The organism is Sphingomonas sp. SORGH_AS_0438 (assembly GCF_031453475.1).
GTDB lineage: Bacteria > Pseudomonadota > Alphaproteobacteria > Sphingomonadales > Sphingomonadaceae > Sphingomonas.
Genome location: NZ_JAVIZS010000001.1, coordinates 3567239 through 3682581 on the forward strand (window position 1 = coordinate 3567239; position 115343 = coordinate 3682581).

Below are 115343 nucleotides of genomic sequence, written 5' to 3' on the forward strand. Positions count from 1 at the left end.
CAGCAGCGCCGACAGCACCGGCGACACGGTGAAGGTGGCGATCAGGCCGCCCGCAATGGCATAGGCATAGGTCTTGGCCATCGGGCCGAAGATATGCCCCTCCACGCCGGTCAGCGTGAACAGCGGCAGGAAGCTGGCGATGATGATCGCGGCGGCAAAGGCGATGCCGCGGCTGACCTCCGACCCCGCATGCAGGATCGCGGAGAAGCGGCTGGCGGCATTGGCATGGGTGCGGCCGCTGTCGATCGCGGCCGAGCGCATCACCATGTGGCGGAAGATGTTCTCGACCATGATGACGCTGGCATCGACGACCAGCCCGAAATCGAGCGCGCCGACCGACAGCAGGTTGGCGGATTCGCCCTGCAGGGTCAGGATCAGCACCGCGAAGGCGAGCGCGAAGGGGATGGTGGTGGCGACGATGATCGCCGAGCGCAGATTGCCCAGGAACAGCCATTGCAGGAGGAAGATCAGCAGGATCCCCTCGATCAGATTGTGCAGCACCGTGTGCGTGGTCACGTCGATCAGGTCGGACCGGTCGTAGATCCGCTCCAGGGTGACGCCGGGGGGCAGGACGCCGCCCGCGTTGATCGTCGCGACCTCCTTCTTCACCTGTTCGATGGTCGGCATGGATTGCGCGCCGCGCTGCATCAGCACGATGCCCATGACGATGTCGTCGTCCGGCCCGACCCCGGCGATGCCCAGGCGCGGCTGGTTGCCGATGCGCAGGCTGGCGACGTCGCTGAGCAGCACGGGATTGCCGGCATTGGTGCCGACCAGCACATGGCGGATCGCGTCAGTCGACTGGATCAGCCCGACACCGCGCACGATCGCCGCCTGCGATCCGAAATTGATCGTCTGCGCGCCGACATTGCCGTCGCTCTTGCCGATCGCGGCCAGCACCTGGCCCAGGGTGACGCCGTGGGCGAGCAGCTTGTCGTTGTCGACGACGACCTCATAGGTGCGCAGCTTGCCGCCCCAGCCGGTCACGTCGGCGACGCCGGGAATCCGCTTGAACCGGCGTTGCAGCACCCAGTCCTGGAGCGTCTTCAGGTCCATGACCGAATAGCCGGCCGGCGCCTTGATCCGGTAGCGGAAGATCTCGCCGATCGGGCTGGTGGGCGAGATGGTCGGCTGCGCATTGTTGGGCAGGGCGCCGAGCTGCGACAGGCGGCCGAGCACGCGCTGTTCCGCCTCGCGGAAGCCGACATTGTAGCTGAACTGGATGCGTACGTCGGACAGGCCGAACAGCGAGATGGTGCGCACCGCCTTCAGGTCGGGGATGCCGGCCACCGCCTGTTCGATCGGGATGGTGACACCGCGCTCCATCTCCTCGGCGGAGATGCCGTTGGACTGGGTCAGCACCTCGACCATCGGCGGGACGGGATCGGGATAGGCTTCGATATTGAGGTTCGCGAAGGCGACGCCGCCCGCCAGGATCATGCCCGCGAGCAGCATCAGCATCAGCACGCGCTGGCGCAGCGCGGTGGCGATCAGGCCGTTCATGCGCCGGCACCCCCGCCGTTCAGGCCCGCCTCGTTGACGAACAGCGCGCCGGCCGTGACGATCCGCTCGCCCGGCTTCAGCCCGGCGGTGACGCGGTCCCAGCCATCGTCGCTGTCGGCGACGGTGACGGTGCGGGCGGTGAGCAGCCCGTTCGCCCCCGCCACCCAGACGCGCGCGCCGTCGCCCTCATGGATCACCGCATCGGAGGGGACGCGGACGCCTGCCGGCCCGGTCGGCGCGGCGCGGCGGATCGCGAAGCTCGCGAACATCTCCGGCTTCAGCGCGCCGTCCGGGTTGCGGACCGTGGCGCGGACCGCCAGGCGATGGGTGACGGGGTCGAGCGCGACCGCGACATTGTCGATCACCGCGGCGAAGCGCCGGCCCGGATAGGCGGGGGTGGTGACGGTCACGGCATCGCCGACATGGACGCCCGCCGCATCGCGCTCGGGCAGTTGCGCGACCAGCCAGACGCGCGACAGGTCGGCGATGGTCAGCAGCGGCTTGTCGCCGCCCGCGCCGACGAACTCGCCAGGCGCGACATCGCGGGCGACGACGGTGCCGGCGACCGGCGCGGTATAGGTGACGATCGCCGCGCCCTGGCCGCCCGTGCCGGCGGCGCGGCCGAACAGCGCCAGCCGGTCCTGTGCGGTGCGGACCGCGCCTTGCGCGGCGGCGACGGCGGCGCGCGCCACGACCAGGTCGCTGGCCGCCTGGCGATAATCCTTCAGCGCGCCGCCGGCGGTGGCGTAGATCGCCTGCTGCCGCTTGGCATTGTCCTCGGCGATGCGGAGCTGTGCCTGTGCCGATTCGGCCTGGGTCCGCGCGGTGGTCAGGGCGTTGCGCGCATCGGCATAATCGTTGGAGGCGAGGCGGAGGAGCGGCTGGCCGCGCCGCACAGTCTGCCCCGCCTCGACCAGCACCTGCACGATCCGGCCGGAAAAGGGCAGGGTGACGGGGGCGCTATGCTCGCCATCGACGGCAATCGTGCCGGTCGCGTCGAGCGGCGCGCCGGCCCCCGCATCGCCGACCGTCAGCAGCTTCATCTGCGCGAGCTGGTCGGGCGTCGCCTGGAAGGTACCGGGGGGCAAGGGGTGGTCGGCCGTGGGCGTCGGTGCGGTCAGCGCGCGGATCACGGTCATCGCCAGCCAGATCAGCAGGAACACGCCGCCGCCGATCAGCAGCCAGCGCAGTTGCGCGCGGCGGTCGAGCCGCAGGACGGTGGGAAGGGGCGGGGATGCGTGTTCGATGGACATGATGCGGCCTTGACCCCTGCTTGCGGCGAGGAAGGTCGGCGGCTAGGCCCGCTGGCTTACACGAACCTTACGACCGGATCGGACCCGCGCCGTGCGCCTGCTGCTTGTCGAGGACGATCGCGATCTCGCCGCCGCGCTGGCGCAGGCGCTGGGGCGCCACGGCATCGCCACCGACCATGCGGCGCGGGCCGAGGACGCCGAAGCGATGCTGGCGGTCGCCCAATATGGCGCGGTGCTGCTCGACCTGGGACTGCCCGACCGGGATGGGCTGGCGGTGCTGCGGACGTGGCGGGCGAACGGGGTGGCGGTGCCGGTGATCGTGGTGACGGCGCGGGGCGACACGCGCGCGCGGATCGCCGGGCTGGACGCGGGCGCGGACGATTATCTGCCCAAGCCGTTCGACGTGGACGAACTGGTCGCGCGGCTGCGCGCGGTGACGCGGCGGCGGGATGCGCTGGCCGGCAACCGGATCGCGCTGGGCAACGGCCATTTCGACACGGTGCGGCGCGAGCTGACCGTGGCGGAGGGCGTCGTGCCGCTGTCGGCGCGCGAGGCGGAGCTGGCGGCGCTGCTGTTCCGCCGGATCGGGCGGGTGGTGGCCAAGGCGGCGGTGGAGGACCAGCTGTTCGGCCTGATGGGCGAGGGCGGCGGGCCGAATGCGGTCGAGGTCTATGTCCACCGGCTGCGCCGCAAGCTGGAGGCGGCGGAGGCGGCGGTGCGGATCGAGACGATCCGGGGCATCGGCTATCTGGCGCGGATCGCATGAGCCTGTTCGCGCCGCGTTCGCTGTCGCGGCGCATCCTGCTGGGCGAACTGCTGGCGGTGACGCTGGTCGCGGTGCTGCTGCCGGTGCTGCTGATGTCGGCGCTCCACGCCGCCACCGCGCGCGAGGAACGCGTGGCGCTGCGACGCGAGGCGGACATGATCGCGGGGCGGCTGCACTGGCGGGGGGACCGGCTGGCGATCGACCATCCGGGCGAACTGGAGCCGGGCTATGCCACCGCCTATGACGGGCGCGCTTTCGCGGTGACGGACGATGCCGGCCGGGTGCGGCTGGCGAGCCGCTATGCGGCGGGGGTGCCGTGGCGGCGGATCGCGGCGCACGCGACGCGGCCCCGGTTCGTCGGGGCGGAGGATTTCGTGCTCTATGCCCGGCCGGCGGCGGTCGGGGGGCGGGACGTGCGCGTGATGGTGGCGCAGGACCGGTCGCAGCCGGGGGTGATCGTCGACGATATCGAGCGGGCCTTCCTGATCCGGATCGGGCTGGTGATGCCGGTGCTGCTGCTGCTGCCGGTGCTGAGCGGGCTGGCGATGCGGCGCACCGTCCGCGCGTTCCGGCGGGCGTCGGCGGAGGCGGAGGCGATCGACGCCTCGTCGCGCGGGGTGCCGATCGCGATCGAGGGATTGCCGACCGAGGTGCGGCCGCTGGTCGCCGCCGCCAACGGCCTGGTCGAGCGGGTGCGGCGCGCCTTTTTCCGGCAGTCGGAATTCGTCGGCAATGTCGTCCACGAATTGCGGACGCCGCTCCAGACGCTGGCGCTGGAACTGGACGCGCTGGCCGATCCGGCCTTGCGCCAGCGTTGCGCGGCGCAGGTCGAGCGGTTGAGCCATGTCGTGACTCAGTTGCGCGACCTGGCGACGCTGGACGATGGCGACGTGCGGCCCTGGCAGGCGCTGGACCTGGCGGCGCTGGCGACGGAGACGGTGGTGCGGATGGCCCCGGCGGTGATCGAGGGCGGGCATCACCTGGCCTTTGCCGGCGCGGACGGCGATGCCGGCCCGCGCGTCCGGGGCAATGCGACGCTGATCGACCTGGCGATCGCCAATCTGATCGGCAACGCCGCCAAGCACACGCCGGCGGGCTGCACCATCACGGTGAGCGTGCGCGACGATCCGGTGGGGGCGGCGGTGGAGGTGGCGGATGACGGCCCCGGCATCGCCTGTGTCGATCTGGGCGATGCGCAGGCGCGCTACTGGCGGGCGGACCATGCGCGATCAGACAGCGCCGGGCTGGGGCTGGCGATTGTCACGCGGATCATGGAGCGCCACGGCGGACGGCTGGTGCTGGCAGTGTCGGGCGGCACGCGCGCGACCCTATGCTTCCCCGCCGCGATCGATCGTGCCGCGCGGGCGGCGGATGGTGCAGCCGGCCGGGCGGAGGATCGTTGATCGTCGTAATCGATCACAGGGCCAAGGATTTCGCATTTCTACCGATCGTCGCGCTGGGATAGCGTGACGCCATACCGCCCCGGCTCTTCGATGCGCCGGTGCCGTCACGAGAGGAGCAGAACATGGACGCCATCACCGAAGGCAGCCCGATCAACGACCCCAAGAAGCAGCCCGCCGCGATGCGCACGCTGCTGGGCCGGACGGCGCGCGACTGGTGGCCCGAGGCGCTGTCGATCGACATCCTTCACCAGAAGGGCGTCAGCGGCAATCCGATGGGCGATGATTTCGACTATCGCAGCGAGTTCCTGAGCCTGGACTATGACCAGCTCAAGGCCGATCTGACCGCGCTGATGACCGACAGCCAGCCTTGGTGGCCGGCCGATTACGGGCATTATGGCCCCTTCTTCATCCGCATGGCGTGGCATTCGGCCGGCACCTATCGCACCGGCGACGGGCGTGGCGGTTCGTCGGCGGGGCAGCAGCGGTTCGCGCCGCTCAATTCCTGGCCCGATAACGGCAATCTCGACAAGGCGCGTCGCCTGCTCTGGCCGATCAAGCAGAAATATGGTCGCCAGCTGAGCTGGGCCGACCTGTTCATCCTGGCCGGCAATGTCGCGATCGAGTCGATGGGCGGCCCGACCTTCGGCTTCAGCGGCGGCCGCGAGGACGTGTTCGAGCCCGAGAAGGATGTCTATTGGGGCACTGAGGAGGAATGGCTGGGCCAGACCCGGATCGACGAGGAGGCCGGCCTGGCGCTGGAGAACCCGCTCGCGGCGATCCAGCACGGCCTGATCTACGTGAACCCCGAGGGGCCGGGCGGCTGCCCGATGCCGCAGGGTTCGGCGCGCGATATGCGCGAGACCTTCGCACGCATGGGCATGAACGACGAGGAGACGGTGGCGCTGACCGCGGGTGGCCACACGTTCGGCAAGGCGCATGGCGCGGGCGACCCGAAGCATGTCGGCCGCGAGCCGGAAGGCTCGGACATCGCCGCGCAGGGCCTGGGCTGGACCAGCACGCATGAGAGCGGGATGGGCGACCATACCATCACCTCCGGCCTGGAGGGCGCATGGACGCCGACGCCGACGACCTGGGACATGACCTATTTCGACATGCTGTTCGACCATGAGTATGAGCTGGTCCGCAGCCCGGCGGGCGCGCACCAGTGGCAGCCGGTCGGCAATCCCGAGGACACGCTGGCCCCGGCCGCGCATACCGCGGGCAAGAAGGTGCCGACGATGATGTCGACCGCCGACATGGCGCTGAAGGTCGATCCCGCCTACAACGCCATCTGCCAGAAATTCCGGGCCGACCCGGAATATTTCGCCGATGCCTGGGCGCGCGCCTGGTTCAAGCTGACCCATCGCGACATGGGCCCCAAGATCCGCCTGATCGGCCCCGAGGTGCCCGGAGAGGAACTGCTGTGGCAGGACCCGATCCCGGTCGCCGACTATCCGCAGATCGAGGCGGGCGACATCGCCACGCTGAAGGACGCGATCACCGCATCGGGCCTGACCGTGGCCGAGCTGGTGACCACGGCCTGGGCGTCGGCGTCGACCTGGCGCGGGTCGGACCATCGCGGTGGTGCCAATGGCGGCCGCATCCGGCTGGCCCCGCAGAAGGACTGGGAGGTCAACCAGCCCGAACAGCTCGCCCGCGTGCTGGCGGTCTATGAGCGGATCAAGGCGGAGTTCGACGGCGCGCAGGGCGGCAAGCAGGTGTCGATCGCCGATCTGATCGTGCTGGGCGGCTCGGTCGGCATCGAACAGGCGGCCAAGGCGGCGGGTCATGCCATCGAGGTGCCGTTCACGCCGGGTCGGACCGATGCGTCGGCGGAGCAGACCGATGTGGAGAGCTTCGCGGTGCTGGAGCCGCGCGCCGATGCGTTCCGCAACTACCTGCAGGTGCGCTTCACCGTGCCCACCGAGGAGCTGATGATCGACCGGGCGCAGCTGCTCGGCCTGTCGGCCCCCGAGATGGCGGTGCTGGTCGGCGGCCTGCGCGTGCTGGGCGCCAACCATCCCAAGGCGGGCGCACACGGCGTGTTCACCAAGCGGCCGGGGCAGCTGACCAACGACTTCTTCGTCAACCTGCTCGACATGGGCACGGCGTGGAAGCAGATCAGCGACGAAAGCGATCAGGAGTTCCTGGGCACCGACCGCCACAGCCACGAGCAGAAGTGGACCGCATCGCGCACCGACCTGGTGTTCGGGTCCAACTCGCAGCTGCGCGCGCTGGCGGAGGTCTATGCCTGTGACGATGCCGGGCCGGTGTTCGTCCGTCACTTCGTCCAGGCCTGGACCAAGGTGATGAACGCCGACCGCTACGACCTGATGCCGAGCTGACGGCCGGCGCGTCCTGTTTCACCCCCTTTGCGGGACGCGACGACCCGACGACGAGACCTCCGGTGCTGCCCTGTGCACCGGCGGTCTTTTTCATGCGCGGATCAGGAGGCGATCCGCAGGGTGGGTGCCGGTCGCGCGGACATCGACCTCGATCGATCGGCGAGCGACTGGATATAGGGATATAGCGTCCGCTCCTGCGCCGCCATCAGGGCGAAGGCCTCGTCGAAATGCGCGGCGACCTCGACATGGAAGCGCGCGGTATCGGCCGATACCGCCGACAGGTTCCAGCGGCCGACATGTTTCGAATAGCATTGCATCAACCGGGCGCGACGATCGATCACGTCGCGTACCGAAGTGGGCAGGGGGGCTTTGCCGTGCGCCGTCAGGACGGGCAGGATCATGCGATCCTCGTTGCGGATGTGATCCCTGATCTTCATCGACAGCGCCATGCGGTCGCGGGCCAGCGCATTGATGTCGACCGGCACGTCCGCCAGGGTGCCGAGCATCGCGCGGCACGCTTCTGCGATGGCGCGATGCCCTGCGATAAGAGTGGCGCAATCCATTGATCCGTTCCCGCGTTCGTCGGTCTCGGATTCAACTTATATCAAGCCGCGCGGCACGCTGGTCAGGTTGCCACGTAAACCGTTGCGATTTCTTCGGCCGCCGCGGTCAGGGCGTGCGGCGGATGGTGAGGATGCGGACCGGCGCGGTGAGCAGCTGACCCTTCATCGCGCCTTCGCCCTTTTGCGGATCGGTGGGGGCGGCCCAGATCGTCTTGACCACGTCCATGCCGCTGACGACCTTGCCGAAGGCGGCATAGCCGGGATCGGCGGGCGGGTTGGGGCCGGGCTTGGCATCCAGGCCGGTCATGTCGCCGACCATGATCGTCCATTCGCCCTGCGCCGAACCGGGTTCGCGCCGGGCCATGGAGATGGTGCCCTCGACATGCGACAGGCCGGTGGTGGTGGTTGGTTCGTGGCGGATCGGCGGGAAGATCTTCTTGCCGTCGCGCTGCCCGGCCTGGATCAGCCCGGCGTTCCACGGCAGCTTCATCGACCGGTAGAAGGCGATGCCGTCGAACCGCTTGCCATCGACATAGCGAAGGAAGTTGGCGGTCGAGACCGGGGCATGACCGCGGTCCAGCGCGACGACGATGGGACCGGCGGTGGTGGTGATGGTGACGTCGACGGTGTCGGCGGCCGGGGCCGGGATGGGGGCGGGGGGGGGCGTCGGTACCGCCGTCTGGGCGGTGGCGAGCAGCAGGGCGGGGAGCAGCAGGAGTCGCGTCATGGCCCGAATGCTACGCGCCTAAGGCGATCAGGAGAAGAGCGGGTCCGACTGGCCGGCGCCGGCCTGATCGATCGCCGTGCCGACCGCGCGCGCGCAGCGATCGAGATGGCGACGCTCCTCCGGGGTCAGGGCGGGACGCGCCGTCTCGTCGGTGACGCAGAGCACGCCGATCGGCTGGCCGTCATAGAGGATCGGCGCGCCGGCATAGAATTGGACGCCCCCCTCCGACTCGGTCAGCGGGTTGCCGGCAAAGCGCGGATCGTGGCTGGCATCGGCGATGCAGAACACTTCCGTCGGTTCGAGGATCGCGTGGCCGCAAAAGGAGGTGCGACGGCTATAGGGACCGATGTCGATGCCATGGCCGACGATCACATATTGCCACTCTTCATAGACGATGGTGACCGCGCAAGTGCTGGCATGGAATTGCCGGCAGACCTGACTGACGATGGCGCTCAGCACCGGATGGTTGGGCAGGCCGATCGCACCCGAGCGGCGCACCGCTGCTTCGCGGGCCGATTCGTCGGCGGGGCGCGGGGGCGGCGTGTAATAGCTGATGCTCATGCTGTCCCCCCATGCTCGATCGGTTTGTCTGCCGGTCACTGGTGACATGAGACGCGTGCTTTGTACATGGTTTAAAGCATTGCGATCTGGTTCTTTTAGCTAAACAATTTTGTATAGGAAACAAGTTTGCGAACCGATCTGGTTATTTGAAGTTGACAGCGTCGCGCTCTCAAGGTACATAACGGGAACGCTGAGGAATTGCGGACGGGCCGGGCGGCCCCGGGGATCGGTACGATGCCCGGGACCGTGCCGGCCCTTCGCATGTCCGGCGCAGGCGGACCGGAGGGGCGCGATGCAGATGAGGAGACAAGGCGAGGGGCGCGCGGCGGCGTCGCGGCGCGCCAGGCGGGAGGGGATGAGCGATACGCGGCGGATGACGTTCCTGGAGGCCCTGCGCCGGACGAGCGACGTGCGGCTGGCGGCGGAGGAGGCCGGGACGTCGGCACAGGCGGCATATGGCCTGCGGGATCGCGACGCGGCGTTCGCACGGGCGTGGCAGGCGGCGATCCTGGGGGGATATGAAGATCTGGAGTTGCGGCTGCTGGCCGCGGCGCGCGGCACGGCGAAGGAGGAGGGCTTCGATCCGGCGATCGCGCTGGCGCTGATCCGGCGGCAGGATGCGCGGACCAAGGATAGCGCGGGATCGGCAGCGGCGGAGACGGTGTCGCCGGCGGAGGTGCAGGCGGAGCTGCTGCGCCGGATCGCGGCGCTGGCGCCGCCCGCCCCATGACCGAGGCGGCGGTCGCGGGACTTCGTCTGCTGGTCGCGCAAGTGGCGGCGATGGATGCGGCGGACCGGCGGCGTCTGGTGGAGGAGCTGCCGGTCGCCCATCAGCGCACGCTGCTGGAGCAATGGCCGGTCTGGGCACATCAGGGGCAGTTGCCGGCGTCGGAGGACTGGCGGGTCTGGCTGATCCGGGCGGGGCGCGGTTTCGGCAAGACGCGGGCGGGCGCGGAATGGGTCAGCGCGGTGGCCCGTCGCCGGCCGGATGCGCGGATCGCGCTGGTCGGGGCGACGATGGACGATGTCCACAAGGTGATGGTGGAGGGGCAGAGCGGCCTGCTGGCGGTGGCGCGGCACGACGAGCCGACCGTCTGGCGATCGAGCCTGGGCGAGTTGACCTTCGCATCGGGGGCGCGGGCCTTCGTCTATTCGAGCGAGCGGCCGGAAAAGCTGCGCGGGCCGGAACATCATGTCGCCTGGTGCGACGAACTGGCCAAGTGGCGGCAGGGGGAGCCATGCTGGGACAATCTGATGATGGGCCTGCGGCTGGGCGAGCGGTCGCAGGTGCTGGTGACGACGACGCCGCGCCCGACCATGTTGATGCGGCGGGTGATGGCGCTGCCCGGCCTGATCGAGTCGCGGGGCGGGACGCGCGACAATGCGCATCTGCCCGCCGATTTCCGGGCGCAGATCGAAGCGCTCTATGCGGGGACGCGGCTGGGCCGGCAGGAACTGGACGGCGAGCTGCTGGAGGATGTCGAGGGCGCGCTGTGGAACCGGGCGCTGCTCGATCGGCAGCGGGTGCGGGCGGCGCCGACCCTGGTGCGGATCGTGGTCGGGGTCGACCCGCCGGCGAGCCGGACGGGCGACGCCTGCGGCATGGTGGTGGCGGGGCGTTGCGCCAATGGCCAGGCCTGGGTGCTGGAGGATGCGAGCGAGGCGGGGCTGACGCCCGAAGGCTGGGCGGCGCGGGTGGCGGCTTTGGTCGCGCGCTACGATGCCGACCGGGTGGTGGTGGAGCGCAACCAGGGCGGCGACATGGTGGAGACGGTGCTGCGGCTGCACGACGCATCGCTGCCGCTGCACGGCACCCATGCCAGCAAGGGCAAGGGCGCGCGGGCCGAGCCGGTGTCGTTCCTCTACGCGCAGGGGCGGGTGTGGCATGTCGGGGGCTTCGCCAGCCTGGAGGATGAACTCTGCGGGCTGACGCTGGACGGCTATCACGGGCCGGGCCGGTCGCCGGACCGCGCCGATGCGCTGGTCTGGGCCTTGTGGGCGCTGATGATCGCGCCCGAGCGGCATGTGGGGCTGCGGCGGATCTGAGGCTTCGCCGGATCAATGGGGAGACGAACGATGAAATGGTTCGGTCGCAAGGCCGGGCGCGACGAGTCGCGTCCGGCGCTGTCGGGCGGCTTCGCGCGGTCGGGAGTGCCGATCCTGGGCGAATGGCCGCGGCAGTATGAGGCGCAGGCGCGCGATGCCTATCTGGACAATGCGGTGGCGCAGCGCGCGGTGAAGCTGGTGGCGGAGACGCTGGGCGCGGCGCCGCTATCGGCCTCCGATCCGGGGATCGCGGCGCTGGTCGCGGCACGGTCGGGGGGACAGGCGCTGCTGCCGACGGTGGCGGCGCAGATGCTGCTGCACGGCAATGCCTATGTCCAGCTGCTGCGCGATGCGGAGGGCGGGGTGGCGGCGCTCTATGCATTGCGGCCCGAGCGGGTGGCGGTGGAGACGGACGGGGGCGGCTGGCCGGTCGCCTATCGCTACCGGGTCGGATCGGTGGCGACGCGGCTGGATGCCGATCCGGTGCGGCCGGCACTGGTGCATATTCGCGCCTTCCATCCGCTGGACGATCATTATGGCCTCGGCTGCCTGGGCGCGGCGGCGGGGGCGGTGGCGATCCACAATGCCGCCACCCGCTGGGGCAAGGGGCTGCTGGACAATGCGGCGCGGCCGTCGGGCGCGCTGGTCTATGAACCACGCGACGGATCGCCGCTGTCGGGCGACCAGTTCGCGCGGCTGCGGGCCGAGCTGGACGCGTTCATCGGGGCGCCCAATGCCGGGCGGCCGATGCTGCTGGAAGGCGGGCTGAAATGGCAGGCGCTGAGCCTGTCGCCGGCGGAACTGGATTTTTCCGGCACCAAGGCGGCGGCGGCGCGCGAGATCGCGCTGGCGTTCGGCGTGCCGCCGATGCTGCTGGGGCTGCCGGGGGATTCGACCCATGCCAATTACCGCGAGGCCAATCGCGCGCTGTGGCGATCGACGGTGTTGCCGCTGGCGGAGACGATCCTGTCCGCGCTGGCGCAGGGCTTGCGCGGCTGGTTTCCGGAAGCGCGGCTGGCGGTCGACCTGAATGCGGTGCCGGCGCTGGCGGAGGAGCGCGAGCGGTTGTGGGCGTCGGTGTCGGCGGCCGATTTCCTGACCGGGGAGGAGAAGCGCGCGCTTCTCGGCCTGTCCTGAGCGGGGGCGTTGCGTTCGCTGGCTATGCGGCGCTGTTCGACCGGGTGGACCGGGCGGGCGACGTGATGCGCGCGGGGGCCTTTGGAGCGGTGGGGCTGGTGCCGCTGCTGTTCGCGCATCGCGGCGATCCGGTCGGCGTGATCGAGACGCTGGCGGTCGACGCGCGGGGGCTGCGGGTCGCGGGTCGGGTGACGGATGCGGACCTGGCGGCGGCGGTGCGGCGGGGCACGCTGGCGGGCCTGTCGATCGGATATCGGCCACTGGCGGTACGGCAGGGGGCGTGGCGCGAATTGCTGCGAGTCGTGCTGGTCGAGGTGAGCCTGGTGCCGGTGCCGATGCAGCCGCTGGCCCGGATCGACCGCGCCGGGTGAAGTTATCCACAGGGTTATCCCGGGGTTCCCCACCGGACATTCCCACAACTTATCCACAAGCAGGACGGAGAAAGACCATGGACGTGACGGTTCGACCGGCGCTGGACGGCGCGCGGCAGCAACAGGGCGATGCGGGGTTCGCCAGCTTCGTGCGGACGGGCGCGACGCTGGAGATGAAGGCCTTCACCGGGGTGAGCGGCGATGCGGGCGGCTATGCGGTGCCGCGCGAGATCGATGCGGAGATCGGGCGGGTGCTGACCGGCCTGTCGCCGATCCGCAGCATCGCGCAGGTCGTGACGGTGGGCTCGGCCGGCTATCGCAAGCTGGTGACGAGCGGCGGCACGCCGAGCGGCTGGGCGGCGGAGACGGAGGCACGGCCGACCACCGCGACCCCGGTGTTCCGCGAGATCGTGCCGCCGAGCGGCGAACTCTATGCCAATCCCAGCGTCAGCCAGGCGATGCTGGACGATGCCGCGTTCGACGTGGAGGAATGGCTGGCGAGCGAGATCGCGACCGAATTCGCGCGGGCCGAGGGTAGTGCCTTCGTCACCGGCAATGGCGTCAACCGGCCCAAGGGGTTCCTGGCGCAGCCGAGCAGCACCGAGGGCGATGCCAGGCGCGCGTTCGGGACGCTGCAATATCTGGCGACCGGCTCAGCGAACGGGCTGGGCGGCAGCGCGGCGGACCGGCTGGTCGACCTGGTCCAGATGCTGAAGGCGCCGTATCGGCAGGGAGCGTGTTTCGTCGCCAATGCCGCGACGCTGGCGCTGATCCGCAAGCTGAAGGACAATAACGGCGCCTTTCTGTGGCAGCCCGGTCTGGCGGCGGATCAGGCGTCGATGCTGCTCGGCTATCCGGTGGTGGAGGCCGAGGACATGCCGGACGTGGGCGCGGATGCGATGGCGCTGGCCTTTGGCAACTTCCGGCGCGGCTATCTGATCGCCGAGCGGAGCGAGACGGCGATCCTGCGCGATCCCTATTCGAACAAGCCGTTCGTCAGCTTCTACGCGACCAAGCGGATCGGCGGCTGCGTGGCGGATTCGAATGCGATCAAGCTGCTGAAGATCGCGGCGGCCTGACGGGCCGGGCGGGGCCGGCGCGATCGGCCCCGCCCCCAAGGAGACATGCGATGATGAACGGACAGGAGGCATCGGCGCTGGTCGCGCCGGTGGCGGCGGCGGCGCGCGAGATGCTGCGGCTGGAGGGGAATGGCGAGGATGCGCTGATCCTGCGGCTGGCGATGACCGCGCTGGGGCTGGCGGAGGCGTTTTGCGGGCAGAGGCTGGTGCGACGGGCGAATGCGGAGGGGCTGGCGGAGGGCTGGTCCGACCTGCCGCCGCCGATCGCGCACGGGTTGGTGCTGATGGCGGTGCATCTGTTCGAGAATCGCCATGCCGAGGTCGGGGTGCCGACTGCGGTCGCGGCGCTGTGGCGGCCGTGGCGGCGGATCGGGCTGTGACGGAGCCGCGGGCGCTGCTGGTCGCGGCGGCGGTGGCGCGGCTGAAGGGGCTGGCCCGACTGGCGGGCGTGGCGGTGTTCGACGCGCCGCCGGTGCGCGGCGGCCTGCCCCATGCGGTGGTCGAGGAGCCGGTGATCGCCGACGCCTCCGTCGCCGGGTGGAGCGGGCGCGACGGGCGGCTGACCGTGGTGCTGGAGGATGCGGGCGAGCGGCCGGTGCGGCTGCGCGCGCTGCTGGCGGCGGTGGAGGCGGGGCTGCCGGGGATGGCGGGCGCGGCGATCGGCGGCGGTTGGCGGGTGGTGACGGTGCGGCTGGCGCGGAGCCGGCTGGCGCGGGCCGGACGGCAGGAAAGCCGCTGGCAGGGCTCGGCGGAGTTCGCGTTCCGGATGTGGCGACAGAATTGAGGAGGGTGGCATGATCGAACGGGGAAGCGCGTTCCTGTTGAAGGTGGGGGATGGGGCGGCGGCGCCCGCCTTCGCGACGGTGGCGGGGCTGCGCACGACGCAGTTCGCGATCAATGGCGAGGCGGTGGTGGTGACCAACAAGGATTCGGGCGGCTGGCGGCAATTGCTGTCGGGGGCGGGCATCCGCAGCGTCAGCGTGTCGGGCGCGGGCGTGTTCACGGGATCGGCGGCGGAGGCGCGGATCAAGGCGAGCGCGCTGGCGGGTACGATCGACGATTACCGGCTGAGCTTCGAGAGCGGCGACAGCATGACCGGCCGCTTCCTGGTGACGCGGCTGGACTATGCCGGCGATTTCAACGGCGAGCGATCCTACACGCTGAGCTTGGAAAGCTCCGGCGCGGTGGTGGCGTCGTGAGCGGGGCGGCAAATCCCGTGCGCGGCGAGGCGGCGCTGGCGGTGGCGGGCGAGACGCTGGTGCTGCGGCCGAGCTTCGCGGCGCTGGTCGCGGCGGAGGCGGAGTTGGGGCCGCTGTTCGCGCTGGTGGAGCGGGCGGCGGACGGCAAGCTGAGCCTGGCGGAGATGGTAGCGCTGTTCTGGCACTGCCTGCGCGATCCGCCCGAGGGGCTGGACCGGATCGCGCTGGGCGAGGCGGTGGCGGCGCTGGGGCTGGCGGCGGTGACGCCGGTGCTGCGCGTGCTGCTGGGACAGATCCTGGCTGGGCGGTGAGTACGGACTTCGCGGGCGCGGCGGCGCGGGCGGCGGGGTTCGCAGGAGCGGTGCTGGGCTGGTCGCCCGACCGCTTCTGGCGGGCCACGCCGGCCGAGCTGGCGGTGGTGGTGGCGGCGATGCGCGGCGTGGAGGGCGGGCAGGCGCCGCCCGATGCGGCGGCGATCGCGGCATTGCGAAAGGCATTTCCGGATGGATGAGGTGGATCGGGCGATGGTGTCGGTGCGCGCCGACACGCGCGGCTTCCTGAGCGATGTCGCGTCGATGCGCCAGGCGCTGGAAAGCGGGCTGGGCCATGGTGCGGCGCGGGCGGGGGGGCTGGTCGAGCAGGCGCTGCTCCGGGCGGCGCGGACCGGCAAGCTGAGCTTCGAGGATCTGAAGGTGACGGCGCTCCGGGTGATGGACCAGATCGCGGCGGCGGCGCTGCGCAGCGCCGTACATTCGATCGTTATCGGGGGTGGCGGTTCCGGCGCCATGCCGAGCGGGGGCCAGCCCGGACGGGCGATGGGCGGGCCGGTGGCGCCGGGGCGCGGCTATCTGGTCGGCGAGCGGGGGCCGGAACTGTTCGTTCCGATCGCGGCCGGCCGGATCGAGACGCTCGCCCCCGCCGCGGCGCGCGAGGTGCGGGTGTCGATCACGATCAATGCGGGGCGGAGCGAACCGGCGGCGGCGCTGCGCCAGTCGAGCCGGCAGGTGGCGCAGGCGGTGCGCGCGGCGCTGGGGTGAGGGGAGCGACCATGGGGCATTGGTTGGCAGCGGCGCGGAACGGGCAGCGCGCGGAGATGATGCAGCGGTTCGATCCGCGCTTCTGGACGGTCAATTTCCCGCGCCCGATGATGGCGGCGGTGACGACGATCGGCGAGACGGGCGATGCGTTGCGCGTCGACTGCGTCTTCTACAAGCGCGACGATCTGGCCGGGCTGATCTGGGAGGCGGAGGATCGGCACGATCACCCGCTGCTCCGCTACGAGACGGCGCGGGATTTCCGCCAGTGCCGGCTGCGGTTCCGCTGGCGCTCGGCGGGGGTGCGGGCGCTGGACGCGGTGCAGGGGCCGGTGCTGACGATCGAGGGGCGCGATGCGGGCGGCGTGGCGCGCAGCTGGTATGTGCGGCTGTGGAACTATGCGAGCGGATCGCCGCAGGACGCGGTGGTGGCGATCGACTTCGCGACCGTGGAGGGCGGGTTCCGGCTGCCGGACGAGGCGGTGCCGGTCTGGGCGGGGGATGTCGACCGGATGTTCGTGTCGCTCGTCCCGCCCGGCTATGACGGGGGGGATGCGGCGCTGGCGGAACCGGCGGAGGGCTGGGTCGAGTTGACCGACATCGCCTGCGAGGGGCCGGGCGCGGTGCTGGCGCTGGGCGGGGCGGTGGTGCCGGAACATGGCCTGCGGATGGCGAGCGGCTATGACGACAGCTATCACCTGACGCCGGCGCGGTTGCTGCGCAACGCACTGCATCTGGGGTATCGCGGGCCGATCGTCCATTATGTCGGCATGAGCCATTATTTCCGGCTCGAAGCGGCCGGCGGCGGTTTCTACGTGAGCGGCCGGGGCGGGGTGCTGAACATGGCGTGCGTGGCCTGGCATCGCGCCTTCGCGCAGGCGGCGCAGCGGCTGGGTTACGGGCTGATCTGGTCGCTGTCGTACGAATTGTTCGACGCGCATTGCTGGGGGGACTGGAAGCAGCGGGCGGCGGACGGATCGCCGGCGCTGACCGGCTGGTCGCCGCCCTCGACCCTGCTGAGCCCGGCCCATGCGGGGGCGATGGACTGGCTGGCCCAGGTGGCGGCGGCGTTCATGCGGCTGGCGGTGGCGGCGGGGATGGCGGCGCGCTTCCAGGTCGGCGAGCCCTGGTGGTGGGTGCAGCCGGACCGTCATGCACCGTGCTTGTACGATGCGGCGGCGGTGGCGGCCTTCGCGCCGGTGCCGATCGCCAGCATCCGCGAGGTGACGACCGAGGCGCAGCGCGCGACGCTGGACCGGGCGGGGGCGTGCCTGGCGCGGTCGACCATCGCGCTGGCGGATGCGGCACGGGCGGCGGCGGGGGGCCAGTGCGTCACGCATCTGCTGACCTATCTGCCGACCGTGCTCGATCCGCTGGCGCCCGAAGCGAAGCGGGCGAACATGCCGGTCGGCTGGGCCTGGCCCGCCTTCGATGTGCTGCAACTGGAGGATTATGACTGGGCGGCGACCGGCGATGCCGTGGCGACCGCGCAGGGCGTGGCGGCGGCGACCGCGCGGCTGGGCTATCCGATGGAGGCCCAGCATTATTTCGCCGGCTTCGTGCTGCGGCTGGAAGAGCGCGGGCAATGGCGGGCGATCGCCCGCGCCGCCGCGACGGCGCGGGCGCGCGGCGTGGCGGAAACCTTCGTCTGGGCGCTGCCGCAGGTGATGCGCGACGGCTTCGTTCATTTCGATCTGGAGGAGGATGCGATGCAGGCGTTCGACGATGTCGCCTTTCCGCTGGCGCTGGGCCGGGACGTGGAGGTGACGCCGCATTTCTCGACCCAGATCGTGACGGCGGCGGGCGGTGCGGAGCAGCGCAATGTCGGCTGGGCGGAGGCGCTGAGCCATTATGACGTGGGGCCTGGCCTGCGATCCGAGGCGGATATCGCGGCGCTGCTGGGGTTCTTCCGCGCGCGGCTGGGACCGGCGCGGGGGTTCCGGTTGCGTGACCCGTTCGACTGGCAGGGACGGGGCGAGGCGATCGGGACGGGGGACGGCGCGATGCGCCGGTTCGCGCTGGTGCGGCGCTATGGCGCGGCGGTGCGGCGGATCACGCGGCCCGTGGCGGACAGCGTGCGGGTGGCGGTGGCGGGGCGCGGGGCGGGATTCCAGCTCGGCGACGGTGGCTGGGTGGTGCTGGACAGCGCACCGGCCGCCGGGGCGGCGGTGACCGCCTCGTTCGACTTCGACGTGCCGGTGCGCTTCGCCGAGGATCGGCTGAGCGTCAGCCGCGCCACCTATCTGGCGGGCGTCGCGGCGTCGGTGCCGCTGGTCGAGCTGCGCGAGGTATTCCCATGACCGCTGGGATCGGCTGGCTGGACCAAGCGGTGACGACGATCGCCCTGTGCTGGCGGGTCGAGCGACGCGACGGGGTGACGATCGGGCTGACCGCGCATGACCGCGACCTGGAGATCGACGGCCTGGTCCATCGCGCCGCGCCGGGCATGGTGCCCTCGGCGATCAAGCGGTCGGTGGGGCTGGAGGCGGATACGATGGACGTGTCGGGCGCGCTGACCGGCGACGCCTTCACCCCGCGCGACCTGCTGGCGGGGCGGTGGGACGGTGCGCGCGTGATGATCTTCGCGGCCGACTGGACGGGCGCGGGCGCGCCGGTGCCGCTGGGCGAGGGGACGATCGGGGCGGTGGAGATGACCGATCATGGCTTCACCGCCGAACTGCTGGGCGCGGCGGCGGCGCTCGACCGGCCGGCGGTGGAGGCGACGGCGCCCGAATGCCGGGCGGCGCTGGGGGACCGGCGCTGCCGGGTGGCGCTTCGGCGCTATTGGGCGCGGGTTCGGGCGATCGACGAGCGGACGCTGCTGAGCGATGTCGACGAGCCGGTGGCGGATGCGTTCGGCAACGGCACGGTCCGCTGGTTCGGGGGTGCCAATAGCGGGCTGGAGACGGCGGTGGCGCGGTCCGAGGGACGGCGGCTGGTGCTGGGCGCGCCGCCGGCCTTCGACGTGGCGGCCGACACGTTGGTCGAGTTGGTCGAGGGGTGCGACAAGAGCTTTGCCACCTGTCGCGACCGGTTCGGCAATGCGGCGAACTTTCGCGGGGAGCCGCATCTGCCTGGGCTGGACCTGATCACCCGCTGGCCGGGGGGCTGAGCCGTGGAGGGCGGGGCGGTGGTGGCGCGGGCGCGCGCCGCTTTGGCCGTACCCTTCCGATTGCATGGACGGGACGGCGCGGGGCTGGATTGCGTCGGGTTGGCTGCGCATGCGCTGCGGCTGGAGGCACCAAGTGGCTATCCGCTGCGGGGTGGCGAGCCGGACCTGGTGCGGGCGCGGCTGGATGCGGTGTTGCACCGGGTCGAGGGGCCGCCCGTGGCGGGCGACCTGCTGATGATGCGGACCGGGCCGGGGCAGTTGCACCTGGGAATCTGGACGGGGGCGGGGCTGGTCCATGCTGATGCCGGGCTGCGGCGGGTGGTCGAGCGGCCCGGTGCGCCGCCCTGGCCGGTGCTGGGATGCTGGCGACGATAAGGGAAGGAGCGGGCAATGGCGACGGTGGTGCTGACGGCGGTCGGGACCGCGCTGGGCGGGCCGGTCGGCGGCGCGATCGGCGCGCTGATCGGGCAACGGATCGACCATGAACTGTTCGGGCCCAAGGGGCGCGACGGGCCGCGCCTGACCGAACTGGCGGTGCAGACCTCCTCCTATGGCAGCGCCATCCCCTGGCTGTTCGGACGGATGCGCGTGGCGGGGACGGTGATCTGGTCGACTGACCTGATCGAGACGCGCAGTCGGTCCGGCGGGGGTAAGGGGCAGGCTTCGGGCGCGCGATACAGCTATGCCGCCTCCTTCGCGGTGTTGCTGTCGGGGCGGCCGATCCAGGGGATCGGGCGGATCTGGGCGGATGGGCGGCTGGTGCGCGGGGCGGCGGGCGATCTGAAGGTCAAGGCGGGCCTGCGCGTCCATCTGGGGGGCGAGGACCAGCCGGTCGATCCGCTGATCGCCAGCGCGGAGGGCGCGACGCCCGCCTATCGCGGATGCGCCTATCTGGTGTTCGAGGATCTGCCGCTGGGCGAGTTCGGGAATCGCGTGCCGTCGCTGAGCGTGGAGGTCATCGCCGATCCGGGCGCGGTGACGATGCAGGATATTGCGGGGGCGTTCGGTGCGGCGGCGGATGGTCCGGCGGTGCAAGGCTTCGCCGCCAGCGGCAGCGTGGCGGGGGTGCTGGCGGTGCTGGCGCAGGTCGCCGGGGGGCGATGGACGCCGGAGGGCGCGATGATGAAGCTGCGGGGGGACATGCCGCCGCGCGTGCTGAACGATGCCGGGGTAATGGCGGCGGGCGGATCGATGGAGATGGTGCGGGGGCGGCAGATCGCCGCGCCGGGCCGTGCGGCCCTGGCGGTGGCGCTGCGCCATTATGATCCGGCGCGCGATTTCCAGGCCGGGGTGCAGCGAGCCGGCACGCCGGGCGCGCGGGCCGAAGCGATCGACCTGCCGGCGGCGCTGTCGGCCGGCGCGGCGAAGACGCTGGCGGGGGCCATGGTGGCGCGGGCCGGGGTGGAGCGCGTGCGGCGGACCGTGACCCTGGGCTTTGCTGGATTGTCGGTGACGCCGGGCATGACCGTGACGCTGGCGGACGAGGCGGGGCGTTGGCAGGTGCTGGACGTGCTGGTCGAGGCGATGGCGGTGCGGCTGACGCTGGCACCGTTGGCGCCGGCTCCGCAGCCGGTGGCGGCGAGCAGCGGTCGGGTCGCGGCGGCGGCGGACGAGACGGTGGGCCGGACGCTGCTGCACGTCATGGAACTGCCGCCGCTGGAGGAGGTGCTGCTCGATCGGCCGCGAGTGACAGTGGTGGCGTGCGGCACCGGGGCCGGCTGGCGGCGGGCAGCGTTGCTGTGGAGTGTCGACGATGGCGCGAGCTGGACGCCGGCGGGCGACAGTGGCGCCGCCGGGACGATCGGCACGGTGGAGCGGGCACTGGCGCGCGCGCCCTCGACCCTGATCGACCGGGCGGGGGTGATGATCGTGCGGTTGGCGCGGGCCGGCATGGTGCTGGCCGATGCGGATGACGCGGCGCTCGATCGGGGGGCGAACCTGGCCTGGGCGGGAGGAGAGCTGATCCAGTTCGGCCGGGCGGTGCCGATGGGGGGCGGGCGATGGCGACTGGAGCGCGTGTTGCGCGGGCGGCGCGGGACCGAGGCTGACGTGGCGGCGGTGGGCAATGCCTTTATCTTGGTCGAACCGGCGCGGGCGATCGCGATCGACCTGCCGATGGCGGCGCTCGGCCGGACGGTGCGGGTGATGGCGAGCGGCGTGGCGGATGCGGTGCCGGCGGAGGCGCGCGCGACGGTCGATGGCCGGTCGATTCGTCCGCCCGCCCCGGTGAGGCTCGGCTGGCGGGAGGGCGTGGTGCGATGGGTCCGGCGAAGCCGGCTGGGCTGGACCTGGGCGGATAGGGTCGACGCGCCGCTGGGCGAAGAGCGCGAGGAATGGCGCGTGACAATCATGCGGGCCGATGGCGCTCGACGCGATCTGGTGACGGCGACGAACAGCGTGGCGGTGGATCTGACAGCGGGTGACCGGGTGGAGGTGCGGCAGCGTGGCACCTGGGCCGAGTCGCTGCCCGCGATCTGGACGATGGGAGAGGCATGATGGCGACGACGACTCGACTGGGCCTGCCGCTGCTGAAGGCGGGACAGGCGCAGAAGGAAATCTGGCACAATGAGGCGCTGGCGCTGATCGACCTGGCGGTGCAGGCGACGGTGACGGCGGTCGGGCTCGACGAGCCGCCGGCGGTTCCGGTGCCCGGTGCGTGCTGGATCGTCGGTTCGAACCCGACCGGGGCTTGGCGGGGGCAGGCGCGGGCGCTGGCGGGCTGGACGGAGGGCGGCTGGCGGTTCGTGACCCCGCGCGAGGGGATGGCGGCATGGCATCAGGGCACGCGGTCGATCGTCCGTTATGCCGAGGGGCAGTGGCGCGCGGCGGCGGCGGTGGTGCCGGCCGCGGGTGGTGCGACGGTGGATGCGGAAGCGCGCGCGACGCTGGCCGGCCTCATCGCCGGATTGCGCGAGCTGGGGTTGATCGCCTGACGGCCGAACGGCCGGCATCCAGCCTTTGAGGCAGAATATTGTCAGCTTCGAAAGCTTAACACGCCTTTCACTATAAGAAAGATGCGAATGACCGATCAGGATTACGGGTGAAACGATCGGACGCGACCGTCCGAATATCTGATGGTTGCAACGCATTGAGCGCGCTGGCGACCGATGTGGCCGCCACGGCGAGGAGAGGTTTGGCAAAGCAAGGCTTTGCGCTTGAAAATGGCGCCGGACGGTGGTTGTTTGATCCGACCCGACCAACGGTCGGCCCAGGATCATCGCAAAATTGCGATTTTTTGCGGCGAAGCGACCAGGTGCAGCGGCGAAGTGCACGGCCCAAGCCGTCCTCTCAATTTGTGGCTGTTTGGCAACAGTCCCAAAAGTTTGTCCGCTTGCGTGGAAACCAACCCCCGGTTAGTGGGTTTGCGTCGTCCGTAGTGACAACTAGGAAAGGGGACTATGATGCGGAAGATTGCCGTCGTACTGGCACTCGCCTCCACCGCACTCGCCACTCCTGCCCTCGCCCGCGATAAGTCGTGGTACGTGGGTATCGAGGGCGGCGCGATGATCGTTGAAGATATCGATTACGATGTCGCCAACCTCAACAATGCGGCTTCGGTCGATCACGATTATGGTTATGACGTCGACGGCGTGGTCGGTTACGACTTCGGCGGCTTCCGTCTGGAAACCGAAGTCGGCTATCGCCGGGCCACCGTTGACGGCTATCAGTCGTCGACCACCACGCCCTTCTTCAACGGCGCTGGCGCTCGCGGCAATGCCGCTGCGGGCACCTACAACAACGCCGGCGGCTCCACCTCGGCGCTCAGCTTCATGCTGAACGGCCTGCTCGACTTCGGTGACGACGATGGCATTCAGGGCTTCGTCGGCGGCGGTGTCGGCGTGGCTCGCGTCAAGGCGAACTACGCGCTGAACAACAACGGCAACTTCCTGGACGACTCGGACACCGTGTTCGCGTGGCAGGGCCTGGCCGGTATCCGCGCACCGCTGACCGATCACCTCGACGCGACGCTGAAGTACCGCTTCTTCAACGCCGACAATGTCAAGCTGGTCGACGTGTCGAACCGTACGTTCGACGGTCGCTTCCGGTCGCACAGCATCCTGGGCGGCGTGACCTACAACTTCGGTTCGCCGACGCCGCCGCCGCCGCCGCCGCCGCCGCCGCCGCCGCCTCCCCCCCCGCCGCCGCCGCCGCCGGAGCCCGCTCCCGTGGTGCAGTGCCAGCCGGGTCCGTTCATCGTGTTCTTCGAGTGGAACAAGTCGGACATCACCCCGGAAGCAGCGTCGATCCTCGACAACGCGGTCACTCAGTATCAGTCCTGCGGCAATGCGCAGGTCATGCTGGCCGGCTACACCGACACCTCGGGTTCGCCCAAGTACAATGTCGGCCTGTCGCAGCGTCGCGCCGACTCGGTGAAGGCGTACATGGTTTCGCGGTCGATCCCCGACGGCGTGATCTCGACGGAAGCGTTCGGCGAGACCAATCTGCGCGTGCAGACCGCCGATGGCGTCCGCGAAGTGCAGAACCGTCGCGTGGAAATCACCTACGGTCCGGGCGCTGGTTCGGGTCAGTAAGCGATTTCCCCTCGCGGGAACGGAATTGGGGAGGTCGGTGCAAACCGGCCTCCCTTTTTCTTTGTCCGTGCCGGAAGCCCCGTTGCCGACCGCTTGAGACGATACCCCCTGATCGCGATGGACGTGCGCCGGTTTCCGGTTCAGTCTCCACCGAAAATCCAGGGAGAGGCGAGTGAAGGAGATCTTCATCACCGGTGGCGCATCGGGGATCGGGCGGGCGACCGCGCAATTGTTCGCGACGCGGGGCTGGCGCGTCGGATTGGCGGACGTGGATGCGGCCGGACTGGCCAAGGCGGCCGGGTTGCTGCCAGCGGGCATGGTCGAGACCTATGTCATGGATGTGCGCGATCGCGACGCCTGGGTGGCGGCGCTCGATGCATTCACCGCGACGACCGGCGGGCGACTGGATGTCCTGCACAATAATGCGGGAATCGGGACCGGCGGGCCCCTGACGGAGGCGCGGTTCGAGGAGCTTGACCGGACGGTGGCGATCAACCTGATGGGCGTGATCAACGGCGCGAAGATCGGTTATGCCTATCTGGCGCGGACACCGGGAGCGTGCCTCCTCAATACCGCGTCCGCGTCTGCCATCTACGGATCGGCGGGGCTGGCGACCTATTCGGCCACCAAGTTCGGGGTGCGGGCGCTGACCGAGGCGCTGGACGGCGAGTGGGCGGCGGCCGGCATCAAGGTACGGTCGATCGTGCCCAGCTTCATCGAGACGCCGCTGCTCGACGGCATCGCCGGGGCGAGCAACCGGACGATCCGCGAGACGGTGGTCGCGGCGGGCATGGAACTGACGCCGGTCGAGGCGGTGGCGGAGGCGGCGTGGAAGGCGGTGCATGGCGATGCCGTCCATACCTATGTCGGACGGACCGCCGAGCGGATGCGGTTCGCCGCGCGCTGGATGCCGGGCGCTTTGCGCAAGCGGATGCGACGCGCGCGGGGATGATCGCGATGGATGCGCTGCACAGTGGCGCTCAGCGTCCGGTGGCGCTATCCGCGCGGGCATGACCAAGCCCGGCCTGCTCCCCGAAGGGTTCCACGATCGCCTTCCCCCCTTTGCCGATGCCGCCGCGGCGGTGGAGGCGCGCGTGCTGGAGGCGGCGCGACGCTATGGCTATGAACGCGTCGATCCGCCGCTGGCGGAATTCGCCGAGGAACTGGCGGCGCGGCTGAAGGCGGGCGGATTGCGCGACGCGGTGCGCTTCGTCGATCCGGTCAGCCAGGCGACGATGGCGGTCCGTCCCGACCTGACGGCGCAGGTGGCGCGGATCGCGGCGACGCGCATGGGGCATCATCCCCGGCCGGTACGCCTGTCCTATGCGGGATCGGTGTTGCGGCTGCGCGGGCCGGCACTGGCTCCAGCGCGCGAACGGCGACAGGTGGGGGCCGAGCTGATCGGCCTCGATTCGGTCGCGGCGGCGCGCGAAGTGGTGGCGGTCGCCGTGGAAGGGCTGGCGGCGGCGGGAATCGCCGATGTATCGATCGACTTCACCCTGCCCGATCTGGTCGACACGCTGGCCGCCGGGCCCCTGCCGGTCGCGGCAGAGCAGATCGAGGCGTTGCGCGAGCGGCTGGATGCGAAGGACGCGGGCGGCGTCGCGGCGATTGCGCCCGCCTATCTGCCGCTGATCGAGGCGACCGGACCGTTCGAGGCCGCACTCGACCGGTTGCGGGCGTTCGACGCGGGTGGCGTGCTGGCCTCGCGGATCGCGGGGCTGGCGGCGATTGCGCAGGGGCTGGCCGGGTCCGCGACGATGACGCTGGACCCGACCGAGCGGCACGGGTTCGAATATCAGTCCTGGCTGGGCTTTTCCCTGTTCGCGAGCGGCGCGTCGCGCGAGCTGGGGCGGGGCGGCACCTATGTCGTCGTGCATCCGGATGGACGCGAGGAGGCGGCGACTGGCTTCTCCATCTATGCCGATGCACTGGTGATGCCGGGTACGGTCGAGCGGCGTCGGCTGTTCCTGCCCCATGGCACGCCCGAGGACGAGGCGGCGGCGTTGCGGGCGGATGGCTGGGTGACGGTCGCGGCGCTGGAGGTGGACGACACGCCGCAGGCGCAGCTCGCCACCCATGTCTGGGATGCGGGCCGGGTCCGACCGGTCGCGCTCTGACCGGCGATACGACGCTCGGCATTTGCGGTAAGCGGTGATAGCAGGATGGCATGACCGATCCTGACCTGTCCCCCGCTGAGATGATCGATGCCATGGCGGCCGCCGCCCGCGCCGCCGCCGCCGCGCTGGCGCGGCTGCCATCGGAGCGACGCCGGGCCGGGTTGCGCAGTGCGGCGGCGGCGATCCGGGCGGCCGGGCCGGCGATCCTGGAAGCCAATGCCCGCGACGTGGCGGCCGGCGAGGCGGCCGGGCTGAGCGCGGCGATGCTCGACCGGCTGCGGCTGGACGAGGGGCGCGTGGCGGCGATCGCGGCGGCGGTCGAGCAGGTGGCGGCGCTCGACGACCCGGTCGGGCAGGAGATCGATCGTGCGGTGCGCCCCAATGGGCTGGCGCTGTCGCGCGTGCGGGTGCCGATCGGGGTGATCGGCATCATCTACGAAAGCCGGCCCAATGTGACGGTCGATGCCGCCGCGCTGTGCGTGATGAGCGGCAATGCCACCATCCTGCGCGGGGGCAGCGAGGCGGCGGCGAGCAACCGCGCGCTTCATGCCGCCTTCGCGGAGGGGTTGGCCGCGGCGGGCCTGCCGGCCGCGGCGGTGCAGCTGGTGCCGACCACCGACCGGGCGGCGGTGGGGGCGATGCTGGCGGCGGCGGGCTTGATCGACCTGATCATCCCGCGCGGCGGCAAGAGCCTAGTCGCGCGCGTGCAGGCGGAGGCCCGCGTGCCGGTGCTGGCGCATCTGGACGGGATCAACCATGTATATGTCGATGGCGCGGCCGATCCGGCGATGGCGGAGGCGGTGGTGCGCGACGCCAAGATGCGCCGCACCGGCATCTGCGGCGCGATGGAGACGCTACTGATCGATCGCGCCTATCCGGCGGGCGCGGCGCTGGTCGCGGCGCTGGCGGCCACGGGCTGCACCTTGCGGGGCGATGCGGCGGCGCAGGCGCTGGGCGTCGCGGAGGCGGCCGAGCCGGCGGATTGGGACACCGAATATCTCGACGCCATCGCCTCGGTCGCGGTGGTGGACGGGCTGGACGGCGCGCTGGCGCATATTGCGCGGCATGGGTCGCACCACACCGATGCGATCGTCACCGAGGATGCGGGCCTCGCCGAACGCTTCCTGGCGGAGGTCGATTCGGCGATCGTGCTGTGGAACGCCTCGACCCAGTTCGCCGATGGCGGCGAGTTCGGGCTGGGGGCGGAGATCGGCATCGCCACGGGGCGGCTGCATGCGCGCGGACCGGTCGCGCTCGAAGGGCTGACGACGTATAAGTGGCTGGGACGCGGCACCGGGCAGGTACGCGGGTGATCACCACCGGGCTGCTCGGCGGCAGCTTCAACCCGGCGCATCGGGGGCATCGGGCGATCACGCTGGCGGCGATCCGTGCGCTCGACCTGGACGAGGCGTGGTGGCTGGTGTCGCCGGGCAATCCGTTGAAGCCCGCCAAGGGCATGGCACCGCTGGCGGCCCGGCTGGCCTCCGCCCGGCAACAGGCGCGCCGCGCGCCGATCCGGGCGACCGCGATCGAGGCGCGACTGGGCACCCGCTACACGGTCGATACGATCCGCGCCTTGCAGCGGCGCTATCCCAAACGACGCTTCATCTGGATCATGGGCGCGGACAATCTGGCGCAGTTTCATGCCTGGCGCGACTGGCGCGGCATCGCCCGTGCGATCTCGATTGCGGTTGTCGCGCGTCCGGGATATGATGGTCGTGCCCTCGCGGCCCCCGCGATGGCCTGGCTGCGACGTTTCCGGCGATCGCAGTCGGCCGCGAAACGATGGACGGTGTGGAGTGTGCCAGCCCTGGTGCTGTTGCGGTTCCGCCCTGATCCGACGTCCGCCACCGGCATTCGCGCCGGCGATCCCGACTGGCACCGGCGCTTCGCGCGCGGACAGTCCTCCTAGGAGCTCCCTTGGCCACTACCCCTTCCGTGCCCCGTTCCACCGATGCCCAGGAGGTGGAGGCGCTTCATCGCCTGATCCTCGAGTCGCTCGATGACGATCAGGCGGTCGAAACCGTCACCATTCCGCTTGCCGGCAAGTCGACCATCGCCGATCACATGGTGATCGCCAGCGGCCGCTCGACGCGGCAGGTGGCCTCCATGGCCAGCAAGCTGGCCGAGAAGATCAAGGCGGAGATGGGCCGCAGCCCCCGGATCGAGGGCCTGCCGACCGCCGACTGGGTGCTGATCGATGCCGGCGACGTGATCGTGCATCTGTTCCGGCCCGAGGTGCGGTCCTTCTACAATCTGGAGCGGATGTGGTCGTTCGGGGACGCCCCCGCGCCGACCGCGGGCACGGACTCCCCCTCCGCGCACTGAGGGACCGCCGCCGTGCTGCTCCATATCGTGGCGCGCGGCCGGATCGGGCGGTCGCCCGAAGCCGAACTGGTGGACCGTTACGCCAAGCGGATCGCCTGGCCGATGCGGGTGACCGAACTGCCCGATACGGGCGGTCGGGAACCCGCCACCGTCCCGCACAGCCGCCGCATCCTGCTGGATGAGAAGGGCGAGATGCTGGGTTCCATGGCCTTTGCCGAGAAGCTGGGCCGGTGGCGCGACGATGGCGTGCGCGAGGCGCGCTTCCTGATCGGCGCGGCCGACGGGTTCGACGATGCCGCCCGGCAGGAGGCGGACCTGCTGCTGTCGTTCGGCCGGGCGACCTGGCCGCATCTGATGGCGCGCGCGATGCTGGCCGAGCAACTGTTCCGCGCGACCAGCATCCTGGCCAACCATCCCTATCATCGTGAAGGCTGAGCGGCGGCGGTCGCTCGCGGTCGGCCTGTTCGCCGTCTGGCTGTTGGCGAGCGGGGCGGCGGGGCAGGCGCCGATGCCGGACCAGCGCCGTATTCTGGCCGAGGCGCGGCGCGCGGCCGCGGCGGCCAGTGCGCGGGCGGCGCAACTGACGATCGCGGCGGCGCGCGAACGCGACGCCGCCACGCGCGCGGCGATCGAGGAACAGGCATTGGCGGAGCGGGTGCGCGGGGCGGAAGCCGCACTGGCGGTGGCGGGTGCGCGCGCGGCGATCATCGAGCGGCAATTGGCGGTGCAGCGCGCCCGGCTGGCGGCGGCACAGGCGCCGGTGGCGCGCTTGCTGGCGGGCTTGCAGGCGCTCGCCAGCCGCCCGGCAATCGCGGCGGTGGCGCAGCCGGGATCGGTCGACGATCTGGTCCATCTGCGCGCTGTCCTGGGCAGCACGCTGCCGGTGGTGCGGGCGCGCACGATGGGCGTGCGGGCGGAACTGGCCCGCGTGCGCGGGCTGCGTCGCGATGCCGCCATCGCGGCCGTGGCACTGCGCGACGGACGGGCGAAGCTGCAACGCGACCGGGTGGCGCTGGCGGCGCTGGAATCGCTGCATCGGCGGCGTGCGGCGGTGCTGGGACGCGGCGCGATGAGCGAAGAGGATCGCGCGCTGGCCTTGGGCGAGCGGGCCCGCGATGCGATCGACCGGATGACCGAGGCCGACCAGGGCGAGGTGACGGCGGCGCAACTGGCGATCCTGCCCGGTCCGCTGCCGCGCCCGCTGGCAAGCGGCAGCGTGGTGCCGCCACCGCCACCACCCGTCTATCGCTTGCCGGTCGAAGGACGATTGGTGACCGGTTTTGGCGAAATGTCCGATTCCGGCGTGCGGGCGCGGGGCCTGACCTTCGTGGTGAGGCCGGGGGCGGAGGTGCGCGCGCCGGCGGGCGGCACGGTGCGCTATGCGCGTGTGTTCCGCGACTATGGCCGCATCCTGATCCTGGATCATGGCGATGGCTGGACCAGCCTGTTGACCGGCATGGCGGATGTGCTGGTCGAACCCGGAGCGACGGTGACGGCGGGGCAGCCGGTCGGTCGGGCGGGGCGGACCGGCGGCGCGGCGGGCGATCCGGCGCGGGTCACGGTGGAGCTGCGCCGCCGGGGCCGGCCGGTCGATATGACCGCGCTGACCGGCTGAACCGTTCGGCGTCGCTCATCCTGGGTTCAGCGCCGGTCTGCTTTGCTCCCGCGCGCGTTATCCGCTAGACAGGCGGGCTAGTTTCCGGGTCGGGGTTTTCCATGCGTCGTTCGCTTCTGACTGCCACCTCGATCGTGGCCGCGCTATCGGCTATCCCGCTGGCGACGGCGGCGATGGCCGCGGCGGATTCGGGCAATTATGGCGAGTTCGAGCGGTTCATCGACGTGTTCAACCGCGTGAAGGCGGACTATGTCGACAAGGTCGACGACAAGACGCTGATCAACGGCGCGATCCAGGGGATGCTGACCTCGCTCGACCCGCATAGCAGCTATGTCGATGCGCTCGATTTCCAGAACCTGAAGATCATGACCGACGGCAATTACGGCGGCCTGGGCCTGACGGTGTCGATGGAGGATGGCGCGGTCAAGGTGATCGCGCCGCAGGAGGATACGCCCGCCGCGCGCGCCGGGGTGAAGTCCGGCGACTACATCACCCATATCGACGGCAAGCTGATCTATGGCGACTCGCTGGACGAGGCGATCGGCCTGATGCGCGGCAAGCCGGGCACCAAGATCGCGTTGACGCTGGTGCGCCCCGGCACGACCAAGCCGATCGAAGTGTCGATGATGCGCGAGGTCATCACGCAGAAGCCGGTGAAGTGGGAAGTGCGTGGCGATGTCGGCTATATCAACATCAACACCTTCTCGGAGGCGACGGGCGCGGACACGCGCGCCGCGATCATGGCGATCGACAAGGCGCTGGGCCATCGCCCGCTGGGCTATGTCGTCGACCTGCGCGACAATGGCGGCGGCCTGCTGACCCAGGCGATCGCCGTGTCCGACGCGTTCCTGGACCATGGCGAGATCGTGTCGCAGCGCGGGCGTGAGAAGGCCGACATCGAACGCTATTTCGCCAAGCCCGGCGATGACGCGCATGGCCTGCCCGTGGTGGTGCTGATCAACCCCGGCACCGCCTCCGCCTCCGAGATCGTCGCCGGCGCGCTCCAGGATCATCACCGCGCGCTGGTGATGGGCGAGCGCTCGTTCGGCAAGGGATCGGTGCAGACGCTGCTGCCGCTGGGGCCGGAGACGGCGCTGCGGCTGACCACGGCGCGCTATTACACGCCGTCCGGCCGTTCGGTGCAGGAGGGCGGGATCGAGCCCGATATCCGGGTGCCGCAGCTCAGCGACCCCGACTACAAGGTCCGCCCGGTGTTCCGCGAGGCCGACCTGCGCCGCCACCTGATCAACGAGGTGAAGGCGGACAATGCGGTGCTGGAGGAGGATACCAAGGACGATCCCCGCTTCACCGCCACCGCCGACCAGCTGAAGAAGGACGGCGTGAAGGATTTCCAGCTGCAATATGCGCTGAAGACGATCGCGCGGCTGGGCGGCCCGGCGCAGGTCGCCGCCGCCACCCGCGTCACGCCGCCGGCCGGCGATGCCAAGACCTCCGTTACGAAGACCGGCACCAAGTGATCGGACATAGCGCGCATCGCTGGTATCGGGCGAATTGGCTCGCATTGCTGTTGCCCGCGGCGCTGCTGGTCGGGGCCTGGGGATCGCAGCTGATCGGCGGGCTGTACCCGTGCGAGATGTGCCATTGGCAGCGCTGGCCGCATTATGCCGCGGTGGTGCTGGCGGGGATCGGGCTGGTGCAGCCGAGCCTGCGGCGACCGATGGTGGTGCTGGCGGCGCTGGCGATTGCGCTGTCGGGCCTGATCGGCGTCGCCCATGCCGGTGTCGAATATCATTGGTGGCAGGGATTCACCGCCTGCACCTCGACCGTCAGTGCCAGCGGCGGCAGCGCCGCGGACCGGCTGGCGGCGATCATGAAGGCGCCGATGGTGCGCTGCGACCAGGCGCAATGGACCCTGTTTGGCATTTCCCTGGCCGGTTTCAACGCCATCTTCTCGTTGGGCGGTGCGATCACCATCTTGAGCCTCGTGAGGAGAGCGCGATGAGCTGGAAACCGGGTGACCGCCATGAGGCGACCGAGGCGATGATCCGGGTGGATCAGGCCGGGGAGTTCGGTGCGATCCGCATCTATGCCGGGCAGCTGGCGGTGCTGGGCGACCGGCATCCCGCCGCGCGCGCGATCCACCATATGGCGGCGCAGGAAGAGCGGCACCGCGCCTTTTTCGACCGGATGATCGTCGAGCGCGGCGTGCGCCCGACCCTGCTCCAGCCAATCTGGAAGGTGGCGGGCTTCGCGCTGGGCGCGGCGACGGCGGCGCTGGGACCGGATGCGGCCATGGCCTGCACCGCCGCGGTCGAGACCGAGATCGACAAACATTATTCGCAGCAGCTCGCCGAACTGGGCGACACGGACCCCGAACTGTCCGAGGCGATCGTCGAGTTCCAGGCCGAGGAACTGGAGCATCGCGACCATGCCCTGGCGGCGGGGGCGGAGAACACCTTCGGCTATCCGGTCCTGTCCGGGCTGATCCGATTGGGGTGCAAGGTCGCGATCGCGACCGCCAAGCGCATTTAGGAGTGGATGCGATGAGGACCATGATGCTGGCGCTGCTCGCGCCCGGACTGATGCTGGCGGGACAGGCGGTCGCGCAGACGACGCCGCCGGCCTCCGCGTCGAGCGGACCGGTCAACCGCCCGACCGAGCTGGATGCCGAACCCCGGGCGGCGCTGCCCGGTCTGGAGCGGCCGCGCAAGGTGACGACGCAGGCGGGTGTCGGTCGCGGCGCGCCGGTCAACGGCGTGCTGATCCTCTACGGCAACGAGAAATGCCCGACCAATGCGGCGGGCGACGAGATCGTCGTCTGCGAGCGGCGCAGTCCCGAGGAACAGTTCCGCATCCCCAAGGAAGTCCGGAACTTCGAGGTCACGCCGGAAAATCGCAGCTGGGCGGCGCGTGCGCAGGGCGTGCTGAGCGACGGCGTCGGCGTCAACAGCATCGGCAGCTGCTCGACCGTCGGTGCGGGCGGCGGCTCGGGCTGTTTCGCGCAGCGCGTGCGCGAGACGCGGGCGGTGAACGAAGCCAATGCGGCGGAGAACCGCCGCGTACCCTGAGGGGCGCGCCTTCCCGACAGGATTGCGGCAGGGGCCGGGCTTTCACCGGGATGGTAATAGGCCTCGCAAATAACGGTAGCACCATCGACAAGCTTCACCGGCAAGGCCGGCAAAGCGTTGCCGCCCTTGCCGCCTGACCATCGGTGACCGGCCCGCTGCCACATCCCGTACAAGGCATCGCCGACATCTGGCACGGCTCTTGCTGATCGATCCCCGAACAGGGGTATCGATTCGACGTGAGCGTCCATCCAGTCCAGTCCGGCCGTATCCAGCAGGCGATCGCCTATGCCGCCAATGCGACCGGCATCGATTTCGACTATCTGCTCGGCCAGGCCAAGGTCGAGAGCGGGCTGAATGCATCCGCCCGCGCCGGCTCCTCCTCCGCCTCGGGCCTCTACCAGTTCATCGAATCGAGCTGGCTGGCCGTGGTCAAGAAACATGGCGCGGAACATGGGCTGGGCTGGGCGGCCGATGCGATCGGCACGTCGGGCGGCCGCTACAGCGTCGCTGACGGCGCGACGCGGCAGGCGATCCTGGCGCTGCGCAACGACCCCGCCGCCGCCAGCCTGATGGCGGCCGAACATGCCTCCGACAACAAGGCGGCGCTGGAGGGCAATCTGGGTCGCGCCGCCAACGGCACCGACCTGTACATGGCGCATTTCCTGGGGCTGGGCGGCGCGAACAAGTTCCTGTCGGCGATGCAGGCCGATCCGCAGGCCAGCGGCGCCAGCCTGTTCCCCGGCGCGGCGCGCACCAATCGCAGCGTCTTCTACGACGATGGCGGCCGGCCGCGCTCGCTGTCGGCCATCTACCAGCGCTTCGCCGACAAGCTGGGCGCGGGGGGCGACAGCGTCGGCGAAACGCGCAGCGCCAACCTCGCCTTCGCCGCACAGGCGCTGGCGATGGGCGACGACACCACCGTCGTCACCGGCGCGAACGAGACCGCCGACAGCGCGCTGTCCTGGGCGCGGTCGACCCTGGGGCAGCTGAACGGCAAGGGGGCGACGGCCGGCGACAGCCTGCTCCGCCCGCGCCCCGATCATGCGCGCCTCGCCTATATGATGCTCGCCCGGATGGGAGGCTGAGATGAAGCTGCTCGCCACCGCACGCGGCAGCGCCTTGCCGCTCGCCATCCTGCTGCTCGTGCTGGTCATGGTGGTGCCGATCCCGGCGGCGCTGCTCGACATCTTCTTCGTCGCCAACATCGCGATCAGCCTGGCGGTGCTGATGGTCGCGCTCAACGCGCAGAAGCCGCTCGATTTCAGCGCCTTCCCGACCGTCCTCCTGTTCGCGACGCTGTTCCGCCTCGGCCTCAACGTCGCCTCGACCCGGATCGTGCTGGTCCACGGACATGAGGGCGAGGGCGCGGCGGGCCATGTGATCGAGGCGTTCGGCACCTTCCTGATCGGCGGCGACTATGTGGTCGGCCTGTTCGTCTTCGCGATCCTGATGATCATCAACCTGATCGTGGTGACCAAGGGCGCGGGCCGCGTGTCCGAGGTGTCGGCGCGGTTCACGCTCGACGCCCTGCCGGGCAAGCAGATGGCGATCGACGCCGACCTCAATGCCGGCCTCATCACCCCCGACGAGGCCAAGACGCGCCGCGTCGAGGTGGCGACCGAGGCGGATTTCTACGGATCGATGGACGGTTCGTCCAAGTTCGTGAAGGGCGACGCGATCGCCGCGCTGATGATCCTGGCGGCGAATGTCGTCGGCGGCCTGATCCTGGGCCCGGTCAGCCACGGCATGTCGATCGGCGATGCCGCGCATAACTACATCCTGCTGGCGATCGGCGACGCGCTGGTCGCGCAGCTGCCGTCGCTGATGCTGTCGATCGCCGCTGCCGCGATCGTCACCCGCGTCGCGTCGGACAAGGACCTGGCCGGCCAGATCGGATCGCAGTTCGGCAGCGCGCGGACCTGGACGCCGGTGGCGGCGATCCTGGCACTGCTCGGCGTGCTGCCGGGGATGCCACATCTGGTGCTGCTGCCCGCCGCCGCCATCGCCGGCTTCGCCGCGTGGAAGCTGCGTCAGATCGAGCGCCGCCCGGTCGCCGTACCGATGCCCGCCGCCGCCGCCCCCGTCGATCCGTCGCGGATCGGCTGGGACGAGGTGAGCGACGGGATGCAGGTGCATATCGACATCGGCTACGGCCTGGTGCCGCTGGTCGACGAACGGCGCGGCGCGCCGCTGATGGGCCGGATCACCGGCGTGCGGCGACAGCTGTCCAAGGAACTGGGCTTCGTCGTGCCGCAATGCCGGGTGCGCGACGACATCAACCTGTCGCCCTATCATTACCGCATCCTGGTCAATGGCGTCGTCGTCGGCGAGGACCAGGTGTCGCCGGACGAGATGCTGGCGCTGGACACCGGCCAGGCGGTCGGCCTGCTCCAGGGCAAGCCCGCCAAGGACCCGACCTTCGGCCTGGACGCCACCTGGATCGCATCGGGCGATGCCGATGCGGCGACGGGCGCGGGCTATCTGGTGGTCGATCCCGGCACGGTGATGGCGACGCACCTCAACCATGTGCTGGGCACCCATGCCGCCGACCTGCTGGGGCCGGACGAGGTGCAGGCGCTGCTCGACGGGCTGAAGGATCGCGCCGGCCAGCTCGTCGCCGCGCTCTGCCCGCAGCCGGTATCGCTGACCGCCCTGACCCAGGTGCTGAAGGGCCTGCTCGCCGAGAACATCTCGTTGCGCGAATTCCGCCGCATCGCCTCGGCGATCGCCACGGCGGCGCAGCGCAGCAACGATCCCGAGGAGCTGGTCGAGCTGATCCGCCCCGCGCTCGGACCGCTCATCATCCAGAAGCTCTGCGGCGTGCGCGAGCCGCTGCGCGTCATGACGCTGGAGGGACATTTGGAAGCCTTGCTGGGCCAGGCGATGCGCGCCGACGCATCCCGCCGCCATGTCATCGAACCCGATCTCGGCCGCCGCATCGTCGACGCGCTGACCCAGGCGGCGCAGCCGCTGATCGCCGAGGCCAAGCCCTTCGCGCTGGTCGTGCAGCCGACGATCCGCGTCGCCATCCGCAAGCTGATCCGCACCTGCCTGCCCGACACGCCGGTCCTGTCCTTCTTCGAGGTGCCCGAGGACAAGGCGGTCGAGGTCGTCGCGATCATCGGCGCGCCCCAGCCCCAGGCGCTGGCGGCATGAGCGCGGAGCCGATGCGCCAGGCCTTCGCGAATGCGCAGGCGCTGGACGGGCAGCCGCTTACCTATGCGCCCAAGCGGCGGCCGGGCGACGACCGCGACCGGCTGGTGCGCGAGCATCTGCCGCTGGTCCGCCGTATCGCTTGGCATGTGCACGGATCGATGTCGACGATCGTCGAGGTCGAGGATCTGGTGCAGGTCGGCCTGATCGCGCTGGTCGAGGCGGCGGCGACGTTCGAGGATCGCGGGCTGGTCAGCTTCCGGCAATATTGCGCGACGCGGCTGCGCGGCGCGATGATCGACGAACTCCGCCGCCAGGCGACGACGACGCGCGGCGCGATGAAGCGGCGGCGGCACTATGCGCAGGCCGTGGCGGCGCTGACCGATCCGACCGGCCGCCCCCCCGAGGAAGCGGCGGTGGCGGCACGGATCGGCGTGTCGGTCGAGCGGCTGCGCGCCGACTATGCGACCGCCGATGCGGTGCGGTTCGATTCGATCGACGAGGTCTATGCCGACGACCTGCCCTGGTTCGCCGACGATACGCCGGACGCCTTCGCGCAACTGTCGGACGGGCAGACGCGCGACCGGCTGATCGCCGCGATCACCACCTTGCCCGAACGCGAGGCGCAGGTGATCCAGCTCTATTATGTCGAGGAACTGAATCTGGAGGAGATCGGGCTGGTGCTGGGCGTCGGCGCGGCGCGAATCTGTCAGATCAAGGCATCGGCCCATGCGCGGCTGAAGAAGGCGATGCGGTAATCCTGAGCACCTGCGCAGGCAGGCGCATGGGTGCTTTGCACAGGCTCCCTTGCCGCCGACCGTTCCGGTGGGCAGGGACGCTGCCATGCAGAACGAACCTCGCCTGGGCTGTGGCGCCGCGATCGTCGTCGACGGCCGGTTGCTGCTGGTGCAACGCCGGACCGACCCGGAGGCGGGGTGTTGGGGCCTGCCCGGCGGCAAGGTCGACCTGTTCGAACCTGCCGCCGACGCGGTGCGCCGCGAGATCGCCGAGGAGGTGGGGATCGCGATCGACCCGGTCGACCTGCTTTGCGTCGTCGATCAGATCGACCGGGCGACAGGCATGCACTGGTTGTCACCGGTCTATCGGGTCGATCGCTACCAGGGCGAGCCGGTCAATCGCGAGCCGGGCAAACATGCCGCGATCGGCTGGTTCGCGCTGGACGCGCTGCCCGCATCGCTGACCACGCCGACCCGCACCGCGATCGCCGCCCTGGCCCGCCGCGCCGGCGGACCGTCGGATCAGAAGCCGAACCCATAGCGCAGCGCGACGCCGGTATCGGCGGGCAATGCGGCGATATGGCCGGGATCGCGGCGGTGGAAGGCATTGGCCTCCAACCACCCTATCCCCAGGCCGACCGCGTAGCGCGCCTCCACGTCCAGCTCGCGCCCGCGCGGGGCCATGTTGAGCCGCTGCACCGTCCAGTCGGTCACCGCGTCGCGCGCATAGTCATAGCCGGTCGGCAGCGCCAGATCGACGCCGCCCCCGGCGACGCGCAGCGGCTGCGCGATGCGCAGGCCGAAGGAATCGCCGCCGAACACGCCGTCCTTGCCCAGATCGGCGGCGAAGGCGGTGGTGCGGATATGCCCGCCGCCGCGCATCCCACCGCGCACCGCCGCGATCGTCCAGCCCTGGCGCCAGCGGCCCCCCAGCGACCAGCCGCCGCCCGCGTCGACCCGCGCGCTCGCCTCGCCGAACCAGCTCGTCGCCCGCGTCGCGCCGAGCCCCGGACCCAGCCGCGCGCCCAGGATCGTGTCGTCCTCGTGCAGCCGTGTGGCGGTGATCATCGTCGCCAGCGCGCCGAACCGGCGGTCGAGCGCGAACAGGGCGCGGTCGTAGCCGCCCATTCCGGCACGGTCGCCCTCGGCCCATGGGAGCGTGCCGGGCGCCAGCATCCGCCCGGACTCGATCGCGCCGGTCACCCCCCAGCCGCCCAGCCGCTGGCGAACCGCCGCGCTCTGGCGCGCGCTGCCATCGATTCCGGGCAGCGTCGAGCCCGCGATCAGGAAGCCGGGCTCGCCCATGCCGGTCAGGCTGGTGGTGACCGCCTGCGCCCCCTGCGCGAAGCCGAGCCCGACGCTCAGGTCCGGCCCCATCCGCTGCGTCACCAGCCCGGCGAGCACCCGCGCGCGCGACGCGTCGCCGGCCGACAGGGCGCTGCGTTGCAGGATCGCGTCGCCGGACGCCCGCGCCGACAGCGTCATCGACAGGCTGGTCGCGCCCCGCGCCACCGCCACCGACCGGCCGCCCAGGCCCAGGGCGTTGGCCAGCGCCGGCTGCGGCCGGGCATGGGCCAGGGTCCGCGCCAGGTCGATCGCGAAGGCGCGGCTATAGCCGTCCAGGATCACCGCCCCCAATCCGGTCTGCGCGGCGTCGCCCATCACCGCGGACAGCGTGCCGTTGGCGGTGAGCGAGACGGCGGCGGTGCTGCCCGCGACCGAACTGGTGCCGACCGGCTGGAAGGCGCGGGTCAGGTCCAGCACGCCCTGGCCATAGATGCCGTCGACCCCCGCCGCGCCGGCATCGCGCGCGGTGCGGAACAGCAGCTCGACGATCTGCGCGCCGCTGAGATTGGGAAAGGCCTGGGCCAGCAGCGCCACCGCGCCGGAAATCTGCGGCGCGGCGAAGGAGGTGCCGGACCAGAGGTAATCAATCCCATTCTGGTCGGGCGCGCGCACGTTCGATCCCATCGCGCTCAGATAATGGGCGGCGGCGCTGCCGGCGCGGTTGCTGCGCTCGGCGATCTGGTCGCGCGAATCGACCCAACCGGCGATGATGACCTGGTTGCGTGCGACCGCCGCATTGTTGGCGATGGCGCTGAACGCATCCGGATTGGCCGCGCCGTCATTGCCCGCGGCCATGACCAGCACGATGCCGGCGGCGGTGGCGCGCGCGATCGCCGCCTGGAGATTGGCGGGCATGTCCGATCCGCCGAGCGAGATGTTGATGACGCGGGCGCCGGCCATCCGCGCCGCATCGACACCGCGCGCGATCGCGTCGGTGGCGAATTTGCAGCCGCTGTCGCCATTGGCGCCGGCCCCGGCAGCGCAACTGCCCGGCCGGTCAGCGCGCAGCACGATCAGCGACGAATCGAACGCCACCCCTTGCGTCCCCTGACCGTCGCGTCGCCCGGCGATAGTGAAGGCGACGGCGGTGCCATGGCCGCTCTGGTCGGCAATGCCGTCGGTGCCCGACACCGAGGCGGAGCTGGCGGCGATGCGCCCGGCGAACTGGTCGCTGCGCGTGTCGATGCCGGTGTCGATCACCGCGACGCCCACGCCGGCCCCGGTCGCGCCCCTGGTATAGGCCGCCAGCGCGTTCATCGACACCGCGCCCACGGTCGCGCGATATTCGCTCGTGTCGTAGCTGCTGGGGGTGGGCGAGGGGCTGGGCGAGGGACCGGGCGACGGGGTCGGGCTGGGCACGGGGGTGATGATCGGCGGCGGCGTCACCACCGGCGACGAACCGCCCGCCCCGCCACAGGCCGCCAGCATCAGGCACGGGACGGACGACAGGCCGAGCCGCGCGATGCGGGCCGAGCGGCGCGATCCTGCCTGATTCAACCCCATCCGCCGACCGCCCCCGCGCCTTCGCGTCAAGGGATCGCCGCTACAGCATTTGTGTGTCCGATCCAAGCAGGGCCGGTACGGTCCTGGCGCTTGCTCCGGACGCTGGCCTTGCCTACAGACCCGCCGCGATGATCGACCGGCTTTCCCATGTCCGCAACTGGATCTTCGACCTCGACAATACGCTCTATCCGGCGAGCGCCGATCTGTTCGCGCATATCGACCGGCGGATGACCGCGTTCATCGCCGAGCTGCTGTCGGTCGACCTGGTCGAGGCGCATCGCATCCAAAAGGCCTATTTCATCGGCCATGGCACGACGCTGGCCGGGCTGATGGCCGAGCATCAGGTCGATCCGCACGCCTTTCTCGCCTATGTCCACGATATCGAGATGGACGTGTTGCAGGCGGACGCGCCGCTGGTCGCGGCCCTTGCCCGCCTGCCGGGGCGCAAGCTGGTCTTCACCAATGGCGACGGGCCATATGCGCTCAAGGTGCTGGAGCGGCTGGGCCTGGGCGGCAGTTTCGAGGCGGTGCACGACATCCACGCGATGGACCTCCGCCCCAAGCCGCAGCCCGAGGCCTATGCCGGTCTGTGCGCCGCCTTCGACCTCGACCCGCGGGAAAGCCTGTTCGTCGAGGACATGGCCCGCAACCTGAAGCCGGCCAAGGCGATCGGCATGACCACCGTCTGGGTCGACAACGGGTCCGAACAGGCCCCCGACGCCGATCGCAGCTATATCGATTTCCACATCCACGCGCTCGCGCCGTGGCTCGAACAGATCCTGGAGACGCCATGAACGACCTGTCCACCACCATCGACACCGCCTGGGACAACCGGGCCGAGCTGGGCTTCACCACCGGCGGCGCGGTGCGCGAGGCGGTGGAACAGGCGCTGGCGATGCTGGATGCCGGCACGGCGCGGGTGGCCGAGCCGGACGGCGAGGGCGGCTGGCGCGTCAACCAGTGGCTGAAGAAGGCGGTGCTGCTGTCCTTCCGCCTGAACGACAACAGCCTGATCGACAATGGACCGGGGGCCGGCCACTGGTTCGACAAGGTGCCGTCCAAGTTCAGCGGCTGGGACGAGGCGGCCTTCCGCCAGGCCGGCTTCCGCGCGGTGCCGGGGTCGGTGGTGCGACGCGGCGCGTTCATCGGCAAGAGCGCGATCCTGATGCCCAGCTTCGTCAATATCGGCGCGCATGTCGGCGAGGGCACGATGGTCGACACCTGGGCGACGGTGGGCAGCTGCGCGCAGATCGGCCGCAACGTCCATCTGTCGGGCGGGGCCGGGATTGGCGGCGTGCTGGAGCCGCTTCAGGCCGATCCGGTCATCATCGAGGACGGGGCGTTCATCGGCGCCCGCGCCGAGGTGGCGGAGGGCGTGCGCGTCGGCGAGGGCGCGGTCCTGTCGATGGGCGTCTATCTGGGCGCGTCGACCAAGATCGTCGACCGTGAGACGGGCGAGATCTTCCGCGGCCATGTGCCGCCCTACAGCGTCGTGGTGCCCGGCTCGCTGGGCGGCGGCGACGGCAAGCCGGCGCTCTATTGCGCGGTGATCGTCAAGCGCGTCGATGCGCAGACCCGCTCCAAGACCAGCGTCAACGACCTGCTGCGCGACTGATTCCGTATCGGGCTCCTGCGCGAACAGGAGCCCGATTGCTCAGCGTCCCAGATTCTGGAGCAGGGTCGCGCGCATCCGTTCGGCCATGTCGGCATCGACCGGGCCCAGCACCCCCTGCGCCGATAACGGCAGGTGCGCGACCGGATCGCCGCCGGTGCGGAACACCAGATGGTCGAACATCAGCCGCCACGCCGCCCGCTGGTCGTCGGGCAGGGTGCGCAGCGCGAACAGCGACAGCAGCAGCGCATGGTAGGGGCTGCCCATCGCCTTGGGCGCGGGGTTCCACCAATAGTTCATGAAGATGCTGACCGGGTCGAGCGAGTCGACCGCGTGCCACCAGTGGAAGGGGATGTAGATCGCATCGCCCGGCGCCAGCACCCCGCTTTCCGCCACCGCCATCGCCTCGGCGAAGCGGGGATAGCGGTCCAGGTCGGGCGCGGCGGGGTCGACCATGCTGACCGGCGTGCCCGCCGGGGTCAGCTCCAGTGGCCCCATATAGAGATTGGCGAGCTGGTCGGGCGGGAACAGGGTGAAGCGGCGGCGGCCGGCGACCACCACGCCGATATTCTCCGCCAGGTCGTAATGCGGCGCGACGCGGATCGCATTGCCCAGCCACAGGCGCGGGACGACATCGGCATCGACCAGGTCGGTCGACTGTTCGGCGGTGAAGCCGGGCAGCAATTCGGGCAGCGGCACCGACTGGACCGCCATCGCATAGGGCCGCTCCGCCGCCCGGTCGCGCAGCAGCCGGTCGAGGAACGGCCCGAGCGGCGACTGGCCGCGCGTGAAGTTCAAGGCGGACAGGTCGGGCGTGTAGAAGAACCGGCCCTCGATCTCCGGCGGCCCGACCACCGCGCCGACTGGTTCGGCATGGCTGAACCGCTTGAGATAGGCGATGATCGCCTCGTCCGACTGCGCCGCCGCCTGCACCGCCGGCCAGCCCGCACCGACCCCGCGCAGGATCGCGGGCCGGCCGGCGGGGTGGATCTCGGCCTCGAAGCGGGCGCGGTCGACGCCGTGATATTCGGGCAGCGGTGCGGGAGCGGGGAGGGACATGGAAAGGCGCCTTATGTGTCGAGATCGCAGCCGATCTGGCGGAGATAATCGTCCTGGCGCGGCATCGCGCGCGCGGTGTCGGTGACGACGCTGCGGATATGCCCCAGACGGTGCAGCAGCTCGGCCGGGGGCAGCGTGTCGGCGATCGGATGGTGACGCCGGGGCATCACGCCCTGGCCAATCATCACCGACAGCCAGCTCGTCTCGGTGAACAGCTCGTTATTCTCGCGGTGGATGCGGCCGTTCGTCGCGAACATCGCCAGCTTCTCCGCCAACCCCGGCGGCGGCGGCAGGGTGCGGCAATAGTCCCAGAAGGGCGAATCGTCACGCTCGGTCGCCTTGTAGTGCAGCACCAGGAAATCGCGGATGTCGCGATATTCCCGCTCCGTCTCCGCATTGAACCGCTCCGCCAGCAGCGGGTCGAAGCCGCGATCGGGGAACAGCGCCATCAGCCGGGCGATGCCCGACTGGACCAGATGGATGCTGGTCGATTCCAGCGGCTCCAGGAACCCGCCGGCCAGGCCTAGCGCCACGACATTGCCGACCCAGGCGCGGCGGCGATGCCCGGCGGTGAAGCGCAGCGGCTTGGGGTCGGCGATCGGCCGACCGTCCAGATTGGCCAGCAGCAGCGCCGCCGCCTCGTCGTCCGAGACATGCGCACTGCTATAGACATAGCCATTGCCGATCCGGTGCTGGAGCGGGATTCGCCATTGCCAGCCGGCGGGGCGCGCGGTGGAGCGGGTCAGCGGCTGGCGGTCGCCGCCCAGCTCGCACGGCACCGCCCAGGCGCGGTCGCAGGGCAGCCAGTCGGTCCAGTCCTCGAACCCCGCCTGCATCACCTCCTCGATCAGCAGGCCGCGAAAGCCCGAACAGTCGATGAACAGGTCGCCCGCGATGGTCGTGCCGTCGGCCAGTTCGACCGAGGCGACATGGCCGCTCTCGGCGTGCCGGTGGACCTGGGTGATCCGCCCCTCGCGCCGCACCACGCCCCAGCCTTCGGCGCGGGCGCGCAGGAAGCGGGCATAAAGGCCGGCATCGAACTGGAAGGCATAGGCGAGTTTCGCCAGCGGCGAATTGGGCTGGTCGGGCCGGGGATGGGCGAAGCGCCCGTCCAGCCCGCCGACCACGGCCAGCGAATAGGCGTCGAGCGGCGTCGCATCGCCCAGCGCCGCGCCGCGCAGCCAGTGATGGTGGAACTCCACCCCCGCCATGTCGATGCCGTACAGGCCGAAGGGGTGGACGTAGCGATGGCCGATCCGCGTCCAGTCGACGAACTCGATGCCGAGCTTGTACGTCGCCCGCGTCGCCCGCACGAACTCCGCCTCGTCGATGCCGAGCAGCGTGTTGAACAGCGTGATCTGCGGGATGGTCGCCTCGCCGACGCCGACCGTGCCGATCGCGTCCGACTCGACCAGGGTGATCGTCACGCCGGGCAGCGCGCCCGCCAGTCGTGCGATGCCCGCCGCCGCCATCCAGCCGGCGGTGCCGCCGCCGACGATGACGATGTCGCGGATCGCCGCCTCGCTCATACCGGCGAGCCCATCGTGCCGGTGAAGGGCGAATCCGACTCGAACGAGAAGCGCGGCAGCGCGTCGGCGGGCGCGGGCGCCGCGACAGGGGCGGGCGCGGCCCCGGCGGCGAGCGGCGACAGCGCGGTCTGGCGCAGGAAGGCGCCGTGGCTGGGCAGTTGCTGCGTGACCTGTGCATAGCCCTGGTGCATCTGCGCCAGGGCGGCGGCGACGCGGTCTTCGTCCAGCGCGTCTACCGCCGGCTCGTGATGCTCGGGCCAGAGATGCTGGCCGAACGCCACCGCGACCCAGCTGGTCGTCGCGAACAGCTCCATCGAGTCGCGGAAGACGCGGCCCTTGGCGCGGAACAGGTCCATCTTGCGGCGCAGCGAGTCCGGCACCTCCATCGTCCGGCACCGGTCCCAGAAGGGCGAGTCCGTGCGCTCGGTCGCCTTGTAGTGGAGGATCACGAAGTCGCGGACATCCTCGTACAATTCGCGCATCTGGCGGTTATACTCGGTGCGCTCGACCGGATCGAAGCGCTTGTCGGGGAACAGCGCGATCAGCCGGGCGATGCCGGACTGGATGAAGTGGATGCTGGTCGATTCCAGCGGCTCGATGAAGCCACTCGACAGGCCGAGCGCGACGACGTTGCGGCTCCAGCATTCGCGTCGCCGCCCGGTGGTGAAGGACAGGCGGCGCGGCTCGGCGAGCGGGGCGCCCTCCAGCCGGCCGAGCAGTTCGCGCTCCGCCGCATTGTCGTCGAGGAACTGGCTGGCATAGACCAGGCCGTTGCCCATCCGGTGCTGGAGCGGGATGCGCCACTGCCAGCCGGCCTTGTGCGCGGTGGCGCGGGTAAAGGGATCGGGCTCGCCGGTCAGCGCGCTCGGCACCGCGACCGCGCGGTCGCAGGGTAGCCACTGGCCCCAGGGTTCATAGCCCGTCTCCAGCGCCTCCTCGATCAGCAGGCCGCGAAAGCCCGAACAGTCGATGAACAGGTCGCCCGCGACCTGCCGCCCGTCCGCCAGCGTCACTGCGGCGACATGCCCGTCCTCCGGCCGGAGCGTGACGTCCGCCACCTTGCCCTCGATCCGGGTCACGCCATTCCCCTCCGCATAGCGGCGCAGGAAGCGGGCATAGAGGCCGGCGTCGAAATGGAAGGCATAGAGGAGTTCGCGGATCGGCGACTGCGCCTCGGGCGAGGGGCGGCCGAACTTGCCCTGCGCCGCCGCCACCGCGCTCATCGACCAGGTGGCGATCGGCGGCAGCGCCTGGCGCTGCCGCTCGCGCAGGTAGAGCTGGTGGAAATGCACGCCCTGCAGGTCATGGCCATGGCTGCCGAAGGGGTGGAAATACCGGTCGCCCAGCCGGCCCCAGTCGACGAACTCGATGCCCAGTTTGAACGTGCCCGCCGTCTCGCGCAGGAAATCGTTCTCGTTGATGCCGAGCATCTGGTTGAAGCTGACCAGCGGCGGGATCGTCGCCTCGCCGACGCCGATCGTGCCGATCTCCTCGGATTCGACCAGGGTGATGCGGGTATGGCCGTTGTTGAGGAAGCGCGAGAAGGCGGCGGCGGCCATCCAGCCGGCGGTGCCGCCGCCGACGATCACCACGTCGCGGATCGCATGTTCGTTCATCGGGATCAGGACCTCTGCAGAATGGGATGGGCGGCGCCGGCCGGGGGCAGCGCGGCGACGGCGGCGGCGAGCGCCTGGGCATGATGGGTCATGGCGGCGGCGGCCCGGTCGGGCGGCACCAGCCCGATCAGCGGATCGTCGCGCTCGGGCAGCACGTCCTGGCCGATCAGCACGGCGAGCCAGCTGTCCTTGGCGAAGGTCTCCTCCTCGTAGAAGGGCAGGCGACCCCGTGCACGGAACTGTGCCAGGCTGTGCGCCAGCGAGGGCGGCGGCGCGATCCCGGCTGCCGCGCGCCAGAACGGCTCGGGCCGGTCGGACACCGCATAATGCAGCGCCAGGAAGTCGCGCACCCGCTCCGCCTCGGCGGCGCATTGGCGGTTATATTCGGCAAGCTCCACGGGTGCGCAGTCGCGACCCGGCAGCATCGCGACGATCCGGTCGATTGCGCTGTGCGCCAGATGGAGGTTGGTCCATTCCAGCGGCTCCACGGCGGTCGCGGCATCGCCGATCGCGACGCAGTTGCGCAGCCAGGGGCGGGACCGCGTGCCGGGATCGATCGCGACCCCCAGGCCGGCCCATTCGGCCGCCCCGGCAAAGGCGCTGGCATAGACCAGCCCCTGCGATCCGCCGCCTGTCCAGCGCCAGCCGCAGCCATGCGCCGTCACCCGGTCGAGCGGGTCGGCGGGCATCGCCGCCGCGTCCTCCAGGATCAGCCGGTCGCAGGGCAGCCACGGCGCCCAAGAGATGCGCGCATCGTCCAGAGCGCTCCGCAGCCGCGCCGCCGGGCCGGTGGCGTCGACGAACAGATCGGCTTCGACCCGGTCGCCCTCCGCCAGCAGCGCCGCCGCGACGAAGCCGTCCTTACCGATCTCCACGCCGGCCAAGTCGCCCGCCCGCTCGCGCACCCCGCAATGGAGCGCGAAAGCGCGCAGCATCGCCGCATAGCGGACGGGATCGATATGCAGCCCATGTTCGAATCCGCCGACCAGCGCCTCCGGATCATCGGCGGGCACCGCGAACCGGCCGGCGCGCGCCATCACCGCCGCCGCGGAGAAGCGGTCGAACGGCGCAGGGGCCTGATGCCGCGCCGCGCGAGCCCAATGGAGGTGGAAGGAGCCGCCCTCGAACGGCCGCCCGTGCCGGCCATAGGCGTGTACATAATCGGGCACATGTCCGGCCCGCCCCGCCGTCCAGCCCTCGAACAGCGTCCCCAGCCGGATATTGCTGCCGGTGCGGACCACCGCATCAGCGTCCGACAGGCCCAGATCCTCGTGAAAGCCCAGGAGCGAGGGCAGGGTGGCGTGTATCCGGTCGGCGATCGCATCGGCCGGTGGCGCGATCGGCAGGATCACCACCTCCAGCCAGGGCAGCCGCCGCTGCAGGGCCGCCGCCGCCGACCAGCCGACCAATCCGCCGCCGGCCACCAGCACCCGGCGGATCGGTCCGCGCCGATCGCTCATGCGGCAGGGCTCATCGGGCAATAGCGGTCGATAAAGGCAAGGTGGCCCGTCATCGCGGCGGCGGTGGCGGCGACCTCGTCGCGCAGGTTCGTCATGCCCCGCATCAGCACGTCCATCGCCGGCAGGTCGGCGCGCGGGTCGCGCCCCTCCGGCCGGACGCGCTGGCCCAGATAGACCGCGACCCAGCTCGCATCCAGGAACACGCCCTCGCGATATTTCACGATCCGACCGCGCCGACGGAACAGCTCCATCTTCTCCGCCAAGCTGTCCGGAATGGTCATGGTCCTGACATAGCGCCAGAATTCGGAGTCGTCGCGCTCGGTCGCATGATAATGCAGGATCAGAAAATCGCGGATCCGCTCATATTCCAGGTCGATGACGCGGTTGAACTCGTCGCGGTCGACGCCGCGGACGTGGCCTTGGGGAAACAGTTCGATCAGCGCGGTAATCGCTTGCTGCACCAGATAGATGCTGGTCGACTCCAGGGGCTCCAGGAACCCGCTGGCCAGGCCGATGGCGACGCAATTGCCCACCCAGCTTCGCTCGCGCCGCCCGGCGGTGAAGCGCAACAGGCGCGGGTCGGCGATCGGCTCGCCCTCCACCGCCGCGACCAGCGCGTCGCGCGCCGCGTCGTCGGAGGTGAAGCCGCTGGCATAGACATAGCCATTGCCGGTGCGATGCTGGAGCGGGATGCGCCAGCGCCAGCCCGCCGGCATGGCGATCGCGCTGGTATAAGGCGTCAGCGCCGTTTCGGTGCGGCACGGCATCGCCACCGCCCGGTCGGCGGGCAGCCAGCGCGACCAGTCCTGGAACGGCTCGCCCATCGCGCCGCCCAAGAGCAGCGAGCGGAAGCCCGAACAGTCGACGAACAGGTCACCCTCGATCCGCCGCCCGTCGGCCAGCCGGATGGCGGTCAGGTCGCCGCTCTCGCCGTCGCGCTCGACATCGACGACGATGCCTTCGCTCCGCACCGCGCCCATCCCCTCGGCCAGCGCGCGCAGATAGGGGGCGAACAGCACCGCGTCGAACTGATAGGCATAGCCGAAGGTCGTGGTGATCTGGCGCGGATCGGTTGTCGGCAGCGCGAACCGGCCCTCGCGCGCCATGGTGCAGGCCATGGAGAATTGCTCGATCGGCGGCACCGCGACGCCGGCCTGCATCAGCCGCGCCCAATAATGGTGGAAATCCACCTCGCTCTGCCCGCGCCCGAAGGTGCCGAAGGGGTGGATATAGCTGTCGCCGATCCGCCCCCAGTCGCGGAACTCGATGCCCAGTTTGAAGGTCGCGCGCGTCCAGGCCATGAAGTCGGCCTCGCGGATGCCGAGTCGCTCGTTGAAGGCACGGATATGCGGCAGCGTCGCCTCGCCGACGCCGACGATTCCGATCGCTTCCGACTCGACCAGGTGGACGGTGCAGCGGCGCGGCAACAGCTTGGCGAGCGCCGCCGCCGCCATCCAGCCCGATGTGCCGCCGCCGACGATCACGACCCGGATAGGGGGTGTCTCGGTCATCCTTTCATCCGCTCCATTTCGATCCGACCGGTTGAAACCGGTTCCAATGATAAGATTTAAAGACACGCCATGATTTGGCCTCGTTGCCTTTTTGCAACGCTTGTCCACCATCGTCACGCCATGTGTTTCAGATCAATGATACCGCAAACAAATCTCCTTGCTCCAGTGATTTTCCGTGCATAACCAAATCGAAGATCAAGCGGCAGCTGTAATGGCAGCGCTAACCAGGGAAGAGGGTAATGGGGTATCGATCTGCCGCGCCGATGGCCGGCGCCACTGCATTCAACATCGCCAGACTGCTGCACTGCGGCGTATCGGCAACAGCCTTGTGCGTCGTCGCACTCGCCGCGCCGGCCCAGGCGCAGACCGGCGCGGTTGCGGGCCAGGGGACGGCCGGCACCGCCAGCCCGACCAGCACGGCGACCGATCCCGGCGCGACCAACAACACCAGCACCGCGCCCTCGCCCGAGGTCGCGCGCGGCGACACGCTGCCCCCGCAGGCCGGCACCACGCCGCCGAGCGAGTCGGGCGAGGGCGAGATCGTCGTCACCGGCATCCGCCAGAGCCTGGCCAACGCCCAGAACATCAAGCGCAACTCCGACACCGTCGTCGACGCGATCACCGCGTCGGACATCGGCGCGCTGCCCGACCGCTCGGTGACGGAAGCGCTGCAGCGCGTGCCCGGCGTGTCGATCAACCGCTTCGCCGGCTCGAACGACCCGGACCACTTCTCGGTCGAGGGTTCGGGCGTCGTGGTGCGCGGCCTGAACTTCGTCCGGTCCGAGTTCAACGGACGTGACGCCTTCGCCGCGGGCGTCGGTGGCCAGGCGCTCAACTTCGCCGACGTGCCGGCCGAACTGCTTGGCTCGGTCGAGGTGTACAAGAACGCCACCGCCGAGCTGATCGAGGGCGGTCTCGCCGGCACGGTCAACCTCAACACCCGCAAGCCGTTCGACAACCCCGGCCTCCATGTCGGCGTCAATGGCGAGGCCAATTACGGCGACTTCCGCAAGAAGTGGACGCCCACCGGCTCGGTGCTGGTCAGCGACACCTGGGATACGGGCATCGGCCGCTTCGGCCTGCTCGGCGACGTCTCCTATTCGCGGCTGAAGAGCCGGGCGGACGGCATCCAGATCACCAATTTCCAGACGCGCGACGGGCAGTTCGCGCCCTCGGGCAACCTGACCGCCGGCTCGGCGCAGGCGCAGCTCTGCCGCAATCCGCTGCCCAGCAACACCGACACGACGACGCTGCCGCCCGCCAACGCGCTGTGCGGCACGGCCGGAGCGGCCGGGGCGGACGGCTTCGCCGATTTCCGGCCCAATGCCTATGCGCCGATCGGCGGCCAGTTCCGCAGCCAGGATTTCGACCGCAAGCGGCGCGGCATCGCGCTGGCCGCGCAGTGGGAGAGCACCGACAAGCAGACCGTCGCCAGCCTCCAGTTCCTGCGCTCGCACTCCACCCAGAGCTGGGGCGAGCACACGTTCGAAACCGCGCCCGACCTGTCCGAATACAACACCTATCCGGCCGGCTGTCTCCAGAACCAGAACGGCTCGCCGCGCATCGACGATGCCAGCACGACGCCGGTCACGACCAGCAACCCGGGCACCCGCGCCGAATGCCCGGTCGGCCAGTTCCAGAACTACGAATATGACGATAGCGGCCTGTTCCAGAAGGGCATCATCACGCTGCCCGGCCAGGGCTGGCGTTCCGCTGACAGCGGCAGCGCGACCACGACCGTGCCGACCGGCGGCATCCAGCAGTCGCTGTCGCGCCGTCAGGTCTATGAGTCGAACATCGTCCAGGACATCGGCTTCAACCTGAAGTTCAACCCGGACGAGCATTGGGCGGTCAATCTCGACGCCGACTATACGATGGCGAAGCGGACGCAGAAGGACTTCGCGGTCTTCGGCTCGACCTTCGCCGACCAGGAGCTGGATTTGACCGGCGGCCTGCCGGTGGTGATCCCGCATCGCCCGATGACGCTGGCCCCGACCTGGGGACAGCCCAGCATCTATGCCGGGCAGGACGATGCGACCTATTTCAAGGATCCCCGCGCCACCTTCTGGCGCGCGGCGATGGACCATTTCGAGCAGAGCAAGGGCTCGGAATATGCGCTGAAGGCGGACTTCGCCTATAACTTCAACGACGATGCCAATTTCCTGAAGCGCATCAAGTTCGGCGCGCGCTATGCCGAGCGTCAGCAGACCGTGCGCTACTCGGCCTATAACTGGGGTGCGATCAGCGAAGTCTGGTCGGGCGCGCCGGTGACGATCCAGCAGGGCGGCACCCAGAATGTCGACTTCTACACCTACCCCAATTTCTTCCGCGGGAAGACGCCGGGGCCGGTCGGTGGCTATTACTACAATGGCGACCTGCTGAAGAATTACGACCAGTCGGTGGCGTATTTCCAGTCGCTGAACGACATCTGGCGCAACCAGAACGGCGCGACGGCCACCAACCGCTTCGTCGGTGCCGCGCAGCGTCCCGGTGCGATCCCCGGTTCCTATTACCTGCCGGGCGAAATCCAGGATGTGAACCAGCAGGACACCAACGCCTATGTGATGGTGAACTTCGGATCGAGCGATCCGCTGTTCGCGGGCATCCGCGTCGACGGCAATGTCGGCGTGCGCTTCGTGCATACCGACATCGCCTCGGCCGGTGCGTTCACCATTCCGACCCGCGACGCCTTCGGCATCACCCAGGACTATGCGACCCGCTGCGTCGCGACCGTGCCGGCAGGCGCACCGGCGGGCACGCCGGCGCAGACGCCGGGCGGCATCTGTCGCCTCGGGCCGAGCGCCTATGCCGCGCTCCAGCAGTTCGCGACCGGCGCGACGACCCCGGACGTGGCCCGCACCGGCTATACCTATTGGCTGCCGAGCGCGAACCTGAAGCTGGGCCTGTCGCGCGACCTGATCGTGCGTCTGGCCGCCTCCAAGGTGCTGACCCGGCCGGACTCGGCGAACATCCGCAACTACCAGACCTATGGCACCGATGCGGCGAGCGGCCAGCCGATCGCGACTTCGGGCAATCCGTACCTGAAGCCCGCCACCGCCTGGCAGTTCGACGCCACGCTGGAATGGTATTTCGCGCGGGTCGGCTCGCTGACGGTCGACGCCTTCTACAAGGAAGTGTCGAACTTCTTCTACCAGTCGATCCTGCCCCGCAACGTCACCAGCAACGGTGTCACCGAGTCGGTGCAGTTCCGCTATCCGGAGAACTTCACCGGCAAGGGCAAGATCAAGGGCGTCGAGGTCGCCTATCAGCAGACCTTCGACTTCCTTCCGGGGTTCCTGGACGGGCTGGGCGTCAACGCCAACTACTCGTTCATCGAAAGCTCGGGACTGCCCAACAGCTTCCTGAACACCGGCGCGCCGTCCAACGTCTCGACGATCAAGCCGGGCAGCCTGCCGTTCGAGGGGCTGTCGAAGCATAATGTCAACGCGACGGTCTTCTACGAGAAGGGTCCGGTCTCGCTGCGGGCGGCGTATAACTGGCGGTCCAAGTACCTGCTGACGGCGGCCGACGTGATCTTCCCCTATACGTCGATCTTCCAGGCCGGCACGGGCTCGCTCGACGCCTCGGCGTTCCTCAACCTCAACAAGTATATCAAGGTCGGCGTACAGGGCGTGAACCTGACCAACACCACGACCAAGACGCTGCAGGCCTATACCGGCGATCCCAGCCAGCTGGCCCCGCGCAGCTACTTCATGAACGACCGCCGCTTCTCGTTCATCGTGCGCGGCAACTTCTAGGTCGGCGAACCACCGACGACCATGGGCGCGTCCGGGCAACCGGGCGCGCTTTTTTTGTGCCGTAGAGATATATACGAAATACAAAATGATCATGATGACGATAGGTGAAGCTTCGGACAAGGGGCTCGTGGCTTCGGTTGCCTATGGCTTTCACGATTTATCACCGAAAATATTGGCCAGTATTCAGTAAAGCCGTCAGTTTTACCTAAAATCTATAAAATATCACTGATTATCAGATGGTTGGCTGGATTAGCGTATTGCAGCGCTACAGCGTGATGCAGAGTCGAATCTGTTGTTTTTATGATACGGGTTAGTGGCGTGACTGAGGGAAGGTTGAACCAATCTTTACAGTGATGTGACCCCTTTCCATGATCTGCCTGACCGAAGGTGGGAGGGACCGGGAGCCGAGTGCTGCCGCCATCTTCGGAAGGGGTGCGAGCGGTCCGAAAGGACCATCGCCAGTCATGGGGGATACTGAATGAATCAGGGATTCAGAGCTGTTCGACGTTCGCTCGCGCAAGGTGTCGCGGTCGCGGCTTTTGCCGGATTGGGGCTTGGTGGTACGCTGATGACGGCCGCTCCGGCAGCGGCGCAGGATTACACGCAGGTCAATGCAACGGGTAGGGTGCAGGGTACGGACGGTCGTCCGATCGCTGGCGCAACGGTGACCGTCACGTCCACCGCACAGGGCTTTTCACGGAGCGCGGTGACCGACGGCAACGGTAGCTATACGATCACCGCACTGCCGCAGGGCACGTACAGCTTCACGGTGGAAGCGCCGGGCCGGAGCAGCTTCACCGATCCCGCCGTCCGCCTGATCCAGGGTCGTGCGGCCAACCAGTTCACTCTCGCCAGCGCCGATGAGGGCGCGGGCGGCGAGATCGTCGTGACGGCCGGGCGTACCGCCGTGGTCGATTTCAGCAGCAACACGGTCGGTGCGGTGATCGACGTGGGCGATGTCGCGGCGCGCGTGCCGGTGGCACGTGATCTGACTGCGGTCGTGCTGCTGGCGCCGGGCACGGTAGGCGGCGACAACCGCTTCGGTCCGGCCGGTGGGCTGCCATCGGTGAATGGCGCCTCGGTGTCCGAGAATGCCTATTACATCAACGGCCTGAACACGACGCAATTCCGCAATGGCCTGGGTGCGGTGGCGGTGCCGTTCGATTTCTATCAGACGGTCGACATCAAGACGGGCGGTATCCCGGCGGAGTTCGGACGCTTCACCGGCGGTATGATCAACGCCACGACCAAGTCGGGCTCGAACACCTTCCATGGCGGCATCACCTTCAACTGGGAGCCGAACGAGCTGCGGTCGAACACCCGCAACACCTATGCCGCCGACAATGACTCGCGCTATCGGGCGCGCACCGACTTCATTGCGCAACTGTCGGGCCCGATCATCAAGGATCATTTGTTCTTCTACGGCATCTACAATGCCCGCAACTACACCTCGTCCCAGGGATACAGCGGCGTCGTCAGTCGCACCGGCACAGGCGCCAACGGTTGCGCCACCAACCGGGCCTTCTGCGCCGACTATGCCGATCTGGCCGACTTTGGCTTGAATCTGGCCGGGACGTCCTACACACGGACGGTCGCGAACGACCCGTTCTACGGTGCCAAGATCGATGCGGTGATCGTTGACGGCCAGCGGCTGGAGGGGACCTACTGGAACACCAGCGGGACTCAGCGCGACAGCGTGTTCGGCACCAGCCAGTACACGCTGGCCAGCGGCCTGCGCTACAACCTCAACACCAACCAGCCCGGTGGCTATGTCGCGACCAACCTCTACCGTTCGGGCGGCGAGAACTATGTCTTGCGCTATACCGGCAGCTTCACCAACTGGCTGACCCTGTCGGCAGCCTATGGCGTCAACAAGAACAGGGACACCACCGAATCGAGCCTGCCTGACCTGCCGTCGGTGGTCGACCAGCGCAACGGTGCCAATAGCAGCATCGGCAATACATTGTCGAACGCGTCTCTGAACTTCGACAAACGGACCTTCTACCGGGCCGATGCCGATGTGCGGTTCACCCTCCTCGGTTCGCACCATATCCGTGGCGGCTATGATCGCGAGGATTTGGATGAGAACTCGATCAGCACTGCCAATGGCGGCGCGCAATATACGCTGCTGACGGCTTCCGGGGCGACGGGAACGATCGATCCCACCGTTGGTCTGGTGAGCGGCACCTCCTATGTGAAGGCGCGCACCTTCCGCACCGGCGGGCAGTTCGCAAGTCGTAACACCGCATTTTACGTGCAGGACGACTGGCGGCTGTTCGACGACCGATTGCAGTTGAACCTGGGCATCCGCAACGACCGGTTCGAGAACCGCAACGGTGCTGGCCAGACCTTCTTCCTCGCCAAGAACCAGTGGGGGCCGCGCCTGGGCGCCAGCTTCGATCCGCTGGGCGACGGTCGCACGAAAATCTTCGGGTCTTTCAGCCGCTATTATCTCCCGGTGGCGGTCAACACCAATGTCCGCCTGGCGGGTGGTGAACTGGACTATACCACTTATTATCTGCTGAACGGCCTGACGGCGACCAACGTGCCGATCCTGGGCACGCCGATCACCACCGGTGCCGGATTCACGAATTGTCTGGGCGGCTCCCCGGCAGGCACCGCCTGCACGGTCAGCAACGACGGCACCGTGCCCAACACGGACTCGGTCGTGGCGTCCAATCTCAAGCCGCAATCGGTCGACGAAATCATATTGGGCATGGAGCATCGGTTCAACAACCGCATCCGGGCCCGCTTCGTCTTTACGCAGACCAAGCTCAACAACTCGTTGGAAGACGCGGCACTCGACCAGGCGATCGTTCCCTACTGCATATCGCAAGGCAAGAGTGCGACGAACTGCCGCAATATCTGGAACGGCGTGCATCAGTTCACGCTGATCAATCCGGGACGTGATGTGGCGGTGACGCTCAGCGATCCGCTACCGGGTGAGACGACCCTGCGGACGGTGACACTGTCGGCGGCCTCGCTCGGCTATCCGAGGGCACAGCGTACCTATCGCGGCATGGCCTTCGCGGTTGACCGTGATTCCGATGGCGTCTGGGAACTCCATGCCAATTACACCTATTCGAAGCTCTACGGAAACATCGAAGGTGGCGTGCGGTCCGACAATGGACAGAGCGACTCAGGCCTGACCACGGCTTTCGACCTTCCGGCGCTAGTCAATGGTACCTATGGCTATCTGCCCAACGATCGTCGCCACAATTTGAAGGCCTGGGGATCATATAAGGTCGCAGACTGGCTGACGTTGGGCGCGAACGGTTCGCTCGGTTCGCCTCGTCGGTTCGGCTGCTATGGCCGTGCGCCGGCCTATCTGGACTCCGACGCCACGGCACCGGGCGGCATCACCGGTCTCTATTACGGTGCCAATGCCGCCTATTGTAACGTGGTGAATGGCAATGTGGTCCGCAATCCGACCGGCTTCGCAGTCATCAACGACCGGTTCGACCGGGCTGGCGGGGTGCGTCCCAGCACCCTGCAGGAGGTGAAGCGCGGCTCGGCGCTGAAGTCGGATTGGCTGGCGCAACTCAACTTGGACGCAGTGATTGCCGTGCCGACGGATGCCTTCAACGGCTTCATCCGCCTGTCGGTGTTTAACGTCTTCAACTCGCGGCAGAAACTGCGCTTGGCTGAAACGGGAACCACTTCGCAAGGTGCACCGCAGCCGACCTATTCGCTGCCGTTGCAATATAATGACGGCCGCTCGGCCCGCATCCAGTTCGGCGTGAATTTCTGATCTCAAACCGAATGCGTTGAAAAAGTCGGGGGCCGGCATCCGCCATGGATGCTGGCCCCTTTTCGCGTCACGTCACTACCAGCGCCAGCTTCCCGTCGCCCTCATCGACCCGGACGGTGCTGCCGTCCTTCACCGTGCCCCGCAGGATCAGGTCGGCAAGCGGGTCCTGGAGATGGCGCTGCACCGCGCGGCGGAGGGGGCGCGCGCCATAGACGGGGTCGTAGCCGACCCGGCCCAGCCACGCCCGCGCCGCGTCGGTCAGCGTCAGCGTGATCTTGCGATCCGCCAGCAGCCGCTGGACGCGGCCGACCTGGATGTCGACGATCGGGCCCATATGCGCCTGGCCCAGCCGGTGGAACAGGATGATCTCGTCCAGCCGGTTGAGGAATTCCGGGCGGAAATGCGCGCGGACGATGTCCATCACCTGCGGCTCGACGGTCGCGACATCCTGGTCGTCGGCCATGTTTGCCAGGAACTGGCTGCCGAGATTGGAGGTCAGCACGATCAGCGTGTTGCTGAAATCCACCGTCCGCCCCTGTCCATCGGTCAGCCGGCCGTCGTCCAGCACCTGGAGCAGCACGTTGAACACGTCGCCATGCGCCTTCTCCACCTCGTCGAACAGCACGACCTGATAGGGCCGCCGCCGCACCGCCTCGGTCAGCACGCCGCCTTCCTCATAGCCGACATAGCCCGGCGGGGCACCGATCAGCCGCGAGACGGCGTGCTTCTCCATGAACTCCGACATGTCGATGCGGACCATGGCATTGGGGTCGTCGAACAGGAATTCGGCCAGCGCCTTGGTCAGCTCGGTCTTGCCGACGCCCGTCGGCCCCAGGAACAGGAACGAGCCCAGAGGCCGGTTCGGGTCCTGCAGACCGGCGCGCGCGCGGCGCACGGCGGTGGAGACGGCGCGCACCGCATCGGCCTGGCCGATCACGCGCTGGCCCAGCACCTCTTCCATGCGCAGCAGCTTGTCGCGCTCGCCCTGGAGCATCCGGTCGACGGGCACGCCGGTCCAGCGGCTGACCACGCCGGCGATATCGTCGGCGGTCACCTCCTCGCGCAGCATCGCGCCCTGGGTCTGGCCCTGCGCCTCCTCCAGCTGCTTCATCAGCTGTGGAATGGTGCCGTAGGACAGCTCGCCTGCGCGGGCCAGGTCGCCCTGGCGCTGCGCCTGGTCGAGCGCGACGCGCGCCTGGTCGAGCTGTTCCTTCAGCTTGGCCTCGGCGCCGATCTTGTCCTTCTCCGCCTGCCAGCGCTGGGTCAGCTCGGCGGATTGCTGTTCGAGATTGGCGAGGTCGCCCTCCAGCGTCGCGAGGCGATCGCGGCTGGCGGCGTCGCTTTCCTTCTTCAGCGCCTCGCGCTCGATCTTGAGCTGGATGATGCGGCGGTCGAGCGTCTCGATCTCCTCCGGCTTCGACTCCACCTCCATGCGGATGCGGCTGGCGGCCTCGTCCATCAGGTCGATCGCCTTGTCGGGCAGGAAGCGATCGGTGATGTAGCGGTTGGACAAGGTCGCCGCCGACACGATCGCGCCATCGGTGATGCGCACGCCGTGATGCAGCTCGTACACGTCCTTCAACCCGCGCAGGATCGAGATCGTGTCCTCCACGGTCGGCTCGCCGACGAAGACGGGCTGGAACCGCCGCTGGAGCGCCGGGTCCTTCTCGACATATTTGCGATATTCGTCGAGCGTGGTCGCGCCGACGCAGTGCAGCTCGCCGCGCGCCAGGGCCGGCTTGAGCAGATTGCCCGCGTCCATCGCGCCCTCGGATTTGCCCGCGCCGATCAGCGTGTGCATCTCGTCGATGAACAGCACGACCTCGCCATCAGCGGCCTTCACCTCGTCGAGCACGCCCTTCAGTCGTTCCTCAAACTCGCCGCGATATTTCGCGCCGGCGATCAGCGCGCCCATGTCGAGCGCCATCAGCCGGCGGTCCTTCAGCGTGTCGGGCACGTCGCCATTGGCGATGCGCAGCGCCAGCCCCTCGGCGATCGCGGTCTTGCCGACGCCGGGTTCGCCGATCAGCGCCGGGTTGTTCTTGGTCCGGCGCGCCAGGATCTGGATGGTGCGGCGGATCTCCTCGTCGCGGCCGATCACGGGGTCGAGCTTGCCGTCGCGCGCCGCCTGGGTCAGGTCGCGCGCGAACTTCTTCAGCGCGTCATAGCGATCCTCCGCGCCCGCCGTGTCGGCGGTGCGGCCCTGGCGTAACTGGTTGATCGCGCCGTTCAGCCCCTCCGGGGTCGCGCCCGCCGTCTTCAGCGCCTTGCCGGCGGCGGTGTTGAGCGACAGGGCCAGCGCCACCAGCAACCGTTCGACGGTGACGAAGCTGTCGCCCGCCTTGGTCGCGATCTGCTCGGCCTGGTCGAGCACGCGCACCAAGTCATTGTCCAGGCCGGGGCTGGCCTGCGCACCCGATCCGGACACGGCCGGGATCTTCGACAGGGCGAGGTCGGTCTCGGCGACCGCACGCTTGGCGTCGCCGCCCGCCGCCTGGATCAGGCCGGCGGCCATGCCCTGCTCATCCTCCAGCAATGCCTTGAGCAAATGCTCGGGGGCGATGCGCTGATGGTTGAGGCGGATGGCAACGGTCTGCGCGGATTGGAGGAAGCCTTTCGCGCGGTCGGTAAATTTCTCTAGGTTCATGGCTGATCCCTGTTCGTCTTGTCCGCGAAGATGGTGTTGCCGATCGGCAACACAAGAGGGCGGGCCGTGCACCTTTCGTGACGTGTTGCGTCCGTCCCGGCCCTGGCTATGCTCCAGGTCAGGAAATTCGGGGGACGATCATCATGACCATTCGTATCGCGGCGCTCGCCAGTGTCGCCATCGTCGCGCTCGCCGCGCCCGTCGCCGCGCAGCAACAGCCACCCGCGCCCGTCGCGACGCTCGTCAAGGCGGTCGACATTCCCTATCAGAGCTTCACCCTGCCCAACGGCCTGCGCGTGATCGTCCATACCGATCGCAAGGCGCCGATCGTCGCGGTCAGCGTCTGGTACGATGTCGGCGCCAAGCACGAGCCCAAGGGCAAGACGGGCTTCGCGCATCTGTTCGAGCATCTGATGTTCAACGGCTCGGAAAACGCCCCGAACGACTTTTTCGAGCCGCTGAAGCAGGTCGGCGCGACCGACTTCAACGGCACCACCAACCAGGACCGCACCAATTATTTCGAGACGGTGCCGACCGCCGCGCTCGACCGCGCGCTGTTCCTTGAATCGGACCGCATGGGCTATCTGCTCGGCGCGGTGACGCAAGCCAAGCTCGACGAGCAGCGCGGCGTCGTCCAGAACGAGAAGCGCCAGGGCGACAACCAGCCCTATGGCCTGGTCGACTATAAGGTGACGGCCGGCCTGCTGCCCGAAAGCCATCCCTATGGCCATGACACGATCGGCTCGATGGCCGATCTGGACGCGGCGACGCTGGACACCGTCAAGGACTGGTTCCGCAGCCATTATGCGCCCAACAATGCGGTGCTGGTGCTGGCCGGCGATATCGACCTGCCCACCGCCCGGCGGCTGGTGACCAAATATTTCGGCGGCATTCCCGCCGGGCCGAAGACCGCGCCGGCCGTCGCGCCCGTGGTGACGCTCACCGCGCCCAAGGTGGAGACGATGAAGGACCGGGTGGCGCAGGTGATGATCGCCCGCAACTGGACGGTGCCCGGCCTCAACGACCCGCAGACCCGCGCGCTCGACGTGGCGGCGGGGGTGCTGGGCGGCCTGTCCAGCTCGCGGCTCAACACCATCCTGGTCAAGCAGGAGAAGCTCGCGGTCAGCGCCTCGGCCTATAATTGGAGCTCGGCGCAGATCGGGCAGTTCGGCATCCGCGTGCTGGTCCGCCCCGGCGTCGACCCGGCGCTGGTGACGAAGCGGATCGACCAGATCGTCGGCGACTTCCTGCGCACCGGCCCCACCGCCGACGAGGTGCGCCGCGTCGCCACGACCGAGACGGCGGGCCGCATCCGCGGACTGGAATCGGTCGGCGGCTTCGGCGGCAAGGCCGTGGCGCTGGCGCAGGGCGCGCTCTTCTCCAACGATCCCGGCTTCTACAAGAAGGAGCTGGAGCAGCTCGCCGCGCAGACCCCGGCGAGCGTCAAGGCGGCGGCCGATCAGTGGTTGAGCAAGCCCTCCTATACGCTGACCGTCGTGCCCGGCCCGCGCGACGCCTATGAGGAGGCGAAGGTGCCGCCCAAGGCGGAGGTGGCGACCGCGCCCGAAACCCCGGTCAAGGGGACGCGCGGGGGGCTGCCGGCGATGGGCGAGGTCGGGACGCTCCGTTTCCCCGCCATCGAGCGCAGCCGGTTGGCGAACGGCATCGAGCTGATCTACGCGCAGCGCACCGCCGTGCCGGTCACGCAACTGGCGCTGTCGTTCGACGCCGGCGTGGCGGCGGACGTACCCACCAGGCTCGGCACCCAGCAACTGGCGCTCAACATGCTGGACGAGGGGACGAAGGCGCTCAACTCGGTGCAGATCGCCGAGACGCGCGAGCGGCTGGGCGCGAATATCGACAGCTGGTTCAACGGCGACCGCACCCAGATCGGCCTGGGTGTGCCGAGCGCGAACCTCGCGCCCGCGCTGGCCTTGTTCGCCGATATCGTCCGCAACCCCGCCTTCGACGAGGCGGAGGTGACGCGCGTGCGCACCCAGCAGCTGGCGCAGATCGGGCAGGAACTGACCAATCCGTCGGGCCTGGCGTCGCGGGTGATGCCGCCGCTCCTCTACGGTGCCGAGTCGCCCTATTCGCGCCAGCGTGGCGCGGGCGATCCGCAGGCGGTGGCGGCGCTGACCCGCGCCGATCTGGTCGCCTTCCAGCAGGCGTGGCTGCGGCCCGACAAGGCCAAGATCTTCGTGGTCAGCGATCGTCCGCTGGCCGAGGTGAAGGCGGCGCTGGAGCGGACGCTGGGCGACTGGCGCGCACCCGCCACGCCGGCCGGGGTCAAGCGCTTCCCCGCGGCCGGCAGCGATGCCGCGTCGCCGCGCATCGTGCTGGTCGACCGGCCGGACAGCCCGCAATCGGTGATCGTCGGCGGCATCCCCACCATGCTGACCGGCACCGAGAACATGCTGCCCGTCGAGACCGCCAATGACGCGCTGGGCGGCAGCTTCCTGTCGCGGATGAACATGGACCTGCGCGAGAGCAAGCACTGGTCCTATGGCGTCCGGGGCGGGTTCCGCACGCTGGAGTTCGCCGCGCCCTACAGCCTCTCCGCACCGGTCCAGGCCGACCAGACCGGTCCGTCGATCGCGGCGTTGCGCAGCGACATCGCCGGTTTCCTGGGCGCCAAGCCGATGACCCAGGTCGAGTTCGATCGCGCGATCCAGGGCGGCATCCGCTCGCTCAGCGGCAATTTCGAAACCTCGGGCGCGGTGCTGTCGGCGATGCAGGCGAACGACCTGTTCAAGCGGCCGGACAATTATTATTCCACGATCACCGCGCGTTACCGGGCACTGACGCTGCCCGAGCTGAACCAGGCGATCAGCAGGGCGATCGATCCGTCCAAGGCGATCTGGGTCGTGGTCGGCAATGCCGCGACGGTGAAGCCGCAGCTTGACGCCATCGGCCTGCCGGTGGAGGTGGTGCCGGCGGCGTCGGTCGCTTCGTCCCCGGAGGCCGGCGCGGCACCCAAGGCGAAGTGAATCGTTCGGACCGACGCTTTCGGACTCAAGGAGAGATGCACATGGCCAATGTCGACGGCACCTATGATTGCACCGTCAAGTCGCCGCTGGGCGACCAGAACATGACGTTGACCGTGCGCAGCGACGGCGCGACCTTCACCGGCGACGTGTCCGGCGCGATGGGCGGCATGGACGTCAACGGCACGGTCGATGGCGACACCATCGCCTGGAAGCAGAGCATGACCGTGCCGATGCCGATGACGCTCGACTGCGAAGCCACGATCGATGGCGACACGGTCACCGGCTCGGTCGGCGCGGGTGCGTTCGGCAGCTTCCCCCTGTCGGGCCGCCGCACCGGCTGATCACCGTCTGACGGGATCGGGAAACCCGCCGTCCGGGATGCCGGGCGGCGGGTTTTTTCACGACCGTGACGATGCCGCCGCCCGGTTCCGCTCAGCCATAGGCGCTGCTCGTCAGCCGCCCCGTCGCGCGCAGCAGCGCGGCTTGCGCGACCAGCATGTCGGCGCGGGCCGACGCCACGGCGAGCTGCGCGGCGCGGAAGCTCTGGTCGGCCACCAATATGTCGATGGTCGAGCGCAGGCCGAAGCCATATTCCGCCCGCACGCCGCGCAGCGCCAGGTCGGCGGCAGCGAGGCCATCGATATTGGCGCGCAACCGCGCCTGCGCCGCCGTCAGCGAGGCCCAGGCCGTATCGGCGGCGCGCACCGCCTCGCGCAGACTGGCGTCCGCCTGGAACCGCTCGGCACGGTTGGTCGCCTGCGCCTGGCGGATGCGCGCGGGGATCAGCCCACCGGTCAGCAGCGGGATGCGCAACGCCAGCCCCACCGATCCCGCCACCGGATAGCCGCGCGCCCGTCACCCGACCCGATCCGCACGCCCCGGCCATAACCGCCCGTCAGGTCCAGCGCCGGCGCACCATCCGCGCGCGCCTGATCGATGCGGGCGGCCGACGCCTCGACCAGCCGACGCTGCTGGAGGAGAAGCGGGTTGGCCGTCTCGGCCGCACGACGCGCCTGCGCGCGATCCTCGGGCAGGGCGGGGGGCGGTGGTATCTCCGGCGACAGGGCCCCGGCATCGCGTCCGACGACGGTGCGATAGGCGGCCTCGGCGGCGGCCAGCGCGCCCTCCGCATCCGCCAGATTGGCGACGACGGTGGCGCGCTGCGCCTCCAGTTGCGCGACGTCGGTGCGGGTCGCCTGTCCCAGGCCGAAGCGGGAGCGCGCCTCCGCCACCTGCCGGTCGAGCCGTTCGATGCCGACGCGGGCGACCTCCACCGCCTGCTGGTTGTAGAGCAGGTCGGCATAGGCGAGGACGACGCCTTGCAGCACCGCCGCCTCCACGTCGCGCAACCCCTCCGCCCCGGCGGCGACGTCGCGATCGGCGGCGCGGACCGCCGAGCGGACGCGCCCGCCCGTCCAGATCGGCAGCGCGGCGTCGATCGTGGCCGCGCCGGACGTGCCATGGCCCAGCCGGTCATAGCCCGTGTTCGCGCCGGTGGAGAGGGTGGGGCGGCCCAGCGCCCGCGCCTGTTCCGGGGTCTCGGCCAGCGCCTCCTGCCGGGCGCGGGCGGCGGCGAGTTGCGGATTGCCGGCATAGGCCGCCGCGATCGCGTCCCGCAACGTCTCCGCCGGGGCGGGGGTGGCGAGCAGCAGCGCGACCAGGGTGGCGAAACGCCTAGTCATGGCGCAGCGCCCAGGCGGGGGCGGCGCGGCTGGCGCGCAGCGACTGGCCAAGCACGGTCAGCACCGCGATCAGCATCGCCACCAGGCTGGCGCCGACGAAGAACAGCGGCGACAGCGCCACCCGATCCTCGAACCCGGCCAGCCACGTCCGCATCGCGACGAAGGCGAGCGGCCAGGCGATCAGATTGGCAAGCAGCACCGGCCGCAGGAACTGGCCGACCAGCAGTCGCACGATGTCGGTGGCGGACGCGCCCAGCGTCTTGCGGATGCCGATCTCCCTCACCCGCCGGGCGGTGTTGAACGACGCCAGGCCCCAGAGTCCGACACAGCCGATCAGCACCGCCAGCCCCGCGCCGATCGCGAACAGGCGGGTGGCCTGTTCGTCGGCCTTGTAATAGCGCGCCAGCCGGTTGTCGGCGGTGTCACCTTGGAACGGCACCTGCGGCACCATCCGCTGCCAGACCGAGCGGATACTGGCCAGCATCGTGCGTGGATCGCCGGTGTACCGGATGGCGGCGATCATCGGATAGTTCTTCGCGGGATCGCCCGAGAAATAGAAATAGGTCGGGGCGATCGGGTTGCGCGGCGTATCGAAGCGGAGGTTGTCGACCACCCCGATGATCGTGCGGGGGCGGTTGCCGCCGACGACTTTACCGATCGCCGCGTCGGGCGAGGCGAAGCGCAATTGCTTCACGCCGAGACGGTTGATGATGATATTATGGTTCTTTGCCGCGTCCATCATCTGATGATCGTCCTCGCGACGTGCCGGGTCGAACATGCGTCCTGCAATCAGTCGCGCGCCATAGACCTGGAAAAAGCCCGGACCCGTATCGACCCATTGCAAGTTCGGCCCTTCGCCGGGGAGGCCGGGCAGCGCCACGTTGTCGGCGTTCGTCGTGCCGCTGCCACCCGGGCCGTCGCCGCCGAGCGCGACTCGCTGCACACCGGGCAGCGCGCGGATCGCCTCCACCATCGCGCGACGCTGGGCGGGGGCGACATTCCCGTCCGCGATCGAGCGGAGGATGATGAGACCATCGCGTTGATAGCCGAGATCGGCTTGCCGGACGTGGCGGGTCTGCACCAGCAATATGGCGGTCCCGATCATGAACGCGATCGCCATCCCGAACTGGAAGACGACCAACGCCTCGCGCACTCGAGTCCCCGCACGTCCGCCGCCGGGCGAGCGCGACGACGCCAATACGGCGGCGGCGGGAACGCGCGACAACAGCAAGGCGGGGTAGAAGCCCGCCAGCGCGCCGACCACCACCACCAGCACCGCCAATGCGGGTACGACCACCATGTACGGAATGGTCAGCGACAGCCCGCCTGCGGCATTGACCAGCGGTAATCCCAGTTCGGCGAGGATCAGACCGCCCAGCGCGGCGATGCCGACCATTAGCATGGCCTCGCCCAGGAACTGCGTGACCAGCGCCTTGCGACTTGCGCCCAATACCTTGCGCATGGCGACCTCGCGGGCGCGCAGCCCGGCCCGCGCGGTGGCGAGGTTCACGTAATTGACGATCGCGATCAGCAGCGTCAGCACGCCGACCAGCCCCAGGGTCACCACCGTCAGCTTCTTGCTCGACACGCTCCCGGTGGGCGAGGCGAGATGCTGCTCGGTCAGGGGCAGGAGCGCGAGGGCCTCGGTCTTCGACGCGTTCGGCCCCGAATCCTTCAGGGCGCGCCGATCGACGAACGCCGGCAGTTTCTGTGCATAGGCCCGCGCCGCCCCAACTGTGTCAAATCGTAGATAGGTGGTCAGGTGCGTGCTGCCCCAATGGAACCAATTGTCCCGCTCGACGCCCTTGATAAGGGGTAGGAGCAGCGACACCTTCATGTCGCTGTTGGCGGGCAGATCGCGGAAGACGCCGCCGATCCGGTAGGTCTGTGGTCCCTGATATGACGCGGTGATCGTCTGCCCGATCGGGTCGCTGGTGCCGAAGTATTTGTGTGCCAGACTCTCGCTGATGATCGCACCCGATGGATCGGCCAGCGCGCGGCGGCCGTCACCGCTCACCATCGGCAGATCGAAGACGTCGAAGAATGACGGATCGACCTCGGCCACGTCTTCCTTGGTCGCCACCCCGCGTCGCAGGACGCTGCCGGCCCCTTCGCCACCCCAGATGCGTGTGCCGACGGTGCCCGGGAAATCCTCCTGTAATTGCTCCAGCAGGCCACCCATCGTATCGGAATATCGACCGTTGAATGGACTGCCCGGCAGGTTCCACACCGTCTGCACGACATAGATCTTGTCATGGTCCGGCAGCCATTTCTCGAAGCTGGTCTCGAACCGGACATAGAGGCCGAGCACCAGGAACACGGCGATGCCGACCGCCAACCCACCGATATTGAGCGCGGCATAGAGTTTGTGGCGGGTGAGCGACCGATAGAGCGACAGCAGGGCGAAGCGGTTCATGCGATGGCATCCGTGCGAGGGAAGGGGGACCGGTCAGTCATGGCCGAGCGCCCAGGCGGGGGCGGCGCGGCTGGCGCGCAGCGACTGGACCAGGATGGTGGCGACCGCGATCAGCAGCGCGAGCAGGCTGGCGCTGAGGAAGTAGAGCGGCGACAGGGCGATGCGGTCGGAGAAGCCCGCCAGCCACAGCCGCAGCCCGACAAAGGCCAGCGGCCAAGCGATCAGGTTGGCGATGACGACCGGACGCAGGAACTGCCCGGTCAGCAGCCGCGCGATGTCACCCGACGACGCGCCCAGCACCTTGCGGATGCCGATCTCGTGCATCCGCCGCGCGGCGTTGAAGGCGGCGAGGCCCCATAGGCCGATACAGGCGATCGCCACCGCCAGCAGCGCGCCCGCCGCCAGCAACCGCGCGGCGCGATCATCGGCGGCATAGAATTCGCGCAGGCGGCGATCGACCGGCTCGGCGACCAGCGGCACTTGCGGCGCGATCCGGTGCCAGGCTGCCGCCACCGCCATCTGGGTGGCGCGCGCGTCGCCCGTGTAGCGCAGCGTCGCCAGGCCGCGCGGCGGCGTCGCCGGATAATAGAAATAGAGGGTCGGGCTCTGCGGGCGGCGCGGCGAGAAGAAGCGGAGCGGTTCGATCACGCCGACGATCGTGCGCGGCTGCGCACCGCCGACCGTCCGGCCGATCGCCGCCTGTGCCGAGCGGAAGCCGAGCGCGGCCGCGGCGGTGCGGTCGACGACGACGTTGAAGCCGTCCTGGCCCTTGGTCCAGTCGGTCGCGTCGTCGCGGCGGTGCGCATCGTCGAGCAGCCGCCCGGCGAGCAGGCGCGGGGCATAGACGCGGAAGAAGTCGGGGCCGGTATTGATGCGCAGGACGGAAAGGCCGGGGCCGGAGCGTCCGGGCATCGCGATGATGTCGACCCCGGCGCCGCCCTGTTCGGACGCGTTCCCCACTCCATTGCCGGGCGTCGCATCCGCCGTGCCGACCGCGACCACGCCGGGGATCGCGCGGAACGCCGCCAGCAGCGCCTGCCGCTGCTCGCGCGCGAGATCGTCGGCGGCGAAGGACGGCAGCGCCAGCAACCCGTCGCGTCGGAAGCCGAGATCGGCCTGGCGCAGATGCCGGGTCTGGGCGGTCAGGACGAGCGTGCCGGTCAGCAGCGCGGTGGCGAGGCCGAACTGCACGACCACCAGCATCTCGCGCAGCCGCCGGCCCGCCCGCCCGCCGCCGGGCATCCGCGCGCTGGCCAGCACCGATGCGGCCGGGAAACGCGACAGCAGCAGCGCCGGATAGAGGCCCGTGACCAGCCCGACCAGGATCGTCAGGATGATCAGCCACGGCAGGAGCGTGGGATAGGGAAGGCGGATCGAGAGGCCGGCGGTGGCGTTGACGAACGGCAGCGCCAGCTCGGTCAGGATCAGCCCGCCCAGCGTCGCCAGCGCGCTGGCCAGGATCGCTTCCGCCATGAACTGCGCGACCAGCGCGGCGCGGCTGGCCCCGACGACCTTGCGCATCGCCACCTCGCGGGCGCGCAGTCCCGCGCGCGCGGTGGCCAGATTCACGTAATTGACGATCGCGATCATCAGCGCCAGCACCCCGACAATGCCCAGCGTCACCAGCGTCGCGACGCGGCTGGCGCTCTCCGCGCCGGGCGGTTGCAGGTGCAGGTCGGTCAGCGGCAGCAGCGGCAGCGACAGGATCGCATTCGGGTCCGGCCCGAAATCGTGACCCACCCGCCGCCGGAGGAAGGCGGGCAGCTTCGCCGCGAAGTCATCGGCGGCGGCGCGCGTCGGGAAGCGGACGAAGGTCGACAGCGCCGCCGTGCCCCAGCGATACCAGTCCCAGCGCATCGGCGGCGGCGTGCGCGGGATCGGGGTCAGGATCGCCGCGCGCAGATCGGTATTGGGAGGCAGATCCTCGAACACGCCGGCGACGCGGAATACCTGCGGCCCGTCAAAACCGATCGTCATCGTCTGGCCGATCGGATCGGCGCTGCCGAAATATCGCCGCGCCGCCGATCGGCTGACCAGCGCCGCCGACGGATCGGCCAGGGCCCGCCGCCCGTCGCCCGCCACCATCGGCAGGTCGAACACGTCGAAGAAGGACGCATCGACCTGCGCCACATCCTCGCGCTGCGCGATGCCGCCACGGATCACGCTGCCGGCGCCGGCCCCGCCCCGGATGCGCGTGCCGGCCAGGCCGGGAAAGTCCTGGCGCAATTGCTCCAGCATTCCGGCCATGCTGCCCGGATAGGCGCCGTTGAACGGGCTGCCGGGCAAATGCAGCTCGGTCTGGATCAGATAGATCTGGTCGTGATGCGGCAGCCAGCGTTCGAAGCTGGTCTCGAACCGGACATAGAGGCCGAGCACCAGGAACACCGCCACGCCGACGGCCAGCCCGCCGATGTTGAGCGCGGCATGGAGCTTGTGCCGCGTCAACGACCGATAGAGCGACAGCAGGGCGTAGCGGTCGGTCATCGGATCAGCCGCAGCGCACGGTGCCGCTGCCGCTCTTGCGGATGGTGCAGCGCGGATGGCCGGCGACCGTCACGTCGCCCGAACCGCCGATCGACACGCTGGCCGTGTCCGACGCCTGGGCACGGATATCGCCGCTGCCGCCCAGGTCGACGCTCAGGTCGCGCACCGCCAGCGCCCGGGCATCGATATCGCCGGACCCGGCCAGCCGGATATCGGCCTGGCGCACGGTGCCGGTGGCGGTCAGGTCGCCCGATCCGGCCAGCTCCATCCGCACCGTCTCGCCGTGCAGGTTGCGCAGCGTCAGTTCGCCCGAGCCCAGCAGCCGTGCGTCGAACGTCGCCGCCATCGTCTCGACGTCCATCGCGCCTGATCCGCTCAGCGTCGCCGCACGCAGCGAGGGGACCGTCACCGTGACCATCGCGCCGCGATCCTGCCAGCGGCCCGGCTTGCGGCTGATGCGCAGCGTGCCGTGATCGACCGTCACCGCCAGGGCCGCGATCGCGCGCGGATCGCCGCTGGCGACCACCGACACGCCGTCGCTGCGCACGACCCGCACATCGTCGCTGCCGGTCAGGTCGATCGCGTCGAAGCCCGCGACGTCGAACCGCCTGGTCTCGACGCTCGGCACCGCGTCCGCGCCGCTGGACCCCACCGCGATCACGCACCCGCCCAGCATCGCGCCCAGCGCGGCGCCCATCATCCGCTTCATCATCCCTGTTCCCCTTTCCCTCTGGTCGTTCAGATCGCGCGCATGGCATTGGCGACGATGCGGCCATCGAGCATGTCGATGCGGCGCTTCGCCAGGTCGGCATGGCTGGGCGAGTGGGTGACCATCACGATGGTCGCGCCCTCGTCGTTCAGGCCGGTCAGGATGTTCATCACCTGCTCGCCATTGGCGGTGTCGAGATTGCCGGTCGGCTCGTCGGCCAGGATCAGCTTGGGATCGCCGACGATGGCGCGGGCGATGGCGGCACGCTGCTGCTGGCCGCCCGACAATTGATGCGGGTAATGGCGCGCGCGATGGGCGATGCCGACCTTGTCCATCGCCGCCGCGACCCGCGCCCGACGCCCCCCGGTCTGGCCGCCCGCATCCTTGCGATAGGCGAGGCCGAGCGCGACATTCTCCTCGATCGTCAGCTCGTCGATCAGGTTGAAGCTCTGGAACACGAAGCCCAGCGTCGCGCCCCGGAACTTCGCGAGTTCTTTCTCGTCCAGCGTCGCCAGGTCGCGGTCGCCGAACAGATAGCGGCCGGCGGTCGGCCGATCGACCGTGCCCAGCGTGTTGAGCAGCGTCGACTTGCCGCAGCCCGACGGGCCCATGATCGCGACGAACTCGCCCGCGGCGACGTGCAGGTCGATGTCGTGGAGGGCGGTCGTCTCCACCTCGTCGGAAACATAGCGGCGCTGGATGCCTTGCAGACGGATCATGGCGGGTCCCTGTTATCGGAGGTTGAGGATGTCGCCCTTCACGGACGCGGTGTTGGAGGTGACGATGCGGTCGCCGGGCTGGAGGCCGGACAGGATCTCGACCTGTTCGGGATTGCGCCGGCCGGTCTTCACCATCCGGCGGCGGGCATGGGCGCCATCGCCATCGAGCACGAAGGCCGAGGAGCCGCCGCCCGCCTCCAGCCAGCCGCCGACCGGCGCGACCAGCGCGGGCGCGGTGCTGCCCAGGGTGATGCGGATGTCCATCGTCTGGCCGCGATTGAGCCCGGCGGGGGCGGCGCGGTCGAAGGTCAGCTCGACCCGGAAGCGGCCGTCCTTCACGGCCGGCAGCACCTTGGACACGGTCAGCAGCGCGCCGTCGGCGGTGCGCGCCGTCTGCCCCACCGCGACGCGACCGAGATAATATTCGTCGACATCGGCGGTCAGTTTCCACGATCCCTCGCTGTCGACCTGGCCGGCCGGGTCGCCGGGCTTCAGTGTCTGGCCCGGCTGGATGGTGAAGTTCGTCAGCCGCCCGGTCGAGGGGGCACGGACGACCAGCGCGTCCAGTCCCGCGCGCACCGCCGCCAGGTTGTTCTCCAGCCGGCCGCGCGTATCGTCGAGCCGCTGCCCCTGCGTCGCGGTGATCCGCGCCTCCGCCGCGCCGCCCGACTGGAGCTGGGCGAGCCGCTTCTCCTGATAGGCGGCCTCCTCGGCGAAGCTCTTGATCCCGGCGTCCGACACGAAGCCCTTGTCGTGCAGCTGCTGGCGGATGGAGAGTTCGCGCCGCGCCTTGATCAGGTCGTAATTGGCCTGGGCGATCTGGCCGGCGCGATCGAGGCGGTTGCGCTCGATCCCCAGATTCTCGCCCGCGACGCTGCCGAGCTGGCTAGCGATCTGCGCCTCGCGGGTCAGCACGTCGAGCTTCAGCGTGGGATTGGCGAGCGTGGCGAGCGGCTGGCCCTCGGTCACCATCGCGCCGTCCTGCACCAGCAGCTTCTCGACCTGTCCGCCCGACAGCACCCCGACCAGCGTCGTGACGCGCGGCGCGACGGTCGCGCGGACCGGCAGGTAATCGGCAAAGGGCGCGCGTTCGACCTGGCCGGTCTCGATATCGGCGGCGGCGATGTCGGTCGATCCGGCGGCGGGCAGCATCCGCCAGATCAGCAGCGCCGCCACGACCGCCGCCACCGCCAGCACCACCGCGCGACGACGCCACCAGGGCGTCGGCGGCCGCTCGATCCGGCGATCCATCGAGGCACCGGGAGAAGCGGTTGCGTGTACGGGCTGTTCGGTCATCATGCGGACAGTGTCGCCGGAACCAGCCGAAAAGCCTAAATCACCATGAAACAGCCATTTCCCGTGGATACGCGATTGGGTGACCGTCCAGCGGCGGACGCAGTGTCCGCAAATGGACGGCCGGAGGGGGCGTCAAGCGCGTTGACCATCCTGCTGATCGACGACAATCCGACCGTGACCCAGGCGATGGCGATCGCCTTCCGCATGGCCGGCCATGGCCTGGATACGGCGAACGGACCGGAGGAGGCGTTCTCGCGACTGGCGCTGCGCCGCTATGACGCGATCCTGCTCGACATGAACTTCACCGCCGGGGAATCGAGCGGGGAGGAGGGGCTGGCCTGTCTCCGCCGGATCGTCGCCGAGGATGCGGGGGCGTGCGTCATCGTCATCACCGCGCATAGCGGCATCCGCATCGCGGTGGCGGCGATGCAGGCGGGGGCGTGCGACTTCATGATGAAGCCGTGGCGCAATGCCGAGCTGATCGCCAAGGTCGAGGCGGCGGCGGCGCGCCGCGCCATGGCCGCATCGACGCCGGCCACCCCTGCGCTGGTCGCGGCGGAGCCGGTGCGGTTATTGGGAGACAGTCCCGCGATGCAGGCGTTGCGCGACCTGATCCGCCGGGTCGGCCCCACGCCGGCGGGCGTCACCGTCACCGGCCCGTCGGGCAGCGGCCGGATGTTGACCGCCCAGGCCATCCACGCCGCCTCGCGCCACGCCCCGGACGCGCCGATGAAAGTCGACTTGCGCGATCCGGCGGCCTGGGACCGGTTGGACCGGGCCGATGGCACGCTGATCCTGCGTCATCCGGATCGGCTCGATCCCGTCGCGCAGGCGCGGCTGCTCGACCATATCCCGGCCGCGGCGCGCTGCATCGCCATCGGCGACGATATCGCGGCGCTGTCACCCGCGCTGCGACGACGCCTGGCGACGATCGAGGTGGCGGTGCCGCCGCTAGCCCGGCGCGGCGACGATGCGCTGCTCCTCGCCCGCCATTTCGCCCGCGACGCGGCGGCACGGTTCGGACGGCCCGAGATGCGGTTGAGCGCGGCGGCGGAGGCGTTGCTCGGCACGACGAATTGGCCCGACGAGGTGCGCGGGCTGGCGCTGGCGATCGAACGGGCGGTGCTGCTGTCGACCGATGGCCGGATTGATGCGGCGGCGCTCGCCCTGCCGAGCGTCGCGATCGAACCAGCCGCCGCCATGGCGGAGACCGGCTTCGACCTGAGCGACGCCGAGCGCGCGATGATCGAGGCGGCGCTGCGCGAGCATCGCCACAATGTCACCCATGCCGCCGCCGCGCTGGGATTGAGCCGGGGGGCGCTCTATCGCCGCATGGCCCGCTATGGGCTTTAGGCGCGGCCTGTCCCCGGTCGCCGCCAGCCTAGGACTGGTGATCTGCGGCGTGGCGGGCGCGGTGGCGTGGCGCAATGGCCTGTGGGGACTGCTGACCGGGGCGGTGGTCGCGGCGCTGTGGCTGGCGGCGCTGAACGCCTGGGTGGCGATCCGGCCGCGGGCCGTCACTCCGCCGGTCGCGGTCACGCGGGCGGATGCCGATGCGCGGGCGGTGCGCCTGCTGCTCGACGCCGCGCCGACCCCGTTGGTCGGGATCGAGGGGACCACCGCGCGTAGCCTCAATCGCGCGGCGCGCCGCCTGTTTGCGACCGACGACCGAATCCTGCCGCCGCCCGCCGCCTTGACCGATCCCGCCGCGACCCGGCTGCATCATGAGGGCCGGGGATGGCGGATCGACCGGGTGCTGGTGACGGACGGACGCAGCGTCGCGGCGCTGATCGACATCGAACAGGAAGAGCGGGTCGCCGAGGCGCGGGCGAGTGCGGACATGATCCAGGTGCTGGGCCATGAACTGCTCAACGGTCTGGCCCCGATCGTCTCGCTGGCGGAAAGCGGCGCGGTGGCGGTCGCCAGGCCGGAGCTGGACAGCCATTTGCTGCGCGAGATCCTCGGCACGCTGGCGCGTCGGGCGGAGGGGCTGCAACGCTTCACCGAAGCCTATCGCGCGCTGGCGCGACTGCCCGAGCCGTCCCGGCAAGCGGTACGGCTCGGCGCGCTGGCGGAGGATCTGGCGCGGCTGTTCGCGGGGCGCTGGCCGGGCGCATCGCTGACCATCGCGGTGGAGCCGGCGCTCGACTGGTCGCTCGACCGCGACCAGATCGGCCAGGCCCTTTGGGCGCTGCTCCAGAATGCCGTCGAGGCGGCGGACGGCGGCGCTCGGGTGGCCTTGCGGATGCATGGCAGCGGGGTCGACCTGGCGATCGAGGTGGAGGATCACGGACCGGGCGTGCCGCCGGCGGCCGCCGCGCGCATCTTTCGTCCCTTCCACACCAGCAAACCGGAGGGGACGGGCATCGGCCTCAGCCTCGCGCGGCAGATCGCACTCGCGCATGGCGGCACGCTGACCCTGGAGGCCGGCAGGCCGACGCTGTTTCGCATGACCCTGCCACCCGGGTGATTTCACGGGTGACCGGGTACGCTGAAGCCCGCTGCGTCGCTGGATGGCAAAGACCGGAGCTTCCGCTGGCACCTGGATGCGGGCACGAGCTACGACGTGGCGCCCAAGACGTCGATCGAGTTGCTCGGGCGGTATTCGCAGACCTCGGGCATGCAGATGAAGGGCGTGACGATCGATCAGGATCGCAACCGCACGACCCCGACCTACAAGCTGAAGAGCTCCTCGACCTCGATCATGGTCGGCCTTCGTCAAAAGTTCTGGTCTCGACTTGATCCGGTAGGAAGGCGCCGTCCCTGCATCGGCCGGGGCGGCGCTTTTGCGTGGCTACATTCCCATGGGATAGTCACGGGGTGCTGGATCATGACCGTCGGATGGGATCAGGACGTGGTATTAAGACTATTCCCGTAAGGCATAGGAAAGGCATCCCGCGATCGATGCGGGGGCGGTGAGAGGATCGTCAGAATCATAGGCTAAGCCTCGCGACCGTCTCGACGGGAATCGATATGAGGGAATGCGAGCCGGCGCGTTGTATTCAAGCCGGGGCCAATCGCGGGCCGCATCGATCGGCTTTGTCGCGGCTGTACCGATCAGGGGCGGAAATGCCTTTGAATAAGCGCGCAATAGATTGAAACTTATGAATATTGATGCGGCGTACCGGAGCATTCGCTTGCACAAGCGCGAACTATACTCCGCATCGTCCTCCGACAAGCTTGCACCATTACACCCCTTTAGCTAATGCGAGCGAAACGCAATAGCTAAAGGGGTGTAATGGTGCGCTGGATTTCCAGCACGGCTATGCTGTGCGCTGGGTTCGGACTTTCGGGCGGCGCTCTGGCAGAGTCCACCGACGACCATATCCGTCGCGAAGAGACCGAGATTCAGGAGCGCGGCGAAATCGTCGTGACCGGAGAGCGACCCAGCTATGTCGAGGGCGAGAGCGCGACCGCGACCCGCACGGCGACGCCGCTGCGCGACGTGCCCCAATCGATCCAGGTGATCCCCCGCAGCGTGATCGAGGATCAGAACAGCATCCGCCTGACTGACGTCTTGCAGAACGTCTCGGGCGTGCAGCCGGGCGACCACCGCCGGCAACCGTGGCGAAATCTACCAGATCCGCGGCTTCACCACCCCGCGTTACGCGATCGACGGCGTGCTGCTGAACCGGGTGGCCGATCGGTCGGAAACCTTCCTCGATCTCGCCAATGTCGAGACGGTGGAGGTGCTGAAGGGGCCCGCCTCCGTCATGTACGGCCAGGGCGATCCAGGCGGGGTCATCAATATCACGACACGGCGCCCGACCGACCGGCCGACGGCGGAAATCAGCCTGCAGGCCGGCAGCTTCGACTTCGCGCGCGTCTCGGCCACGGCGAGCGGTCCGGTCGGCGATCGGCTGGCGGTGCGCGTGACCGGCGCGGCACAGACGCTGCAGGGGTTTCGCGGCAAGCATGCGGCCACATCCACGCGTCAGTTCGCCGGTTTCGCGGCCCGCTGGCGACCGGGCGATGCCACCACGATCAACCTGGATGTCGACCATAGCAGCCAGCGTAATCCGTTCGACCGCGGCCTTGTCGTCGGCGCCGACAACCGGGTCACGCTCCCCGCCCGGCGCTTCCTGTCGGAACCCTGGTCGGTCACGGGCGCACGCAAGACGCGCGTCGTGCTGGACGTGGCGCACCGCGCGACCGACTGGCTCAGCCTGCACCTCAACGGCCGCTACACCGATGCGGTCGTGCAGGACAACTATGCGATCGATTATCGTGCGCTGGCCGCCAATGGCCGCACTTTGAGCCGTCGCGCGACGACCCGCACCGAGGATCTGGAAACCGTCGATACGCGCGCAGAGGCCGTGGCGACCTTCGCGACCGGCGGGGTCGGCCATGTCGTGCTGGCCGGCGGCAGCTATAGTCATGCCACGCTCGATTTCCTGACCTATCGCGGCAACATCGCGTCGATCGATATCCTGAACCCGGTCTATAATGCCCCACTGCCGCGATTGTCGCTCAATGCCGACACCTATCGCCGATCCGATCTCTACGCGGCCTATGTCCAGGACCAGGTCACGGTGACCGACTGGCTGAAGCTGCTCGGCAGCGTCCGCCACGACATTGTGCGCGATCGGTTGCTCGATCAGGTCAGTGGTCGGGAGGATCGTCGCGACAGCAGCGCGACGACGTGGCGCGGCGGGGTGGTCGTACAGCCGGTGCCGGCCATATCGCTGTTCGGCGGCTACGGGCAGAGCTTCCAGCCGCAGACCAGCCAGCGCCGCGACCTGAGCTATCTCGATCCCGAGCGTGGCCGTCAATATGAGGCGGGCGTGAAGCTGGACCCCGTGGGCGGGCGGCTGATCGCGACCTTCGCGGCCTTCGACATCACCAAGCGCAATGTCGCCACCCCGGACCCGGCCGATACCAGCTTCGCGATCCAGACCGGCGAGCAGCGGGTGCGCGGGCTGGAAATGGACGTTATCGGCCACCTGACGAAGCGGTGGCAGGTGATCGCCAGCGGCAGTCATCTCGATGCGACGATCAGCAGGGATGAACGGTTCACGGTGGGCAACCGGTTGACCAACGTGCCGCGATGGTCCGGCAGGCTGTGGAGCAGCTATCTGCTGGGCGGCGCTGCCGAGGGGCTAACCCTGGCGGGCGGCGTGACCCTGGTCGGCCGGCGGGCGGGCGACCTCAGCAACAGCTTCTCGGTCGATGGCTATACCGTCTATGATGCGACGATCAGCTATGCGGTGCCCGGCACGGGCCTGGAACTGTCGCTGACCGCCCGCAACCTGACCGATGCCTATTATATCGAGTCCACGGTTACCCGGCTGGAGAATTATCCCGGTACGCCGCGCAGCATTTTGGGAGTGGTGCGTGCCCGCTTCTGATGCGGGCATCCACCCGTGCGGCGAAGCGACGATCCCGGCGGCTGCACAATCAACGGATGGCAGGTCTTCACGGTTGGGAATCCGCGCCGGCTTTGCAGATCGACCGGCCGAGTGACATTTTCCGGAATCCAATCGAGCCCGTCCGGAAACTCGTTGGTGGTGGGATTTGCAGAGGTGCTTCGCGGCAAAGTCGCACAGAGCCGGTATCTTGTGCCTCCATGCGCACTGTGAGGCCGGTATACATATCTCACCGGGTCGTATCGAGCGTGATGACGGTAGGTCAGGCCTGTACCGCCCGGATCGACCCCGCCACGCCGACTAACATTACAGTTGCGCTCTTGATGATGTTCTGAATCAATGGGTCACCATGACAAGGAGGTCGTGGTGACGGGAGCATCGATCGAGGCGACGCTGGAGCTTTGGGCATCGTCGCTGCGCGAGGTGAAGGCGCGGATGCGGCCATTGTTCAGCCAGGCGCGTGTTGCGGCATCGGCGAACAGTTTTCTGGATGGCTTGCTGGGCGACGAGCGCCGCAAGACCGGGTGGATGCGCGCCGAGGCGGCGGGCGATGCCGGGCCATGGCGGCAGCAGGCAATCCTGGGGCGCGGGCGGTGGGATGCGGATGCGCTGCGCGACATCGTGCGCGATTATGCCGTCGAACATCTTGGCACCGATGATGCGGTGCTGGTCATCGACGAAACCGGATTCCTGAAGCAGGGCAAGGCGTCGTGCGGCGTGGGGCGCCAGTACACTGGGTCGGCCGGCAAGGTGACCAACTGCCAGATCGGCGTGTTCGCCGCTTATGTCTCGGCCAAGGGCCATGCTTTCGTCGACCGTGCGCTCTATCTGCCGAAGAGCTGGACCGCTGACCCGGTGCGCCTGGCGGCCGCGCATGTGCCGGAGGGCACGGCTTTCGCGACCAAGCCGGCGCTGGCGGTGAAGATGATCGAACGGGCGATTGCGGCCAGCATGCCGTTCGCCTGGGTCGCGGCGGATGCGGTCTACGGCGTCGGCGACATCGAGCAGGTGCTGCGCCGTGCCGGCAAGGGCTATGTGCTGGGCGTGAAGGGCGACCATCGCTTCGGCTCGTGGGGCCACAAGCCGGTCGTCGCGGGCACCGCCGCGCAGATCGCAGATGACCTCGATCCGACTGCATGGCAACGTCTGTCGGCGGGCCAAGGCACCAAGGGCGAGCGCGTCCATGACTGGACCTACTTCGAACTCGCCGACCTCGCAGCCGACGAGTACGTCGATGGTGCAATCGGGACATGGACCAGGGGCCTGTTGATACGGCGCCACATTGCCAGTGATGACCTTGCCTTCTTCACCACTTGGTGCCCGGCCGGCACGACCATCGAAACCCTCGTCGGCGTGGAAGGGCATCGCTGGGCCATCGAGGACAGTTTCGAGACCGCCAAGAACGAACTGGGCCTCGACCATAACGAGACCCGCTCCTGGCATGGCTGGCACCGGCACGTCTCGCTCGTCATGCTCGCCTTCGCGATGCTGGCGGCCATCCGTACCCGCGCCAATGCCGCGCCCCCAAAAAGACCTTGGACGAAACCACGGAACTGATCCGCTGGTCCGTCCAGGAAATCCGCCGTATCGTCATCCGGCTGGCCCAGCGGCGCATCGAGCCTCGTCGCGTTATCGCTTGGTCATGCTGGCGACGCGCCCACCAAGCCGCCGCTCAACGGTCACATGTCCGATCAAGAACGCAACTGTAATGCTAGCTCTCCGTGCTGCAACATGAAGTAGTCGGGACAGCGGGCATATAGGTCAGCGACTTCGTCAGCATCTCTTTCTGTTAGGATCGGCGGTGGTTCATGGGTGGCGGTATCGAGCAGGGGCATCATCCATTCATAACCGGCTCGTCGAGCAAGCACGACCGTTCCCGTAAATGAACGGCCAGCCAGACCCCTGGGGATTTCCCGTTAAGATTAGGAGATATGCATGTGAGCTGCGTCCCAAACCATAAGGCGAAGGAATTTCTGGGACTGAACACCTGTTCATTTGGCCGCGTCAGCTGGCCGTCATCGCCCCCTCATTCATATCGCAACGCACGCGCTGGTTCGGCGCGGGCGACTCGCCATGCCTGAACGAAGACCGTGCTTGTCGCGATCGCGACTGCCGCAACGCCTGACAAGGTGAAGAAGGCTGGCGACAGGGTGATGCGGTCGGCGAATTCGGACAACCATTGGCGCATCGCGAAATAGGCGATCGGCCAGGCGAGCAGTGTGGCGAGCAGTACCGGGCGTAAGAACCGCCCAATCAGCAGCCGCAGCACATCGCCGGTCGACGCGCCCAGCGTCTTGCGGATGCCGATCTCCTGGAACCGCCGCGCCGTATCGAACGAAGCTAGACCGTATAGGCCAATACACGCGATCATCACCGCCAATAATGCGCCGATGGTAAATAGCCGCATGCGCTGCGCGTCTTGGCGAATGAAGCTGTCATAGCGCGCCTGTTCGACCGTCTTGGCCACAAAGGGGACATTAGGGGCCAAGTCGTGCCAAACCCGCTCCATCTCAGCGGTTATCGCGACCGGGCTGCCGGTGAAGCGCAGGAAGGCGGCGGCGTTATCTTGCGGCAGGGGGCGCCAAATATACATCATCGCGTCGTTCTTGGTCTTGGGGCCCATGAAGCGCATATCGGCAACGACCCCGACTAATTGGGTCCGGCTTTTCGCGTCATCGTCCAAGATTTTGCCGACGGCATTGTCCGGGCTGCCCAGATGAAGCAGTCGGAGCGCAGATTCGTTCATGACGACGTTGCGAAAAATTGTCTTGTTGGGTTCGTTGCTGGTCGAATCGTCAGCGGCGAAGCGGCGGTCAAAGTCACGGCCGGCGATGAACCGCGCGCCCATTAATTTGAAAAATCCATCACCCACGGTGCTGAACATGATCTGCTGGGCGGCACCGCCCTTCGCTTTAAGCGAGCGGATCATGGAGACACCCCCAGCGGGCGTGGAGGTGGCATAGGACACCGCCCGGCTGCCGGGCAAGTTACTGAACGCCTTTAATATACGCTCTCGCTGGCCAGGATCGAGCGCCTTGTCGCCGAGCGCGGGGACCAGCATCATGCCCTTCTGGACAAAGCCCAGATCGGCATTGCGGACATGATAGGTCTGGGCGAACAGCACCGCCGTGCCGGTGCCCAGCGCGACCGCGATGGCGAATTGCAACACGACCAGCGCTTGTCTGACGCGGGCGCTCATCCGGCCGCCACCGGGCGAACGGGCCGAGGCGAGGACAGCGGCGGCTTGGAAGCGCGACAGGACCAGCGCCGGATAGAGGCCCGCGATCAGACCCGCGCCGATCACCAGCACCGCGAAAGGCGGCAGGATCGACTGCGTGCCACCATAATGGATGGACAACGACGTGCCGCCCGCTGCATTGACCAGTGGCAGCGCCAGTTCGGTGAGCGCCAGACCCAGCAGCCCGGCCAGCACCGCCGCCGCGATCGATTCGCCCAGAAACTGCACGATCAGCGCGCCCCGCGTCGCGCCGAGCACCTTGCGCATCGCCACCTCTCGGGCGCGGAGGCCGGCTTGAGCGGTCATGAGGTTGATATAGTTGACCAGCGCGATCAGCAGGGTGACCAGACCTATCGCGCCTAGCGTCGCGACTTCGGTCACGGCCGATTTGTTATTCAGGTGGAGGGCACCGAGCGGCTGAAGGCCGAGTGCGATCTTTGCACCCGGCATCGGCTCGTTCAGCGGGTGACGGCGGACCAGATCGGTCAGGCGTGTCTCCATCGCCTCGGCAGCGGCGGCGTCGGGAAAGGATAAGAGGACGAGATTGTCGCCAAAGGACCAAGCGTCGTCCTTCGTGGTGCCAAGCGGCGCGATCGGGACGATTATCGCGGGGGCGAAATCGGTGTCGGGGGGCAGGTCGCGCAACACCGCCGCGACCTCGTAATCGGAGGTCTTACCCGCGATGGTGATGGTCAGTGTCCGCCCGATCGCGGAGGCGACTCCGCCGAAATAGCTCTTGGCGGTCGCCTCGGTCACGATCGCCGATCCCGGCCGGGCCAAGGCCTGGCTCGGATCACCCGCCAGAGCCGGATAGGACAAGATGCGGAAAAAATTGGGGTCGGCCTGTATCACCTGTTCCGATACCGCCCCCACCCCTTTGCGCACGCTCGCGTCGGACGTGGTGAAACGCGTGCCGCGCGTCCCCGGATAATCATTCTGCAGGAAGGACAGGAAATGAGCCGAGGTGGAGTCGTTGTGGAAGGTGTCGAAGCCAGGCATCGTCACCTCGGCCTTGACCATCCACAGCCTGTCGCTGCCCGGCACCCAGCGGCCATATTGCGTCTCGAACCGGACGAACAGGAACAGCACCAGAAAGGCCGCGATGCCCAGCGCCAGCCCGCAGATGTTGAGCGTGGCGAACAGCCGGTGGCGGGTCAGCGAGCGATAGAAGCTGATTGCCGTGGAGGAGAGGGAAGAGGACAGAACGGAAGTCGAGAGGGCCATGGGACAATCCTTCAGGCGGACGAACGGGGCCGAGAGGACGAGCGCCGTCCGCTCATGCCGCCAGCCGCGCCGAGGCCAGGATGCGGCCGTCGAGCATATGGACGGTCCGCCTGGCGATGTCGGCATGGGTGGGGCTGTGCGTCACCATGACGATCGTCGCGCCGCCGGCGTTTAGCTGTTGCAGGATTTCCATCACCTGCGCGCCGTTGGCGGTATCCAGATTGCCGGTCGGCTCGTCGGCTAGGATCAGCCGGGGTTCGCCAACGATCGCGCGGGCAATCGCGGCACGTTGTTGCTGACCGCCCGACAGCTGGTGCGGGAAATGGCGCTGGCGGTGGGCGATGCCGACCCGGTCCATCGCCGCCGCGATCTGGTTGCGCTTCTCGCTCGCAGCCATGGGGCGATAGGCTAGACCCAGCGCGACATTCTCGGCGATGGTCAGCTCGTCGATCAGGTTGAAGCTCTGGAACACAAATCCCAGCCGGTCGCGCCGCAGCCGCGCCAGCGCGGCCTCGGGCGCGCGGGCGATGTCCTTGCCCTCGAACAGATAGCGCCCGCCGCTCGGCCGGTCGATCGTGCCCAGTATGTTGAGCAGGGTCGACTTGCCGCAGCCCGAAGGGCCCATGATGGCGACGAACTCGCCGGGTTCGACATGAAGCTCAATACCGCCCAGCGCGGTCGTCTCGACCTCGTCCGAGGCATAGGTACGGCTGACGTCGTGGAGATGGATCATGGCGGCTCCTAACGAATGATCAGGGTCTTGTAGGGGGCGTAGGTGACGAGCGGCGAGGTGACGATGTGCTCGCCCGGCGACAGGCCGGCGGTCACTTCCACCTGTTCGGGATTGCGGCGGCCGGTCTGGACGGCACGGCGCACCGCGCGGCCGCTGCCGTCCATTACAAAGGCGGTGGCGCCGCCCGCATCCAGCCAGCCCCCGGCAGGGGCGACGATGGCGGGCCGGTCCGCGCCCAGTACGAGGCGGACGTCCAGCGTCTGGCCGCGATGGAGAGGAGGGGCGGCGCCATCAAAGGTGAATTCGACGCGGAAGCGCCCGTCGGTCACCTGCGGCAGAATCTTGAGGACGCGCAGCGGATAGCCGGTCCCGTCGACATCGGCGCGAGCGGCCAGGCCGGGGCGGACGCGGCTGAGATAATATTGGTCGATATCGGCGACCAGCTTCCACTGTCCCTCCGAATCGATCTGGCCGACCGGATCGCCCGTCTTCAGCATCTGGCCCGGCTGCATGGTAAAGGCGGTCAGCCGCCCGGCGACGGGAGCACGGATGGTCAGCGCGCCCAGGCTGGCGCGCACCATCGCCAGGCTGTCGCGTAGCTCCCGCTCAGTCGCGTTGATCCCGGCAGTCTGGTCGGCCAGCGTCGCCTGCGTCCTCGCTTGGCCGCCGGTCAGTGCGGCGACCCGGTCCTGTTGATAGGTGACCTCCTGTTGCAACGGGTCGATCGCCGCCTTGGTCACGAAACCCTTTTCATAGAGCAGCGCCTTTTGCCGCAGCACGGTCTGCGCCTTGGCTAGGGCGTTGCGCGCCTCGGCGATGTCGCGCTGGGCGTCTTGGCGGCTGCGCTGGATCGACAGCCGCGCGCCGCTGTTGCTGCTCAACTGGCCGATGATCCCCGCCGCGCGGCTGGCGACCTCCAGCTCCAGCGACGGGTTGGACAGGCGGGCCAGCGGCGCCCCCGTCGTGACCATCGCCCCGTCGGTGGCGATTAACTCGGTGACCGATCCGCCCGACACTGCGGTCACGAACACGGTGTGGAGCGGCGCCACCTCGGCCCGCAGCGGCACGAAGTCGCGAAACGCCTGGTTGGTGACTGCGCCGACCTGGAGGCTTTGCGCATCGACGGTCAGGCTGCCGCTGGCGGGCATCAACCACCAGAGGGCGGCGCCCCCACCGATGGCGCCGATCGCTGCGGCGGCACGGAGGATGCGTTGGCGGCGACGGCGGCCGGGCCGTTCGATTCGCCGGTCCATCGCGACGCCGCTGAGGGAGGAGGGGGTGTCGACCATGCGAACAGTGTAAGCCGGACACTCCCGTTCAGCCTAAGATGCTCATTTAGAGCAGGTTTTATGCGGCCACTAGTCAGTGGCGTCTGGTTGAGCTTAGCAACTGTTCGATTTCGAACAATGGCGGACGAGATGTCAACCGAATCACCTTCTCATCCGGCCCCGCATATCCTAGTCATCGACGACGATGCCGATATCGGGCGAGCCGCACAGCTGATGCTGGACCGCCACGGCATGACCGTGGCGGTGGCCGCCGATCCCGCCACCGCCTGGGTGAGGCTGGCCGAGCGGCCCGCCGACGTGATCCTGCTCGACCTCAACTTCGCGCGCGGGCGGACTGAGGGGGAGGAGGGATTCGAAATGCTCAACCGGCTGCTGGCGGCGGATCGGCACGCGGTGGTCGTGGTGGTGACGGGGCATAGCGGCATCCAGGTCGCGGTGCGCGCGATGCGCGGCGGCGCGGCGGATTTCGTGATCAAGCCGTGGAACAATGCCCGGCTGCTCGCCAGCGTCGAGCGCGGAGTGGCGCTGCGCCGTGCTAGGCTGAACGCCGCGCCCATACCTCCCGGTGGGGACCTACCGATGCTGCTGGGGGAAAGTCCCGACATGGTCGCCACGCGCGCCCTGATTGCGCGGATCGCGTCGACCGACGCCGCGCTGTTGCTGCGTGGTGCCGCCGGAACAGGCAAGACACTGGCGGCGATGTTGACCCATGCCGGGTCGCCGCGTGCTAACGTACCGCTGGTGACGCTGGACGCCGGGGCGGCGGACGCGCCGCTGCTTGCCGCGCGCTTAGCGGAGGCGTCCGAGGGAACGTTGGTCATCGACCGGATCGACCGGCTGCCCGCTGCGCTCCAGCCCGTGCTGGCTCGTGATAGCGGCGGCATTCGGCTGATCTCGACCAGTCGGTTAGACCACTTGGGGCTGCGTGTGGCGCTGCACGAGGATTTGCTCTACCGAGTCAATACTATCGAACTCGATCTGCCGCCTCTAGAGCAACGGGTGGGGGATGCGGTGCTATTGGCGCGACATTTCGTCGCGGTCTTCGCCGCCCGATATGGCAAGCCGTGCCGTCCCCTGACCCAAGAAGCGGAGCGCGCCATCGCCGCCGACATTTGGCCGGATAATGTGCGCGGGTTGCGTCAGGCGGCCGAGCGGGCGGTGTTGCTTGGGCAAGGGGATGCGCATGACGCCGCCGACTTTGCCCTCGCGCTACAGTCTGATGATCTAGCGCCACGCGCGATCGCACAGGATATGAACCTCGCCCGTAGCGAGGAGATGCTAGTCGCTGCCGCGCTGAAACGACATGGCTTTAACGTCAGCCGGGCGGCAACCCAGCTTGGGCTGAGCCGCGCCGCCCTGTATCGCCGGATGACGCGCTATGGCCTCTGAACGACTGGCCGCGACTGTTCGCACGTTGGTCCTGCTCGGTACAGGCGCGGCGGCGGCGCTTAGTGTGCGTGATGGGCTTTATGCCAATACTGTCCTGACATTGCTGTTGGCAGCCTGGACCGGGGGCGTGGCGATCGTTGCGGCGCGGCCGCTGGTCCTGACGCCCCCGCCGCCGCCTCCCGCGCTTGACCAAGAGGAGTTGCGGCGGCTGCGCACTTTTCTTGACTTGTCGCCCGCGCCTCTAGTCGTAAATGAAGACGGCGTCCTGACTGCAGTCAATCGCGCTGCGCGGCGGCTGTTCTTGGCGGATGTCGTCATCACCGTTCCTCCCCCGTCGCTCGTCGAGGCGCTGATGCATACGCCGCCGGGGCGGACCGCAACGGTTACACTTGACGAAAAGGGCACGCCGCGCACCTTCGCGCTCGCCGTCGGGGATTTGCTGCTAAACAGTGCGCGCGCGCAGGTGGTGGCGCTGATCGACATTGGGGCGGAGATCAAGGCGGCTGAGGCAGCGGCGCTACGCGACCTAGTTCAGGTGCTCAGCCACGAGATTGTCAACGCGCTGACGCCCATCGCCTCGCTGGCTGAAACCGCCACCGCCATGCTGGACGACGAGGCCCCGGACGTCGCGGGCGTGCGCGAGGCGGTGGGCACGGTAGCGCGCCGGGCCGCTGGACTTCAGCGGTTCGGCGACGCCTATCGCAGCTTGGCGCGCCTGCCTGCGCCCGAGCCGCGGCGGGTGGCAATCGCCGACTTGCTCGGCGATCTGAGCCGGCTGTTCGCAGTCCGCTGGCCAGATATCCCCGTCCTGTTCGAAATCGGGCCGGTCCCCGCAGCGATCCATTGCGACCCGGACCAGCTAAACCAAGCATTATGGGCGATGCTGCAAAACGCCGCCGAAGCAATACAGAGTTGTCCTGGTGCTGGGGTCACACTGGCGGCAGCGGCCGGGGCGGACAGCCTGGCCATCACCATCACCAATGGCGGTAGCCGCATCGCACCTGAACTGGCAGATGCAATCTTTCAGCCCTTCATGACTACAAAGCAGGCCGGTAGCGGCATCGGCCTGACACTCGCCCGCCAGATCGTCCGGGGACACGGCGGCGAAATCAGCCTGTTGGCCTCCGAAGAGGATGGCACGCGTTTCGCGGTGGTCCTGCCGCGGGTTTGAGAGCCTGTTTGCAAACCGACGCGCACCGCCAGAAAACTGGCTCATTCGCGAGTTTTTCAAACGGCCCCCTAAAGGCAGGCGCTGAGCTGCTCCCTGGTTTGACCAGACCTTTTCAGGTTCAAGAAGGCTTGGTGATATATCCTTAGCACGGGTTGTGTCCGTGCCATAGATCATCACCGATTGCCGCCTCCGCCGTCAAGCGAAATTATGGCACCTTTATTGCTGCCCGATATACGCGCCGCGTCGATATCCTTCACCGGACAGATCGAAGGATCCAACAACAGTTGCGTAAATCGGCAGCAGTGAAGTGCCCGAGTCGCGCCCCGACAGGCAGATCGTCGCCTAGAACGCAAAAAAAGCGGCTAAATGCAGGTATGGCGATGCTTATTTAGTCGCATTTTTAGGCGCGAAATATCATATGCCATTGCAATAAATATGTTTTCTGAGATGTGCACAATATTGCCAGCGCTGTTTATGTCTTATACTATGCCGTTGCCGGCAAATCGCGCTGGCTTTACTTCCAAGGGGAGGTTTTATGGTTTTGCCTTCAGCAACCACCGCCGTCTCTAATTTTGGGGGGCTGCCCGTGCCCTTAATTGCTGCACCGCAAGAGGGCATGACGATGTTGCAACCTCAGTGCACGTGCGGGGGTTCGAACGGCGCTGGTGCCGGTGGGAACTGCCTGTGCGGCAGCGGCACTGGCAGGGGCTCGTAAACATCTAGTAGGTCAGGTGCTGCGAGCACCCTTGCGGCACCTGATCTCCGGGTTTTGGTTGTTGATTCAGGGGGGGATGCCATGGAAGTACTACCCGAACTGGAATGCAACTACGTGGTGCCGCCGGAATACCACGTGCTTCGCCGCGAGGAGCGCGCGCTCCTAATCGACCCCGTTAACCATATTTGGTTTGCCACTGATGAATTTGGCGTGGCCAGCATCAATGCCTACGCGCGCGATCGGAGCTTTGCTGATGCGACCCGCGCCGTTGCAACCCGCGCTGGACTGAGCGAGGACGATCCGAGCGCGGCGGCCTATGTATCCCAATTCTTCGCTGGCTTGGCAGACTTGGGTTTTCTTCATCGCAAAAGTTATACGCGTCGCGAGCTACCCATTGAGCCGTCTCCCTATCCGGTGGTAATGTATCTGCATCTCACTGCAGCCTGCAACTTGAAATGCTCCTATTGTTACAATCAGGATCACCGATTTAACTTCCTTCAGGACCGTAAAAGCGAAGCCGCGCCCAAGCGGCAAGCGGCACTGTCGACCACCGAAAAATTCATCAAAATAATAGAAGATGCGGCCGCCTTCGGGCTGCAAGAGGTCAAGCTGACTGGAGGCGAAGCGACGTTGTATCGCGACTTCCTCGTAATTGCGAAGCGCGCGAAGCAACTCGGCCTGTATGTTAACTTGCTCACCAATGGCGCAATGATCAGCGAGGATAACGCCGACGAAGTTGTCCGTTATGTCGACAGCGTATCCATCAGTCTCGACAGCAGCACACCTGAGGGAGGGCATGATGCAATCCGCGGTGCGGGCTCGCACGCGAAAGCCATGCAGGCGGTCGCTCTGTTGCGCGCAGCAGGGCTTGAGCGGGTACACCTTAATGGTGTGGTCACCCCCTCAACACTCGAGGGCGTAGAGGACATCCTCGATTTCGCTTGGAACACGATGAAAGCGGAGCGTGTGTCGCTAGCAGGGTCGGTGATCAACGTACGCGATACACAGCAGCGTTGGGGGGCGAAGCAGCACGTGCTGAGCGAAGAGGAGTTCGCGCAACTTGAGAATCGTCAGTATGACTATCACTACAGCCGCGGGCTGGCGGCCGCGCCTGCTTTTCGCAATCAGTGCGGCGTCGGCAATGGCGTGGTCAGTGTCGACCCCAATGGCGACGTTTACCCCTGCCAAACGCTTCATGAGAAAGAGTTTCTTGTAGGAAACGCCTTTTCCTCCGACATCAAGTCTGTCCTAGACCATTCACCCGACCGCGACCGTACACGGCGGGCGACGGTCGACAAGATCGAGGAATGCAACGTCTGTCCTGTCCGTTATATCTGCGGCAGCGGGTGCCGGTCGGAGGCATATACTCGAGAGGGTGACTTCCTGGCCCGCAACAAGGATATGTGCCCGACATTCTTCGCGATCGCGGAAAAGAAGCTTTGGAACTCGGTCGGGCTTCAGGCTTGAGCAGGGCATCCGGCGCGCGCTGGCACAGAGCGCTATCAATCTGCGGATTTTTCCTGCGTAGGCATCGCACGATCAGGCGTCGGGTCTTCTGGTTGAACGCCGTGGCGGTCGTTAACGCTGGCGCGCAGGCGGCCACGGCTGTGTTATTCGGCCACATCTTCGCATTGTTCGTGTCGCGAGAGGCGTTTAATCACGGACCATTTTGGCTTTATGTCGGATTGTCAACCGGCTTCTGGGCGGCCTCTTCGGCGATGACGCGCGTCGAGTTTACGCTCACCGCAGCGTTGCGAGAATACACGGCATTATTCGTCGGGCGCGCCGTGTGCGCTTCAATGATGCGCAGGCCGGTAGGCGCTGTGCGGGGCGAGGAAACGGCGTTGACGATGGGCCGGTTGAGTGAGGACGCCAGCGCGTGCACCGAACTGATCGTATTCTCGGGCGGTATTGCCAAACCCGCGACACTGGCGGTCATCTCCTTCATCTATGCCGCGATGCTGAGTCCAATCGTGCCCTTAATCGTCGTAGTATTGGTGCCGTTCTACTCGCTATTTATGGCCCGCCGCCACGACCTGGGGTCAAGGCTATTTTTCGATGCATCGGAGCGCTCGGCGGTGACGGGTGCTTTTCTACACGAGACGCTCGCGGGCCATTCGATCCTTGTGGGACATGGGGCCAGCGGACGACGAATCGCACGTTATGTACTGCTTATGAAGGTGCGGATGCGCAGCCTGACCCGTGCGCAGTGCAACGCTGCGACCATCCATTCGCTCGCCTTTTCCTCTCAAGGGCTACTGACTCTGCTCGTGCTAGTCATTGGTGGCATCGCTATCCGAGAGGGCGCGGCCGATATTGGCCTCATCGTCACGGTCAATACGATGATCCTTTATCTTTGGACCAGCACGCAAACATTGGTCCAGAGCGTCAGCGCGCTTCACAAGCTGCTACCTAATTTGATGCGCCTATCCGCGACGCTCGCGATTGGCCGCCGCGTAGCGCCGCCCGTTCGACGTATCGAATGTGTGGCCCGCAGCATCGATGTGCGTGACGTGAGCCTCATCTATCCTGGATCGGACCGCGCTGTGCTCGACCACGTTTCGCTGACGATCCAAGAGGGCGAGCGCGTGCTGGTAACGGGAGCCAACGGCGCAGGGAAGAGCACCTTATTCAACTTGCTATCCGGAGCGCTGGCCCCAACGTCGGGCGAAATTAGTATCGCTAGCATCGCGATCACACCAGACTGGTCGGGCAGCCTCTACCCGCACGTGATAGCGGTGGCGCAAGAAACCTATCTATTCCAAGGGAGTGTTCGGGAAAATATTCTGCTCGGCAACCCGCATGCCGATGAGGCGACCTTGACCGCCGCATTGAGGACAGTGCAGCTCGAAAATAGCCCAATCTTAGCGCGCAGCGCGGTAGGTGAGCGGGGCAGTGAACTTTCCGGTGGCCAGCGTCAGCGCGTGTCCGTAGCTCGAGCGCTGGTCTGCGCGCCTAGCGTCCTACTACTGGACGAACCCACTGCGTCGATTGATTGGGAAAGCCGCCTCGCGCTGTATGAGGCGCTGCTCTCTCACCGTGAACGCACTGTGGTCATCATCACGCATGATCCCGCTGACTTACGTAGTATGGTCGACCGGCATTTCCATGTCGGTGATGGAACAGTGATCGAGCTACCGTTGTCTGCCAAGGTGTCGATGGCATCCGCCTTTACAAAGGCTAGCACTGGCTGACGTATTGCCGTTGACGTAACCCCTTTGACCTGCTCCCCGGAAACCATGCCATTGGTAGTTTAGCTCGCTAGATGAGGACGAGCGATGTGGCGAGTGGCCGTTTTGCCGAGGATCAGATCATTGGCGTGCTGCCCGATCATGAGACTGGCGTGAAGACCGCCGAGCTGTGCCGAAAGCATGGCATCAGCGATGCGACGTTCTACAACTGGGAGGCGTAGTATGACGGCATGATCGGGACGGTGTTCGATCCGGAACTCGATTCTGAAAGCGCGTACGCTGCCGGGATTGTTCGCTGACGGCGGAGCTACCTTCCCAACGTCTGCATCGGTCGATCCGATCGCGTGAGCGCTGGCGAAGCCTTACCAATTGGGAACGGGCAGAGAGAAGACCGAACCTGCCCAGTACACCGCTGTCGCCTCTCACGGGCAACTTTCCCATAATATGTTCCCAATTGCCTTTTCTGAAATGGTCCGTTGGACATGGAATATCGGGAATGCAGGGGGTGCCCGATCGCAGTCGGGCGCTGGGTAGGAACCGGCTGTCTGAGTCCAGCCCGTTCGGAATGGCCAGCAACGTCGACTGCAATCGACACGCAGCGCGCTGGGATCGCCGACATTCGAGATATCAAGGCCGTATAAAGTTCGTATATTCGTCCGACCTGCACATCCTCCCAAGGTCGCGAATGATCGCGGCATATCAAGGAGAACGTCATGGAACGCGATAACGACAAGGCACCGACGCTGGTCGACCTGGGCGATGCCCGTGCCCTGACCCAAGGGCCGGCCGGTACCCCGATCGACGAGGTCCAGGGGTTCCTCGGCGCCGGCTTGGCCGACGACTGAAAGGGTGGCGGGGTGTTCCTGGGAACACCCCGCCGCTTCACGATGAGGTTCTTCCTACCCCCGCTGGTCGGCTTCTGCTCGATAGGCGAGAGCGTGATCTTCCTTGATGCCCGCTCGGATCGCTACTGGATGCTTCCAGTAGCGATGAGCCAAGCCCTCACCCGACTATGCGCGGGTGAAGAATTCGCGGGCGACGAAGCGGCACCGCTTCTCGGGCTTGTCCGGGTTGGACTGCTCGACAGCACCAAGGGCGAGCCTCTTGTGCCTTGCCAACTCCCGCGCGCGCGGACCAGTCGCCTCGAGGTAGTCGACACCACGCCGGGGTCCTCGACGATGATTGCCGGACTGTGCTTCGCGGCGAGCGTCTGGCGCGTGGGCAGGCGCGGCCTGGGATGTGAACTTGCAGGGCTTCAGCGTCGGCGAGAGCGGCGGGGCGGAACTGCCCGCGATGTCGATCGCCATGCGGGCGCCTTTACGCGACTGCGACTGCTGGTCAGCCCCGCGGGGAACTGTCTTCCCCTGTCGCTGGCCCTGGCCCGGCGGTGTGCTTCCGCCGATGCCCGGCTTGTCTTCGGCGTGCAGTTGGACCCGTTCGCGGCGCATGCCTGGGTCCAGCGTGATACCGAAGTACTCAACGACGAGTTGCATGTCGTCTACGCGTTCACGCCGATCCTCGTGATATGATCCGGCCGACGTTCGCTGCATGGCTGGCCAGGTCCAGGCCCTTCGGTGCAGAGGATAAAGCCCTCTTCTCGGAAGCAGCCGGCCGGGCTGGCTTTGGACTATGCCACGTCGACGATCGGATGATGATCGCAGCGTCGCATGCGATTGCCACGCTGGAAGGCTGTATTGTCGGATCGCTGTTCCGGCGCGGAGACGCCACGCCGCTGACGGAAGCGACGCTTGGCGCCTCGTCCGGGACTGTAAGTGCGGCAAGTGAACTGACGCGCGACCATTGGGGCGATTATGTTGCCTTCGGTACCTCGCGTGCCGTCCGCTACGCCTTGCGCGCGCCGTTCGGCAGCTTGCCATGCTATTGGCATGAGGCACCCGACCATGTCGTTATGGCCTCTTCGGTCCGACTATTGTGCACATTCGGTGGTTTGGCTCCGGCTGTCGACTGGCACGCCCTGGGACATTTCCTCGCGGCCACCGACCTGCGCAATGGGCGCACTTGCCTGCGCGGCGTCGAGGAACTTGGCGGTGGCCAGGCAATCGAGGCCTCCGACCGCGGCATTCGCCTGGAACGGCACTGGTCTCCTTGGCCATGGACCGACCGGGCGCAGGCATTCCACAATCGCGATGCGGCGGCGGAAGCATTGGCCGGGGCGATCGACATCGCGGTCGTGTCACTCCTTCCGGTCGACGTGCCGGCGATCCTGCTCCTGTCCGGCGGGCTGGATTCGTCGGTCGTGGCGGCGGCGCTGGCATCTAGTGGGCGCCGCTTCACCTGCCTGACGATGGTGGTCGCGGACGCACAGGGCGATGAGCGCGACCATGCCCTAGCAATGGCGCGCCATCTCGACGTCCCGTTGGTCGAGGTCGTTCGCGATCCTCGGCAAGTCGATCTCACGCGTCCCCTCGCACTTGGCTTGCCGCGACCGACTGGCGCGCAGTTCCGCCAGGCCACTTTTGCTGCCGCGGACGATCTGGCGAGAGAAACCGGCTCGACACTGGTCATCGATGGCGGTGGCGGCGACAACATGTTCTGCTCGCTGCAAAGCGTCGCCCCGGTGGTCGATGCCCTGCTCGGAATAGGCAGGGAGTCACGTCCCCTCGCAACGGCGGCCTCGATCGCACGGATGGCCCAGGTCAGCATTGCCGCTGTGTTGGCACGCGCCGGCGTGCGCCTGGTGACGCGTCGTGCGGCCTATCGCTGGCCGGTCGACCACAGCTTCCTCGATCCCGGGATAGTCGATGGCCTTGATCCTTCCCATCCATGGCTCGAGGTGCCGCGAGGCACGCCGCCGGGCAAGGCAGCGCAGGTCGGGCTTCTCCTTGCCGCCATGGCGGTCGCGTATGGCCTCGATCCGGACCGCCACCCGGCGCTCCTGTCGCCCCTCGTCTCGCAGCCCATTGCAGAGGCCGCGCTAGGGGTGCCGAGCTGGATGTGGTTCGAGGAAGGACGCAATCGCGTGCCCGTCCGACAAGCTTATGCCGCCCGCCTGCCCGCGTCGGTGGTGGGGCGGCGATCCAAGGGGACACCAACCGGCTTCCTGGCGCGACTGGTCGAGAGGGAGACCGACATGTTGCGGCCTTTCCTCCTCGACGGATGCCTGGCCATCCAGGGCGTCATCGACCGGGCGGCGGTGGAGGCCGCGCTGGCGCCGGGACCGGCCCGCGACCTGCGCTTTGCCCGCCTGTTGCAACTCGCCGGCGCCGAGGCCTGGGCGCGGTCATGGGGCTGATGCCAGGGGTCGGGTCAAGGCCGAATGGTCACGCCAGTCTTGCCACCGCCGATACTGCTCGCGCTTGGCGGGATCGGGATCCTCCTCTCCCCGAAGCCAGAAGCGGAACCAGTCGAGATTGCGGGCATAGACCGCGGCCCGGTGCGCCGGCTGCCATTTGATGTGATGCTCGTCAGGGAAGATGCGAAGCTCGACGGGTACGTCGTTCTCGCGCAGCGCCGCGAATGTCTCGAGCGCGAACAACCCTTCCTCGTCGGCCAGCTGGAAGAGGATCGGTGTGCGCAGCCGGTGGGCGGCTAGAGGCAAGGATATTGGTGCCCAGAATGCGGGATCGTCGTCGGCCACCTTGGGAAAGCCCATGGCGCGCATCTCGTCCGCGAGGACCGTGCCCCCGTAGATGAGGTCGCTCCGCAGGTAGCGGCAGCAGGTGCTGAGCGACGCAGCGCGGAACGATACGCCGGCGACCAGGGCATAGCGCGCCGTGGTCGATCCGTCGCTCAGCCCGGTGATGCCCATCCGGTCACGGTCGATGTCGCCGCGCGCAGCAAGTTTCGCCAATCCCGCTTCGAGCGACGCGTGGGTGCTGCGCCGCTCGTCCCAGTTGCGCAACACGGCCGCGACGGCCTCGGCGCTCGAGAGATTGGGCCGGGCCTGCACGACAAGCGGTGGACGCTGAAAGCTCAGCACCGCGATCCCATTCGCGGCCAGCGGCAGGATCGGATATTCGTCGCCCGTGCCGCCGCGCAGGAAGCCGCGGCTGGTATACTGGACGATGACCAGCGGCCAGCCCTTGGCAGGTGGTCGTCCTGCAGGCAGGACAAGATCGCCCCAGGCGGGAAGACCCGCAGGGTTCGTCCAGCGCAGGCGCTCGACACGGGGCTTGGCTCGCGACGCGAACTCTGGGTTTGGATCGAGGACGGTTCGTGCGGCACCGCTGGCAAGATCGATCCCGACGATTCGGCGCGGCGCCAGCGATGATTCCCGCAGGCACAGCAGTTCCCGGGGGGGGCATGGTGCAGCCGACCAGCGCATCCTCGGTAGTCAAGATGCGACGGACTGCAGCCTCGCCCGGCATCCAGCGAAAGAGCGACGTACGCTCGTTGTTCGGGCCCTCATAGCGGAGGAAGAGAAGGCTGCGGCCATCGGGGCCCCACCACATCCCGCGGATCGAGCCATGGCAGTCGGAGGCGATACAGGCCAGCCGGCCGCCGTTCCCGTCGGCCCAGATCCGGCGGCCGGCAAAGGGGGATGGACCGTCCACCTCGGCGCCCGCCCTGCGCCCGTCCGATGTCACGGCATTCAAAGGAGAGGGCTCGCTCAATATCGGTTCACCACCCAGGCGTGCGATGTCCTGGCGACCGGCACGCGCAACCGGTCCGCCCTCCCGTGGAACCGACCAAACGACTCTATCGAGGTTGCCCGGCAGCTGCGGTGCAAAGCCGTTGGGCGGGATGACGCGATGGTCGAACAGGAACCCGGTGCGGCCCTCGGCGTGCACCGCGTCGGCAAAGGTCGTTCGTCCGGGCCGCGTCGCAAAGACAAGCCTTGACCCATCCTTGCTCCACGCGATGGCCTCGACATCGACCGGCGCGTCGGTGATCCGCACGGCGGTGCCGTCGTCGACCGAGACACGCCAGGCCTGCGTCCGGCCGCCGACACGCTTAAGATAGGCCAGGTATCGCCCATTGGGCGACCATGCCGGGACGATGGTCGCAGGCAGGCCGCTGCCGGTCCGCGACCCGCGCACGACATTTTCCGCGCGTATCGCCTCGCCGCCTTCATCGACGATCCGTGGCCGAGCCTGCGGCTCGAGGCCGAGCACGACCAAGGCCTGGCAGACGCGATTGGCCACGGGGTCGGCGCGCGAGATCACGAATGCGATCCGGCGACCATCGGGCGAGACGGCGAGCGGGCTTGGTCCCCCGACCGAGGGGTCCGGCTGGCCGATGTCGCGCAAGGCCAGCAGGTCGTCGAGTGAGACCGGTCGACTCGTTGCGGCGGCCGGGGTGAATGCCGGCATGATGCTGAGGCATGGCGGGGGCGCGGCATCGATACCAGCGACAGCGAGGCCAGCGGCCAGCAGCAGAACGCTCACCACGACTTGGTCGCCGAAATCGCGAGGACACGCCCGAACGGCGAATAATTGGTCGAATCGTAGGGCGTGTCGTACGGCAGCGTCGTCGCGATCGCGCTGGGCTTGGCATCCAGGATGTTCTGGGCGGTCACGACAAGGTCGACACCGTGCCACCATGTTGGTCCTGAGCCGGTGCGATAGCGAAGCGTGAGGTCGCCCTGCGTCATGCCGCCGACACGGCGTGCCGGCGAGGTCCGTCGGTCCTCGACCCCGCCAATCCGGCTCACCGCGCCGGTGAGCGTCAAGCCGCCCTGGGTCCAGCCGAGGGAGGCTCGTCCCCGGAAATGGGGAGGATTGAAGATCGTGCCGGCCAGATCGACGACGGGTTGCGCTGGCGTCAGTTGCTGGCCGCTTTGCAGATAGGCGCCGGAAAGGGTGGCGTTGATCTGCCCGGCGCCGAGACGGCGATCAAGGCGGGCCAGCATGTCGAGGCCCCGTACGCGCTGCCGGCCGGCATTGCGGTTGGCGTTGTCGATGACCGCGACCACGCTCGTAGGGTCATAGGTGCGACCGGTGGCGTTGAGGAACTGCCCCGCCCCGAGACGCAGGGTTTCGAGGGTCGCAAGGCTGGGGGAGCGCAGCACTTGGTCGGCATAGGCGGGATCGGCGAGCGCACGGGCGATGAAGGTGACCGGTGCCACGATGCGATCCCGATAGAGTGTCTCGAAATAGCTGATCTCGACGCTCAGCCCGTCGATCGCGCGGGGATGGAGGGCCAGCGTCGTCGACCAGCTGCGGGCACGCTCGGGCTGCAGGGTATCGCGTCCCCCGGACAAGAGCAGGGCGGCGGCCCCGGGCGCCAGGCCGGTCCCGCCGAACACGGTGGCTGGAAGGGCGGCGACCACCAGCGGCTGGTAGCGCTGGAGGAGGGTCGGCGCACGGAAGGACCGGCCCCAGCTCGCCTTTACCGCGACATCGGGCGTCGGTGCGTAGACCAGGCCGAGCTTGGGCGTGGTGACCGCATCGATGCCGGGATAATCTTCATGGCGAAGGGCCAGGCTGGCATCGAGGCGATGGACGGCCGGGATCGCCTGGGCGGGGCCGACGAGCGGCAGGCTGGCCTCGGCATAGGCGTAGCGGCTGTCCTGGTGCGCATCGACGTCCTGCGCAATGTTGTCGCCGCGCTGGCTGACGAGCCGGTTATCACGATAGCCGACGCTTAGCGCGATCTTGGCGGGACCGCCGGGCAAGGCGAAGAGCGGGCCGTCGGCCGCGAGCTCGACGCTATGGGCATCGTTGCAATAGCAGCCGAAGGTCCGGCTGGTCAGCTGGGTGCCGGTGAACTGGTTGGTAGCATAATGGACCCGGTCCCGGCCCGCGCTGCCCGCGAGTTCGAAGCGCCACGCGCCGGGAGACCAGCGCAGCGCCGGCGCGATCGCGGCCGAGTCGCTGTCGAAGGGCTGCTCGGCGTGTCGAAACGGCGTCACCCCGGCGGCGCTCAACGGAAACTGGGAGAAGCTGCGGCGATTGTTGTAGAGCAGGTCGAGCGAAAGCTCGACAGTGTCGGCGAGACCCTGATGGCCGGACAGTACTACGCTGTGCCGCCGGAGCGCTGGGTAGAGATCGAGCCCGACCCGTTCGCGGGCATAGTCGCGGTCGACGGCGCGGATGGCGGTGCTGTGCCCGAACTCATAGGCGAGCAGCATGCCGCCGCCCGACCATCGCTTTCCCGCCAAGACGCCGTAGACCTGCTCGGCATTGCCGCCGTCGGTCGAGGCGCCCAAGCGCGCGCTCGTGGTCAGCCCCTGGGCATCGCGCCGGAGTCGGATGTTGGCCACGCCGGCGATCGCATCCGATCCGTACAGCGCGGAGGCGCCGTCCGCGACGATCTCGATCCGCTCGACCGCGTTCACCGGGATCGCGGAAACATCGACGCTTTGCCGCGAGGCGCTGTAAGCTAGCCGCCGGCCATTGAGTAGCGTGAGCGTCGCGTCGCTGCCCAGGCCGCGCAGGTTGAGCGACGATCCGCTCCCCACATTGACCCCGCTCCTCGCCGGCACATTGGTACCGATGCCGGGGTTCTGGCCACCGCCGAAATTCTGCGGGATGGTCCGGATGACCTCGGCCAGCGTCGCTTGGCCTTCGCTGCGGATCGTATCGGCGGTGCGGACGATCAGCGTCGAGGCGACCGGTGCGCCGCGAATGCGGCTTCCGGTGACCACGATCTCCGTATCCGTGGACCGCTCCGCCTCGGCCCGGACTTGCGGCCGAACCACGAATCCCTGGTTGATCGGCTCGGCCCGCAGGCCCGACCCGGCGAGCACGCGTGCCAGCGCGCCCGCAGCATCGAAGCGCCCCTTGAGCGGCGGCGCGCGGCGTCCGGCGACGAGGGCCGCAAGCGCCATTATTACCTGCAGTCTGCGCGCGGGAACCGGCTGTTCGAACTGGGGCTTGGTCCCGTTGCGCTGGCGCTGTGCGGCGCGTCGGGCCCGGCGACGCAGAAGCGGATCGACGCCATGCTCGCCGAACATGGCCGCGATGGCTTCGCCGAAGCCTTCCTGCGCGATGCCGGTCTCGGTTGGGCGGCCGACCTTATGGCGAATGCCCCTCAGCCGGAACCTGTCGGAGCATCACTCTAGCGATGCAGGATCACGCGACGCCTGCTGCGGTCATAGCCAGGCTGCCTCGGTCCTAAATTATGGTGCATCTCAGATGCGCGATAATTGCAAAAATCGATCGCCTCGGACCTACCTGCCGGTAACAGACGAGCAGTCAAGGACAGGATGTTTTGGTGGATGCATGCATCGATAACCACGCTAATGATTGATGCATACAGCATGTCCATTGACAACTTGCATTCGAGGATGCATGTGCTGGATGCATCCGGCGTAAAGCCGCTTGATGCTGGTTGGGTGCCACAGATGCCTGCTTCAAAAAAGCGCAGTTATGCGCGGTATACGATGGCAGCGGTAGAGCTCCTCGGCATGCTGGTGCAGCTTGAACGCAAGGCGCGCAGGATGACCGCGCAAGACATGGCGGACCGGCTCGGTGTCGACCGCAGCACCTTGCATCGGCTGGAAAAGGGTGATCCAAAAGTCGAGCTGGGACTTGCCTTCGAGGCTTGTGCCATCCTCGGCATTCCGCTGTTCGAAGAGGATGCACAGGGGGTGTCGATGCGGCTCGACGAAGCGGGCAAGCGCCTCGCACTGCTTCCTCGCCGCGTGCGGCCGAAGCCATTGAGCATCAGCGATGACTTCTAGGCTGCCCCATCCGCGCGAGGCCTTTGTCTGGACCTGGCTGCCCGAAGCCACGACGCCGGTCGTTGCCGGCCGGCTGGTATCCGATGGCGAGCGCATTCAGTTCATCTATGGCCGTTCGTACCGCGAACGGACCGACGCCATCCCGCTCTATCTGCCGGAACTCCCGCTCGTGGGCGAACCCATCGCGCCCCTCGGCACTCTCGCGATGGCAAGCGCGATCCGCGACGGCGCCCCTGACGCGTGGGGACGGCGTGTCATTCTTAACAGGACCTTCGGGATCAAGGGCGACGACCTTGATGGGATCGAGCTGGACGAACTGGCACGCAGTTCACGATGATCGAATGGGCAGGCGTATTGTAGATCTTGCGGCGTGCGATCGTCAGAAGATTTCGCTCAGGTTGGCTCCGCCCTTGCTGCGCGGCGCGATCTGCATGTCGAGGTCGAGCGCTGCTAGGACACGAAACAGGGTGTCCAGCTTCGTACCGGTCTGCCCGCCTTCAATGCGGGAGATGGTCTTCTGCCCTGTTCCGACCGAGGCGGCCAATGCTTGCTGGGTGAGGTTGCGCTGGATCCGCACGTTATGGATGAGCGCACCGAGCTGTTTGGAGAGCGTGCAATGTGCGCCATCCGAACGCCTTTCAACGACGGCATACCGTTCAGGGATAAAGCCGCCATATACCATGCAGGGCATATTTCGGGTTTATACCCCGTAGGGAATATTACGGATTTATACAGAGCTGCAAACCTTGGGCTATGCCGGGGCGTCGGCAATGCTGCCGCCAAAAGCGGGTAGGAGCCGTTCTTATCGGCACCACCAAATGAGCGCATGCCATCTTCTCCGCTAACGCGTGCTTTTCGACGTTCGCCCGCCCGGCCTGCCCCCCTCGCGTGGCCTGGTAGCAACTACCAGTGCGGCGCCGGATGGTGCGACACTCGCGCATTCTTTGCCTGTAGGGCTCAAAACAGTACGGGCTCAGACAGAGCGGCTTGGCATCACACCAGCGGCGTAGATGCCGTTCCTGCAGCATCGCGAGAGGCGGTTACGAATGTCCCTTTAGAGCACCGCCGGGACCTCAGGGAGGCTCTACTTCCCTTCAAGCGAAAGCAGGACCTTATCGGCTTCCCAACCGCAACAACCGAAAGGTGACGTCCATGTCCGCTAACCCTGACCGCTTCCTCCGTCTGAACGCCGTCCTCGCTCAGACGGGACTTCGCCGTTCCACCCTCTACCGCAAGATGGCGAACGGCACCTTTCCGACGAACGTTCAACTCAGTACCCGCTGCGTTGGCTGGCGTGCGTCGGCCGTGGATGAGTGGATGCGCAATCCTACTTCTGACCATCTTGCCGAATAACAGCACCATCATCTGGCAGGCGTCGCAAGTCCTACGCCCGCTTGCGAAACTTGCCCTTGATGACGGCACCGCCGATCCGGAGTTGGTCGAGATAATCCGACCACCACTGCGCCATGCGCACCCGTTCGGCCCAGTGCGCGCCGCGATGATAGGCGGCGCGCACCTTGTCCTTCTCGCCATGGGCCAGCGCGCGCTCGATGGCATCGGGATGCCACAGCCCTGACTCGTTGAGGAGCGTGCTGGCCATGGCGCGGAAGCCGTGGCTGGTCATCTCGTCGTTCTCGAACCCAAGGCGGCGCAGCGCGACGTTCAGCGTGTTATCGGAGATACATCGCTTGGTGGTATGAAGCGCCGGGAAGAGGAATTCGCTGTCCCGCGCCAGCGACCGTAGATCCTGCAACAGGAACAGCACCTGCCGGGACAACGGCACGGCATGCGGCTGCTTCATCTTCATGCGCTCGGCCGGCACGCGCCAGACCTTTTCGGCGAAGTCGATCTCGCTCCACTTCGCCTGCCGCAGCCCACCCGGGCGCAGGAAGACATGCGGCGCGATCCTGAGTGTATGCAGGGTCTCGGGCCGGCCCGTGTACCCGTCGATTGCGCGCAGCAGGTCGCCGACCTTCTTGGGCTCGACGATCGCGGCATGATGCTTGACCCGGGGAACGGTAAGGGCGCCGCGCAGGATGTCGGCTGGATTGCGCTCGGTGCGCAGGGTCGCGAAACCATAGCGAAAGACACGGCCGGCAAAGGAGCGTAGCCGAAGCGCCGTCTCATGATGCCCGCGACGCTCGACCCGCTTCAGCACGTCGAGAAGCTCATGCGGGGTGATAGCTGCAATCGGACGCTTGGCAATGCCATCGAGGAGTTCGAGGAACCAGCGCGCCTTCTTGATGGTGGCGGGGGAACGGCCCTCACGCTCCATCTTCTCGATATATTCCCCGGCGACGAGCGCGAACGTCGTCTGCGCCGCCAGTTCGGCCTTCAGCCGCCGCTGGCGCTTTTCCTCGACCGGATCGATCCCGTCATCGAGTTCGGCCTTGGCCTCGTCACGCTTCCGGCGCGCCTGGACCAGGGAGACATCGGGGAAACTGCCCAGCGACAATTTGCGCTCGATGCCGCAGCACCGGTAGCGAAAGCGCCAGAGCAGGGCGCCGGATGGCTGCACCAGTAGATACAGGCCGTCCGAATCAGCCACCTTGTAGGGACGCTCTGCCGGTTTCAGCGCCCGGATTTGCACAACCGTAAGCATGGGGCCACGCCTTCTGCAACGTTCGTCGCCCCATGATTCGTGGCCCCTTTTGAGTGGGCCACGGCGGAACATAATGAGATTTCACGGGACCGCCGAGAGGCAGTTTACCGCAGATTTCTGCGGTTTTCCAGGTTTGTTCCGGGGACGTGATGGTGCCGCTTACAGGACTCGAACCTGTGACCCCCGCATTACGAACGAAGCGTCCAAGCTGCTTTTCAGCGACTTAGCCGCGTTCTGATGCCGTAAGGCCCTCCCAAAAAACGTTTGATTCCCGTCCGCGATTTCGGGTTGCACCGGAGTCGCACCGGGCAGTCGCGGGCCACGCACCACCGACATCCTGGCGTCTTCGACGCCTTCAGACCTCGCGTAAGCGCCGCGCTGGCTCATGCGATTCAGCGGGCGCTTTCGCGCGCCCCATCGACTTCCCACGCCGGGAGCCGACACGATGTCGCTTGCCTTCTCCACGTCCCCCACAGCCGCGCCGATCGGTGCGCTTATCGCCGCGCAGCTCGAGCGCACGGCTAACCGGTGCCACCGCACGTCCGGCGCGCAGCACCGCACCGGTGCACCCGTCCGGCGCGGCAGCAAGGAGGAGGGGACATTCGAAGACACCTTCTTCGTCCCGATCACCGAGGCCGAGCAACGCCAGATGATCGCCACCGCGAAGGCGACGGTGCGGGAAGGGCGCCGGCTTGCTCGGATGGCGCGGCAGGACGGCCGCAAGCTGACCAGGGCCGAGCGCACCATCGCGGGCCTGAAGCCATCGGCCGTCGAGATTTTCGATGTGCTGTTGCGCCTCGCCAGGCGCTTCGCCGGCAAGGTCTTCCCGACCTACGACCACATCATGGGGGAAACGGACCTCAGTCGCGCTACCGTGGGGCGCGCCCTCAAGGCACTGGAGGCGGTGGGCCTGGTGATCCGTCAGCAACGGTTCCGGCGCGTCAAAGGGGAGGGCAGGGCCACCCAATACCGGCAGACCTCCAACGCCTATCGCACCAGCCTGCCGGCGCGCCTGGTCAAACTGCTGCCGCGATGGCGACGACCGGCCCCGGTGCCCGACGATCACATCCAGCGCGAGGCGGACCGCCTGGAGGATCAGCAGCACATGTTCGATGGCCTGACGTGCCGGGAACTGGCGCGACAGACGCTGCCGCCTGGTCCTCTCGCTGCGGCCGTCGCCGCGTTCGGCGATCGGCTCGATGCCCAGATCGCGAGTAACAATCTGGCCCTGAACCGCCGATAGATTCATCATCTACGGGTCGAGTGGAGTCGCTACGCGACGGCAGTTTGATAGTCCCCCTGTCCGCAATGGACCGCCCCATCGGCCCGACCGCTTAGACGCGGCGGTCGGTGCGTGGCGGCTTGCGCCGCCCCGGGCTGCCTGGGGGGGACGAGCAGGAACCGCGCCAATTTCACTTCGGCGTCGCGTCTGCCGTACCGTCGATCAGGAGCGCGGCCCAGGCATCGAACAACGCCCGACGCGGGCCGAGGTGCGTGGAGCGGTTGTACGCGCCCTCCACCGCCACATTGATCTTCAGCTCGGCCGCTTCCTTCCCGCCGCCGGCATGGCCGAGCGCCCGGTCGATCGTGCCGCGCTGGTCCGGCATCTGCTCGTTCAGAATCGTCGAGAAGCTCGCCCGCCAGCCATGCGGAACGTGCCGACCGGCATAGCCAGCGCGGTGGTACAGGTCGCCGATCGCGCGCTCGGCGATCGGCGCGGTGCCGCCGCCAGCCGGGAAGATCAGCGGCGAAGCGTCCGCGATAGCACGAACACGCCGCAGCACCGCGACGGCCGCCGGCGACAGCGGGACCAGGTGATCGTTCGCCGGGTCGAGCTTCTTCTCGGCCGAGAGCTTCATCCGCGCCGCCGGCACGCGCCAGATCGGCTCGGCGCCGTCGAGATCCTCGATCTCGTCCCAGCGCGCGCCGCGCAGCGATCCGAGGCGGACGGCGGTCAGCGCCAGGAATCGCGACGCCAGCACGACGACGGGCGCGGCGCGCAGCGCGTCGACGGCCGCGAGCAGGTCGCGCAGCTCGGCCGCGTCGACGATCGCCGGGTGGCGGCCGCCCGCGCGCGCCTTGGCGAGGCCCTCCGTCACCTCGCCGGCCGGGTTGATGTCGCACCAGCCCTCGGACATCGCCAGCTTGAAGACGCAGGAGATCCGCTGCTGGATGCGGCGCGCCGTCTCCTTCGCGCCGCGCGCCTCGATCGCGCGGAGCAGCGCCAGGACCTGCGGCCGCGTCACCTCGCCGAGCGGCAGCGCGCCGATCGCCGGGAAGGCGTCGCGCTCCAGGCTCACCAGCACGTCGCCGGCATGGATCGGCGTCCAGTCCGGCACGCGCAGCGCGTGCCAGGCGCGCGCCGCCTGGTCGAAGGTCCGGGCGCCGGGCGACGTGCGATCGGCCGCGCGCGGGTCCTCGCCACGCGCGATCTGCTCATGCGCCGAATCGCGCCGATCGCGCGCCTGGTCCAGCGTCACCTCGGGATGGCTGCCGATGACGAGCAGCTGCTCCTTGCCGCCGAAGCGAAAGCGCAGCCGATAGGATTTGAGACCGGTCGGGCTGACGAACAGGAACAGCCCGCGCTCGTCATAGATCTTGTAGGCGCGCGGCTTCGTCCGCGCTGCCTTCACGGCCGCGATGGTCAGCATCGATACCTCATGGGATGGGCGCGCCGATCGCGGCGCACTAGGCTGGCGGCATACCCAGCGGAGCGCTGGGGCCGAGACACGTCCTGGTTCGCTCGCGAGGCCCCAGGCCGGCGGTTACAGGGCCACCTTACCGGCCCCTTTCATTGTCGGTGGGTGGCGCCGCCCACCGACGAATTCCTACTCGAAAGCACGAAGTGGCACCGGGCGCGGTGGGTGATCCCACGACGTTTTCCGCCCGAAAGCACGAATGTACACATGCAGCGACGCGGCTGAACCAAAGCGTCCTACGTGGGTTGCGTCACCAACAATGAAACCGATTGTGGGTGTCGCGCGGGATCGACTGTCCCTGAACGATGCGCAAACACACTGCAGGCTCGGACATCAGCGGCAAGGAGATGGTGATGAGTGGAACCAGCAAAGAGCGCCGCATCATGGGAGTCATGACGATAGGCTGCGCAGCGATCGCGTTGGGTGGCTCCGTCGGCTTAGGTGTCTTGGAAAAGAAGCGCACGCAGGAACAGATTGCAGTCGCCAAGAACCGCGGACAGGTTTCCAAGTGGCAAGAACTTGAGCGTCGTCGGGCACGCATGTCCCATACGACCGTCGCTGCCGCTGTAAACGCTCGGTAAGGTCGATGCTATTACGGCGGCGAAGACACCCTCCGTTGCACTGACGCACTCCCGCGCTACCCCTGGATCAATCTACCCCTGAAACGAGGCATGCCTTACTGTTGATATGCCTCGATTGCAGGCATCCGCGATCCTGCTAAACTGTTGCGTACAGTCGACCTTGTCAGATGCATGGGGGAATTATGCCTATCACCGCACCTTTTGGATTGTTGCTCGCTTTTGCGGCGGTAGTGAGCGGCCCGACAATTTCAGGGGTGAAAAAGGTAGTAACGATTCCGCCCGAGACTTTGACTACGAGCACCTCTTACGACGATGCCAGCCACAAACTAACGGTCATGTGTGATCACGCCAGCCGTGGGTTGTGTCGCTTCACCATCGTTGATGGATCGCGCACCGAGAATATCTCTTTACGGCCAAAGTCCCGGACGGTGCTTGCAAACGTCTCTCATAGAGCAAAGGTGTGTGCGTTGGGCAAGAACCCGAATGTAGCTTGCAACCTGATGCCAGTGTCAAACCACTGACGTTCATCCGCTAAGCTAATAGTCGCGCAAGTTCCGCTTACGCCGATTACGGTTATGCGCGGCGGAGAAACCCTCCGCCGCGCATTCTCGAAAGTGGCGGTTTACCGCCGATCGCGGTGGGCCCGCCGGGGAGACGTACCCCCGCCGTACCCCGTCAGACTAGGACCGGCTCGTCATCAGGCGTTCATTTACCGTGCCGCACTGCGGATGATCAGCTCGGTCACTTTCTTGGCGCGATGCGCGGAAGCGGAGGAGACCGTCCAGGTCGTTTCCACCTCGTCGATCCGGAAACGCGCAAAGGTCGCCTTGATGAAGGGCGTGTCGTTGATCGACATGATGAATTGCCCTCGGATGTGGGCGAGCTGTTCGGCCATCGCCTCATAGTGCGATCGGCCGAAATCGACTCCGTACCCGGTCGTTTCGTCGTAGGGCGGATCAAGGAAGAAAAGCGCCTGCGGCGAGTCATAGCGCCGGATCACGTCGGCATAATCGAGCTGCTCGATCGTGACCGGCGAGAGGCGATCGCGCAGCGCCTTCAGGTCCGCGCGAAGCCGGCCGAGATTGATGCGGCTGTCCTGGTCACGGCGAACGCCGAAGGTACGGCCCTGAACCTTGCCGCCGAACGCCAGCCGCTGGAGATACAGGAAGCGGACGGCACGCTCGATGTCGGTCATCAGGCGCGGGTCTAGGGCATTCTGGCGGTCGAATTCCGCCCGACTGGCCAGCAGCCACCGCAGCTCGTCGACGAACGGCTCGTAATGGCGCCGGATGACGCGGAAGAGATTGGCGACATCGCCCGACAGGTCATTGATCACCTCGACCGGAGCGGGCTTGGGGCGGCGCAGAAAGACGCCGCCCATGCCCACGAAAGGCTCGACATAGGTGCGGTGCGGCGTCGCATCGATCAGCGCGCAGATGCGCCGGGCGAGGTTGCGCTTGCCCCCGAGATACGGGGCGGGAGGATTGGCGGAAACGGTAGTGGTCGCGGTCATGCTGGCGTGGCTCGTTCCTTCAGGAGGGAGCGCTCGGCTAGGCGCGCGGGGTGGTGCCGATCGGTGCGATCGGCGCGGCCGGCCGCCCGGCGGGCGGCAGGATCTCAGTTGGGTGGCGGGGCCTGGTCAGCCCCGCCGGCCGGTCAGGCGGCCATGGTCCGCCGCGCGGCGAGCACCATGTCGACGTAGCTGGTCCGGGCGATCGTCAGCACTTGCCCGCTGGCGAGCTGGCGGCGCTGGGCCGGGTTGAAGCACTCGGCCATTTCGGCCTCGTTGTACCGGTTCACATTCTGCTGGCCATTCGGCTCGGTGGTCAGGAGGTGATAGATGCCGCCGACCCGCGCGCCGATATCGGCCGCATTCGGCTTCGCGCCGGAGATGACCTCGATCTGCCGAGCATGAAGGCCGCGACCGTGGCGGAGCTTCCCGGTGCGCTCCAGCTCGGCGCGCTCGGCGGGGGTGAACCAGTGGGCCAGCTCGGCGGGCGAGAACTCTTCCTCGGTGGTGCCTTGGCGGCTGGTGATCTTCAGCATGGTCATTGTCGCGTCTCCGTTTCCAATGACCAATATGTAGAGCTACGCTCTACAACAAGCAAGTGAAACGCGTAGAGTGCCACTCTACATTTTCGTTGACGGGGGACGCCAATGATGTAGAGTATCGCTCAACAGCAACGGAGGATAACATGCAGATCGTTTCGGTTCGGGACAAGCGGATCAGGGCCTTGGTGGAGAACCCCAATCGCACCTCGGTGAAGGGCCTCGACGCCTTGGAGACGCGCAAGATTGCGGAGATGATCACAGCGATCATGGTGATGACCAGCCCGCTCCAGTTGCTCGCGGTGCCCTCGTGGAAGGCCCATGAACTGACCCCGGGGCAGCCGGGCAAGTGGAGCCTGACCGTCACCCGGAACTACCGCCTGACCTTCATGGTCGATCAGGTGGCCCAGATCGTCTCGGTGCTCGACTATGAGGATTACCACTGAGCCACGGCGCGGGGGGCGGCGCCCCCCGCTCTTGTAGTGTTTTACTCTACAATTTTCGTTGCAACCTGTAGAGTAAAGCTCTATACCTGCTAGGGTGGAGGATTGAGGCATGACGAAACGGAACGACGCGCAGTATAAAATCGAGAAGGCCGCCGAGATGATCGTCAGTGCGGTGCCGCCGATCGATCGGCACCCCGGCACGTTCATCAAGGAAGTCCTGCTCCCCGAATTTGGCCTGAGCGTCACGGAGGCGGCGCGGCGCTTGGGTGTGGACCGTGCCGGCTTCCACAATACGCTCGCCGGAAAATACGATGTGTCGCGCGATCTGGCGTACAAGCTGGGCGCTCTGATGCGGGACGAGGTGGCCGACCTGTTGATCGCTTACCAGCACGCCTACGATCTCGCCAAAGACCGGGAGAAGCGCGAGACGTATAAGGCGACAATCGAGCGGGTGCCGGCGGTGGTCTGAGCGTCGCTGCGCGACCAACCACCCGGACGGACCGGGTGGCTAGCCGCGCAGGAACTCGGGGAGACTGCGCCCCAAGTATTTCCCCGAAGGGTCTTTTATTTCTCGGGCCACCCGGCGAACCGGCGATCCCGAGTTTCAACCGCGCGCGCGGCCCCGACGTCACGGCTAGGATCGATCGGGACCGCTCCTATGTCATCATCCAACCGGTGTGCATAGCCGCCAGCCTTGCCGGAACGTATAGAGAACATTACGATGCCGGCATGGCCGATCGACTTGCGATGATCGCCGCCTGTGTCGTGGAGGAGTATCTCGACCGGTGCGGCAACAGGGTGCTGTTCCGGCCGCCTGAGTATCCGCTGCGCCTGGCGCTCGCCTATCTCTACACGATCGCGGGGGACGATCCGGGCGTCGGTCCCAAGACACGCGAGCCCTTCGACGAGCTGTGGCGCGAGATGATGCGCGGCCTGGACACGGAGCGCCACTTCGACGGCTATGTCCGATCGACGATGGCCACCGCCTGCTATCGAAAGATCCGGCGAATGGTCCGCCTGCCCGAGACGCGGGAGATCGAGGACGCGATCGCGCGGATGCGGAAAGCCGGTCGCAAGGACGATCAGACCGCCAGCCGCCCGACACCTCGGCCGGCGACATAGCCGTAGCCGGCCGTGTTCCTTGTCAGCGGTCGGTGCAGCCCGACGTCGCGGCGTCGGACAGGGTCTGGTGGCTCATACGGCGGCCGGCCTGGGCGGCGATCGCCTGGACCTTCGCGCCAGGCGCGCGGGTGCGCCACTCGGCCGGGGCGACGCGCTCGCGCAGCGGCACGACCGGCGCGGGCCGGTCGACGACACAGCTGACCGGGACGGCGACGGCCGCGTCGCGATAGACGATGGAGGGCTCGGGCGCGGGCGCGGGCAGCTGCGCGGCACAGGCGGAAAGGCCGCAGGCGATCGCCAGTGCCAGGATGGTGCGGATCATGCTGTCTCCCCTCAGAAGCCGTCGCGGTAGAGCGCGTCCGCGACCCGCTCGCACTCGGCCGCCTCCGCCTCGGCACTGCGCCGGGCGGTGCGCGTCTCGGCGGCTTCCGCGCGTGCGATCCAGACGTCGCGTTCCCGAAGTGCCGATAGCGCGAGCTCGCGATTGCGCGCGCCGATCGCAGCCTGGCGCTGGCCCTCGTCCGCCAGCGCCCGGATCGACCCGGACTGGCGGTCGACCAGGCCGCGCGCCTCATCCCGCTGGAGCCGGTAGCGGTCGCGGACGATGCCGATGGCCGCGATGGTCACCGGCATGTCGGCCGCCTTGGGGCGACGGCCGGTCACGTCGCCAATCGCGATCGAAATCCGATCGAGCTGGGCGCGGTAGCCGGCGCGGAGCTGGTCGACCCGCAGACCCCAGGCCGCGACGATCGCCAGGGCGACGATCAGGCCGCCCCCGATAGCGCGCTGGAGGGTGCCGAGCGGCGTCATGCCGGCAGGCCCGTCAGGCACAGCGCACGCTCGCGCTGGCGGCGCAGCAGCAGCCCGCGCACCTCGCGCCCGCCGGCATAGCGGAAGGCGAGGAAGCGGTCGCAGCCCGGCCGCCAGCGCCCGGCCGCGAAGTGGCGCGCGATGCTGGAGCGGCAATAGCCGGTGACGCCGATGTTGAAGGTCAGCCGCGTCACTGCGGCGAGTTGGTTCGGATGATCCGCCAGCATGGGCGAGCAGGCCAGCGCCCCCGCCATATGCGCCCGCGCGTCCTCGCGCAGCAGCGTCTCGCACTGCGCGTCGGTGCGCACCTGGCCCGGCTTCACGTCCGGCCCGGTATGGCCGTAACAGGCCGTCGCAACGCCGGCGATGTCGACATAGCTGGTGTTGCGCTTGCCCTCGTCCGCCTTCAGCCCGACGATCGCCAGCGCCAGGGCCGCCGCGATCGCCGCCGTGCGGGCAGCGGTGCGAGGCGCGACCTTACCGGCCTTGTCGCCCAAGACGCTGACCGACCCCCGGATCATCGCATCGCCGGCGATCGTAATGCCCTTGCTCGTCGAGTGCATGACGGCTGGGCCGGCGGGCGGCGTTGCTGGACGCTGCGGCAGCAGGCGCACGATGATGACCATGATGAACAGGATCATGCCCAGCCAATCGCCGGCCCGCGCCGGCAGTGCGGCGCGGACTTCGCTCGGCATCATATTCCACAAGGCCAGAAGCTGGTCCGGCATCAGGATCATGGCGGCATAGAGGATGGAGCCGAGCGCGGACACGCGCACGGACCACCAGCGCGAAGCCTCGCGCCAGTCGATACGGGTCATGGGTGAAATCTCCGGTGGTGCCCCCGTGGGGCCAGGAATCAGTCCGGCCGGGCGACGCGGCGGAGCGCGCGCAGGCGCGCCACGATCACCGGCCATGCCGGCGCGGCCTGGAGCGCCAGGCAGACGACGACCAGGATCGCGGGGAGCTGGCTCATCGCGCGGCGCCCTTGGTCATCATCTGGAGCGTCGCCTCGATCCGGGCGGTGCGGACATCGATCGCGTTCAGCAGGTCCTGGCGGCGATCGTCGCGCTGCTGGAGCTGGCGCACGTCGGTCTCGACCTGGAGCAGGCGCTGCTCGCGCTGCCCGTCGCCCCGGATGACGCCGAAGACCACGGCCGCCGCAGCCACGACGGTGCAGGCCAGCGTCAGCAGGTCCTTGAGGCTCAGGCGTGCAGGCGCAGGCGCGCCCGGCGGTGGTGCGGAGGCCATATGGGTCCCTTCAGGAAGTGGGCGTGTCGCGGCCGAAGCCGGCTTCGATATTGCGCCGGCAATGGCCGGGTGCTTCGCCGAGGAGGCGGAAGAGACGGTCGATCACCGCCTCCAGGATCAGGCCCCAGCGATGGCCCGTCATGGCGGCGCGACCGACGCGGCTGGAAATGGTCTCGTCGGCCGAGGGGCAAGGTCCGCCGGCGATGATGTAGATCGGCACCGCGATCAGCACATAGGCAAGCTGGTCGATCGCGATCAGGATTTGCCGGAGGCCCGCCCGGCCCCGGTCACGCATGGCTGACCGCCGACCAGTCGACCGCGATCGCAGCGACGATGTCGCGCAGGGTGGTTGCCTTGGCGAGCGCCGCCTTCGCGCCCATCCGCAGGCCCTCGATCGCCGACCCGATCCGCACCCAGGTATCCGCCAGCGCGATCACCTCGGCCGCCAGATCGGCGATCGCTATTCCACGCGCTTTCGCCTCGGCCGACAGGAAGGGCGTGGCGGCCTTCTGATCGACGGTCCAGGCGCGCGCCTCGGCCTCCTTGCGCTGATAGGTCATCGCCTGTCCGCTGCCGTCCGTCAGGAAGCGGCCGCGCACCTTCTCCGCCTCGGCATCGATGCCGGCGGCACAATGCGCGCGCAGCACGGGGAAATTCAGGTTGGGCCAGTCGCTGGTCATCACCTGCGGCGGCACCACCATCAGCGCGGTGCCCGCCAGCAGCGATTGATAAACGGCCGTTCCGGGCAAGCCGCTGCCAGGGCAGATTGGCGCGCCCGTCGCCACGTCATAGATGATCCAATGCTCCATCGGGACCTCCTTAGATTGCCAGCCACAGCACGCGCAGGTCGTAGCTGGTGACCGTGTAGGTCGCGCTCATCACGCGCCGGTAATAGTCGCCGTCGTCGATCCAGCCGGTGTCGTAATTTCCAGCGAACACCCAGACCGCGAAATTAGGAGTGAAGTCGGTAGCCGCCCGGATCAATTCGGTGGAAGTGCCGGCCATCCGTGGCGAATACTGGTTGCCCTGGCCATCGATCGCCCGCACCCGAAGGCCGCCGTCCGCCTGGAAGTCGAGATAGGCAGGCTTGTTATTGCGCGTGGACACCTGCCGTTGCCCGGCATTGGTCGATACGGCGCTCGAAAATTCATAGAGGAAGCGCCCCACCGGCGGGACCGACGGCAGGCCGAGGCCCGGAAGCTGGATCTCCTGGCCGCCGGCTGGCGTCGTCGAGCCGGACCAGGTCGTGCGACCGTCACGCGACATGGACGATTTATCGAACGCGCGCGCCCGTAGCGTGCCCCCGATCACCACGTCTCCGCTGACGCTCAAGTCACCGACAAGGTCGACACCCGCGCCACCGTTGCTGTCGGCATAGAAAGTCAGTTGCGCGCGATTGTTGCCGGCGACCGCCTTCTGCTGGAGAAAGGCACGACTGCGGCCATAGGCATCGGAGGCGACCGAGCTGACGGTGCGCAGATCAGCCGCCGTCTGATTATACTCAGACCGTAGCGTGTCGACCTTCTCCGATAGCGACCCGGTCGCGCCGACCGTCGCCTCGTAATGGGACTTGGCGTTTGCAGAGGCCGTGTTGGCGGACGACGAGTATCTCGCGGCCTGTTCCGAATAGGATAACGCAGAGCTCGCGTCCCGGCTGGCGCTCGACGCCGATCCTGCGGCCGACTGTGCCGAAGTCGCCGCGCCCCGGTTGGAGGCCTCCGCATTCGTGTAGGCGGTCTGGGCGGCCGTTGCCGATCGCCCGGCATCATCGGCCCGGGTGCCGGCCGTGGTGGCCGATCCCGCTGCGGCGCTGGCGGACTGCCCGGCGCGGACCTCTTCCGTCACGTCGCGCAAGGAGAAGCGCGCCCACCGACCCTCTTGCGTCTCGAACCCGGGCGGGCCGTTGTTTTGCAGCCAGGGCACGATTTTGACGACGCCCGCCGACACGACCAGGTCCGACTTTACCGACGAATACCCGGCGACACCCGCGCGCGCCGCGATCACGCCGCCAAATTGCAGGACAGAGCCGTCCGCCCCGTAGCCGAAATAGCCGCAGGCCGCATCATGGGGGCTGAACTCGGCCGATGCCAAGGCCTCGACACGGATGATCCGGCCGCCCCAATCGCCGGCGATGCGGCCGCCATCGCGCGGGCCGTTGCCGGCGCCGCCGTTCCACCCATGCTCTTCCAGCACGTCGCGAAAGCCGCGCACGAGATAGACCCAATCCTGCCCGGGCGGGGGCGTGTGCCCATAGTCACGCGGACGGATCATCCGCGTCTCGTAAGGGCCGATGGGCCAATAGCCGGAACTGCCGTCCGAAAAGTCGCCGTGCTTTACCAGATTGCCCGTCGCGCTGGATGCCGCCACCGTCGCCGCGATCGATGCCAGGACGGCGGAGCCGGAAGCACCGGTGGCGCTGGTCGACGCCTGATCGCGATAGGTCGCCGCCTTGCCGGCAGCGGTGATCGCCTCGGTACGCGCGCTCTCGGCCGCGCTCGCACGCTCGCCGGCGGCCGTCTTGCTGGTCGCGGCGGACGATGCGCTCTCCGCAGCCGCGCTGGCGGCCGCCTCGGTCGCGGCGCGGTCGGTGACATCCTCGATCCGAAAGCTGGCGAGACGCACCTGCGCGGTCAGATCGCCATTGGCGCTGGGGTTCTGGACCCACGGAATGATTTCGGTCGTCCCCGCCGGCATCTCCAGCACGAAGTCGAACGGCTCATATCCGGCCACGCCGGCACGGCAGGCGCGGCCGTGCATGTAGTAACGCTGACCGTTCGGACCATCGGCGAACACGCCGACATTGCCGTCGAAGGCGCTGTACTGGCCGGAGGCCAGGCCGGTGAAGCGCAGCTTGCGTCCACCCCATGCGCCCCTGATCCAGCCGCCATTGACCGGATCGGCCTTGTCAAGCGTGCCCTCGAAACTGTCGCGCGCGCCGCGCAGATGTAGGACGAAGGCGCTGCCATTGGGCGGCACCGGCTGACCGTGAGCGGCAGGCTGCAACAGATAGCTGTCAATCTGGCCATTCTGCCCGAACGAGAAGCGCCAGCGGCCGGCATCGCCGTCGGCAAAATCCCCTTTGGTGACTAGGCTGCGGGTCGCTGCGGCTTGCGACGATTGGGCGGCGACGCGCGCCTGCGTCGCCGCAGCCGTCGCCGATCCACTCGCGGCCCGCTCGCTGGTCGCGGCGCTGCTGGCGCTGGTCGAGGCATCGCCGGCCTTGGTGGTCGCGAGCGTCGCCTGCGCCGATGCGATCGAGGCTTGCTCGGTCGCGGTGGTCGCCTTGGTGGTGGCGATCGTCGCCTGCCTCTCGGCCGCCCCGGCCGACCCGGCCGCCGCCCCGGCCGACGCCAGCGCATCGCCGCTGGCCTTCTGCGCAGCGTCGCGGGCCGTTCGTGAATCGTCGCGCGCGGTCGCCGCGTTGGTGGCTGCAACCCGGGCGGCATCGCGCGCCGCGATCGCCGCCTGGGTCAAGCCATCGGCACCGCTCACCTCCTGCCGGACCTTGTCCATCAGATCGCCGATCTCGGCGATGCGCTTGACCGTGCCCCCTACCGTGCCGGTGCCGAACGGGCTGTCGGGATCGCGGCTGTTGGTGGCATTGTTCTCAGGGCGGGTGCCGTTCGTGTCGGCAATATCGGTCCACCCGACCGAGGCGGCCATGGTGGTGACGGTCGGCAGCACCCGGCGGGCACCAGGCACGCGCCCGACGACATAGGATACCGCCACCGCATAGCCGGTGCTGGCGGCGACGCCGGTGATCTCGAAACGCCGGGCATCGGGCCCGGCAAAACCCGCTTCGATCCAGCGCGCATTGGCGGGCGGGCCGCCCGCATCGGCGACGCAATATTCGAAGCGGACCAGCTCGGCATAATCGCTGTCGACCTGTCCGGTGACGGCGATCGCGGGCATCGAGCGGCCGTTCGATCCGGTGACGATCGGGGCGGCCGTCCAGGCGGTGGCCCCCGGCGCACCGATCGACGGCGCGTCCTGCCGGATCGCCACCGCGGTCGAGGCGGCATCCGCGTCCTTCGCATAGACGTCCCGGCTGATCTCGCGCAGCGTCAGCGTGTTGTGCCACTTCTCGTCGAGCGCATAGGCCTCGACCCGGAAGAGGACGCTCTTGCCCTTCAGATAGCGCTCGGACGTCCAGACGCCCCAATCGCCCTCCTCCACCTCGGCGAAGGCGGGCCCGAGCGTCACCTTGCCGCGCCGGCGCAGGCGCCCCATGCGCCGCGCGATCTCGCCGACCCGGCCGGCCTGGGTCGAGGAGGTGACCATGGTCAGCGACAGCGGCTGCTCGCGAGGGCCGCCATCCGCCAGCACGTCGGCCACCACCCGCCGGATCGGCGCGGCGTGATCGGCATATTTCAGCTTGGGCTCGACATAGCGCGGGGCGACGGTGTTCACCCAGCCATTGTCCGCCTCGGACAGCTCGTCGGAATATTCGACGCTGCTACCGACCAGCAGATCCTCGTCCGAGAAGAAGAAGGACGGCGCCTTGGCCTGGCCCGGCTCGATCTCCACCGCGCCCTCGGGCTGGAGGATCACGCCGGCGCAGGCGGCCGCGAAATGGTCCTCCACCTCGATATAGGTCTCGTCGGCGCGGACCAGGCCGTTCAGCCGATAGCGCTTCTCGCTGCCGCCGGCATCGAGCGCGACCTGCTCGTCGCAGACATTCGCCGGGCCGAAGACGTTGGCGGGCGGCGCTTCCTCGGCCGACAGACCGCGCCCGACCAGCAGCATGTCGGGATCGCCGACCCGGTCGCCGGCATAGATGCCCCGCACCCAATTGTGGCGGCAGTCGATCGGATTGTCGGTCCACTCCCAGGTCGAGGGATCGGACCAGCGATGCGTGCCCGAGCCGCCGGCGGTCGAGTCCTTGCGCGCCTGGTAGCAGCGCTTGCCGCGCACCACCCAGCTGAAGCCGGGCCGGCCACCGGGCCAGACCGGGTTCTTCGCATCGGCCTTGTCCGCCTTGTAGCAGACCGCGACCCAGGCGACGCCGCTGCCGAAGTCGTTGGCGGTCCAGCCGGGCGCATTGGCCAGCACCACCTGCGGCACCGTCTGGACGACGCCGCCGGCGCGCCAATAGACCTCGAGCTGGCCATTATAGCCGGGCACGGCACCCTCGCCGGTATATTTCTCGAAGACGTCGTTGACGTAGAAGCCGGTCAGGCCGTCGCAGAGATGGTCCGCCAGCGCGATGATCCGGCATTCCCAGTCGGTGCCCCACTGGCCACCCCAGTTGAAGGCGTCGACCAGCGAGCCGCCGGTCAGCACCTCGCCGAAGATCCCCTCGCGCGCGACCTCGCCGAGCTGGAGCGCTGCGACCGAGGCCTGGCGCTTCTGGAGCGCATCCTTGGCGCGCGAGGCCAGCACCGCCGAATTGACGAACTGCGCGGCCGCGATGCCGGCGCTGATCAGCGCGGCGGTGCCGGCCGCCAGGGCGCCGACGCCGCTGGCGATCGCGACGCCGATCGCGACGACGGTGAGGATGGTACCGAGCGTCTTGGACATCAGTCGGCAGCCTCCACGGACCAGGCCATGATCATGGCGGCGCGCGGCTCCCGGCGCTGGCTGGTGGCACCCGGCCCGACCAGCGTCGCGCCCTCCACCACCATCAGGCGGATGCCGAATTCCTCGTCGGCGACGCCGGCGATGTCGCCGCGCGCCGCCAGCGCCGGGGCGATGCGGCGCAGCCGGCGGTCGACCGCCGCCTCCAGGCCGCCTTCCTCCGCCAGCCGCTCCACCGCCTCGCGCTTGGTGCGGCAGACGATGCCCGCCATCGGATCGCGGCCGGTCTGCGCCTCGACCGCGCGGGCGGCGAAGCGGACGCAGTGGTGATCGCGCCAGGCGAACGGTTTCGCCGCCACCTGCTCGATCAGCGCGAGCAGGGCGTCATGGTCCCGGACGATGGTCATGGTCACTCCAGGTCGTGCCGCAGCCGGTTGAGGCCACCGCCATTGCCCTGACCCATGCCGCCAAAGGCCGCCCCGGCCGCAGACGGCTTCTGCCCGCCCCAATAGAGCGTCTTCTCAGCGGCGTAGGAGACATTGCGGAAGAAGCCGTCGCTTGCCCGGATCAGGCGCTGGTCGGCATCGGTACGCATCCGGCCGCCCTTGCGGCCGAGCCCGCGTGCGGCGCTCTCGATCGAGGTGGCGAGCGTCGCCTCGCCGCC

At 68.3% G+C, this 115343-nt stretch carries 98 protein-coding genes and 5 pseudogenes (2 of these 103 running past the window's edge); 64 read left to right on the forward strand and 39 right to left on the reverse strand.

Annotated features, from left to right (window positions below; all coding sequences use genetic code 11):
• Together QE452_RS16810 and QE452_RS16815 are read right to left on the reverse strand one after the other, a co-directional pair.
• Positions 1-1503, reverse strand: the 5' end (the start) of a protein-coding gene (locus tag QE452_RS16810; RefSeq protein ID WP_309659153.1) for a CusA/CzcA family heavy metal efflux RND transporter. 1680 nt of this gene lie to the left of the window's left edge; the window shows 1503 of its 3183 coding nt (coding positions 1-1503); it begins with the start codon at positions 1501-1503; its stop codon lies off the left edge, out of view.
• Complete coding sequence (locus tag QE452_RS16815) at positions 1500-2756, reverse strand: efflux RND transporter periplasmic adaptor subunit (RefSeq protein ID WP_309659152.1); 1257 nt, start codon at positions 2754-2756, stop codon at positions 1500-1502. Before QE452_RS16815 ends, QE452_RS16810 begins: the two co-directional genes overlap by 4 nt.
• A 91-nt stretch (positions 2757-2847) precedes the next feature.
• Here QE452_RS16815 and QE452_RS16820 point away from each other — a divergent pair, with 91 nt between their 5' ends.
• The 3 genes from QE452_RS16820 to katG all read left to right on the forward strand — a co-directional run bounded on the left by QE452_RS16820 (position 2848) and on the right by katG (position 7270).
• A complete protein-coding gene (locus QE452_RS16820; protein WP_125996194.1) occupies positions 2848-3522 on the forward strand; it encodes a response regulator transcription factor in 675 nt (224 codons plus the stop codon).
• Positions 3519-4925 (forward strand): HAMP domain-containing sensor histidine kinase, encoded by a 1407-nt coding sequence (locus QE452_RS16825; RefSeq protein ID WP_309659151.1) that lies wholly within the window; start codon positions 3519-3521, stop codon positions 4923-4925. The genes QE452_RS16820 and QE452_RS16825 overlap by 4 nt, the downstream gene beginning before the upstream one ends.
• Positions 4926-5047: 122 nt before the next feature.
• Positions 5048-7270: a catalase/peroxidase HPI gene (katG, locus tag QE452_RS16830; protein WP_309659150.1), complete on the forward strand. Its 2223-nt coding sequence runs from the start codon at positions 5048-5050 to the stop codon at positions 7268-7270.
• A 101-nt stretch (positions 7271-7371) separates the two neighbouring features.
• On the opposite strand, the gene QE452_RS16835 is transcribed toward katG, so the two are convergent.
• The 3 genes from QE452_RS16835 to QE452_RS16845 all read right to left on the reverse strand — a co-directional run bounded on the left by QE452_RS16835 (position 7372) and on the right by QE452_RS16845 (position 9121).
• Complete coding sequence (locus QE452_RS16835; RefSeq protein WP_309659149.1) at positions 7372-7776, reverse strand: hypothetical protein; 405 nt, start codon at positions 7774-7776, stop codon at positions 7372-7374.
• Between the two features lie 163 nt (positions 7777-7939).
• Positions 7940-8560 carry a peptidylprolyl isomerase gene (locus tag QE452_RS16840; protein ID WP_309659148.1) on the reverse strand — a complete coding sequence of 207 codons (621 nt, stop codon included), beginning with the start codon at positions 8558-8560 and terminating at the stop codon, positions 7940-7942.
• A gap of 27 nt (positions 8561-8587) precedes the next feature.
• Complete coding sequence (locus tag QE452_RS16845) at positions 8588-9121, reverse strand: GAF domain-containing protein (RefSeq protein WP_309659147.1); 534 nt, start codon at positions 9119-9121, stop codon at positions 8588-8590.
• 355 nt (positions 9122-9476) lie between these two features.
• Here QE452_RS16845 and QE452_RS16850 point away from each other — a divergent pair, with 355 nt between their 5' ends.
• From QE452_RS16850 to QE452_RS17005, 32 genes are all read left to right on the forward strand, one after another.
• On the forward strand, positions 9477-9851 hold the full coding sequence (locus QE452_RS16850; RefSeq protein ID WP_309659146.1) for a hypothetical protein: 375 nt from the start codon (positions 9477-9479) through the stop codon (positions 9849-9851).
• Positions 9848-11167, forward strand: a complete 1320-nt coding sequence (locus QE452_RS16855; protein ID WP_309659145.1) for a terminase large subunit domain-containing protein — start codon at positions 9848-9850, stop codon at positions 11165-11167. The genes QE452_RS16850 and QE452_RS16855 overlap by 4 nt, the downstream gene beginning before the upstream one ends.
• 30 nt (positions 11168-11197) lie before the next feature.
• Positions 11198-12304, forward strand: coding sequence for a phage portal protein (locus QE452_RS16860; protein WP_309659144.1), 1107 nt, complete (start codon positions 11198-11200; stop codon positions 12302-12304).
• Positions 12301-12675, forward strand: coding sequence for an HK97 family phage prohead protease (locus QE452_RS16865; protein WP_309659409.1), 375 nt, complete (start codon positions 12301-12303; stop codon positions 12673-12675). The genes QE452_RS16860 and QE452_RS16865 overlap by 4 nt, the downstream gene beginning before the upstream one ends.
• Positions 12676-12752: 77 nt before the next feature.
• Positions 12753-13754 carry a phage major capsid protein gene (locus QE452_RS16870; protein WP_309659143.1) on the forward strand — a complete coding sequence of 334 codons (1002 nt, stop codon included), beginning with the start codon at positions 12753-12755 and terminating at the stop codon, positions 13752-13754.
• Positions 13755-13804: 50 nt separating this feature from the next.
• Positions 13805-14134 (forward strand): head-tail connector protein, encoded by a 330-nt coding sequence (locus tag QE452_RS16875; protein ID WP_125996740.1) that lies wholly within the window; start codon positions 13805-13807, stop codon positions 14132-14134.
• Positions 14131-14538, forward strand: coding sequence for a DUF3168 domain-containing protein (locus QE452_RS16880; protein ID WP_309659142.1), 408 nt, complete (start codon positions 14131-14133; stop codon positions 14536-14538). The genes QE452_RS16875 and QE452_RS16880 overlap by 4 nt, the downstream gene beginning before the upstream one ends.
• A gap of 10 nt (positions 14539-14548) precedes the next feature.
• Positions 14549-14953, forward strand: coding sequence for a phage major tail protein, TP901-1 family (locus QE452_RS16885; RefSeq protein WP_125996707.1), 405 nt, complete (start codon positions 14549-14551; stop codon positions 14951-14953).
• A complete protein-coding gene (locus QE452_RS16890) occupies positions 14950-15264 on the forward strand; it encodes a GTA-gp10 family protein (protein WP_125996706.1) in 315 nt (104 codons plus the stop codon). The genes QE452_RS16885 and QE452_RS16890 overlap by 4 nt, the downstream gene beginning before the upstream one ends.
• Positions 15261-15464 carry a phage tail assembly chaperone gene (locus QE452_RS16895; protein ID WP_309659141.1) on the forward strand — a complete coding sequence of 68 codons (204 nt, stop codon included), beginning with the start codon at positions 15261-15263 and terminating at the stop codon, positions 15462-15464. The genes QE452_RS16890 and QE452_RS16895 overlap by 4 nt, the downstream gene beginning before the upstream one ends.
• The gene (locus QE452_RS16900) at positions 15457-15990 is read left to right on the forward strand and encodes a tail tape measure protein (RefSeq protein WP_309659140.1); all 534 of its coding nucleotides are present in this window, start codon (positions 15457-15459) and stop codon (positions 15988-15990) included. The genes QE452_RS16895 and QE452_RS16900 overlap by 8 nt, the downstream gene beginning before the upstream one ends.
• An 11-nt stretch (positions 15991-16001) precedes the next feature.
• Positions 16002-18287 carry a DUF2460 domain-containing protein gene (locus QE452_RS16905; RefSeq protein WP_309659139.1) on the forward strand — a complete coding sequence of 762 codons (2286 nt, stop codon included), beginning with the start codon at positions 16002-16004 and terminating at the stop codon, positions 18285-18287.
• Positions 18284-19099, forward strand: coding sequence for a DUF2163 domain-containing protein (locus tag QE452_RS16910; RefSeq protein WP_309659138.1), 816 nt, complete (start codon positions 18284-18286; stop codon positions 19097-19099). Before QE452_RS16905 ends, QE452_RS16910 begins: the two co-directional genes overlap by 4 nt.
• 3 nt (positions 19100-19102) lie before the next feature.
• The gene (locus QE452_RS16915; RefSeq protein ID WP_309659137.1) at positions 19103-19474 is read left to right on the forward strand and encodes a peptidoglycan endopeptidase; all 372 of its coding nucleotides are present in this window, start codon (positions 19103-19105) and stop codon (positions 19472-19474) included.
• A 15-nt stretch (positions 19475-19489) separates the two neighbouring features.
• Positions 19490-21595: a phage tail protein gene (locus QE452_RS16920; RefSeq protein WP_309659136.1), complete on the forward strand. Its 2106-nt coding sequence runs from the start codon at positions 19490-19492 to the stop codon at positions 21593-21595.
• Complete coding sequence (locus QE452_RS16925) at positions 21595-22032, forward strand: DUF2793 domain-containing protein (RefSeq protein ID WP_309730411.1); 438 nt, start codon at positions 21595-21597, stop codon at positions 22030-22032. The genes QE452_RS16920 and QE452_RS16925 overlap by 1 nt, the downstream gene beginning before the upstream one ends.
• Before the next feature lie 468 nt (positions 22033-22500).
• Positions 22501-23631: an OmpA family protein gene (locus QE452_RS16930; RefSeq protein WP_309659134.1), complete on the forward strand. Its 1131-nt coding sequence runs from the start codon at positions 22501-22503 to the stop codon at positions 23629-23631.
• Positions 23632-23803: 172 nt separating this feature from the next.
• Positions 23804-24583 carry an SDR family oxidoreductase gene (locus QE452_RS16935; protein WP_309659133.1) on the forward strand — a complete coding sequence of 260 codons (780 nt, stop codon included), beginning with the start codon at positions 23804-23806 and terminating at the stop codon, positions 24581-24583.
• Positions 24584-24641: 58 nt separating this feature from the next.
• Complete coding sequence (locus QE452_RS16940; RefSeq protein WP_309659132.1) at positions 24642-25751, forward strand: ATP phosphoribosyltransferase regulatory subunit; 1110 nt, start codon at positions 24642-24644, stop codon at positions 25749-25751.
• Between the two features lie 50 nt (positions 25752-25801).
• Complete coding sequence (locus QE452_RS16945) at positions 25802-27064, forward strand: glutamate-5-semialdehyde dehydrogenase (protein ID WP_309659131.1); 1263 nt, start codon at positions 25802-25804, stop codon at positions 27062-27064.
• Complete coding sequence (locus QE452_RS16950) at positions 27061-27663, forward strand: nicotinate-nucleotide adenylyltransferase (RefSeq protein ID WP_405052780.1); 603 nt, start codon at positions 27061-27063, stop codon at positions 27661-27663. The genes QE452_RS16945 and QE452_RS16950 overlap by 4 nt, the downstream gene beginning before the upstream one ends.
• Before the next feature lie 8 nt (positions 27664-27671).
• Positions 27672-28079 (forward strand): ribosome silencing factor, encoded by a 408-nt coding sequence (gene rsfS / locus QE452_RS16955; RefSeq protein WP_309659130.1) that lies wholly within the window; start codon positions 27672-27674, stop codon positions 28077-28079.
• 12 nt (positions 28080-28091) lie between these two features.
• The gene (locus QE452_RS16960; RefSeq protein WP_309659129.1) at positions 28092-28514 is read left to right on the forward strand and encodes a 23S rRNA (pseudouridine(1915)-N(3))-methyltransferase RlmH; all 423 of its coding nucleotides are present in this window, start codon (positions 28092-28094) and stop codon (positions 28512-28514) included.
• Entirely contained in the window at positions 28504-29694 is a 1191-nt protein-coding gene (locus QE452_RS16965; protein ID WP_309659128.1) for a peptidoglycan DD-metalloendopeptidase family protein, read from the forward strand. The genes QE452_RS16960 and QE452_RS16965 overlap by 11 nt, the downstream gene beginning before the upstream one ends.
• A gap of 101 nt (positions 29695-29795) precedes the next feature.
• On the forward strand, positions 29796-31172 hold the full coding sequence (locus tag QE452_RS16970) for a S41 family peptidase (protein ID WP_309659127.1): 1377 nt from the start codon (positions 29796-29798) through the stop codon (positions 31170-31172).
• Positions 31169-31657: a disulfide bond formation protein B gene (locus tag QE452_RS16975; protein ID WP_309659126.1), complete on the forward strand. Its 489-nt coding sequence runs from the start codon at positions 31169-31171 to the stop codon at positions 31655-31657. Before QE452_RS16970 ends, QE452_RS16975 begins: the two co-directional genes overlap by 4 nt.
• Positions 31654-32187, forward strand: a complete 534-nt coding sequence (locus tag QE452_RS16980) for a demethoxyubiquinone hydroxylase family protein (RefSeq protein WP_125995777.1) — start codon at positions 31654-31656, stop codon at positions 32185-32187. The genes QE452_RS16975 and QE452_RS16980 overlap by 4 nt, the downstream gene beginning before the upstream one ends.
• 11 nt (positions 32188-32198) lie before the next feature.
• Positions 32199-32723 (forward strand): hypothetical protein, encoded by a 525-nt coding sequence (locus QE452_RS16985; RefSeq protein WP_241214964.1) that lies wholly within the window; start codon positions 32199-32201, stop codon positions 32721-32723.
• 236 nt (positions 32724-32959) lie between these two features.
• Positions 32960-33808 carry a lytic transglycosylase domain-containing protein gene (locus QE452_RS16990; protein ID WP_309659125.1) on the forward strand — a complete coding sequence of 283 codons (849 nt, stop codon included), beginning with the start codon at positions 32960-32962 and terminating at the stop codon, positions 33806-33808.
• A 1-nt stretch (position 33809) separates the two neighbouring features.
• A complete protein-coding gene (flhA, locus tag QE452_RS16995; RefSeq protein ID WP_309659124.1) occupies positions 33810-35879 on the forward strand; it encodes a flagellar biosynthesis protein FlhA in 2070 nt (689 codons plus the stop codon).
• On the forward strand, positions 35876-36634 hold the full coding sequence (locus QE452_RS17000; protein WP_309659123.1) for a FliA/WhiG family RNA polymerase sigma factor: 759 nt from the start codon (positions 35876-35878) through the stop codon (positions 36632-36634). Before flhA ends, QE452_RS17000 begins: the two co-directional genes overlap by 4 nt.
• Before the next feature lie 85 nt (positions 36635-36719).
• Entirely contained in the window at positions 36720-37154 is a 435-nt protein-coding gene (locus tag QE452_RS17005) for an NUDIX domain-containing protein (protein ID WP_309659122.1), read from the forward strand.
• On the opposite strand, the gene QE452_RS17010 is transcribed toward QE452_RS17005, so the two are convergent.
• Positions 37136-39463, reverse strand: a complete 2328-nt coding sequence (locus QE452_RS17010; RefSeq protein ID WP_309659121.1) for a S8 family peptidase — start codon at positions 39461-39463, stop codon at positions 37136-37138. The genes QE452_RS17005 and QE452_RS17010 overlap by 19 nt on opposite strands.
• A 128-nt stretch (positions 39464-39591) precedes the next feature.
• Between QE452_RS17010 and QE452_RS17015 the strand changes: the two genes are divergently transcribed.
• Both QE452_RS17015 and dapD read left to right on the forward strand, forming a co-directional pair.
• A complete protein-coding gene (locus QE452_RS17015; protein ID WP_309659120.1) occupies positions 39592-40257 on the forward strand; it encodes a pyrimidine 5'-nucleotidase in 666 nt (221 codons plus the stop codon).
• Positions 40254-41078 (forward strand): 2,3,4,5-tetrahydropyridine-2,6-dicarboxylate N-succinyltransferase, encoded by an 825-nt coding sequence (dapD, locus tag QE452_RS17020; RefSeq protein ID WP_309659119.1) that lies wholly within the window; start codon positions 40254-40256, stop codon positions 41076-41078. Before QE452_RS17015 ends, dapD begins: the two co-directional genes overlap by 4 nt.
• A gap of 39 nt (positions 41079-41117) precedes the next feature.
• Here dapD and QE452_RS17025 read toward each other — a convergent pair whose 3' ends face one another.
• The 5 genes from QE452_RS17025 to QE452_RS17045 are packed head-to-tail and all read right to left on the reverse strand — an operon-like array spanning position 41118 to position 48250.
• Positions 41118-42134, reverse strand: coding sequence for a cupin-like domain-containing protein (locus QE452_RS17025; RefSeq protein WP_309659118.1), 1017 nt, complete (start codon positions 42132-42134; stop codon positions 41118-41120).
• An 11-nt stretch (positions 42135-42145) separates the two neighbouring features.
• Positions 42146-43663, reverse strand: coding sequence for a tryptophan 7-halogenase (locus tag QE452_RS17030; protein ID WP_309659117.1), 1518 nt, complete (start codon positions 43661-43663; stop codon positions 42146-42148).
• Complete coding sequence (locus QE452_RS17035; protein ID WP_309659116.1) at positions 43660-45279, reverse strand: tryptophan 7-halogenase; 1620 nt, start codon at positions 45277-45279, stop codon at positions 43660-43662. Before QE452_RS17035 ends, QE452_RS17030 begins: the two co-directional genes overlap by 4 nt.
• A gap of 5 nt (positions 45280-45284) precedes the next feature.
• Positions 45285-46739, reverse strand: a complete 1455-nt coding sequence (locus QE452_RS17040; RefSeq protein WP_309659115.1) for a tryptophan 7-halogenase — start codon at positions 46737-46739, stop codon at positions 45285-45287.
• Entirely contained in the window at positions 46736-48250 is a 1515-nt protein-coding gene (locus QE452_RS17045; RefSeq protein WP_309659114.1) for a tryptophan 7-halogenase, read from the reverse strand. Before QE452_RS17045 ends, QE452_RS17040 begins: the two co-directional genes overlap by 4 nt.
• Positions 48251-48489: 239 nt before the next feature.
• On the opposite strand from QE452_RS17045, the gene QE452_RS17050 reads away from it, so the two are divergent.
• Complete coding sequence (locus QE452_RS17050; RefSeq protein WP_309730414.1) at positions 48490-52008, forward strand: TonB-dependent receptor; 3519 nt, start codon at positions 48490-48492, stop codon at positions 52006-52008.
• A gap of 478 nt (positions 52009-52486) precedes the next feature.
• Positions 52487-55759 carry a carboxypeptidase regulatory-like domain-containing protein gene (locus QE452_RS17055; RefSeq protein ID WP_309730417.1) on the forward strand — a complete coding sequence of 1091 codons (3273 nt, stop codon included), beginning with the start codon at positions 52487-52489 and terminating at the stop codon, positions 55757-55759.
• A gap of 67 nt (positions 55760-55826) precedes the next feature.
• On the opposite strand, the gene clpB is transcribed toward QE452_RS17055, so the two are convergent.
• On the reverse strand, positions 55827-58406 hold the full coding sequence (clpB, locus tag QE452_RS17060; RefSeq protein ID WP_309659111.1) for an ATP-dependent chaperone ClpB: 2580 nt from the start codon (positions 58404-58406) through the stop codon (positions 55827-55829).
• A gap of 143 nt (positions 58407-58549) precedes the next feature.
• On the opposite strand from clpB, the gene QE452_RS17065 reads away from it, so the two are divergent.
• Positions 58550-61396 carry a pitrilysin family protein gene (locus tag QE452_RS17065; protein WP_309659110.1) on the forward strand — a complete coding sequence of 949 codons (2847 nt, stop codon included), beginning with the start codon at positions 58550-58552 and terminating at the stop codon, positions 61394-61396.
• A 41-nt stretch (positions 61397-61437) separates the two neighbouring features.
• The gene (locus QE452_RS17070; protein WP_125995762.1) at positions 61438-61737 is read left to right on the forward strand and encodes a hypothetical protein; all 300 of its coding nucleotides are present in this window, start codon (positions 61438-61440) and stop codon (positions 61735-61737) included.
• A 91-nt stretch (positions 61738-61828) separates the two neighbouring features.
• Here the strand turns inward: QE452_RS17070 and QE452_RS17075 are convergent, their stop codons facing one another.
• From QE452_RS17075 to QE452_RS17105, 7 genes are read right to left on the reverse strand one after another with little or no spacing between them, the layout of a single operon-like run.
• The gene (locus tag QE452_RS17075; protein ID WP_309730419.1) at positions 61829-62233 is read right to left on the reverse strand and encodes a TolC family protein; all 405 of its coding nucleotides are present in this window, start codon (positions 62231-62233) and stop codon (positions 61829-61831) included.
• On the reverse strand, positions 62191-63078 hold the full coding sequence (locus QE452_RS17080) for a TolC family protein (protein WP_309730422.1): 888 nt from the start codon (positions 63076-63078) through the stop codon (positions 62191-62193). Before QE452_RS17080 ends, QE452_RS17075 begins: the two co-directional genes overlap by 43 nt.
• Entirely contained in the window at positions 63071-65494 is a 2424-nt protein-coding gene (locus QE452_RS17085; RefSeq protein ID WP_309659108.1) for an ABC transporter permease, read from the reverse strand. The genes QE452_RS17080 and QE452_RS17085 overlap by 8 nt, the downstream gene beginning before the upstream one ends.
• Before the next feature lie 33 nt (positions 65495-65527).
• Positions 65528-67978, reverse strand: coding sequence for an ABC transporter permease (locus QE452_RS17090; protein WP_309659107.1), 2451 nt, complete (start codon positions 67976-67978; stop codon positions 65528-65530).
• A gap of 4 nt (positions 67979-67982) precedes the next feature.
• Positions 67983-68690, reverse strand: a complete 708-nt coding sequence (locus QE452_RS17095; RefSeq protein WP_309659106.1) for a head GIN domain-containing protein — start codon at positions 68688-68690, stop codon at positions 67983-67985.
• A gap of 26 nt (positions 68691-68716) precedes the next feature.
• Positions 68717-69406 carry an ABC transporter ATP-binding protein gene (locus QE452_RS17100; protein WP_309659105.1) on the reverse strand — a complete coding sequence of 230 codons (690 nt, stop codon included), beginning with the start codon at positions 69404-69406 and terminating at the stop codon, positions 68717-68719.
• Positions 69407-69418: 12 nt separating this feature from the next.
• Complete coding sequence (locus QE452_RS17105; protein ID WP_309659104.1) at positions 69419-70705, reverse strand: HlyD family efflux transporter periplasmic adaptor subunit; 1287 nt, start codon at positions 70703-70705, stop codon at positions 69419-69421.
• A gap of 138 nt (positions 70706-70843) precedes the next feature.
• On the opposite strand from QE452_RS17105, the gene QE452_RS17110 reads away from it, so the two are divergent.
• The 6 genes and pseudogenes from QE452_RS17110 to QE452_RS17130 all read left to right on the forward strand — a co-directional run bounded on the left by QE452_RS17110 (position 70844) and on the right by QE452_RS17130 (position 77625).
• Positions 70844-72055 carry a response regulator gene (locus QE452_RS17110; protein WP_309659103.1) on the forward strand — a complete coding sequence of 404 codons (1212 nt, stop codon included), beginning with the start codon at positions 70844-70846 and terminating at the stop codon, positions 72053-72055.
• The gene (locus QE452_RS17115; protein ID WP_309659102.1) at positions 72045-73172 is read left to right on the forward strand and encodes a HAMP domain-containing sensor histidine kinase; all 1128 of its coding nucleotides are present in this window, start codon (positions 72045-72047) and stop codon (positions 73170-73172) included. Before QE452_RS17110 ends, QE452_RS17115 begins: the two co-directional genes overlap by 11 nt.
• Positions 73173-73268: 96 nt before the next feature.
• Positions 73269-73580, forward strand: coding sequence for a hypothetical protein (locus QE452_RS17120; protein ID WP_309659101.1), 312 nt, complete (start codon positions 73269-73271; stop codon positions 73578-73580).
• A gap of 387 nt (positions 73581-73967) precedes the next feature.
• Positions 73968-74234: pseudogene (locus QE452_RS19135) on the forward strand (hypothetical protein); the annotation flags it as partial.
• Complete coding sequence (locus QE452_RS17125) at positions 74212-76050, forward strand: TonB-dependent receptor (protein ID WP_309730563.1); 1839 nt, start codon at positions 74212-74214, stop codon at positions 76048-76050. The pseudogene QE452_RS19135 and the gene QE452_RS17125, both read left to right, overlap by 23 nt.
• 367 nt (positions 76051-76417) lie before the next feature.
• A pseudogene (locus tag QE452_RS17130) lies at positions 76418-77625 on the forward strand (IS701 family transposase).
• A 469-nt stretch (positions 77626-78094) separates the two neighbouring features.
• Here the strand turns inward: QE452_RS17130 and QE452_RS17135 are convergent.
• Genes QE452_RS17135 through QE452_RS17145 form a run of 3 tightly spaced genes read right to left on the reverse strand, consistent with a single transcriptional unit; the run spans position 78095 to position 82552 of the window.
• Positions 78095-80656, reverse strand: a complete 2562-nt coding sequence (locus tag QE452_RS17135; protein ID WP_309730425.1) for an ABC transporter permease — start codon at positions 80654-80656, stop codon at positions 78095-78097.
• Positions 80583-81263, reverse strand: a complete 681-nt coding sequence (locus tag QE452_RS17140; protein ID WP_309660123.1) for an ABC transporter ATP-binding protein — start codon at positions 81261-81263, stop codon at positions 80583-80585. The genes QE452_RS17135 and QE452_RS17140 overlap by 74 nt, the downstream gene beginning before the upstream one ends.
• A gap of 8 nt (positions 81264-81271) precedes the next feature.
• The gene (locus QE452_RS17145) at positions 81272-82552 is read right to left on the reverse strand and encodes an efflux RND transporter periplasmic adaptor subunit (RefSeq protein WP_309660122.1); all 1281 of its coding nucleotides are present in this window, start codon (positions 82550-82552) and stop codon (positions 81272-81274) included.
• Positions 82553-82681: 129 nt separating this feature from the next.
• Between QE452_RS17145 and QE452_RS17150 the strand changes: the two genes are divergently transcribed.
• The 8 genes and pseudogenes from QE452_RS17150 (at position 82682) to QE452_RS17185 (ending at position 92271) form a co-directional block, all read left to right on the forward strand.
• Entirely contained in the window at positions 82682-83941 is a 1260-nt protein-coding gene (locus tag QE452_RS17150; RefSeq protein WP_309660121.1) for a response regulator, read from the forward strand.
• Positions 83931-85112, forward strand: coding sequence for an ATP-binding protein (locus QE452_RS17155; protein WP_309660120.1), 1182 nt, complete (start codon positions 83931-83933; stop codon positions 85110-85112). The genes QE452_RS17150 and QE452_RS17155 overlap by 11 nt, the downstream gene beginning before the upstream one ends.
• A gap of 796 nt (positions 85113-85908) precedes the next feature.
• Positions 85909-87294: a radical SAM/SPASM domain-containing protein gene (locus QE452_RS17160; protein WP_309660119.1), complete on the forward strand. Its 1386-nt coding sequence runs from the start codon at positions 85909-85911 to the stop codon at positions 87292-87294.
• A 101-nt stretch (positions 87295-87395) separates the two neighbouring features.
• The gene (locus QE452_RS17165) at positions 87396-89021 is read left to right on the forward strand and encodes an ABC transporter ATP-binding protein (protein WP_309730567.1); all 1626 of its coding nucleotides are present in this window, start codon (positions 87396-87398) and stop codon (positions 89019-89021) included.
• Positions 89022-89092: 71 nt separating this feature from the next.
• Positions 89093-89236: pseudogene (locus QE452_RS17170) on the forward strand (transposase); the annotation flags it as partial.
• Positions 89237-89731: 495 nt separating this feature from the next.
• Positions 89732-89863: a benenodin family lasso peptide gene (locus QE452_RS17175; protein ID WP_219018234.1), complete on the forward strand. Its 132-nt coding sequence runs from the start codon at positions 89732-89734 to the stop codon at positions 89861-89863.
• Positions 89864-89875: 12 nt separating this feature from the next.
• Positions 89876-90547, forward strand: coding sequence for a lasso peptide biosynthesis B2 protein (locus QE452_RS17180; RefSeq protein ID WP_309660117.1), 672 nt, complete (start codon positions 89876-89878; stop codon positions 90545-90547).
• Between the two features lie 119 nt (positions 90548-90666).
• Positions 90667-92271, forward strand: coding sequence for an asparagine synthase-related protein (locus tag QE452_RS17185; RefSeq protein ID WP_309660116.1), 1605 nt, complete (start codon positions 90667-90669; stop codon positions 92269-92271).
• On the opposite strand, the gene QE452_RS17190 is transcribed toward QE452_RS17185, so the two are convergent.
• From QE452_RS17190 to QE452_RS19140, 3 genes and pseudogenes are all read right to left on the reverse strand, one after another.
• Complete coding sequence (locus QE452_RS17190) at positions 92260-93303, reverse strand: Atxe2 family lasso peptide isopeptidase (RefSeq protein WP_309660115.1); 1044 nt, start codon at positions 93301-93303, stop codon at positions 92260-92262. The two genes, QE452_RS17185 and QE452_RS17190, sit on opposite strands and share 12 nt — an antisense overlap.
• A gap of 1059 nt (positions 93304-94362) precedes the next feature.
• Complete coding sequence (locus tag QE452_RS17195; protein WP_309730429.1) at positions 94363-96567, reverse strand: TonB-dependent receptor domain-containing protein; 2205 nt, start codon at positions 96565-96567, stop codon at positions 94363-94365.
• 99 nt (positions 96568-96666) lie between these two features.
• Positions 96667-96750 (reverse strand): annotated as a pseudogene (locus QE452_RS19140) (hypothetical protein); the annotation flags it as partial.
• Here QE452_RS19140 and QE452_RS17200 point away from each other — a divergent pair.
• The 3 genes and pseudogenes from QE452_RS17200 to QE452_RS17210 all read left to right on the forward strand — a co-directional run.
• Positions 96742-96984, forward strand: a pseudogene (locus QE452_RS17200) (hypothetical protein); the annotation flags it as partial. The pseudogenes QE452_RS19140 and QE452_RS17200 overlap by 9 nt on opposite strands.
• Before the next feature lie 156 nt (positions 96985-97140).
• Complete coding sequence (locus QE452_RS17205; RefSeq protein ID WP_309660113.1) at positions 97141-97605, forward strand: helix-turn-helix transcriptional regulator; 465 nt, start codon at positions 97141-97143, stop codon at positions 97603-97605.
• Positions 97595-97942: a hypothetical protein gene (locus tag QE452_RS17210; protein WP_309660112.1), complete on the forward strand. Its 348-nt coding sequence runs from the start codon at positions 97595-97597 to the stop codon at positions 97940-97942. The genes QE452_RS17205 and QE452_RS17210 overlap by 11 nt, the downstream gene beginning before the upstream one ends.
• Before the next feature lie 42 nt (positions 97943-97984).
• Here the strand turns inward: QE452_RS17210 and QE452_RS17215 are convergent, their stop codons facing one another.
• The gene (locus QE452_RS17215) at positions 97985-98287 is read right to left on the reverse strand and encodes a helix-turn-helix domain-containing protein (protein WP_309660111.1); all 303 of its coding nucleotides are present in this window, start codon (positions 98285-98287) and stop codon (positions 97985-97987) included.
• A gap of 470 nt (positions 98288-98757) precedes the next feature.
• On the opposite strand from QE452_RS17215, the gene QE452_RS17220 reads away from it, so the two are divergent.
• Positions 98758-98958: an AlpA family transcriptional regulator gene (locus QE452_RS17220; RefSeq protein WP_058744346.1), complete on the forward strand. Its 201-nt coding sequence runs from the start codon at positions 98758-98760 to the stop codon at positions 98956-98958.
• Between the two features lie 31 nt (positions 98959-98989).
• On the opposite strand, the gene QE452_RS17225 is transcribed toward QE452_RS17220, so the two are convergent.
• Positions 98990-100207 (reverse strand): integrase arm-type DNA-binding domain-containing protein, encoded by a 1218-nt coding sequence (locus QE452_RS17225; protein ID WP_309660110.1) that lies wholly within the window; start codon positions 100205-100207, stop codon positions 98990-98992.
• A gap of 445 nt (positions 100208-100652) precedes the next feature.
• Here QE452_RS17225 and QE452_RS17230 point away from each other — a divergent pair, with 445 nt between their 5' ends.
• Positions 100653-101450 (forward strand): helix-turn-helix domain-containing protein, encoded by a 798-nt coding sequence (locus QE452_RS17230; protein WP_309660109.1) that lies wholly within the window; start codon positions 100653-100655, stop codon positions 101448-101450.
• Between the two features lie 169 nt (positions 101451-101619).
• On the opposite strand, the gene QE452_RS17235 is transcribed toward QE452_RS17230, so the two are convergent.
• Positions 101620-102858 carry a phage integrase central domain-containing protein gene (locus QE452_RS17235; protein ID WP_309660108.1) on the reverse strand — a complete coding sequence of 413 codons (1239 nt, stop codon included), beginning with the start codon at positions 102856-102858 and terminating at the stop codon, positions 101620-101622.
• Between the two features lie 401 nt (positions 102859-103259).
• Here QE452_RS17235 and QE452_RS17240 point away from each other — a divergent pair, with 401 nt between their 5' ends.
• Positions 103260-103487, forward strand: coding sequence for a hypothetical protein (locus tag QE452_RS17240; RefSeq protein WP_309660107.1), 228 nt, complete (start codon positions 103260-103262; stop codon positions 103485-103487).
• Positions 103488-104196: 709 nt separating this feature from the next.
• Here QE452_RS17240 and QE452_RS17245 read toward each other — a convergent pair.
• Positions 104197-105000, reverse strand: coding sequence for a DNA adenine methylase (locus QE452_RS17245; protein ID WP_309660106.1), 804 nt, complete (start codon positions 104998-105000; stop codon positions 104197-104199).
• A 143-nt stretch (positions 105001-105143) separates the two neighbouring features.
• Positions 105144-105533 carry a hypothetical protein gene (locus tag QE452_RS17250; protein ID WP_309730432.1) on the reverse strand — a complete coding sequence of 130 codons (390 nt, stop codon included), beginning with the start codon at positions 105531-105533 and terminating at the stop codon, positions 105144-105146.
• 149 nt (positions 105534-105682) lie between these two features.
• Between QE452_RS17250 and QE452_RS17255 the strand changes: the two genes are divergently transcribed.
• From QE452_RS17255 to QE452_RS17265, 3 genes are all read left to right on the forward strand, one after another.
• Positions 105683-105982 (forward strand): type II toxin-antitoxin system RelE/ParE family toxin, encoded by a 300-nt coding sequence (locus QE452_RS17255; protein ID WP_309660104.1) that lies wholly within the window; start codon positions 105683-105685, stop codon positions 105980-105982.
• A 109-nt stretch (positions 105983-106091) separates the two neighbouring features.
• Entirely contained in the window at positions 106092-106451 is a 360-nt protein-coding gene (locus tag QE452_RS17260; RefSeq protein ID WP_309660103.1) for a hypothetical protein, read from the forward strand.
• A 260-nt stretch (positions 106452-106711) separates the two neighbouring features.
• Positions 106712-107104 carry a hypothetical protein gene (locus QE452_RS17265; RefSeq protein ID WP_309660102.1) on the forward strand — a complete coding sequence of 131 codons (393 nt, stop codon included), beginning with the start codon at positions 106712-106714 and terminating at the stop codon, positions 107102-107104.
• Between the two features lie 22 nt (positions 107105-107126).
• Here the strand turns inward: QE452_RS17265 and QE452_RS17270 are convergent, their stop codons facing one another.
• The 9 genes from QE452_RS17270 to QE452_RS17310 form a co-directional block, all read right to left on the reverse strand.
• The gene (locus QE452_RS17270; protein WP_309660101.1) at positions 107127-107426 is read right to left on the reverse strand and encodes a hypothetical protein; all 300 of its coding nucleotides are present in this window, start codon (positions 107424-107426) and stop codon (positions 107127-107129) included.
• Positions 107427-107437: 11 nt separating this feature from the next.
• Positions 107438-107914 carry a hypothetical protein gene (locus QE452_RS17275; RefSeq protein ID WP_309660100.1) on the reverse strand — a complete coding sequence of 159 codons (477 nt, stop codon included), beginning with the start codon at positions 107912-107914 and terminating at the stop codon, positions 107438-107440.
• On the reverse strand, positions 107911-108732 hold the full coding sequence (locus tag QE452_RS17280; protein ID WP_309660099.1) for a lysozyme: 822 nt from the start codon (positions 108730-108732) through the stop codon (positions 107911-107913). Before QE452_RS17280 ends, QE452_RS17275 begins: the two co-directional genes overlap by 4 nt.
• Before the next feature lie 151 nt (positions 108733-108883).
• Entirely contained in the window at positions 108884-109162 is a 279-nt protein-coding gene (locus tag QE452_RS17285) for a hypothetical protein (RefSeq protein ID WP_309660098.1), read from the reverse strand.
• 10 nt (positions 109163-109172) lie between these two features.
• Positions 109173-109457: a hypothetical protein gene (locus QE452_RS17290; protein ID WP_309660097.1), complete on the reverse strand. Its 285-nt coding sequence runs from the start codon at positions 109455-109457 to the stop codon at positions 109173-109175.
• Positions 109450-109971: a hypothetical protein gene (locus QE452_RS17295; RefSeq protein ID WP_309660096.1), complete on the reverse strand. Its 522-nt coding sequence runs from the start codon at positions 109969-109971 to the stop codon at positions 109450-109452. The genes QE452_RS17290 and QE452_RS17295 overlap by 8 nt, the downstream gene beginning before the upstream one ends.
• A 10-nt stretch (positions 109972-109981) precedes the next feature.
• Positions 109982-114682, reverse strand: a complete 4701-nt coding sequence (locus QE452_RS17300; RefSeq protein ID WP_309660095.1) for a hypothetical protein — start codon at positions 114680-114682, stop codon at positions 109982-109984.
• Positions 114682-115086, reverse strand: a complete 405-nt coding sequence (locus QE452_RS17305) for a DUF6950 family protein (RefSeq protein WP_309660094.1) — start codon at positions 115084-115086, stop codon at positions 114682-114684. The genes QE452_RS17300 and QE452_RS17305 overlap by 1 nt, the downstream gene beginning before the upstream one ends.
• A gap of 2 nt (positions 115087-115088) precedes the next feature.
• On the reverse strand, positions 115089-115343 hold the 3' portion of the coding sequence (locus tag QE452_RS17310) for a hypothetical protein (RefSeq protein ID WP_309660093.1). 387 nt of this gene lie beyond the right edge of the window; the window shows 255 of its 642 coding nt (coding positions 388-642); its start codon lies off the right edge, out of view; the stop codon is at positions 115089-115091.

Excerpts from the sequence above, each read along its gene's own strand:
- QE452_RS16850 (WP_309659146.1), top strand. The coding sequence starts at position 9,477 with ATGAGCGATACGCGGCGGATGACGTTCCTGGAGGCCCTGCGCCGGACG.
- QE452_RS16980 (WP_125995777.1), top strand. The coding sequence starts at position 31,654 with ATGAGCTGGAAACCGGGTGACCGCCATGAGGCGACCGAGGCGATGATC.
- QE452_RS17230 (WP_309660109.1), top strand. The coding sequence starts at position 100,653 with ATGTCGCTTGCCTTCTCCACGTCCCCCACAGCCGCGCCGATCGGTGCG.
- QE452_RS16885 (WP_125996707.1), top strand. The coding sequence starts at position 14,549 with ATGATCGAACGGGGAAGCGCGTTCCTGTTGAAGGTGGGGGATGGGGCG.
- QE452_RS16875 (WP_125996740.1), top strand. The coding sequence starts at position 13,805 with ATGATGAACGGACAGGAGGCATCGGCGCTGGTCGCGCCGGTGGCGGCG.
- QE452_RS17070 (WP_125995762.1), top strand. The coding sequence starts at position 61,438 with ATGGCCAATGTCGACGGCACCTATGATTGCACCGTCAAGTCGCCGCTG.
- QE452_RS17155 (WP_309660120.1), top strand. The coding sequence starts at position 83,931 with ATGGCCTCTGAACGACTGGCCGCGACTGTTCGCACGTTGGTCCTGCTC.
- QE452_RS17240 (WP_309660107.1), top strand. The coding sequence starts at position 103,260 with ATGAGTGGAACCAGCAAAGAGCGCCGCATCATGGGAGTCATGACGATA.
- QE452_RS17135 (WP_309730425.1), bottom strand. The coding sequence starts at position 80,656 with ATGCCGACATCGCCAGGCGGACCGTCCATATGCTCGACGGCCGCATCC.
- QE452_RS16860 (WP_309659144.1), top strand. The coding sequence starts at position 11,198 with ATGAAATGGTTCGGTCGCAAGGCCGGGCGCGACGAGTCGCGTCCGGCG.
- katG (WP_309659150.1), top strand. The coding sequence starts at position 5,048 with ATGGACGCCATCACCGAAGGCAGCCCGATCAACGACCCCAAGAAGCAG.
- QE452_RS17175 (WP_219018234.1), top strand. The coding sequence starts at position 89,732 with ATGGAACGCGATAACGACAAGGCACCGACGCTGGTCGACCTGGGCGAT.
- QE452_RS16920 (WP_309659136.1), top strand. The coding sequence starts at position 19,490 with ATGGCGACGGTGGTGCTGACGGCGGTCGGGACCGCGCTGGGCGGGCCG.
- QE452_RS16900 (WP_309659140.1), top strand. The coding sequence starts at position 15,457 with ATGGATGAGGTGGATCGGGCGATGGTGTCGGTGCGCGCCGACACGCGC.
- QE452_RS17105 (WP_309659104.1), bottom strand. The coding sequence starts at position 70,705 with ATGATGACCGAACAGCCCGTACACGCAACCGCTTCTCCCGGTGCCTCG.
- QE452_RS17305 (WP_309660094.1), bottom strand. The coding sequence starts at position 115,086 with ATGACCATCGTCCGGGACCATGACGCCCTGCTCGCGCTGATCGAGCAG.
- QE452_RS16840 (WP_309659148.1), bottom strand. The coding sequence starts at position 8,560 with ATGACGCGACTCCTGCTGCTCCCCGCCCTGCTGCTCGCCACCGCCCAG.
- QE452_RS16905 (WP_309659139.1), top strand. The coding sequence starts at position 16,002 with ATGGGGCATTGGTTGGCAGCGGCGCGGAACGGGCAGCGCGCGGAGATG.
- QE452_RS17280 (WP_309660099.1), bottom strand. The coding sequence starts at position 108,732 with ATGACCCGTATCGACTGGCGCGAGGCTTCGCGCTGGTGGTCCGTGCGC.
- QE452_RS17210 (WP_309660112.1), top strand. The coding sequence starts at position 97,595 with ATGACTTCTAGGCTGCCCCATCCGCGCGAGGCCTTTGTCTGGACCTGG.
- QE452_RS16825 (WP_309659151.1), top strand. The coding sequence starts at position 3,519 with ATGAGCCTGTTCGCGCCGCGTTCGCTGTCGCGGCGCATCCTGCTGGGC.
- QE452_RS16845 (WP_309659147.1), bottom strand. The coding sequence starts at position 9,121 with ATGAGCATCAGCTATTACACGCCGCCCCCGCGCCCCGCCGACGAATCG.
- QE452_RS17025 (WP_309659118.1), bottom strand. The coding sequence starts at position 42,134 with ATGTCCCTCCCCGCTCCCGCACCGCTGCCCGAATATCACGGCGTCGAC.
- QE452_RS16910 (WP_309659138.1), top strand. The coding sequence starts at position 18,284 with ATGACCGCTGGGATCGGCTGGCTGGACCAAGCGGTGACGACGATCGCC.
- QE452_RS17220 (WP_058744346.1), top strand. The coding sequence starts at position 98,758 with ATGTCCGCTAACCCTGACCGCTTCCTCCGTCTGAACGCCGTCCTCGCT.
- QE452_RS17140 (WP_309660123.1), bottom strand. The coding sequence starts at position 81,263 with ATGATCCATCTCCACGACGTCAGCCGTACCTATGCCTCGGACGAGGTC.
- QE452_RS17225 (WP_309660110.1), bottom strand. The coding sequence starts at position 100,207 with ATGCTTACGGTTGTGCAAATCCGGGCGCTGAAACCGGCAGAGCGTCCC.
- QE452_RS17000 (WP_309659123.1), top strand. The coding sequence starts at position 35,876 with ATGAGCGCGGAGCCGATGCGCCAGGCCTTCGCGAATGCGCAGGCGCTG.
- QE452_RS17145 (WP_309660122.1), bottom strand. The coding sequence starts at position 82,552 with ATGGTCGACACCCCCTCCTCCCTCAGCGGCGTCGCGATGGACCGGCGA.
- QE452_RS17055 (WP_309730417.1), top strand. The coding sequence starts at position 52,487 with ATGAATCAGGGATTCAGAGCTGTTCGACGTTCGCTCGCGCAAGGTGTC.
- QE452_RS17100 (WP_309659105.1), bottom strand. The coding sequence starts at position 69,406 with ATGATCCGTCTGCAAGGCATCCAGCGCCGCTATGTTTCCGACGAGGTG.
- QE452_RS17245 (WP_309660106.1), bottom strand. The coding sequence starts at position 105,000 with ATGACCGCGACCACTACCGTTTCCGCCAATCCTCCCGCCCCGTATCTC.
- QE452_RS16970 (WP_309659127.1), top strand. The coding sequence starts at position 29,796 with ATGCGTCGTTCGCTTCTGACTGCCACCTCGATCGTGGCCGCGCTATCG.
- QE452_RS17095 (WP_309659106.1), bottom strand. The coding sequence starts at position 68,690 with ATGATGAAGCGGATGATGGGCGCCGCGCTGGGCGCGATGCTGGGCGGG.
- QE452_RS17190 (WP_309660115.1), bottom strand. The coding sequence starts at position 93,303 with ATGCGCTGGTCGGCTGCACCATGCCCCCCCCGGGAACTGCTGTGCCTG.
- QE452_RS17045 (WP_309659114.1), bottom strand. The coding sequence starts at position 48,250 with ATGACCGAGACACCCCCTATCCGGGTCGTGATCGTCGGCGGCGGCACA.
- QE452_RS17030 (WP_309659117.1), bottom strand. The coding sequence starts at position 43,663 with ATGAGCGAGGCGGCGATCCGCGACATCGTCATCGTCGGCGGCGGCACC.
- QE452_RS17010 (WP_309659121.1), bottom strand. The coding sequence starts at position 39,463 with ATGGGGTTGAATCAGGCAGGATCGCGCCGCTCGGCCCGCATCGCGCGG.
- QE452_RS17040 (WP_309659115.1), bottom strand. The coding sequence starts at position 46,739 with ATGAGCGATCGGCGCGGACCGATCCGCCGGGTGCTGGTGGCCGGCGGC.
- QE452_RS17090 (WP_309659107.1), bottom strand. The coding sequence starts at position 67,978 with ATGACCGACCGCTACGCCCTGCTGTCGCTCTATCGGTCGTTGACGCGG.
- QE452_RS17115 (WP_309659102.1), top strand. The coding sequence starts at position 72,045 with ATGGGCTTTAGGCGCGGCCTGTCCCCGGTCGCCGCCAGCCTAGGACTG.
- QE452_RS17050 (WP_309730414.1), top strand. The coding sequence starts at position 48,490 with ATGGGGTATCGATCTGCCGCGCCGATGGCCGGCGCCACTGCATTCAAC.
- QE452_RS17085 (WP_309659108.1), bottom strand. The coding sequence starts at position 65,494 with ATGAACCGCTTCGCCCTGCTGTCGCTCTATCGGTCGCTCACCCGCCAC.
- QE452_RS17005 (WP_309659122.1), top strand. The coding sequence starts at position 36,720 with ATGCAGAACGAACCTCGCCTGGGCTGTGGCGCCGCGATCGTCGTCGAC.
- QE452_RS17215 (WP_309660111.1), bottom strand. The coding sequence starts at position 98,287 with ATGGTATATGGCGGCTTTATCCCTGAACGGTATGCCGTCGTTGAAAGG.
- QE452_RS16940 (WP_309659132.1), top strand. The coding sequence starts at position 24,642 with ATGACCAAGCCCGGCCTGCTCCCCGAAGGGTTCCACGATCGCCTTCCC.
- QE452_RS16945 (WP_309659131.1), top strand. The coding sequence starts at position 25,802 with ATGACCGATCCTGACCTGTCCCCCGCTGAGATGATCGATGCCATGGCG.
- QE452_RS17285 (WP_309660098.1), bottom strand. The coding sequence starts at position 109,162 with ATGGCCTCCGCACCACCGCCGGGCGCGCCTGCGCCTGCACGCCTGAGC.
- QE452_RS17250 (WP_309730432.1), bottom strand. The coding sequence starts at position 105,533 with ATGCTGAAGATCACCAGCCGCCAAGGCACCACCGAGGAAGAGTTCTCG.
- QE452_RS17275 (WP_309660100.1), bottom strand. The coding sequence starts at position 107,914 with ATGACGCCGCTCGGCACCCTCCAGCGCGCTATCGGGGGCGGCCTGATC.
- QE452_RS16930 (WP_309659134.1), top strand. The coding sequence starts at position 22,501 with ATGCGGAAGATTGCCGTCGTACTGGCACTCGCCTCCACCGCACTCGCC.
- QE452_RS17255 (WP_309660104.1), top strand. The coding sequence starts at position 105,683 with ATGCAGATCGTTTCGGTTCGGGACAAGCGGATCAGGGCCTTGGTGGAG.
- QE452_RS17290 (WP_309660097.1), bottom strand. The coding sequence starts at position 109,457 with ATGCGTGACCGGGGCCGGGCGGGCCTCCGGCAAATCCTGATCGCGATC.
- QE452_RS17235 (WP_309660108.1), bottom strand. The coding sequence starts at position 102,858 with ATGCTGACCATCGCGGCCGTGAAGGCAGCGCGGACGAAGCCGCGCGCC.
- QE452_RS17265 (WP_309660102.1), top strand. The coding sequence starts at position 106,712 with ATGGCCGATCGACTTGCGATGATCGCCGCCTGTGTCGTGGAGGAGTAT.
- QE452_RS17185 (WP_309660116.1), top strand. The coding sequence starts at position 90,667 with ATGATGATCGCAGCGTCGCATGCGATTGCCACGCTGGAAGGCTGTATT.
- QE452_RS16855 (WP_309659145.1), top strand. The coding sequence starts at position 9,848 with ATGACCGAGGCGGCGGTCGCGGGACTTCGTCTGCTGGTCGCGCAAGTG.
- QE452_RS17065 (WP_309659110.1), top strand. The coding sequence starts at position 58,550 with ATGACCATTCGTATCGCGGCGCTCGCCAGTGTCGCCATCGTCGCGCTC.
- flhA (WP_309659124.1), top strand. The coding sequence starts at position 33,810 with ATGAAGCTGCTCGCCACCGCACGCGGCAGCGCCTTGCCGCTCGCCATC.
- dapD (WP_309659119.1), top strand. The coding sequence starts at position 40,254 with ATGAACGACCTGTCCACCACCATCGACACCGCCTGGGACAACCGGGCC.
- QE452_RS17160 (WP_309660119.1), top strand. The coding sequence starts at position 85,909 with ATGGAAGTACTACCCGAACTGGAATGCAACTACGTGGTGCCGCCGGAA.
- QE452_RS16835 (WP_309659149.1), bottom strand. The coding sequence starts at position 7,776 with ATGCTCGGCACCCTGGCGGACGTGCCGGTCGACATCAATGCGCTGGCC.
- clpB (WP_309659111.1), bottom strand. The coding sequence starts at position 58,406 with ATGAACCTAGAGAAATTTACCGACCGCGCGAAAGGCTTCCTCCAATCC.
- QE452_RS17260 (WP_309660103.1), top strand. The coding sequence starts at position 106,092 with ATGACGAAACGGAACGACGCGCAGTATAAAATCGAGAAGGCCGCCGAG.
- QE452_RS17150 (WP_309660121.1), top strand. The coding sequence starts at position 82,682 with ATGTCAACCGAATCACCTTCTCATCCGGCCCCGCATATCCTAGTCATC.
- QE452_RS16815 (WP_309659152.1), bottom strand. The coding sequence starts at position 2,756 with ATGTCCATCGAACACGCATCCCCGCCCCTTCCCACCGTCCTGCGGCTC.
- QE452_RS16985 (WP_241214964.1), top strand. The coding sequence starts at position 32,199 with ATGAGGACCATGATGCTGGCGCTGCTCGCGCCCGGACTGATGCTGGCG.
- QE452_RS17015 (WP_309659120.1), top strand. The coding sequence starts at position 39,592 with ATGATCGACCGGCTTTCCCATGTCCGCAACTGGATCTTCGACCTCGAC.
- QE452_RS17295 (WP_309660096.1), bottom strand. The coding sequence starts at position 109,971 with ATGGAGCATTGGATCATCTATGACGTGGCGACGGGCGCGCCAATCTGC.
- QE452_RS17300 (WP_309660095.1), bottom strand. The coding sequence starts at position 114,682 with ATGTCCAAGACGCTCGGTACCATCCTCACCGTCGTCGCGATCGGCGTC.
- QE452_RS16870 (WP_309659143.1), top strand. The coding sequence starts at position 12,753 with ATGGACGTGACGGTTCGACCGGCGCTGGACGGCGCGCGGCAGCAACAG.
- QE452_RS17080 (WP_309730422.1), bottom strand. The coding sequence starts at position 63,078 with ATGACTAGGCGTTTCGCCACCCTGGTCGCGCTGCTGCTCGCCACCCCC.
- QE452_RS17270 (WP_309660101.1), bottom strand. The coding sequence starts at position 107,426 with ATGATCCGCACCATCCTGGCACTGGCGATCGCCTGCGGCCTTTCCGCC.
- QE452_RS17035 (WP_309659116.1), bottom strand. The coding sequence starts at position 45,279 with ATGAACGAACATGCGATCCGCGACGTGGTGATCGTCGGCGGCGGCACC.
- QE452_RS16925 (WP_309730411.1), top strand. The coding sequence starts at position 21,595 with ATGGCGACGACGACTCGACTGGGCCTGCCGCTGCTGAAGGCGGGACAG.
- QE452_RS17205 (WP_309660113.1), top strand. The coding sequence starts at position 97,141 with ATGCATGCATCGATAACCACGCTAATGATTGATGCATACAGCATGTCC.